Annotated in this window: 94 protein-coding genes and 2 pseudogenes; 35 read left to right on the top strand and 61 right to left on the bottom strand. The window is 72.5% G+C overall.

Annotated elements, in window-relative coordinates:
* Positions 1 to 231 precede the first annotated feature (231 nt).
* Positions 232 to 678 carry a type II toxin-antitoxin system PemK/MazF family toxin gene (locus AB0L21_RS25925; protein ID WP_365786669.1) on the top strand — a complete coding sequence of 149 codons (447 nt, stop codon included), beginning with the start codon at positions 232 to 234 and terminating at the stop codon, positions 676 to 678.
* A gap of 90 nt (positions 679 to 768) precedes the next feature.
* On the opposite strand, the gene AB0L21_RS25930 is transcribed toward AB0L21_RS25925, so the two are convergent.
* Entirely contained in the window at positions 769 to 1593 is an 825-nt protein-coding gene (locus AB0L21_RS25930; protein ID WP_365786671.1) for a TIGR02452 family protein, read from the bottom strand.
* 272 nt (positions 1594 to 1865) lie between these two features.
* Here AB0L21_RS25930 and egtA point away from each other — a divergent pair, with 272 nt between their 5' ends.
* The 4 genes from egtA to egtD are packed head-to-tail and all read left to right on the top strand — an operon-like array spanning position 1866 to position 6326.
* The gene (egtA, locus tag AB0L21_RS25935; protein ID WP_365786673.1) at positions 1866 to 3215 is read left to right on the top strand and encodes an ergothioneine biosynthesis glutamate--cysteine ligase EgtA; all 1350 of its coding nucleotides are present in this window, start codon (positions 1866 to 1868) and stop codon (positions 3213 to 3215) included.
* Positions 3212 to 4555 (top strand): ergothioneine biosynthesis protein EgtB, encoded by a 1344-nt coding sequence (egtB, locus tag AB0L21_RS25940; protein WP_365786675.1) that lies wholly within the window; start codon positions 3212 to 3214, stop codon positions 4553 to 4555. The genes egtA and egtB overlap by 4 nt, the downstream gene beginning before the upstream one ends.
* A complete protein-coding gene (egtC, locus tag AB0L21_RS25945) occupies positions 4555 to 5370 on the top strand; it encodes an ergothioneine biosynthesis protein EgtC (RefSeq protein ID WP_365786677.1) in 816 nt (271 codons plus the stop codon). Before egtB ends, egtC begins: the two co-directional genes overlap by 1 nt.
* Positions 5367 to 6326 (top strand): L-histidine N(alpha)-methyltransferase, encoded by a 960-nt coding sequence (gene egtD, locus AB0L21_RS25950; protein ID WP_365786679.1) that lies wholly within the window; start codon positions 5367 to 5369, stop codon positions 6324 to 6326. Before egtC ends, egtD begins: the two co-directional genes overlap by 4 nt.
* 15 nt (positions 6327 to 6341) lie before the next feature.
* Here egtD and AB0L21_RS25955 read toward each other — a convergent pair whose 3' ends face one another.
* Positions 6342 to 7598, bottom strand: a complete 1257-nt coding sequence (locus AB0L21_RS25955; RefSeq protein ID WP_365786682.1) for an extracellular solute-binding protein — start codon at positions 7596 to 7598, stop codon at positions 6342 to 6344.
* Positions 7599 to 7809: 211 nt separating this feature from the next.
* On the opposite strand from AB0L21_RS25955, the gene AB0L21_RS25960 reads away from it, so the two are divergent.
* On the top strand, positions 7810 to 8025 hold the full coding sequence (locus AB0L21_RS25960) for a dodecin (protein ID WP_014676440.1): 216 nt from the start codon (positions 7810 to 7812) through the stop codon (positions 8023 to 8025).
* A 19-nt stretch (positions 8026 to 8044) separates the two neighbouring features.
* Here the strand turns inward: AB0L21_RS25960 and AB0L21_RS25965 are convergent, their stop codons facing one another.
* The gene (locus AB0L21_RS25965; RefSeq protein WP_365786684.1) at positions 8045 to 8536 is read right to left on the bottom strand and encodes a hypothetical protein; all 492 of its coding nucleotides are present in this window, start codon (positions 8534 to 8536) and stop codon (positions 8045 to 8047) included.
* A 141-nt stretch (positions 8537 to 8677) separates the two neighbouring features.
* Between AB0L21_RS25965 and AB0L21_RS25970 the strand changes: the two genes are divergently transcribed.
* From AB0L21_RS25970 to AB0L21_RS25980, 3 genes are all read left to right on the top strand, one after another.
* A complete protein-coding gene (locus tag AB0L21_RS25970; RefSeq protein WP_365786686.1) occupies positions 8678 to 9685 on the top strand; it encodes an LLM class flavin-dependent oxidoreductase in 1008 nt (335 codons plus the stop codon).
* 74 nt (positions 9686 to 9759) lie between these two features.
* Positions 9760 to 9957 (top strand): antitoxin, encoded by a 198-nt coding sequence (locus tag AB0L21_RS25975; protein WP_365702261.1) that lies wholly within the window; start codon positions 9760 to 9762, stop codon positions 9955 to 9957.
* Between the two features lie 29 nt (positions 9958 to 9986).
* Positions 9987 to 12320 (top strand): excinuclease ABC subunit UvrA, encoded by a 2334-nt coding sequence (locus AB0L21_RS25980; protein ID WP_365786688.1) that lies wholly within the window; start codon positions 9987 to 9989, stop codon positions 12318 to 12320.
* A 498-nt stretch (positions 12321 to 12818) separates the two neighbouring features.
* Here AB0L21_RS25980 and AB0L21_RS25985 read toward each other — a convergent pair whose 3' ends face one another.
* The 6 genes from AB0L21_RS25985 to AB0L21_RS26010 form a co-directional block, all read right to left on the bottom strand.
* Entirely contained in the window at positions 12819 to 13715 is an 897-nt protein-coding gene (locus tag AB0L21_RS25985; RefSeq protein WP_365786690.1) for a lysophospholipid acyltransferase family protein, read from the bottom strand.
* Complete coding sequence (locus tag AB0L21_RS25990; protein ID WP_365786692.1) at positions 13715 to 14485, bottom strand: GNAT family N-acyltransferase; 771 nt, start codon at positions 14483 to 14485, stop codon at positions 13715 to 13717. The genes AB0L21_RS25985 and AB0L21_RS25990 overlap by 1 nt, the downstream gene beginning before the upstream one ends.
* A gap of 182 nt (positions 14486 to 14667) precedes the next feature.
* A complete protein-coding gene (locus AB0L21_RS25995) occupies positions 14668 to 14958 on the bottom strand; it encodes a hypothetical protein (RefSeq protein ID WP_365786694.1) in 291 nt (96 codons plus the stop codon).
* A gap of 167 nt (positions 14959 to 15125) precedes the next feature.
* Complete coding sequence (locus AB0L21_RS26000) at positions 15126 to 15875, bottom strand: succinate dehydrogenase/fumarate reductase iron-sulfur subunit (protein ID WP_365702251.1); 750 nt, start codon at positions 15873 to 15875, stop codon at positions 15126 to 15128.
* On the bottom strand, positions 15872 to 17821 hold the full coding sequence (locus AB0L21_RS26005) for a fumarate reductase/succinate dehydrogenase flavoprotein subunit (protein ID WP_365702249.1): 1950 nt from the start codon (positions 17819 to 17821) through the stop codon (positions 15872 to 15874). Before AB0L21_RS26005 ends, AB0L21_RS26000 begins: the two co-directional genes overlap by 4 nt.
* A gap of 1 nt (position 17822) precedes the next feature.
* Entirely contained in the window at positions 17823 to 18494 is a 672-nt protein-coding gene (locus AB0L21_RS26010) for a succinate dehydrogenase (RefSeq protein WP_365702292.1), read from the bottom strand.
* Between the two features lie 119 nt (positions 18495 to 18613).
* Between AB0L21_RS26010 and AB0L21_RS26015 the strand changes: the two genes are divergently transcribed.
* Positions 18614 to 19498 (top strand): LysR substrate-binding domain-containing protein, encoded by an 885-nt coding sequence (locus AB0L21_RS26015; RefSeq protein ID WP_365702247.1) that lies wholly within the window; start codon positions 18614 to 18616, stop codon positions 19496 to 19498.
* 322 nt (positions 19499 to 19820) lie between these two features.
* On the opposite strand, the gene AB0L21_RS26020 is transcribed toward AB0L21_RS26015, so the two are convergent.
* Complete coding sequence (locus tag AB0L21_RS26020; protein ID WP_365786696.1) at positions 19821 to 20711, bottom strand: NAD(P)H-binding protein; 891 nt, start codon at positions 20709 to 20711, stop codon at positions 19821 to 19823.
* Positions 20712 to 20866: 155 nt separating this feature from the next.
* Between AB0L21_RS26020 and AB0L21_RS26025 the strand changes: the two genes are divergently transcribed.
* The gene (locus AB0L21_RS26025; RefSeq protein WP_365786698.1) at positions 20867 to 21787 is read left to right on the top strand and encodes a LysR family transcriptional regulator; all 921 of its coding nucleotides are present in this window, start codon (positions 20867 to 20869) and stop codon (positions 21785 to 21787) included.
* On the opposite strand, the gene AB0L21_RS26030 is transcribed toward AB0L21_RS26025, so the two are convergent.
* The 3 genes from AB0L21_RS26030 to AB0L21_RS26040 all read right to left on the bottom strand — a co-directional run bounded on the left by AB0L21_RS26030 (position 21724) and on the right by AB0L21_RS26040 (position 25915).
* Positions 21724 to 23868 carry an EAL domain-containing protein gene (locus tag AB0L21_RS26030; RefSeq protein ID WP_365786700.1) on the bottom strand — a complete coding sequence of 715 codons (2145 nt, stop codon included), beginning with the start codon at positions 23866 to 23868 and terminating at the stop codon, positions 21724 to 21726. The genes AB0L21_RS26025 and AB0L21_RS26030 overlap by 64 nt on opposite strands.
* Positions 23865 to 24677: an SAM-dependent methyltransferase gene (locus tag AB0L21_RS26035; protein WP_365702239.1), complete on the bottom strand. Its 813-nt coding sequence runs from the start codon at positions 24675 to 24677 to the stop codon at positions 23865 to 23867. Before AB0L21_RS26035 ends, AB0L21_RS26030 begins: the two co-directional genes overlap by 4 nt.
* Before the next feature lie 272 nt (positions 24678 to 24949).
* Positions 24950 to 25915 carry an SCO0930 family lipoprotein gene (locus AB0L21_RS26040; RefSeq protein WP_365786794.1) on the bottom strand — a complete coding sequence of 322 codons (966 nt, stop codon included), beginning with the start codon at positions 25913 to 25915 and terminating at the stop codon, positions 24950 to 24952.
* 780 nt (positions 25916 to 26695) lie between these two features.
* Between AB0L21_RS26040 and AB0L21_RS26045 the strand changes: the two genes are divergently transcribed.
* Positions 26696 to 26824 carry a hypothetical protein gene (locus AB0L21_RS26045; RefSeq protein WP_365786702.1) on the top strand — a complete coding sequence of 43 codons (129 nt, stop codon included), beginning with the start codon at positions 26696 to 26698 and terminating at the stop codon, positions 26822 to 26824.
* Between the two features lie 33 nt (positions 26825 to 26857).
* A complete protein-coding gene (locus tag AB0L21_RS26050) occupies positions 26858 to 27622 on the top strand; it encodes a hypothetical protein (RefSeq protein ID WP_365702235.1) in 765 nt (254 codons plus the stop codon).
* Between the two features lie 161 nt (positions 27623 to 27783).
* Here AB0L21_RS26050 and AB0L21_RS26055 read toward each other — a convergent pair whose 3' ends face one another.
* The gene (locus AB0L21_RS26055; protein ID WP_365786704.1) at positions 27784 to 28692 is read right to left on the bottom strand and encodes a hypothetical protein; all 909 of its coding nucleotides are present in this window, start codon (positions 28690 to 28692) and stop codon (positions 27784 to 27786) included.
* A 332-nt stretch (positions 28693 to 29024) separates the two neighbouring features.
* Here AB0L21_RS26055 and AB0L21_RS26060 point away from each other — a divergent pair, with 332 nt between their 5' ends.
* Complete coding sequence (locus tag AB0L21_RS26060) at positions 29025 to 29696, top strand: class F sortase (protein WP_365702231.1); 672 nt, start codon at positions 29025 to 29027, stop codon at positions 29694 to 29696.
* Between the two features lie 49 nt (positions 29697 to 29745).
* On the opposite strand, the gene AB0L21_RS26065 is transcribed toward AB0L21_RS26060, so the two are convergent.
* A complete protein-coding gene (locus tag AB0L21_RS26065) occupies positions 29746 to 30582 on the bottom strand; it encodes a polysaccharide deacetylase family protein (protein ID WP_365786706.1) in 837 nt (278 codons plus the stop codon).
* 95 nt (positions 30583 to 30677) lie between these two features.
* On the bottom strand, positions 30678 to 33956 hold the full coding sequence (lysX, locus tag AB0L21_RS26070; protein WP_365786708.1) for a bifunctional lysylphosphatidylglycerol synthetase/lysine--tRNA ligase LysX: 3279 nt from the start codon (positions 33954 to 33956) through the stop codon (positions 30678 to 30680).
* A 99-nt stretch (positions 33957 to 34055) separates the two neighbouring features.
* On the opposite strand from lysX, the gene AB0L21_RS26075 reads away from it, so the two are divergent.
* Positions 34056 to 34535 carry a universal stress protein gene (locus AB0L21_RS26075; protein WP_365702225.1) on the top strand — a complete coding sequence of 160 codons (480 nt, stop codon included), beginning with the start codon at positions 34056 to 34058 and terminating at the stop codon, positions 34533 to 34535.
* Positions 34536 to 35047: 512 nt separating this feature from the next.
* Positions 35048 to 36469, top strand: a complete 1422-nt coding sequence (locus AB0L21_RS26080; RefSeq protein ID WP_365786710.1) for an amino acid permease — start codon at positions 35048 to 35050, stop codon at positions 36467 to 36469.
* Here AB0L21_RS26080 and AB0L21_RS26085 read toward each other — a convergent pair whose 3' ends face one another.
* Complete coding sequence (locus tag AB0L21_RS26085; protein ID WP_365702220.1) at positions 36470 to 37624, bottom strand: CapA family protein; 1155 nt, start codon at positions 37622 to 37624, stop codon at positions 36470 to 36472.
* 239 nt (positions 37625 to 37863) lie between these two features.
* Between AB0L21_RS26085 and AB0L21_RS26090 the strand changes: the two genes are divergently transcribed.
* The 4 genes from AB0L21_RS26090 to AB0L21_RS26105 all read left to right on the top strand — a co-directional run bounded on the left by AB0L21_RS26090 (position 37864) and on the right by AB0L21_RS26105 (position 40540).
* Positions 37864 to 38412 carry a sigma-70 family RNA polymerase sigma factor gene (locus AB0L21_RS26090; RefSeq protein WP_365702218.1) on the top strand — a complete coding sequence of 183 codons (549 nt, stop codon included), beginning with the start codon at positions 37864 to 37866 and terminating at the stop codon, positions 38410 to 38412.
* A gap of 150 nt (positions 38413 to 38562) precedes the next feature.
* Positions 38563 to 39078 (top strand): hypothetical protein, encoded by a 516-nt coding sequence (locus AB0L21_RS26095; RefSeq protein ID WP_365702216.1) that lies wholly within the window; start codon positions 38563 to 38565, stop codon positions 39076 to 39078.
* 151 nt (positions 39079 to 39229) lie between these two features.
* Positions 39230 to 39883 carry a zf-HC2 domain-containing protein gene (locus AB0L21_RS26100; RefSeq protein ID WP_365786712.1) on the top strand — a complete coding sequence of 218 codons (654 nt, stop codon included), beginning with the start codon at positions 39230 to 39232 and terminating at the stop codon, positions 39881 to 39883.
* A 78-nt stretch (positions 39884 to 39961) separates the two neighbouring features.
* Positions 39962 to 40540, top strand: a complete 579-nt coding sequence (locus AB0L21_RS26105) for a hypothetical protein (protein ID WP_365702212.1) — start codon at positions 39962 to 39964, stop codon at positions 40538 to 40540.
* Positions 40541 to 40549: 9 nt separating this feature from the next.
* On the opposite strand, the gene AB0L21_RS26110 is transcribed toward AB0L21_RS26105, so the two are convergent.
* From AB0L21_RS26110 to AB0L21_RS26120, 3 genes are all read right to left on the bottom strand, one after another.
* Positions 40550 to 41413: a DNA-formamidopyrimidine glycosylase family protein gene (locus tag AB0L21_RS26110; RefSeq protein ID WP_365702210.1), complete on the bottom strand. Its 864-nt coding sequence runs from the start codon at positions 41411 to 41413 to the stop codon at positions 40550 to 40552.
* Between the two features lie 39 nt (positions 41414 to 41452).
* Complete coding sequence (locus AB0L21_RS26115) at positions 41453 to 43537, bottom strand: SpoIIE family protein phosphatase (protein ID WP_365786714.1); 2085 nt, start codon at positions 43535 to 43537, stop codon at positions 41453 to 41455.
* A gap of 111 nt (positions 43538 to 43648) precedes the next feature.
* Positions 43649 to 44938, bottom strand: a complete 1290-nt coding sequence (locus AB0L21_RS26120) for a DUF6777 domain-containing protein (RefSeq protein WP_365786716.1) — start codon at positions 44936 to 44938, stop codon at positions 43649 to 43651.
* Between the two features lie 126 nt (positions 44939 to 45064).
* On the opposite strand from AB0L21_RS26120, the gene AB0L21_RS26125 reads away from it, so the two are divergent.
* Positions 45065 to 46486, top strand: a complete 1422-nt coding sequence (locus AB0L21_RS26125; protein WP_365786718.1) for a lipase maturation factor family protein — start codon at positions 45065 to 45067, stop codon at positions 46484 to 46486.
* Here AB0L21_RS26125 and AB0L21_RS26130 read toward each other — a convergent pair.
* The 8 genes from AB0L21_RS26130 to AB0L21_RS26165 are packed head-to-tail and all read right to left on the bottom strand — an operon-like array spanning position 46474 to position 54301.
* The gene (locus AB0L21_RS26130) at positions 46474 to 47313 is read right to left on the bottom strand and encodes an amidohydrolase family protein (RefSeq protein WP_365786720.1); all 840 of its coding nucleotides are present in this window, start codon (positions 47311 to 47313) and stop codon (positions 46474 to 46476) included. The genes AB0L21_RS26125 and AB0L21_RS26130 overlap by 13 nt on opposite strands.
* Positions 47310 to 47624 carry an L-rhamnose mutarotase gene (locus AB0L21_RS26135; RefSeq protein WP_365702200.1) on the bottom strand — a complete coding sequence of 105 codons (315 nt, stop codon included), beginning with the start codon at positions 47622 to 47624 and terminating at the stop codon, positions 47310 to 47312. The genes AB0L21_RS26130 and AB0L21_RS26135 overlap by 4 nt, the downstream gene beginning before the upstream one ends.
* Positions 47621 to 48589, bottom strand: a complete 969-nt coding sequence (locus AB0L21_RS26140; protein WP_365786721.1) for an aldo/keto reductase — start codon at positions 48587 to 48589, stop codon at positions 47621 to 47623. Before AB0L21_RS26140 ends, AB0L21_RS26135 begins: the two co-directional genes overlap by 4 nt.
* A complete protein-coding gene (locus AB0L21_RS26145) occupies positions 48586 to 49359 on the bottom strand; it encodes an SDR family oxidoreductase (RefSeq protein ID WP_365786723.1) in 774 nt (257 codons plus the stop codon). The genes AB0L21_RS26140 and AB0L21_RS26145 overlap by 4 nt, the downstream gene beginning before the upstream one ends.
* Positions 49356 to 50696: an L-fuconate dehydratase gene (locus tag AB0L21_RS26150; protein WP_365702194.1), complete on the bottom strand. Its 1341-nt coding sequence runs from the start codon at positions 50694 to 50696 to the stop codon at positions 49356 to 49358. Before AB0L21_RS26150 ends, AB0L21_RS26145 begins: the two co-directional genes overlap by 4 nt.
* Before the next feature lie 35 nt (positions 50697 to 50731).
* Positions 50732 to 51757, bottom strand: coding sequence for an ABC transporter permease (locus AB0L21_RS26155; protein ID WP_365702192.1), 1026 nt, complete (start codon positions 51755 to 51757; stop codon positions 50732 to 50734).
* Entirely contained in the window at positions 51750 to 53240 is a 1491-nt protein-coding gene (locus AB0L21_RS26160) for a sugar ABC transporter ATP-binding protein (protein ID WP_365786725.1), read from the bottom strand. Before AB0L21_RS26160 ends, AB0L21_RS26155 begins: the two co-directional genes overlap by 8 nt.
* Complete coding sequence (locus tag AB0L21_RS26165; RefSeq protein WP_365786727.1) at positions 53237 to 54301, bottom strand: sugar ABC transporter substrate-binding protein; 1065 nt, start codon at positions 54299 to 54301, stop codon at positions 53237 to 53239. Before AB0L21_RS26165 ends, AB0L21_RS26160 begins: the two co-directional genes overlap by 4 nt.
* A gap of 165 nt (positions 54302 to 54466) precedes the next feature.
* Between AB0L21_RS26165 and AB0L21_RS26170 the strand changes: the two genes are divergently transcribed.
* The gene (locus AB0L21_RS26170) at positions 54467 to 55168 is read left to right on the top strand and encodes a FadR/GntR family transcriptional regulator (RefSeq protein ID WP_365702187.1); all 702 of its coding nucleotides are present in this window, start codon (positions 54467 to 54469) and stop codon (positions 55166 to 55168) included.
* Between the two features lie 155 nt (positions 55169 to 55323).
* Positions 55324 to 55890: pseudogene (locus AB0L21_RS26175) on the top strand (hypothetical protein); the annotation flags it as partial.
* Positions 55891 to 55952: 62 nt separating this feature from the next.
* Here AB0L21_RS26175 and AB0L21_RS26180 read toward each other — a convergent pair.
* Positions 55953 to 57980, bottom strand: a complete 2028-nt coding sequence (locus tag AB0L21_RS26180) for an endo-beta-N-acetylglucosaminidase (RefSeq protein ID WP_365786730.1) — start codon at positions 57978 to 57980, stop codon at positions 55953 to 55955.
* A 176-nt stretch (positions 57981 to 58156) separates the two neighbouring features.
* Between AB0L21_RS26180 and AB0L21_RS26185 the strand changes: the two genes are divergently transcribed.
* Positions 58157 to 59530 carry an amidase family protein gene (locus AB0L21_RS26185; RefSeq protein WP_365786732.1) on the top strand — a complete coding sequence of 458 codons (1374 nt, stop codon included), beginning with the start codon at positions 58157 to 58159 and terminating at the stop codon, positions 59528 to 59530.
* 137 nt (positions 59531 to 59667) lie between these two features.
* Here AB0L21_RS26185 and AB0L21_RS26190 read toward each other — a convergent pair whose 3' ends face one another.
* The 7 genes from AB0L21_RS26190 to AB0L21_RS26220 all read right to left on the bottom strand — a co-directional run bounded on the left by AB0L21_RS26190 (position 59668) and on the right by AB0L21_RS26220 (position 69874).
* Positions 59668 to 59841 carry a hypothetical protein gene (locus AB0L21_RS26190; protein WP_365702181.1) on the bottom strand — a complete coding sequence of 58 codons (174 nt, stop codon included), beginning with the start codon at positions 59839 to 59841 and terminating at the stop codon, positions 59668 to 59670.
* 675 nt (positions 59842 to 60516) lie between these two features.
* Positions 60517 to 62034, bottom strand: a complete 1518-nt coding sequence (locus AB0L21_RS26195; protein WP_365786734.1) for an SDR family NAD(P)-dependent oxidoreductase — start codon at positions 62032 to 62034, stop codon at positions 60517 to 60519.
* A 673-nt stretch (positions 62035 to 62707) separates the two neighbouring features.
* Positions 62708 to 64039: a wax ester/triacylglycerol synthase family O-acyltransferase gene (locus tag AB0L21_RS26200; RefSeq protein WP_365786736.1), complete on the bottom strand. Its 1332-nt coding sequence runs from the start codon at positions 64037 to 64039 to the stop codon at positions 62708 to 62710.
* Positions 64040 to 64186: 147 nt separating this feature from the next.
* Complete coding sequence (locus tag AB0L21_RS26205; protein WP_365786738.1) at positions 64187 to 66508, bottom strand: GH92 family glycosyl hydrolase; 2322 nt, start codon at positions 66506 to 66508, stop codon at positions 64187 to 64189.
* A 126-nt stretch (positions 66509 to 66634) separates the two neighbouring features.
* On the bottom strand, positions 66635 to 67855 hold the full coding sequence (gene glgC, locus AB0L21_RS26210) for a glucose-1-phosphate adenylyltransferase (RefSeq protein WP_365702173.1): 1221 nt from the start codon (positions 67853 to 67855) through the stop codon (positions 66635 to 66637).
* A gap of 50 nt (positions 67856 to 67905) precedes the next feature.
* On the bottom strand, positions 67906 to 69057 hold the full coding sequence (gene glgA / locus AB0L21_RS26215; RefSeq protein ID WP_365786740.1) for a glycogen synthase: 1152 nt from the start codon (positions 69055 to 69057) through the stop codon (positions 67906 to 67908).
* A 40-nt stretch (positions 69058 to 69097) separates the two neighbouring features.
* The gene (locus AB0L21_RS26220; protein WP_365786743.1) at positions 69098 to 69874 is read right to left on the bottom strand and encodes a (2Fe-2S)-binding protein; all 777 of its coding nucleotides are present in this window, start codon (positions 69872 to 69874) and stop codon (positions 69098 to 69100) included.
* A gap of 230 nt (positions 69875 to 70104) precedes the next feature.
* Between AB0L21_RS26220 and AB0L21_RS26225 the strand changes: the two genes are divergently transcribed.
* From AB0L21_RS26225 to AB0L21_RS26235, 3 genes are read left to right on the top strand one after another with little or no spacing between them, the layout of a single operon-like run.
* Entirely contained in the window at positions 70105 to 71739 is a 1635-nt protein-coding gene (locus AB0L21_RS26225; RefSeq protein ID WP_365786745.1) for a DMT family transporter, read from the top strand.
* A 60-nt stretch (positions 71740 to 71799) separates the two neighbouring features.
* Positions 71800 to 71973 (top strand): hypothetical protein, encoded by a 174-nt coding sequence (locus AB0L21_RS26230; RefSeq protein WP_365786747.1) that lies wholly within the window; start codon positions 71800 to 71802, stop codon positions 71971 to 71973.
* 15 nt (positions 71974 to 71988) lie between these two features.
* Positions 71989 to 72321 (top strand): hypothetical protein, encoded by a 333-nt coding sequence (locus tag AB0L21_RS26235; protein ID WP_365786749.1) that lies wholly within the window; start codon positions 71989 to 71991, stop codon positions 72319 to 72321.
* On the opposite strand, the gene AB0L21_RS26240 is transcribed toward AB0L21_RS26235, so the two are convergent.
* Complete coding sequence (locus tag AB0L21_RS26240) at positions 72311 to 73495, bottom strand: transglycosylase family protein (RefSeq protein ID WP_365702165.1); 1185 nt, start codon at positions 73493 to 73495, stop codon at positions 72311 to 72313. The two genes, AB0L21_RS26235 and AB0L21_RS26240, sit on opposite strands and share 11 nt — an antisense overlap.
* Positions 73496 to 73767: 272 nt before the next feature.
* Between AB0L21_RS26240 and gndA the strand changes: the two genes are divergently transcribed.
* A complete protein-coding gene (gene gndA / locus AB0L21_RS26245; RefSeq protein WP_365702163.1) occupies positions 73768 to 75207 on the top strand; it encodes an NADP-dependent phosphogluconate dehydrogenase in 1440 nt (479 codons plus the stop codon).
* A gap of 702 nt (positions 75208 to 75909) precedes the next feature.
* On the opposite strand, the gene AB0L21_RS26250 is transcribed toward gndA, so the two are convergent.
* From AB0L21_RS26250 to AB0L21_RS26260, 3 genes are all read right to left on the bottom strand, one after another.
* Positions 75910 to 76254, bottom strand: coding sequence for a GNAT family N-acetyltransferase (locus AB0L21_RS26250; protein ID WP_365786751.1), 345 nt, complete (start codon positions 76252 to 76254; stop codon positions 75910 to 75912).
* A 38-nt stretch (positions 76255 to 76292) separates the two neighbouring features.
* Positions 76293 to 76712: an aspartate 1-decarboxylase gene (gene panD, locus AB0L21_RS26255; RefSeq protein WP_365786753.1), complete on the bottom strand. Its 420-nt coding sequence runs from the start codon at positions 76710 to 76712 to the stop codon at positions 76293 to 76295.
* A 519-nt stretch (positions 76713 to 77231) separates the two neighbouring features.
* Positions 77232 to 77651 carry an SMI1/KNR4 family protein gene (locus tag AB0L21_RS26260; protein WP_365702157.1) on the bottom strand — a complete coding sequence of 140 codons (420 nt, stop codon included), beginning with the start codon at positions 77649 to 77651 and terminating at the stop codon, positions 77232 to 77234.
* A 591-nt stretch (positions 77652 to 78242) separates the two neighbouring features.
* On the opposite strand from AB0L21_RS26260, the gene AB0L21_RS26265 reads away from it, so the two are divergent.
* Positions 78243 to 78578, top strand: a complete 336-nt coding sequence (locus tag AB0L21_RS26265; RefSeq protein WP_365786756.1) for a hypothetical protein — start codon at positions 78243 to 78245, stop codon at positions 78576 to 78578.
* Positions 78579 to 78583: 5 nt separating this feature from the next.
* Here AB0L21_RS26265 and AB0L21_RS26270 read toward each other — a convergent pair whose 3' ends face one another.
* Together AB0L21_RS26270 and AB0L21_RS26275 are read right to left on the bottom strand one after the other, a co-directional pair.
* Positions 78584 to 78826, bottom strand: coding sequence for a DUF5302 domain-containing protein (locus AB0L21_RS26270; RefSeq protein WP_365702156.1), 243 nt, complete (start codon positions 78824 to 78826; stop codon positions 78584 to 78586).
* Positions 78827 to 79037: 211 nt separating this feature from the next.
* Positions 79038 to 80453 (bottom strand): DEAD/DEAH box helicase, encoded by a 1416-nt coding sequence (locus tag AB0L21_RS26275; RefSeq protein WP_365786758.1) that lies wholly within the window; start codon positions 80451 to 80453, stop codon positions 79038 to 79040.
* Between the two features lie 266 nt (positions 80454 to 80719).
* On the opposite strand from AB0L21_RS26275, the pseudogene AB0L21_RS26280 reads away from it, so the two are divergent.
* Positions 80720 to 80824: pseudogene (locus AB0L21_RS26280) on the top strand (alkanal monooxygenase); the annotation flags it as partial.
* A 59-nt stretch (positions 80825 to 80883) separates the two neighbouring features.
* Here AB0L21_RS26280 and AB0L21_RS26285 read toward each other — a convergent pair.
* The 4 genes from AB0L21_RS26285 to AB0L21_RS26300 form a co-directional block, all read right to left on the bottom strand.
* On the bottom strand, positions 80884 to 81240 hold the full coding sequence (locus AB0L21_RS26285) for a hypothetical protein (RefSeq protein WP_365786760.1): 357 nt from the start codon (positions 81238 to 81240) through the stop codon (positions 80884 to 80886).
* Between the two features lie 127 nt (positions 81241 to 81367).
* Positions 81368 to 82063 carry a type 1 glutamine amidotransferase domain-containing protein gene (locus AB0L21_RS26290; protein ID WP_365786762.1) on the bottom strand — a complete coding sequence of 232 codons (696 nt, stop codon included), beginning with the start codon at positions 82061 to 82063 and terminating at the stop codon, positions 81368 to 81370.
* 451 nt (positions 82064 to 82514) lie between these two features.
* Positions 82515 to 83276, bottom strand: a complete 762-nt coding sequence (locus AB0L21_RS26295; protein ID WP_365702148.1) for an NAD(P)H-binding protein — start codon at positions 83274 to 83276, stop codon at positions 82515 to 82517.
* 16 nt (positions 83277 to 83292) lie between these two features.
* Positions 83293 to 83745 (bottom strand): MarR family winged helix-turn-helix transcriptional regulator, encoded by a 453-nt coding sequence (locus AB0L21_RS26300; protein ID WP_365702146.1) that lies wholly within the window; start codon positions 83743 to 83745, stop codon positions 83293 to 83295.
* A 183-nt stretch (positions 83746 to 83928) separates the two neighbouring features.
* On the opposite strand from AB0L21_RS26300, the gene AB0L21_RS26305 reads away from it, so the two are divergent.
* Positions 83929 to 84834 carry an NmrA family NAD(P)-binding protein gene (locus AB0L21_RS26305; protein ID WP_365786764.1) on the top strand — a complete coding sequence of 302 codons (906 nt, stop codon included), beginning with the start codon at positions 83929 to 83931 and terminating at the stop codon, positions 84832 to 84834.
* 245 nt (positions 84835 to 85079) lie between these two features.
* On the opposite strand, the gene AB0L21_RS26310 is transcribed toward AB0L21_RS26305, so the two are convergent.
* Positions 85080 to 85697 carry a VOC family protein gene (locus AB0L21_RS26310; RefSeq protein WP_365702142.1) on the bottom strand — a complete coding sequence of 206 codons (618 nt, stop codon included), beginning with the start codon at positions 85695 to 85697 and terminating at the stop codon, positions 85080 to 85082.
* Between the two features lie 26 nt (positions 85698 to 85723).
* Complete coding sequence (locus AB0L21_RS26315) at positions 85724 to 86476, bottom strand: SDR family oxidoreductase (RefSeq protein WP_365786766.1); 753 nt, start codon at positions 86474 to 86476, stop codon at positions 85724 to 85726.
* A 438-nt stretch (positions 86477 to 86914) separates the two neighbouring features.
* Here AB0L21_RS26315 and AB0L21_RS26320 point away from each other — a divergent pair, with 438 nt between their 5' ends.
* Positions 86915 to 88018: a winged helix DNA-binding domain-containing protein gene (locus tag AB0L21_RS26320; protein ID WP_365702138.1), complete on the top strand. Its 1104-nt coding sequence runs from the start codon at positions 86915 to 86917 to the stop codon at positions 88016 to 88018.
* A gap of 15 nt (positions 88019 to 88033) precedes the next feature.
* Here AB0L21_RS26320 and AB0L21_RS26325 read toward each other — a convergent pair whose 3' ends face one another.
* Positions 88034 to 88534, bottom strand: a complete 501-nt coding sequence (locus tag AB0L21_RS26325; protein WP_365702136.1) for an SRPBCC domain-containing protein — start codon at positions 88532 to 88534, stop codon at positions 88034 to 88036.
* Between the two features lie 58 nt (positions 88535 to 88592).
* The gene (locus AB0L21_RS26330; protein WP_365702134.1) at positions 88593 to 89402 is read right to left on the bottom strand and encodes a LytTR family DNA-binding domain-containing protein; all 810 of its coding nucleotides are present in this window, start codon (positions 89400 to 89402) and stop codon (positions 88593 to 88595) included.
* Positions 89403 to 89546: 144 nt separating this feature from the next.
* Here AB0L21_RS26330 and AB0L21_RS26335 point away from each other — a divergent pair, with 144 nt between their 5' ends.
* Positions 89547 to 90590: an NUDIX domain-containing protein gene (locus AB0L21_RS26335; RefSeq protein ID WP_365786768.1), complete on the top strand. Its 1044-nt coding sequence runs from the start codon at positions 89547 to 89549 to the stop codon at positions 90588 to 90590.
* Between the two features lie 29 nt (positions 90591 to 90619).
* Here the strand turns inward: AB0L21_RS26335 and AB0L21_RS26340 are convergent, their stop codons facing one another.
* From AB0L21_RS26340 to AB0L21_RS26390, 11 genes are all read right to left on the bottom strand, one after another.
* Complete coding sequence (locus tag AB0L21_RS26340) at positions 90620 to 93031, bottom strand: glycosyl hydrolase family 65 protein (RefSeq protein ID WP_365702131.1); 2412 nt, start codon at positions 93029 to 93031, stop codon at positions 90620 to 90622.
* Complete coding sequence (locus tag AB0L21_RS26345; protein ID WP_365786770.1) at positions 93028 to 95121, bottom strand: xanthine dehydrogenase family protein molybdopterin-binding subunit; 2094 nt, start codon at positions 95119 to 95121, stop codon at positions 93028 to 93030. Before AB0L21_RS26345 ends, AB0L21_RS26340 begins: the two co-directional genes overlap by 4 nt.
* Before the next feature lie 43 nt (positions 95122 to 95164).
* On the bottom strand, positions 95165 to 96160 hold the full coding sequence (locus AB0L21_RS26350) for a xanthine dehydrogenase family protein subunit M (RefSeq protein ID WP_365786772.1): 996 nt from the start codon (positions 96158 to 96160) through the stop codon (positions 95165 to 95167).
* Positions 96161 to 96688 carry a 2Fe-2S iron-sulfur cluster-binding protein gene (locus AB0L21_RS26355; RefSeq protein ID WP_365702125.1) on the bottom strand — a complete coding sequence of 176 codons (528 nt, stop codon included), beginning with the start codon at positions 96686 to 96688 and terminating at the stop codon, positions 96161 to 96163.
* A 93-nt stretch (positions 96689 to 96781) separates the two neighbouring features.
* Complete coding sequence (locus AB0L21_RS26360) at positions 96782 to 98965, bottom strand: RICIN domain-containing protein (protein ID WP_365786775.1); 2184 nt, start codon at positions 98963 to 98965, stop codon at positions 96782 to 96784.
* Positions 98966 to 99300: 335 nt separating this feature from the next.
* The gene (locus AB0L21_RS26365) at positions 99301 to 100104 is read right to left on the bottom strand and encodes an aminoglycoside phosphotransferase (protein ID WP_365786777.1); all 804 of its coding nucleotides are present in this window, start codon (positions 100102 to 100104) and stop codon (positions 99301 to 99303) included.
* Between the two features lie 65 nt (positions 100105 to 100169).
* The gene (locus tag AB0L21_RS26370; RefSeq protein ID WP_365786780.1) at positions 100170 to 100310 is read right to left on the bottom strand and encodes a hypothetical protein; all 141 of its coding nucleotides are present in this window, start codon (positions 100308 to 100310) and stop codon (positions 100170 to 100172) included.
* Between the two features lie 4 nt (positions 100311 to 100314).
* On the bottom strand, positions 100315 to 101253 hold the full coding sequence (locus AB0L21_RS26375; protein ID WP_365786782.1) for a radical SAM protein: 939 nt from the start codon (positions 101251 to 101253) through the stop codon (positions 100315 to 100317).
* Between the two features lie 648 nt (positions 101254 to 101901).
* Positions 101902 to 102087 (bottom strand): hypothetical protein, encoded by a 186-nt coding sequence (locus AB0L21_RS26380; RefSeq protein ID WP_365786784.1) that lies wholly within the window; start codon positions 102085 to 102087, stop codon positions 101902 to 101904.
* Between the two features lie 2 nt (positions 102088 to 102089).
* Positions 102090 to 102521 (bottom strand): hypothetical protein, encoded by a 432-nt coding sequence (locus AB0L21_RS26385; protein ID WP_365786786.1) that lies wholly within the window; start codon positions 102519 to 102521, stop codon positions 102090 to 102092.
* Entirely contained in the window at positions 102511 to 103104 is a 594-nt protein-coding gene (locus AB0L21_RS26390) for a hypothetical protein (RefSeq protein WP_365786788.1), read from the bottom strand. The genes AB0L21_RS26385 and AB0L21_RS26390 overlap by 11 nt, the downstream gene beginning before the upstream one ends.
* 333 nt (positions 103105 to 103437) lie before the next feature.
* Here AB0L21_RS26390 and AB0L21_RS26395 point away from each other — a divergent pair, with 333 nt between their 5' ends.
* Complete coding sequence (locus tag AB0L21_RS26395) at positions 103438 to 104766, top strand: hypothetical protein (RefSeq protein ID WP_365786790.1); 1329 nt, start codon at positions 103438 to 103440, stop codon at positions 104764 to 104766.
* Positions 104767 to 104777: 11 nt separating this feature from the next.
* Complete coding sequence (locus AB0L21_RS26400) at positions 104778 to 105344, top strand: GNAT family protein (protein WP_365786792.1); 567 nt, start codon at positions 104778 to 104780, stop codon at positions 105342 to 105344.
* Positions 105345 to 105711 lie beyond the last annotated feature (367 nt).

Raw genomic sequence — 105711 nt, forward strand, 5'->3', positions numbered from 1 at the left:
CGAGGGCCGGGGCCCGGCACGCCGAGAGCACGCACCTGACGCCGCGCGGCCCGCCCTCCGGGCGGACGACGGGAGTTTGACGACAGGACCTAGGCAGTGTCTTGGAACGATCTCGGATGGTGGATCATGGTCGGGTGATGCGCCGCCGTGAACCGTCCGATCCGAGTGGGAGTTTGCCGCAGCCCTGCTGATGTGGGCGTGACATGTGACGACAGAGCCTAGGGTGCCTCCGTGAGCACGTTTACCGAAGAGAACGCCCCCGGCCGCCAGGGCCCGCACGCCACCACCGAGGCCGACCCGCGCGAGGTCGGCCGGGTGCGCACCGAGTATTCCCCCGCCCATGACGGCGACCCGGACCCCGGGGAGATCGTGTGGACCTGGGTGCCGTTCGAGGAGAACGACGGCCGGGGCAAGGACCGTCCGGTGCTGGTGGTGGCCCGGGAGGCGGCCGGCACCTTCCTCGCCGTACAGCTGTCCAGCAAGCGGCACGACGGCGACCGCGAGTGGGTGGCGATCGGGAGCGGGCCGTGGGACCGGTCGGGCCGCGACTCGTGGGTGGACGTGGACCGGGTGCTGCGGCTGCACGAGGAGGGCATGCGCCGCGAGGCGTGCGCGCTGGACCGCATGCGGTTCAACCTGGTCCGCCAACGCCTGCACGAGCGCTACGGCTGGACCTGACCGACGCGGGACCACCGCGCGAACGCCACGGCTGCACCCGACCGGCCCGCTCGTCCTGGACAGGGCCGGCAGCCGCACCCCCGACTCCCGTTACACCGTCGCCGATTCCGGGAACGCCCGCTGGAACGCTCCTCGCACCACCGCCCCGGGCGTCCGGTCCAGTACCCCGAACACCACATGCTCGAACGCCCGCGCGAACCGGCCGTCGGCCCCCAGGAGCGTCCGGAAGGCCCCCGCGACCTGCGCCGGGTCGTTCTGGAAGACGCCGCAGCCCCAGGCGCCGAGCACCAACCGCCGGTAGCCGTGGGCCGCGGCCGTCTCCAGGACGCGTTCGGCCCGTACGGCCAGGGCTGCCGGGAGCGCGGCGGCCCGCTCCGGGGCCGTACGCCGGATCACGCCCGCGTTGGGGGCGGCGGCCGTCAGGAAGCCCGCGAGGTACGGCTCGGTGAGCAGCCGGCCCCGGTCTTCGCGGAAGACGGGGACGGCCGGGGAGTGGATCACGCGGTCCGAGTAGAACGGATCGCGGTCGGCGCGGTGATGGTCGTAGAAGGCGCGGGCCGTCAGCAGGCAGGTGTGCAGCGCGGAGGCGCGGCACAGGGCCTCCTCCTGGGCCTGCGCGCCGTTGAGGTAACCGCCGCCGGGATTCCGGGCGGAGGCGAAGTTCAGGACGGCGACGGGGGCGTCGGCGAGCCGGCGGGCCGCCTCCAGGCTGCTCTCGCCGGTGACCTCGACCATCGTGTCGGTTCCGCTTGCCGGTGCCACAGGCACCGGGGCGGGGCCGAACATCCGGGTTCCTGCCCGCGCGGCCCGCACCGATTCGGCGAGCGACACCTCCCGGCCGTCCGGCGCGCGATACCAGCCCGCGGCCACGATGCGTTCCGTTTCCTCGGCGATCCCGCGCAGGCGCGCGCTCACGGCGCCACCCCCGTGGGCGCCATGACCGCGGCCCGCGCGGTCTCCCCCGTCGTGCTCATGCACGCATCCTGGGTGATGCTGGTGATGCGGTGCAACGGAGTTTCCCGGCTCCGCGACGGCCCGGAAACGCGCAAGGAAACGGAAGTGACAGATCCGGAACGTCCCGGCTGGCACCCTTGTGCGAATCGGTGCGAAGGTCTTGGGTGGGACGAGTGCCTGCCCGGCCCACGCTCCGGGCCGGTGGCATGGTGGAATCTCAGGAGGATCCCGACATGTCTCATACGCAGAGCGACGGCGGTGACTGTACGGAGCACCGCACCGCCGTCACCGAGGCCGAGGTGGAGGCCCTGGTCCGGGGCATCTGTTTCAAGACCGGACCGCCCCGCACCCTCGGTGTCGAGCTGGAGTGGCTCGTCCACCCGCTGGAGCTGCCGCAGCTCCCGGTCACACCCGAACGACTCGAAGCGGCCTACGCCACCGTGCGGGCCGTACCCCTGGGATCGGCGCTCACCGTCGAACCCGGCGGCCAGCTGGAGCTGAGCTCGCCGCCCGCCGCCTCCCTGATGGAGTGCGTCGACACCGTCTCCGCCGACCTGGACGCCGTCCGGGCCGTGCTGGCCGAGGACGGCCTCGGCCTCGCGGGCATCGGCCACGATCCCTGGCACGCGCCCCGCAGATTCCTGCACGAGCCCCGCTACGACGCCATGGAGACCTGCCTGGACCGCACCGGTCCGGCCGGCCGGCGCATGATGTGCACCTCGGCGTCCGTCCAGGTCTGTGTGGACGCCGGCCACGAGGAGCCCGGCCCGCTGGGGCACGTCCGCCGCTGGTGGCTGGCGCACCAGCTGGGCGCGGTCCTGGTGGCCGCGTTCGCCAACTCGCCGCTGCTCGGCCGCCGTCCCACGGGCTGGCGGTCCACCCGGCAGCTGACGTGGATGGAGATCGGTGCCGGCCGGGCCGGCGCTCCCCCGCTCAACGGCGAGCCACGGGCCGCCTGGGCCCGCCATGTGCTGGACGCGCCGGTGATGTGCGTACGCCGGGACAGCGGGCCCTGGGAGGTGCCCGAGGGGCTCACCTTCCGGGAGTGGACCCGCTCCGGTTCACCCCGGCCGCCCACCCGGGCGGACCTCGACTACCACCTGACCACGCTGTTCCCGCCGGTCCGGCCGCGCGGCCACCTGGAGCTGCGGATGATCGACGCGCAGCCGGGCGAGGACGGCTGGATCGTGCCGCTCGCGGTGACGGCGGCGCTGTTCGACGACCCGCAGGCCACCGAGACCGCCTACCGGACCGTGAAGCCCCTGGGCGAACGGGCCCTGAACCTGCCCGCCCCGCACAATCCCCTGTGGGTCGACGCGGCCCGGTCCGGGCTCGCCGATCCGGAGCTGCGTGAGGCCGCCGACGCCTGTTTCGCGGCGGCCCTGGACGCGCTGCCCCGGCTCGGCGCCACCGCCCGGGTCACCGACGCCGTGGCGGCGTACCGGGACCGCTATGTCGCCCGGGGCCGCTGCCCGGCCGACGACCTGCTGGACCGGCTGGCCGTGTCAGCCCCGCCCTCGTCCGGGTCCGGCCCGGCCGGAGGCACCCGCACCGCCCACGGGAGGAAGGACATCCGTACATGACCGCCGCCGAGACCGACATCGAGACCCAGACGGCCGAGACGGACGCCGAGGCACTGCGGGAGCGCGCGCTGGCCTCCCTCACCACCGCCCGCGACCGCACCACGCTGCTGACCTCCTGCGTCGACGAACCGGACCTCACCGCCCAGCACTCGCCACTGATGTCGCCCCTGGTGTGGGACCTGGCGCACATCGGCAACCAGGAGGAGCTGTGGCTGCTGCGGGCGGTCGGCGGACGGGAGGCGATGCGGCCGGAGATAGACAGTCTCTACGACGCCTTCGAGCACCCGCGGGCCGAGCGCCCCACCCTGCCGCTGCTGCCGCCCGCCGAGGCCCGCCGGTACGCGGCGGAGGTGCGCGGGCGGGCGCTGGACCTGCTCCAGGCGGCGGACTTCCACGGCACCCGGCTGACCGAGGCCGGCTTCGCCTTCGGCATGGTCGCGCAGCACGAACAGCAGCACGACGAGACCATGCTGATCACCCATCAGCTCCGGAAGGGCCCGCAGGCGCTGACCGCCCCGGACCCGGAGCCGGCCCCGCTGTTCACCGGGCCGGCCGAAGTCCTCGTCCCCGGCGGCCCGTTCACCATGGGCACCTCCAACGAGCCCTGGGCGCTGGACAACGAGCGCCCGGCGCACCCGCGCGAGGTGGCGCCGTTCTGGATCGACACGACCCCGGTGACGAACGCGGCGTACCAGGCGTTCATCGAGGACGGCGGCTACGACACCGAGCGCTGGTGGTCGCCGGAGGGCTGGGCGCACATCAGGCAGCACGCCATCGCGGCCCCGCTGTTCTGGCGGCGGGACGGCGGCCAGTGGCTGCGGCGCCGGTTCGGGATCACGGAACCTGTCCCGCCCGACGAGCCGGTGCTGCACGTGTGCTGGTACGAGGCGGACGCCTACGCCCGCTGGGCCGGGCGGCGGCTGCCCACCGAGACGGAGTGGGAGAAGGCGGCCCGCTTCGACCCGGCCACCGGCCGCTCGCGGCGCTACCCGTGGGGGGACGCCGACCCGGCACCGGAACACGCCAATCTGGGCCAGCGGCACCTCAGGCCCGCGCCCGCCGGCAGCTACCCGGCCGGTGCGTCGCCGCTCGGTGTCCGGCAGCTGATCGGTGACGTGTGGGAGTGGACGGCGAGCGACTTCCTGCCGTACCCGGGCTTTGAGGCCTTCCCGTACAAGGAGTACTCGGAGGTGTTCTTCGGCCCCGAGTACAAGGTACTGCGCGGCGGTTCGTTCGCCGTGGACCCGGTGGCGTGCCGGGGCACCTTCCGCAACTGGGACTATCCGATCCGCCGGCAGATCTTCTCCGGGTTCCGCACCGCCCGCTCGGAGGCCGTCTGATGTGCCGGCATGTCGCCTATCTGGGCCCGGAGGAACCGCTCGGCAGGGTCCTCATGGAGCCGCCGCACAGTCTGTTCCGCCAGTCGTGGGCGCCGCGCCGGCAACGGTACGGCACGGTCAACGCCGATGGTTTCGGGGTGGGCTGGTACGCCGCGCAGGACCCGGTACCGGCGCGCTACCGGCGGGCCGGGCCGATCTGGGCCGACCTGTCCTTCGCCGACCTGGCCCGGGTGGTGCGCTCGGGTGCCGTGCTGGCGGCCGTCCGGGACGCGACCTTCGCGGGGGCGGACGCCGAGGCCGCCGCGGCGCCGTTCGCGTCCGGGCGGTGGCTGTTCAGCCACAACGGCGCGGTCGCCGGCTGGCCGGACGCGGCGGCGCCCCTCGTGTCCGCGCTGCCGCCGGTCGATCTGCTCTCGCTCCAGGCCCGTAACGACTCGGCGTTCATCTGGGCGCTGGTCCTGCACCGGCTGCGGAGCGGCGACGAACCCGACCAGGCCATAGGCGAAACGGTTCTTCAGCTGGCGCGGGCGGCCCCCGCCTCCCGCCTCAACCTGCTGCTGACCGACGGAGCCACGATCACGGCCACCGCCTGGGGCGACTCGCTCTGGTACCGCACGGAGCCCGGCCGGAGCACGGTCGTCGCCTCCGAGCCGTACGACGACGACCCGATGTGGCGCGAAGTCCCCGACCGCACCGTGCTCACCGCGAGCCGCGCCGGCGTGCTGCTCGCCCCGCTGGCGGACCCGGCGGCCTCCCCCACGCTCGACTCCGCCCCAGCGGGGGCACCCCGATCACCGAAGGAGCCCTGCCGTTGAGCCCCCTGCACGTCACCCGCACGCTCCCCGAGGACGCGACGGACGCCGCGCTGCGCGCCGATGTCCTGCACGGCCTCACCGCCACCCCCAAGTGGCTGCCGCCCAAGTGGTTCTACGACGCCCGCGGCAGCGAGCTGTTCGAGCGGATCACCGAACTGCCCGAGTACTACCCCACACGCGCCGAACGGGAGATCCTCGCCGCCCGCTCCGGTGAGATCGCCGCCGCGAGCGGTGCCCGCACCCTGGTCGAACTGGGCTCGGGCTCCTCGGAGAAGACCCGCTATCTGATCGACGCGCTCCCCCTCTCGGCGTACGTCCCGGTCGACGTCAGCGAGAGCGCCCTCACCCAGGCCGGCGAGGCCCTGATCGAGGAGCGCCCCGGCCTGGAAGTCCACGCGCTGATCGCCGACTTCACCGCCCCGCTGACCCTGCCCGCCACACCGGGGCCCCGGCTGGTGGCCTTCCTCGGCGGCACGATCGGCAACCTGCTGCCCGCCGAACGCGCCCGGTTCCTGGCCTCCGTGCGCGCGCTGCTCGCCCCGGGCGACGGGCTGCTGCTCGGCACGGACCTGGTGAAGGACGAGCGGGTGCTGGTCCGGGCGTACGACGACGCGGCCGGGGTGACGGCCGCGTTCAACAAGAACGTGCTGGCCGTGGTCGACCGCGAACTGGGCGCCGACTTCGACCCGGACGCGTTCGACCATGTGGCCCTCTGGGACACCGAGCGGGAGTGGATCGAGATGCGGCTGCGCTCCCGTACCGCGCAGACCGTGAAGGTGCCCGCGCTGGATCTCGCCGTGGACTTCGCGGCGGGCGAGGAGCTGCGCACCGAGGTGTCGGCCAAGTTCCGCAAGGAGGGCGTGACCGGAGAACTGGCCGCGGCCGGCCTGGAGCTGACCCACTGGTGGACGGACGCCGAGGGCCGGTTCGCGCTGTCGCTGAGCGCGGTGCGGTGAGCCGGGTGCGCCCGGTCAGCCCACGTCCGGGGCGAGCGCCTCGGTGATCTCGCGTGACGCGCGGCGGGCCTCCGTCGCCGGGTCCGCGCCGCCCAGCACCCGGGTCATGTACTCCTTGATCGGGTTGTCGGCCTCCACGTCGGCCCACTGAGGGGTGTTGGGGGTCGCCCGGCCGTGGGCCGCGCCGGCGGCCATGGCGGCGACCCCCTCCTCGCTCGCGACCGCGTCGGCCAGCGTGGTCTTGTTGGGCACGTAGTTCATGGTGCGGGCGAGCTCGGTGTCCCACTTGGCTCCGGTGAGCGCCCCGACGACGGCGGTCGCGGCGAACTGGTCGTCGGTGTTGCGCGGGACGACCAGGTCCGAGCCGCCGGTGAAAACCGTGCCGGGCCGGGCGGCGGTCCGGCCCGGGACGGGGAAGAAGCCGAGCTTGCCCTTCAGGTCCGGGTTCTGCCGGACGACCGCCTGGGCGAGCCCGGGTACGGCGACGATCTGCGCGACCTTGCCGCCGGCGAACACTCCGGCCTGGGGCGGGTGCTCCTCGTCGGCGTCCACGGGCCCCTCGCCCAGCGCCTGGAGCCGGCGGTAGAAGTCCATGCCGCGCAGCGCGGCCGGGGTGTCCAGGGTGCCCTGCCACTCGTAGTCCTTCTCCCGGGCGAGGTCGCCGCCCTCGTCCCAGATGAAGCCGGAGAGCGTGTACCAGTCCTGCCCGGCGAGGTAGATGCCCTGGTCGCCGCCGGAGTCGAGCTTCTCGGTGGCGGCGAGCCATGCGTCGCGGGTCTTCGGCGGGCTGGTGATGCCGGCCTGCTCGAACAGGTCCTTGCGGTAGATGACGACGCGGTTGGCGGCGTACCACGGGACGCCGTACTGCTTGTTGCCGTCCTTGCCGGGCTCGGCGAGTCCGGGCAGCCACTTCTCCTTGCCCCAGTCCCGCATCGACTCCAGGGTCAGGTCCACGAGCCGGCCACCGTCCGCGTACAGCGGCACCTGGGTGTTGCCGACCTCGATGACGTCGGGGCCGTCGCCGGAGTCCGCCTTGAGCGCGCCGCGGACCTTCTCGACGATGCCGGTCCACTCCTGGATGCGGATGTCCAGCCGCAGGTCGTCGTGGGTGCGTTCGAAGTCCTCGGTGAACCGCCGCAGGAACTCCCCGGAGGCGCTGCCCTTCATCAGCCACACGGTCACGGTCTTGCGGTCGTGGTCGCCGGGGAGCATCCCGCAGCCGCTGACGAGGGAGCCGGTGACGCAGAGGAGGGCGAGCAGACGACGTCTCACGAGGGGTCCTGTTCTGTCTGGCGGGGGTGCTGGGACAGGGGTGGGGGCCCGACGTGGGGGGACGAGCGTGCGGCTCGTACGGGTGTGCTGGATTTTGGTATGGACCAATGCGGAGGTCAAGGGCCGACACCCCGGCCGGCCCGCGACGCCGTGCGCGCGAAGCCCGGATACGGCACGGTGGAGTACGGCGTGACACGAGAGGAGCACCCGCATGTCGAACCACACCTACCGGGTCACCGAGATCGTCGGCACCTCGCACGAGGGCGTCGACCAGGCCATCCGCAACGGCATCGCCCGGGCCGACCAGACCCTGCGCAACCTGGACTGGTTCGAGGTGACCCAGGTCCGCGGCCAGATCGAGAACGGCCGGATCGAGCACTACCAGGTGGGCCTGAAGGTCGGCTTCCGTCTGGAGGACGGCGACTGAGCCGCCTCGCGGTCCCTCCTCAGGTACGCCCTTCCCGCTCCTGCGCCTCTTCCAGCGCGGCGGACTTCGCGGCCCAGCGGGCCCGTACGACGGTGAACCCGGCCCGCTCGGCGTCGTCACAGACCAGTTCGTCGTCGTCCACGACCACCCGGACCTCCCGGTCCCGGGCGAGCCGGCGCAGGATCTCCAGCTTGGTGAACCGGGCCGGCCGGCGGTCGGCGTTGCCCCGCATGTGCACGCGCCCCTCGGGCAGCCCGTGGGACGCGAGCCACTCCAGCGTGTCCCGGCGGTACCGCTCGGGGCGGCCGGTGAGGTAGACGACCTCGCACGCGCGGGCGCTCTCCACGGCCAGCGCCACGCCCTCGGCGATCGGCGGGTCCTGGGGCGCGGCGGCGAAGAACGCGTCCCAGTTCCGCGGCCGGCTCTCCAGGAAGTGCTGGCGGTGGGCGGTGCCGGCAAGCGTGTTGTCGAGGTCGAACACGGCGAGCGGGCGCTTGCTGCTGTCGGTCACCCGACCACCCTAACCAGGGCGGGACCCGGTCCGGCCGGGCCACCGGCGGCGCCCCGCCCGGCCGGCCGTACGGTGCGTACCCGCGCACCCACCCGGTGCGGCCACGGGGAATCCCGGGCCCGCCATGGCGTTGAACCTGGTGTGAGCAGCACAGTGATCAGCCGGACCCGGTTCTCCGTCCTCGACCGCTCCCGCACCCGCGAGAGCCACCCGCCCGCCGAGGCGCTGCGGGACACCGTCGCGCTGGCCCGCGAGGTGGAGACGCTGGGCTACCACCGGTTCTGGGTGTCCGAGCACCACGGCGTGCCGGGCGTCGCCGGCTCCGCGCCGACCGTGCTCGCCGCCGCGGTCGCCGCGGCCACCCGCGGCATCCGGGTCGGCACCGGCGGGGTCATGCTGCCCAACCACCAACCCCTGGTCGTCGCCGAGCAGTTCGGGGTGCTGGAGGCCCTGTTCCCGGGCCGTGTCGACATGGGGCTCGGCCGCTCCGTCGGCTTCACGGACGGGGTGCGCAGGGCGCTCGGCCGGGACAAGGGCGACGCCGAGGACTTCGCGGCGCGGCTCGGCGAGCTGCTGGACTGGTTCACGGGCAGCTCGCCGACCGGGGTGCACGCCCGCCCCGCGGAGGGCCTGACCGTGCCGCCGTTCGTGCTGGCCATGGGCGAGGGCGCGCGCATCGCGGCCCGCGCGGGCCTGCCCATGGTCATCGGTGACCTGCGCGGCCGCGAGAAGATGCTGCGCGGCATCGACCAGTACCGCTCCCTGTTCCGCCCCTCCCGCTGGGCGTCCGAACCGTACGTCGTGATCTCCGGCACCGTCGCGGTCGCCGGCACCGAGGCCGGGGCGCGCCGGCTGCTGGTCCCCGAGGCGTGGGCGATGGCGTACGCGCGCACGCATGGCACCTTCCCGCCGCTCGCCCCCGCCGAGGCGGTCGAGGCCCGCGCGATGACCGCGAAGGAACGCGACCTGTACGAGTCCGGGCTCGCCGGGCACATCGCGGGCACCGCGGACCAGGTCGCCCACGAGCTGGAGACCGTCCTGAAGGAGACGGGCGCCGAGGAGGTGCTGGTCACCACCAGCACCTACGACCGTACGGCCCTGCTGGACTCCCACCGGCGGCTCGCCGCGCTCTTCGCGCCGGGCCGGTGACCCGCCCGAGATGCGGTCCCGGCCCGGGCCGGTGACCCTGGGAGGGCGAACCCCTAGCGACGAGGAGGGCTGCGATGTCCCTCAAGGACAAGATCAAGGGCATGCTCAAGGGCCGTGAGGGCATGGCCGACAAGGGCATCGACAAGGGCGGCGACTACATCGACCAGCGCACCGGGAACAAGTACCAGTCCCAGGTCGACACCGGCCAGGACAGACTGCGCGACGAGTTCGGCACCCGGCCGCAGGACCGGGACAACCCTCCGCAGGTCTAGCAAATGGGGGCGGTTAGAGTATCCCCCCGATGCACAGCCCCCATGACCCGTACGTCCGCGTCCGCGGCGCCCGCGAGCACAACCTCAAGGGCGTCGACGTGGACATCCCCCGGGACGTCCTGGCCGTCTTCACCGGCGTCTCCGGCTCGGGCAAGTCGTCCCTGGCGTTCGGCACGGTCTACGCCGAGGCCCAGCGACGCTACTTCGAGTCGGTCGCCCCGTACGCGCGCCGGCTGATCCACCAGGTGGGGGCGCCCGAAGTCGGTGAGATCACCGGGCTGCCGCCCGCGGTCTCGCTCCAGCAGCGCCGCTCCGCCCCCGGCTCGCGCTCCTCGGTGGGCACGGTCACCAACCTCTCCAACTCGCTGCGCATGCTGTTCTCGCGCGCCGGCACCTACCCGCCCGGCGCCGAACGGCTGGACTCGGACGCGTTCTCACCGAACACGGCGGCCGGCGCCTGCCCCACGTGCCACGGCCTCGGGCAGGTGCACGAGACCACCGAGGAGCTGCTGGTCCCGGACCCCTCGCTGACCATCCGCGAGGGCGCCGTCGCGGCCTGGCCGGGCGCCTGGCAGGGCAAGAACCTGCGGGACATCCTGGACACGCTCGGCTACGACGTGGACCGGCCCTGGCGCGAACTGCCCGCCCGCGAGCGCGAGTGGATCCTGTTCACCGACGAGCAGCCGGTGGTCACCGTCCACCCGGTCCGCGACGCCGACCGCATCCAACGGCCGTACCAGGGCACCTACATGAGCGCCCGCCGGTACGTCCTGAAGACCTTCTCCGACACCAGATCGCCGACCCTGCGGGCGAAGGCGGAGCGCTTCCTGACCAGCGCGCCCTGCCCGGCCTGCCGGGGCAGCCGGCTGCGGCCCGAGGCCCTTGCGGTGACCTTCGGCGGGCGGACCATCGCCGAGCTGGCCGCGCTGCCGCTGACCGACCTCGCGGGACTGCTCGACGGCACCGGGACGGAGACGGCCCGGGTGCTCACGGCCGACCTCACGTCCCGCATCGCGCCGGTGGTCGAGCTGGGGCTCGGCTATCTCAGCCTTGACCGGGCCGCCCCCACCCTCTCGGCGGGCGAGCTGCAACGGCTGCGGCTCGCCACGCAGTTGCGCTCCGGGCTGTTCGGTGTGGTGTACGTGCTGGACGAGCCGTCCGCCGGGCTGCACCCGGCGGACACCGAGGCCCTGCTGACCGTGCTGGACCGGCTGAAGGCCGCCGGGAACTCGGTGTTCGTGGTGGAGCACCACCTGGAGGTGGTGCGCGGCGCCGACTGGGTGGTCGACGTGGGCCCCGGCGCGGGCGAGCACGGCGGGCGGGTGCTGTACAGCGGGCCGGTCGCCGAGCTGGCCTCGGTCGAGGAATCGGCGACGGCCGTGTTCCTCTTCGACGAGGCGCCCGGGCCGCCGCGGGAAGTCCGCACACCACGCGGCTGGTTGACGGTGGGCCCGGTGACCCGGCACAACCTGCGGGAGGTGACGGCCGGGTTCCCGCTCGGCGCGTTCACCGCGGTGACCGGTGTCTCCGGCTCGGGAAAGTCCACCCTCATCGGCGAGTTGACGGAGGACCTGGAGGGGATCGAGCGGCTGGTCCGCGTCGACCAGAAGCCCATCGGGCGCACCCCGCGGTCCAACCTGGCCACCTACACCGGCCTGTTCGACGTCGTACGGAAGGTGTTCGCCGGCACCGAGGAGGCACGGGCGCGCGGGTACGGCGTCGGGCGGTTCTCGTTCAACGTGGCCGGCGGACGCTGCGAGACCTGCCAGGGCGAGGGGTTCGTCAGCGTGGAACTGCTGTTCCTGCCGAGCACCTACGCGCCCTGCCCGGACTGCGGCGGCGCCCGCTACAACCCCGAGACGCTCCAGGTGACGTACCGGGGACGGACCATCGCCGACGTGCTCGACCTGACCGTGGAGGCCGCCGCGGAGTTCTTCGCGGACTCCCCCGCCGCCGCCCGCAGCCTCGGCACCCTGCTCGACGTGGGCCTCGGCTATCTGCGGCTCGGCCAGCCGGCGACCGAGCTGTCCGGCGGGGAGGCGCAGCGGATCAAGCTGGCGAGCGAACTCCAGCGGGGGCGCCGGGGCCACACCCTGTACCTGCTGGACGAGCCGACGACCGGACTGCACCCGGCCGATGTGGAGGTGCTGACGGACCGGCTGCACGGGCTGGTCGACGCCGGGCACACGGTCGTCGTGGTCGAGCACGACATGACGGTGGTCGCGGGCGCGGACTGGGTGATCGACCTCGGCCCGGGCGGCGGCGACCGGGGCGGCCGGATCGTGGCAGCCGGCCCGCCGGACCGGGTGGCCCGCACGGAGGGCAGCGCGACGGCGCCCTATCTGGCGCGGGTCATGCCCTGAGCCTCCGGGTGGCCCGCGTGGACGGACAGCTCGCCGAGCACGATCGTGCGGCGCAGCACGAACACCCGGCTCCCGTGCCCGACGGGTCGCTGCCCAGGCCCGCTTCGAGGCGGCCCGCGCGGCGTTCCACCGCCTGGCCGGACCGAGCGCCCCGCTGTCGCGGAGCAGACGGGTGACGCCGGCCGGCGCCTTCCACCACGGCGGCCGGTCCACCCGCGACGATCACGCCGGCTCCCTGCCTGCCGCCGTACAGGCCGGGCCCGTTCTCGCCCCGGACGGAGCCACCCGCTCGTGCCCACGGACTGGGCGCCGGTGCGGCTGGACCGGACGGCGCGGACGTGGTCCCGGACCGCACGGACCGGCTGATCATGTGCTGCGGCACCGGCGACCGGCCGCACCGGCAGCCCGCACCGCCCGGGTTCGCCCAGCGGCCTGCACCGGACCTTGGGCACCCACCTCGATCGGATCGTGCAGGTGCCGTTCGACACCGCGCCGCAGTCACCGCGCTGGGCGCTGAAGGACCTCCGCCCGGCCACCGTGCACGCCTGTCTGGGGCCGGCCGGGCTGGTCGAGCGGCCCCTCCAGCGCGCTCGCGACCAGCGCCGCGTGGGTCCAGGCCGGCTCGGGGGCGGTCGGCTGGGCCGCGTGGGCGAGGGTGCGGCGGTCGGGGTGGGTGCCCGGCCCGATCAGCGGGTGGACCTCCACCTCGGCGACCAGGCCCCGGGTCCGGGCCACCCGCCACAGGGAGGCCAGCAGGGTGTCCTCGCCGACGAAGGCCGCCGCGGTGCCGGGTCCGCCGTCCTGCCGCCGGTAGCGCAGGACGACCGGCTGGACGGGCACGCCCGCGTCGAGCGCGGCCTGGAAGACGGCCCGGCGGAAACGGCCGTGGGCGCGCCCGCACCAGGTGCTGCCCTCGGGGAACGCGGTCACGGCCGCGCCCGCGCGCAGGGCGCCGGCGATCTCGGCGACCGTGCCGGGCAGGGCGCGCAGCCGGTCCCGCTCGATGAACAGGGCCCCGCCGCGCGCGGCCAGCGCGCCCGCCAGGGGCCACTGCCGGACCTCGGTCTTGGCGAGCATCCGGGCCGGGCGCACGACGGTGAGCAGCGGGATGTCCAGCCACGAGACGTGGTTGGCGACCAGCAGCAGCCCCCCGGCCGGCGGGGCGGCGCCGCGGATCCGGACCCGGACCCCGAGGGCCCGCACGATCCACCGGCACCACCGCCTGACCCACTCGGCGGGAATCCTCCCGCCGAGCGGGGACAGGGCGATCCCGGCCAGCAGCAGGGCGGCGACCGCGGTCAGCCGCAGCACGGCACGGGGTACGGCCGCCGCGGCCCGGCCCGGCTCCAGGCAGGCGCCCGGGGTGCAGGGCGCGGTGGGCAGCCAGACGCTCATCAGGCCGGGACGAGGGAGAGGAAGTGCCGCAGATAGCGCGGGTCGACCCGGCGCATCGACAGCAGGACGTACAGGTCGGCGACCCCGAAGGCGGGGTCGTGCGCGGGCTCGCCGCAGACCCAGGCGCCCAGCCGGAGGTAGCCGCGCAGCAGGGCGGGGAGTTCGGTGCGGGCGGCGGGTGCCGTGGCGCTGGGGGTCCACGGCAGCAGCGGCCGGACCCGGAACTCCTCGGGTGCCAGGTGCCTGCCCCGGACCCGCTCCCAGGTGCCGGTGGCGAGGGCGCCGCCGTCGGCGAGGGGCACCGAGCAGCAGCCCGCCAGCCACTCGTGGCCCCGGTCGGTCATGTAGCGGGCGATGCCGGCCCAGATCAGGCCGATGACGGTGCCGTCGCGGTGGTCGGGGTGGACGCAGGAGCGGCCTACCTCGACCAGGCCGGGCCGGATCGGGTCCAGCGCGGTCAGGTCGAACTCGCCCTCGGAGTAGAGCCGGCCGGCGACCGCGGCCCGCTCCGGCGGCAGCAGCCGGTAGGTGCCGACGACCTGCCCGGTCACCTCCTCGCGCACGAGCAGGTGGTCGCAGTAGGCGTCGAAGGCGTCGACGTCGTACCCCGGCTCCGCGGTGACCAGCAGGGCCCCCATCTCGCCGGCGAAGACGTCGTGCCGCAGCCGCTGGGCGGCACGCACGTCGGCCTCGTCGCGGGCGAGGGTGACGGTGTAGCGGGTGGGTGCCGCGGGCTGCGGGGGACGGTCGAGGGCGGAAACGCCGGTCATGGCTCTCTCCTGGGCACGGGCCGGGTCGGCGACAGGGGCGGCGGGCCCGGTGCGTACGGCCCGCCGCTCCTGTTCTTCCGAGGCCGGTTGGCGTACGCGTGACCGGTGCCGGGAGAGGGGATGTGGGGGTGGTGAACGCCGGGCTCGGGCGGGGTCGGCCGTCCTCGGTCACGCGTTCTCGGTCACGCGTCCTTGCTCGCGCACCCCGCGAGCAGGCGCCCGGCCTCCTCCTCGCCGAGGACCCGCGCCAGGACGAGGTCGCCCGTCATGTGCGGGAGGAACCGGCCCGCGGGCCAGCGCCGCTCGTACGGCGGCGCGTCCACGACGAGCAGCCGTACGCCGTCCACGACGGGGATGTCCGAGGGGGTGCCCTCGTTCCACACCCAGTCGCCGCAGAGGGCGGTGCGTACGGCGGCGTGGTCGGGCATGGCGACGGAGGCCGTCTCCCCCTGGTGCAGGGCGAACCAGGCCATGGCCGCGTCCGGCCCGACCCGGGTCGAAGAGGTCCGGGTGCGGTTCCCCAGCCTCCGGGCCGGGGAACTCCCCGCCGCCGCTCGCCTCCCACCGGGAAAACCAGACGGGGCCGGGGAGCACCACTCCCGGCCCCGCCCGTCCACCGATCGGCGAACGTTCCTGGGCGTTACCTCTTGCCCGCCTTGCGGGTGGCCCTCAGCCACTCCTTGTTCATGCTCGTGATCGAGACCAACGGAATCCCCTTGGGACAGGCGGTGGCGCACTCGCCGGTGAGCGTGCACCCGCCGAAGCCCTCCGCGTCCATCTGCGCCACCATGTCCAGCACCCGCGTCTCCCGCTCGGGCGCGCCCTGGGGCAGTACGTTGAGATGGTTGACCTTGGCGGAGGTGAACAGCATCGCCGCCCCGTTCGGGCACGCGGCGACACACGCCCCGCACCCTATGCACTCGGCGTGCTCGAACGCGAAGTCGGCGTCGGCCTTCGGCACCGGCGTGGCGTGGGCCTCCGGAGCGGAGCCGGTCGGCGCGGTGATGTAGCCGCCGGCCTGGATGATCCGGTCGAACGCGGACCGGTCCACGACCAGGTCCTTGACCACCGGGAACGCCGAGGCCCGCCACGGCTCGACGTCGATCGTGTCGCCGTCCTGGAAGGACCGCATGTGCAGCTGGCAGGTGGTGGTCCGCTCCGGTCCGTGCGCGTCGCCGTTGATGACGAGCGAGCACGCGCCGCAGATTCCCTCGCGGCAGTCGTGGTCGAAGGCGACCGGCTCCTCCCCGGAGAGGATGAGCTGTTCGTTGAGGACGTCCAGCATCTCCAGGAAGGACATGTCGGGCGAGATGTCGTCCACCTCGTAGGTGGACATCGCTCCTTCGGCGTCGGCGTTCTTCTGCCGCCAGACGCGCAGGGTGAGCTTCATGCGTAGCTCCGCTGGGTGGGATGGACGTACTCGAAGACCAGGTCTTCCTTGTGCAGGACGGGGGCCTCGCCGGTGCCGGTGAACTCCCACGCGGCGGCGTACGAGAACGCGTCGTCCCTGCGGGCGGCCTCGCCGTCCGGGGTCTGGGACTCCTCGCGGAAGTGGCCGCCGCAGGACTCGGTGCGGTGCAGCGCGTCGAGGCACATCAGCTCGGCGAGCTCCAGGTAGTCGACGATCCGGTTGGCCTTCTCCAGCGACTGGTTGAACTCCTCGCCGGTGCCGGGCACCTTGATCCGGCGCCAGAACTCCTCGCGGATCTGCGGGATGCGCTCCAGTGCCTTGCGCAGCCCCGCGTCGGTGCGGGCCATGCCGCAGAACTCCCACATCAGCTCGCCGAGTTCACGGTGGAAGGAGTCCGGGGTGCGGTCGCCGTCCACGGCCAGCAGCAGGCTGATCCGGTCCTCGGTCTCGGCCAGGACCTCCTGGACGGCGGGATGGCCGTCGGTGACCGGTTCCTGGTGCGGGTTGCGGGCCAGGTAGTCGTTGATGGTGGCCGGCAGCACGAAGTAGCCGTCGGCCAGGCCCTGCATCAGCGCCGAGGCACCGAGCCGGTTGGCGCCGTGGTCGGAGAAGTTGGCCTCGCCGATCGCGAACAGCCCGGGGATCGTGGTCTGGAGGTCGTAGTCGACCCACAGACCGCCCATCGTGTAGTGCACGGCCGGGTAGATCCGCATCGGCACCTCGTACGGATCCTCGTCGGTGATCCGCTGGTACATGTCGAAGAGGTTGCCGTACTTGGCCTCGACCGCCCCCCGGCCCATGCGCCGGATGGCGTCGGCGAAGTCCAGGTAGACGCCCTGTCCGCCGGGGCCCACTCCCCTGCCCTCGTCGCAGACGTTCTTCGCGGCGCGGGAGGCGATGTCGCGGGGCACGAGGTTGCCGAAGGACGGGTAGATGCGCTCCAGGTAGTAGTCGCGCTCGTCCTCGGGGATCTCGTTCGGCGGCCGGTTGTCGCCCTTCGCCTTGGGCACCCAGATACGGCCGTCGTTGCGCAGCGACTCGCTCATCAGCGTCAGCTTGGACTGGTGGTCGCCGGTGCGCGGGATGCAGGTCGGGTGGATCTGGGTGAAGCACGGGTTGGCGAAGTAGGCGCCGCGCCGGTGCGCCCGCCAGACGGCGGTCGCGTTGGAGTTCATGGCGTTGGTCGACAGGTAGAAGACGTTGCCGTAGCCGCCGGAGGCCAGGACGACGGCGTCCGCGAAGTAGGTGTCGATCCTGCCGGTGATGAGATCGCGCGCCACGATGCCGCGTGCCCGCCCGTCGACGACGATCAGGTCGAGCATCTCGGTGCGCGGATGCATCTCCACGTTGCCCGCGGCGATCTGCCTGCTGAGGGCCTGGTAGGCGCCCAGCAGCAGCTGCTGGCCGGTCTGGCCGCGGGCGTAGAAGGTGCGCGAGACCTGGACGCCGCCGAAGGAGCGGGTGTCGAGCAGGCCGCCGTACTCACGGGCGAACGGCACGCCCTGGGCCACGCACTGGTCGATGATCTCGACGGAGATCTGCGCCAGGCGGTGCACATTGGACTCGCGGGCCCGGAAGTCGCCGCCCTTGACGGTGTCGTAGAACAGCCGGTGGACGGAGTCGCCGTCGTTGCGGTAGTTCTTCGCCGCGTTGATACCGCCTTGCGCGGCGATGGAGTGGGCGCGGCGCGGGGAGTCCTGGTAGCAGAACTGGACCACGTGGTAGCCCTGTTCGGCGAGCGTGGCGCCGGCGGAGCCGCCGGCCAGGCCGGTGCCCACGACGATGATCGTGTGCTTGCGGCGGTTGGCCGGGTTGACCAGCTTCGCCTCGAAGCGGCGCTTGTCCCAGCGTTCGTGGACGGGCCCGGCGGGGGCCTTGGTGTCGGTGACCGGCGCGCCGGTCGCGTAGTCGGCGTAGGTAGTCATGTCAGCTCACCACTCCGGTCATGACGCCCACGGGTATGGCGATGAAGCCGGCCGTGAGCAGCAGCGCGAGGACGTTCGCGAGGGTCTTCAGGGCGCGGTCGCGCCTGCGGCTGCCGACACCGAGGGTCTGGGCGGCGCTCCAGAAGCCGTGCCGGATGTGCAGGCCGAGCGCGAGCATCGCGACGATGTAGATGACGTTGCCGTACCAGGTGGAGAAGGTGTCCACGACGTTCTGGTACGGGTGGCCCTCCTGGAAGCCGCCGGAGTGCACGGTGCCGGTGGTCAGGTCGAGGATGTGCCAGACGATGAACAGTCCGAGGATGACACCGCCCCAGCGCATGGTGCGGGTCGCGTAGCTCGCCCGCGGCTTCTTGTGCACGTACTTGCTGGGCCGTGCCTTGATGTCGCGGCGGCTGAGCTGGTAGGCGGACGTGGCGTGGGCCACCACGGCGACCACGAGGACGATCCGGACGAGCCAGAGCGTCCACTCGTAGTGCATGAAGGGCTCGCCCACGGTGCGCAGCCAGTGCGCGTAGTGGTTGAACTCGCCGGCGCCGAAGTAGATCTTCAGATTGCCGATCAGGTGCGCGACCAGGTACAGCAGCATGATCACGCCACTGGCGGCCATCACCGTCTTCTTGCCGACGGAGGAGTCCCACATCGTGCGTGCCATGGACGGCCGTCGGTCCGTCCGCGTTGCCAGAGCCATGGACAGCACGCTAGGGGCGAGAGACCTGATCGGTCCAAGACATGGTCCAGCTCGTTTCCATAGGCTGGGGCTATTCTGGGAGGGTGCAGTTCCAGCAGCTCCAGTACTTCGTGGCCGTCGCCGAGACCCGGCACTTCACCCGGGCCGCCGAGCTGGTCCATGTCGCCCAGCCCTCGCTGTCCCAGCAGATCAAGGCGCTGGAGCGGGAGCTGGGCGCGGACCTCTTCCTGCGCGCCCGGGGCAACATCACGCTCACCGACGCCGGCGAGGCGCTGCTGCCGCTGGCCCGGCGCATCCTGGCCGACGCCGACACGGCCCGGCACGAGGTGCAGGAACTGGTGCAGCTGCGGCGGGGGCGGGTACGGCTGGGGGCGACGCCGAGCCTGTGCACAGGGCTGTTGCCGGACGTGCTGCGGGCCTTCCACGACCGGTATCCCGGTATCCAGCTGCTGATCGAGGAGGGCGGCTCGCACGACCTGGTGCGGGAGCTGGCGCGCGGCGCGCTCGACCTCGCGCTGGTCGTGCTGCCCCTGCCGACGCCGGCGCCCGCGCTGACGACCGTGGAGCTGCTGCGCGAGGACCTCGTGGTGGTGTCGTCTCCGGAGGCGCCGGAACCCGGCCGGGGCGGGCGGGTCGTGGAGATCGCCGACCTGGAGGGGGAACGGCTGGTGATGTTCCGGCACGGGTACGACCTGCGGGAACTGACCGTCGCCGCGTGCCGCTCCGCCGGGTTCGAGCCGGACTTCGCCGTGGAGGGCGGCGAGATGGACGCGGTGCTCGGGTTCGTCCGGGCGGGGCTCGGCCTGGCCGTCGTACCGCAGATGGTGGCCACCCGGGCGGGCCCCGGACTGCGGGTCACCCCGCTGGCCCGCCCCGGTCTGCACCGCACCATCGCCCTCGCCCACCGCAGCGACGTGGCTCCGCCGAGGGCGGCCCGGGAGCTGCAGCGGATGCTGCTGGAGCGGTAGGCGGTGCGGGCGGTGACCCCGGTGGAGCCGTATCGCGGTGCGGGTGGAGCCACAGACGGTGCCGGCGGAACCGCAAGCCGCGCCGGCGGAGGCGCGTGGCAGGAGAACCGTACGCGGTGCCGATGGAGCCGCAAGCCGCGCCGGCGGAGGCGCGTGGCGGGGGAACCGCAAGCCGCGCCGGCGGAACCGTGGGCGTGCCGGCGGAACCGCAAGCCGTGCCGGCGGAGGCGCGTGGCAGGAGAACCGTACGCGGTGCCGGTGGAACCGCAAGCCGCGCCGACGGAAACGCAAGCCGCGCCGGTGGAGCCGTAGGCAGTGCGCGTCAGATCAGGACGGCCGGCTTGAGTACCTCCTCGCACCACTGGCGGAAGGACGTGGGCGCGGTCTCGGGTGTGGTGGGCGCCGCGCTGCCGTAGAAGCCCTGCTCGGCGGTGGCGGCCGCGAGGTCGGCCACGGCCCGGGCCCAGTTCTCGCTCGCGCCGTGCCGCAGCATCGATGCCTGGTACTCCGCCCCGCTGAGCCGCTGGAAGCGCACCGGCAGGTCCAGCACGTCGGAGACGACGCGCGCCATGTCCTCGGGCGTCAGCGCGTCGGGGCCGACCATCGGGACGTCGTCCTGGCCGGTCCAGGACCCGTCGAGCAGCAGCCGGGCCGCTGTGGCGCCGATGTCACGGGTGGCGCAGGTGCGCAGGACCCGGTCGCCGTACGCGGCCATGGTGATCACACCGCTGTCGCGGATCGCCGCGGCCTGGTGGAGCAGGTTCTCCATGAGGTACGGCGGGCACAGCGCACGGTGGTGGACCCCGGTGGCCCGGATCTCGTCGTCCATGGCCAGCGAGGCCGAGATCTGTCCGGCGTTGCGGGCGACACCACGGCCCAGGGTGGAGACGGCGACGACCCGCTCGACGCCCTCGGTTCGGATCGCGTCGGCGAGGGGCCGGGTGAAGGCGCGGAAGTGGCCCTCGACGCTGTCGGCGGTGGGCGTCGGCGGCACCAGCCAGAAGACCCGGTCGACGCCCGCGCAGGCCTTGGCGGTGACGCCGGGGTCGGCGTGCGTGCCGGTGACGGCCTCGACGCGGGCGCGCACGCGCGGGGACAAGCGCGCGGGATCGCGCACGATCACGCGGACTTCTGCCGCCGCGTCCCCGGCGTCGAGGAGGGAGTCGAGGACCTGGCTGCCGATCCGGCCGGTCGGGGTGGTGACAAGGATCATGGAAAGCTCCTGGAAGGACGGGAGGGGGCGTGATCGAGCCTGCCGTCCGGGGTCCGGTAACTGAAGGACCGCTTCGCTCCCGGTTGTTACCCTCAGGGCAATACCAGCCTCCGGGCAATACAGCCTCAGGGCACTGCCGAAGGGAGGGCGAAGCCGTGGAGTCCCGCCCGCTGCGCTACTTCGTCGCCGTCGCCGAGGAACTCAACTTCGCCCGCGCGGCCGAACGGCTGGGCATCTCCGCCCCGCCGCTGTCCCGGGCGATCCGCCGGCTGGAGACGGAGCTCGGGGTCACCCTCTTCGAACGGACCACCCACAGCGTGGCCCTGACCCGGGCGGGCGAAGTCCTCCTCGCGCAGGCACGGTTCGCGCTGGACGCCCTGGAGGCCGCCGGGCGGCGGGCCCAGCGCGCGGCGGGCCCGGACCGCACGCTGGTCCTGGCGGTCAAGGCCGATGGCGACGCGGGACTGCTGGAGCCGGTCCTGGAGCGCTACGCCACCGACCCCGCCGCCCTCCCGGTGACGGTCCGGCTGTGCGGCTGGCTGGAACAGCCGCGGCTGCTGCGGCGCGGGGAGGCCGACGCCGCCCTGATCCACGAGCCCTTCGACCGCACCGGCCTGGACAGCGAGACCCTGATCGCCGAGCCGCGTGTGGCGGTGCTCGGGGCGGCCCACCCGCTCGCCGCCCGCGACCACGTCCTGCTCGCCGACCTCGGGCTGCGCCCCGGGGATCTGCACCGGTTCCTGGAGGACATGCGGCACGAGGGCCGCGATCTCGCCCAGTTGCTCACCCGTGTCGCCCTGGGCGAGCTGGTCGCCCTGCTGCCGGCGTCCGTCGCCGACCGCTATCCGCGTCCGGGCGTCGTCTACCGGCCGGTCCCGGACGCGCCGCCCTCGCTGCTGGCGGTCGCCTGGCCGCAGCAGTCCCGCTCCACGGCCACCGCGGCACTCGTCCGGACGGCCGCCGCCGTCGCCGCGGCCGTCCGGGAGGGGGACGACGGCGCGGCTGAGGCCGGTCAGCCCGTCGCGTCCACCAGGGCCAGGTCGTGGAGTCTCTCCGGCGGGCCCGGGCGGGCGTAGTACCAGCCCTGTGCCGTGTCGCAGCCCAGTATCCGCAACTGCTCGGCCTGGGCGCCGGTCTCCACGCCCTCGACCGTGACCGCGAGGTCGAGGCTGTGGGCGAGCGAGACGATGCCCTCCACGATCTTCAGGTCGACGGGGTCGGCGGGGAACTGCTGCATGCCCTGGGTGAAGGAGCGGTCCAGCTTGAGGATGCTCACCGGCAGGCGGCGCAGGTTGGCGAGGTTGGAGTAGCCGGTGCCGAAGTCGTCCAGGGCGATGTCGACACCCATCTCCGCGAGCCGGCGCAGCGGTTTGAGCAGGTCGTCGTCGGCGCCGATGAGCGCGGACTCGGTGACCTCCAGGCACAGGGCGTCCGGGGTGACGCCCGACCGTTCGAGGATGTCGACCGTGTCCTGGACCAGGCCGGGGTGGCTGAGCTGGCACGGGGACAGGTTGACGTTGATCCGCAGCGGGCCGGCCGCCTTCTGCTCACCGTGGCGTTCCCGCCAGGCGCGGGCCTGACGGATCGACTCCTCCAGGACCCAGCGGCCGAGCGGGACGATCAGGCCGGTGTGCTCGGCGAGCGGGATGAAACGGTCGGGGCCGAGGACGCCGTGCTGCGGGTGCAGCCAGCGCACCAGGGCCTCGGCGCCACGCACGCTGCCGTCGCCGAGGTGGACCAGGGGCTGGTACTCGATGAAGAACTCGCCGCGTTCCAGCGCGGTCGGCAGGGCCGTGGTCAGGCCGTGCCGGGTGATGGCGCGGGCGTCGGCCTCGGGGTCGGCGAGTTCGGAGCGGTTGCCGCCCGCCGACTTGGCCCGGTACATGGTGATGTCGGCGCTGCGCAGCACCTCGGCCGCCGTGCGCTCCCCGGCCGGACCCTCCACGATGCCGAGGCTGCCGCGCACCATGAGGTCGCGGCCGTCGATGCTGATCGGGGTGACCAGCGCGTTCATGATGCGCTCGGCGAGTTCGTCCACCTTGCGTTCGGTGCCGGGGCCGGTGGTCAGGGCCACGAACTCGTCGCCGCCGAGCCGGGCGACCATCTCGCCGGGCGCGGTCGCGCAGGACTGGAGCCGGTCGGCGACCTCGACCAGGAGCCGGTCGCCGGCGGCGTGGCCGAGGCTGTCGTTGATGGTCTTGAAGCCGTCGAGGTCCAGGTAGCACAGGCCGAAGCGCTGGCCCTCGCCCGCGCTGAGGGCCTTCTCCAGCCGCTCGAAGAACAGGGAGCGGTTGGGCAGGCCGGTGAGGGCGTCGTGCGTGGCCTCGTAGCGCAGCCGGAGGTTGAGCAGCCGGCGCTCGGTGGTGTCCTCCATCAGGGCGAGCTGGTACTGCGGGTCGCCGTCGGCGTCGCGCAGCAGGGACACCGTCAGGTTGGTCCACAGGACCGTCCCGTCGGGGCGGTTGAAGGCCTTCTCCACGTGGTAGTGCTCGCGCTCGCCGCGCACGAGTTCGTCGTACAGCCGCCAGGTCTGCGGGGCGTCCTCGGGGTGGACCCAGTCCTGGACGCGCCGGCCGCGCAGGGTCTGCTCGGAGAGGCCGAACATGCGCAGCAGCGCCTCGTTGACCTGGAGGACGTTGCCGTCGAGGTCGGCGATGCCGATTCCTATGGCCGCGCCCTCGAACACCGCGCGGAAGCGGGCCTCGCTCGCGTGCAGCGCCTGGGCCACCACGCCCTGGGCCAGCAACGCGGCCTGGGCGATGGCCTCCTGCTCGGCGAGGGTGCGCTCGCGCAGCGCCTGGGCGTAGCCGGCGGCCATGGCGTGCTGCAACCGGGAGGAGCGCATGCGCAGTTCGTCCTGGGGGCCGTCCTCGCCGCAGTACAGGACCAGGTAGGCGTCGACGCAGTCGAGGGTGCGGGCCAGTGCCTCGGGGTCGGTGCAGTGCACCCCGACCAGGGCGGCGCCGACGGCCTTCGCCGCGTCCGCGTCGAAGCTGCGGGCGCGCAGCAGTTCGCTCAACCGGCGCGCGAGCGGCAGGAGTCGTTCCTCGAACTCGGTGCGGGTCAGCGACGTGGAGGTCACCGGGAAGAGCGCCCGGCTCCAGATCGTCGTCAGCCGGCGCAGTCTGCCCTCCGGCTCGTCCGGCTCCGCGCTCACGCCGTACGCCCCACGCCGGCGAATCCGGAGAAGGCATACGGATCCTCGTCCTCCGGCGCCGAGTCCGGGCGCCAGCGCGGCATCGGCACCAGTCCGGGTTCCACCATGTCGTACCCCTCGAAGAACCGCGCGATCTCTTCGCGCGAGCGCATGATCAGCGGGTTGCGAATGTCCTTGTACACGTCCACCGCGCCCTCGGCCCGCTCGGCGGGCAGCGGGATTCCCTCGTACGAGGCATGGGTGAGGATCAGCAGGCTGCCGGGCGCGAGCGCCTCGCGCAGCTCGGCCACCGCACCGTACGGGTCGTCCGCGTCTTCCACGAAGTGCAGTATGGCAACGAGGAGGAGGGCCACTGGCCGATTCAGGTCGATCAGGCGGTGCAACGGGGGGCTGGAGAGGATCTCCTGGGGCTTGCGCAGGTCCGCCGCGACCACGTCGGCGTCGTCGTTGCCCGCCAGGACCGCCTGGCTGTGCGCGACGGCCACCGGGTCGTGGTCGACGTAGACCACGCGGGCGCCCGGTACGGCCGCCTGCGCTACCTCGTGGACGTTGCCGAAGGTGGGGATGCCGGAGCCGATGTCGAGGAACTGGGTGATGCCCTCGCCGGCCGCGAACCGCACGGCCCGGCGCATGAACGCCCGGTTGGCCTGCATGATCTTCGGCAGGCCCGGCATGAACTCCATGGCCTTGCGGGCCGCTTCCCGGTCGACCTCGAAGTTGTGCGAACCGCCCAGGTAGTAGTCGTAGATGCGCGAGACGCTGGGCACCGAGATGTCGATGCTCCGTGGGGCCCAGGCGGGACGCTCCATGTATCTCTCCAAGGCGTGGACGGGTGCAGGCGATCCGGTGTTCGAGCTGAGGCTACTGATCGCCCGCCAACGGAGCGACCAGAACCGGAAATTGACCATCCGTTCCCGGTCACTGCCTGCGGCAAGTGCCCGTATGGCCCCGCTGTGTGACGGCTGTACGGGCAGCTCGCGCGCTCACCGCACACAACGATCCGCCCCCTCCGTGCGGTGCGGAGGGGGCGGATCTTCGGCCGCGCGCCGGGGCGGGCGGGGCGATCGACCTGGGGAGGTGATCAGTCGCCCGACGCGCCGACCGGCTTTCCGTCGGGCGAGACGGCGTACCACGTGCCGCCCACGCCCTGACCGTTGGTGTCGCCCGGGGCCTTGTCCCCGGAGAAGGTGTAGATCGGCCAGCAGTTGACGGTCATCTGCTTCACCCCGTCGGGGCGGGTGAAGGGCATCAGGCCCTTCTTCTTGACGCCCTCGGTGTCGTCGGTGTTGACCGGGCCGACCGCCGGCCACTTCTCCAGGCAGGCGCCGGTGCAGTTGGAGACGGACTTCGGCCAGGCCTGGTCCTTCATGAAGCGGTAGACCGTCATGCCGTTCTTGTCGACGACGATGTCACCCAGCTTGGGGTCCTTGCGGACGGACAGGCCGGGCAGGTCGGACAGCTTGGCCTTCTTGCCGGTGGGGGCGAGCGCGAACCACTTGCCGCCCACGCCCTGGCCGTTGACGTCACCGGCGTTGACGTCCTTGGCGTAACGGTAGGCGGGCCAGCCGCCGACGGTCAGCTGCTTGGATCCGTCGGCGCGGGTGACCTCGCCGAGCAGTGCCTTGTCGATGCCGGCACCGGCGGTGGCGTCGTCGGCGGGTACTGGCGGCCAGGTGGTGGCGCAGTCGCCGTCGCAGTTGGACTTGGGCGGGTTGGCGGTGTCCTTGTCGAACCGGTAGAGGGTGAGGCCGGAGCCGTCGGTCAGCACGTTGCCCAACTCGGGGTTGCTGGCCACGGCGAGCTTGCCCGCGGGTGTGACCGGGGCCGGGGAGCCGGAACTCTGGTTGCCGTCGGCGCCGTATCCGTTGCCCGCGCCCGGCGTGGTGCCGCTGCCCGGGTTGCCGTAGTCGCCGGCCGCGGCCGTGGCCCCGACGTTCTGGGCCGCCGAGGCGGGAGTGGTGGCATTGTCCTGACCGCACGCCGTCGTCAGCGCCAGCACCGAAGCGGCTGTCGCCACCAGTGAGGCGGTCCGCCAGGAGGTCTTCATCGTCAACTCCCCATTATCGCCTGGATATTGCAGCGCCCTGATGTGCCGCCGCACGGCCATGGGTACGCACCGGAGGGGCCCGGGTGTTCAACGGCGGCCGGAATTTCTTTCCGGATCCTGTGCGGCACCGGGGCCGGGGCGGGCACACCCAGGGACATATGGTGCGATAGAGGACTCTTCCGCTCGTGAAACCTCTGATCACCTCATCTCCTCCTTTCGAAGCAATCTCGGCCCACTGCGGGGTAGGGCGGCCTTCCGCGTCTCATGATCTCGGTCGTGCCTGGACCCGAAGTGACCCGATGCGCGCCCACCACACGGGTGTTGGCCCTGTTGACGCTGACCTGGGCCCTGGTGGGCTGTCCGGCCGGCAGCGCGTCGGCCGACGCCTGCGCGTACGCCTCCACGGGCCCGGACGGCACGGTGGCGGTGGCCCATGCCGGCGGCCACCACTGGCCGGACCCGCCCTGTCCGAAGCCGCCCCCGCCCCCGCCACCGTGTCCACCGACGCCGACGCCCACCCCCACCCCCACACCGACCCCGCCGCCGAAGCCGACGCCTCCGCCCGCACCGACGCCGACTCCGACGCCGAAACCGCCACCCCGGCCGACGCCGAAACCGCCGCCGAAACCAGCCCCCACGCGGCGACCGCCCGCCCGGCCCGCTCCAGCGCCCCCGGCTCCCCCGGCTCCCCCGGCACCCCGGCCGACACCCACCCCCACGCCGCCGAGACCCACGCCGAGGCCGGCACCCAAGCCCGTCCCACGGCCCTCCGTGACCCCGGTGACCTACCCGGCGAACCACCCCCACGCCATCAGCCGCCCCACGCGCGGCCACACCTCCCCCGTCACCTACGTCCTGCTCATCACCGTCCCCGCGATCGTCGCCGTCGCGGCGCTGCGCCCGCGCTGACGCGCCGGCCCCCTCACTCCCTGGAGGCATCAGTTGTCGGATTGGCTTGTTCTCGTCCTCGCGATGCTGGGGGCCTGCGCCGTGGTGGTGGTCATCACGCTGCTACGGCACCGGACGGCCGCCGAGGACGAGGATCCCAGCGAGACCCCGGACGTCATCGAGTACATGACGATGTGGATCGGCGTCGTCTACGCCATCGTCCTGGGCCTGGCCATCGCGGGCGTGTGGGAGGCGCGCAACACCGCCCAGGACCACGTGCAGACCGAGGCCCAGGCGCTGCACGAGATCTCGGAGAGGGTCCGGGTCTACCCGCCGGACGTCCGGGACGGGATCCGCGGGGACGTCAACGCCTACGTCGGTTACGTCGTCCACACCGAGTGGCGGACGATGGCGGACGACGAGCGGGTCACGGACCGCGGCACCGAACTGCTGCACAAGGTCCGGGAAGCCGTCACCGACTACCAGCCGAAGAACGACTTCGAGGCGCAGGCCTACCAGCCGCTGCTGGACCAGATGGCCACCGCCGACCAGGCGCGCAACGCGCGCGCCGACTCCACCGGGGCCACCATGCCGCCGGTCGTGTGGTGGGGGCTGTTCACGGGCGCGCTGATCACCGTCGGCATGGTGTTCGCGCTGCAGATCCGGCGCACGGGGCGCGAACTGGTTCTGGCCGGGCTGTTCTCCGCGACCATCGCCTTCATGCTGTTCCTCATCTGGGACTTCGACGCGCCCTACAGCCGGGGCATCGCGGTGACCGCGGAGCCGTTCCAGAGCCTGTTCCCGGGCATCACCGGGTAACTCCGGCCGCCCCGCCCGAGCGGCCTCTTCCGCTCGACCGGGACGGCAGCCACGGCAGGCCTTCGCCCCCGCTTCCGCGAGGGACCGGGGCGAAGGCCTGTCGACGTGCGTGTGCTCGGGGGCGGGGACGGATCCGGTGGCCTCGGCGGCGCACCGGGGGCTCAGGCGCGCTTGTCGTGCCGGCGGCGCAGCCAGAAGGCACCACTGCCGAGCACGGCCGCGCCCACGAGGCCGCCTCCGATGGCCATGTCGGTGGGTGTCGCGCCGCTGGTCCTGCTTCCGCCGAAGCCGCCGTTGACGCCGCCGATGACGCTGAAGGCCCCGCGGCGGGTCAGGGTGCGGCCGTCACAGCGGACGGTGACGTCGTACCGGCCGCGGCGGGCGTCGCGGTCGACGGTGGCGACACCCCGCGCGGTGTCGTCGCGGAACCGTTCCAGCTCGATGGTGCCGAAGGCGTCGGAACTCGCCGTGCCGCCCCGGCAGCCGTTCACGATGATGGTGAGGTGACCCCCGGCCGACACGATGTCGGGCGTGACGAAGATGTCGCGCGAGTTGCCGAAGTCGTCGCCACGGCCCCCGAACCCGTCTCCGCCGAATCCGTTCCCGCGGCCGAAGTCGTCTCCGCGTCCGTTGCCGAAGCCCTCGCCCCCTCGGCCGTTGCCTTCGCCCCCACGGCCGTTGCCGTGTCCTTCGCCGCCACGGCCGTTGCCTTCACCGCCACGGCCGTTGCCGTTGCCGTTGAAGTTCCCGTTCCCGTTCCCGTTCCCGTGGCCGTTTCCGTTCCCGTTCCCGTTGAAGTTCCCGTTGCCATTCCCGTTGAAATGGCCGTTCCCGTTGACGTTCCCGTTCCCGGGGAAGACGCCGTTCCCGGGCAGGACGCCGTTCCCGGGGAGGACGCCGTTCCCACTGAAGGTGCCGATGTTGCCGGTACCGGGCACGATGACCGTGGTGTTGTCGGTGCCGCTCGGCCCGCCCCCGTTGCCCATGCCGTCCGCGACGGCGTCAGGGGCGGCGAGCCCGAGCACGGCGACCGCGGTGCACGCCGCCGCCAGGGCGCGTTGGTTGCGCATGTGATCCTCCGCGGGAGGCACCCCGGGTCCCGTCCCCGGTGGATCGGCGAGAAAACACCTCCCGGGTAGACCCTCAGACGCGCAGAACACGCCCGCATGTCGAGAATGGTCCGTCCTGGTGAGCCGACACACCGACGGACAACCACACAATCGGATATTGCCGCAGGTCACGGACCGTCAGAAATTTCCTGGAAACGGCAACTCGGATGGCGCACCGGCCGGGTGCGAGGCCACCCGTTCGCCGTTCGGCCCGTCGCCCGCCGCACGCGCGGGACTTAGCGTTTTCCCATGCGCGAGGGACGTGGCGAGGCCCGCGCCGAAAGGGGTGACGAATGTCTGCGTCCAAGCTGGCCCAGCTTGCCGAAGAGGAGGAGCGGCGGAGGAAGCGCGCCCCGTGGGGCGTGATAGCGCTTGTTCTGCTGACCGGCCTGGCGCTCATTCGCAATGGTTCGGGGGAATTCGACGTCGGCCCGCCGCAGCCCGCCACCGCGGCGGCCCCGGACAGCCGCGCCACCCTCGGCACCTTCGCACCGGCACCCGCCCCCCTGCCGTTCTCCCCCGTGCAGCGGGTCCGGATCCCGGCGATCCGGGTGGACGCGCCCGTCGTCCAGGTCGGGCTGGACGCGGACGGCTGGGTCGCCGCTCCGCCGCCGGAGAACCCGGGCCTCGCCGGCTGGTTCACCGGCGCCGTGTCCCCGGGGGAGAAGGGCACCGCGGTCATCGTCGGACACGTCGACAACAAGCAGGGCCCCGCCGTGTTCTACGGCCTCGGAGCGCTGAAGAAGGGAAACCAGGTCGAGGTCCTGCGCCAGGACGGAAAGACCGCCGTGTTCGAGATCTACGGGGTCGAGGTCTTCGAGAAGAACAACTTCCCGGGCGACCGGGTGTACGGCTCGAAGGGGGCACCGGAACTCCGGGTCATCACCTGCGGCGGCGGTTTCTCGAAGCAGAACGGCTACGACGGGAATGTCGTGGTCTTCGCCCGCCTGGCCGGGGTCGTCTGAACCACCGCGGCCCGGCGGGCGAAAGAGGAGCTGGTACGGACGGAAGGCGTCACACGCGCCGGCGCGGCACGGTGAGGCGGTATCCGGAGTCGATCAGATAGGGCAGCCACTCGCGGATCGCGCGGACGGTCTGCGAGCGGTCGCCCCCGGCGTCGTGGGAGAGCACCACGACACCGGGGGCGGCGCCGCTCTCCACCTGGTCGATGATGGTGCCGATGCCGGGCTCCATCCAGTCGGTGGTGTCCACGGTCCAGGCCATCGGTTCCATGCCCATCTCCGCGCCCAGCTGGAACGCGGCGCGGTTCCAGGCGCCGTAGGGAGCGCGGAACCACTGCGGGCGCATGCCGTAGGCGTCCTCGATGGCGTCGCTGGTGCTCTCCATCTCGGAGCGGATCTCACGGCGGTTCAGCTCGGTCAGCAGGGGGTGCGTCCAGGTGTGGTTGCCGACGACATGGCCCTCGTCGGCCATCCGGGCCAGCAGTTCCTTGTTCCGCACGACGCACTCGCCGCAGACGAAGAACATCGCCCGTACGTCGTACTTGGCGAGGGTGTCGAGGATGTGCGGGGTGTACGCCGGGTTGGGGCCGTCGTCGAAGGTCAGCACCATGTGCCGGCCGCTTCCGGAGACCCGCAGGATGGGTTCCTTGCGCACCTTCAGCCTGCGGGGCGCGGCGCGCGGCGGTCCGTCTCCGGTGAGCGGCTGGAGCCGGAAGGCGGAGGGCTTGAGCGCCTGGCGGGCCTGCGGGCCGGCGACGGGGGCCGCGGCGCTCCGGGCGGTCTCCTCGCCGCCTTGCGCCAGGACGGCTCCGGCGGTGCCCGCGGCTCCCAGGGCGGCGACGCCGGCGAGGAGCATCCGGCGCCGCGTGAACAACTGATCCTTCTGCATGACCCATCAGTCGCCCCACCGGGCTCCGGCGCACCACAACGGCACCGGTGCGGCGGCGGTAATACACCCGGACAGCGCAGTGGGCGTCAGACGTCTCAGCGGCGGCGCACGAGCGGGAAGGGCAGTGTCTCGCGGATCGTCAGACCGGTGAGGAACATGACGACCCGGTCGACGCCGAGGCCGAGGCCGCCGGTCGGGGGCATGGCGTAGGCGAGGGCCTGGAGGAAGTCCTCGTCCAGTTCCATGGCCTCCGGGTCGCCGCCGGCGGCGAGCAGCGACTGCTCGGTGAGCCGGCGGCGCTGCTCGACGGGGTCGGTCAGCTCGGAGTAGGCGGTGCCGAGTTCGGTGCCGAAGGCGACGAGGTCCCAGCGTTCGGCGAGCCGCGGGTCGGTGCGGTGCCGCCGGGTCAGGGGGGAGACGCCGGTCGGGAAGTCCTTGTAGAAGGTGGGCGGTCCGGTCATGTGCTCGATGAGCCGCTCGTACATCTCCAGCACGACGTCACCGGGCCCGTCGTCCGCGGTGTACGGCACTCCGGTGCGGTCGCACAGCCGGTGCAGCCGCAGCAGTTCGGTGCCGGGGCCGATCTCCTCGCCGAGCGTCTCGGAGAGCGCCCCGTACACGGTCCTGACGGGCCAGGTCCCGGAGATGTCGTGCTCCGCGCCGTCCCTGCGGGCGACCGGGGAGCCGAAGGCGGCGGACGCGGCGCCCTGGATCAGTTCACGGGCGAGGTCGAGCATGACGTCGTAGTCGGCGTGGGCCTGGTAGGCCTCCAGCATCGTGAACTCGGGGTTGTGCTTGTAGGAGACGCCCTCGTTGCGGAAGGCGCGGCCCAGTTCGAAGACCTTCTCCAGGCCGCCGACGCACAGCCGCTTCAGGTACAGCTCGGGGGCGATGCGCAGGTACAGGTCGAGGTCGTAGGCGTTGATGTGGGTGGTGAAGGGGCGGGCGTTGGCGCCGCCGTGGACCTGCTGGAGCATCGGGGTCTCGACCTCCAGGTAGCCGCGGTCCAGCAGCCCCTGGCGCAGGGCCTGGACGGCGGCGGAGCGGGTGCGCAGGACCGCGCGGGCGTCGGGGCTGGTGATCAGGTCCAGGTGGCGTCGGCGGACCTTGGCCTCGGGGTCGGTGAGGCCGCGCCGTTTGTCGGGCAGGGGGTGCAGGCACTTGCCGGTGAGCTGCCAGGAGGTGACGAAGACGGTGGGTTCACCCTTGTCGCTGCGGGCGGCGTGGCCGGTGACGGTGATGTGGTCGCCGATGTCGGTGTCGCGGGTGAAGCGGTCGAGTGCCGGGCCGGAGCCGTTACGGGTGAGGGCGATCTGGTGGCCGCCGGACCAGTCGCGCAGCACGGCGAAGACGATGCCGCCGAAGTCGCGGACCAGCATGACGCGTCCGGCCACGGTGACGTCCGCGCCGGGGGTGACGTCGGCGAGGGCGTGGGTCGGGGCGGGGACACCCACGGGATAGGGGTCGGTGCCGGCGGCGCGCAGCCGGTCGAGGGTGCGGTACCGGACACGGACCTGGTCCGGCAGGCCCGCGTCCGGGGCGGCGGGCCCGGCCCCGTCCCCTCCGGCGAGGCCGGACACCGGCACGGACGGCGGGCCCGCCGTGGTGGCGGGCCGCCGTCCGCTTATCGGGTGCCCTTTTCCCCAGAGTTTGCGCAACGACGGGACGGATACGAAGCCTTCGGCGATGGCGGAGGCGAGGCCGATGCGGGCGAGGGAGGCGGTGTCGCCGTAGCAGAGGAAGCGCGGGTACCACTCGGGGCGGTACTTGGCGTTGGAGCGGTACAGGGCCTCCAGCTGCCACCAGCGGGAGAAGAACAGCAGCAGCCGGCGCCACAGCCGCAGGACCGGTCCGGCGCCGATGCGGGCTCCCTCCTCGAAGACGGACCGGAAGACGGCGAAGTTCAGGGAGACGCGGCGCACGCCGAGTTTCGGCGCGGCCGAGCACAGTTCGGCGACCATGAACTCCATGACCCCGTTGGGGGCGGCCCGGTCACGGCGCATCAGGTCCAGGGAGACGCCCTCGCGGCCCCAGGGCACGAAGGAGAGCAGCGCGAGCAGCCGGCCGTCCTCGCCGAGGGCCTCCACGAGCAGGCAGTCGCCGTCGGCGGGGTCGCCGAGCCGGTCCAGGGCCATGGAGAAGCCGCGTTCGGTCTCGGTGTCCCGCCAGGCGTCGGCCTTGCGGACGATCTCCTCCATCTCGCGTTCGGTGAGGTGCGCGTGGCGGCGGATGCGGCAGACGGCTCCGGTACGGCGGACCCGGTGCACGGCCTGCCGGGTGACGCGCATCTCGCGGCCGGTCAGATCGAATCCCGGAACGCGCAGGATCGCCTCGTCGCCGAGCTGGAGGGCGCCCAGGCCGGCGCGGGCACAGGCGCGGGCGCCGGCCTCGGAGGCGCCCATGACGGCGGGCGCCCAGGCGTGCCGGCGGGCCAGGTCCAGCCAGGCGTCGATGGCGCGCGGCCAGGCCTCCGGATCGCCGACGGGGTCTCCGGAGGCCAGGCACACCCCGGCCTCGACGCGGTAGGTGACGGCCGCCTTGCCGCTGGGCGAGAAGACGACGGCCTTGTCGCGCCGGGTGGCGAAGTAGCCGAGGGAGTCCCGGTCGCCGTACGCCGCCAGCAGGGCGCGGACGCGGGCCTCCTCGTCGCCGTGCAGGGCGGCTTCCAGACGCTGGGAACGGAACAGCGTGGCGGCCCCGTTGAGCAGGGCGAGGGCGCCGAGCAGGCCGAGCACGAAGGTCACCGGGCGCGGTGGGCGGCCGTCGAAGGCGCTGCCCGGGACCAGCCCGCCGCACACCCGGGCGGCGGCCCAGGCCAGGTGCTGGCCGGCCGGGAGCGTGCCCGGGAAGAGCAGCACCAGGCCCCAGCCGACCAGGATCGCCACGGCGAGCCCGGCCAGCAGCACGGCGAGGGCCAGCCATACGGCGCCGCGGCGGGAGACGGCGTAGAACTCCCCGCGCGCGAGCACGAGGAGGAGCAGCAGCAGCGCGCACAGCACCAGGGACGGCAGCGACTCGGCGTACAGGCCGACGGCGGTGCCGAGCGCGTCGGTGAGGACGAGCAGGCCGAGATAGACGACGACCAGCCACCAGGCGGCCTTCTTGCGGGCGGCGGTGGCGCCGGCCAGCAGGAACAGGAAGACGGCGTAGGCGAGGTTGTCGCTGAGGGGGACCAGCAGCAGGTCGAGGGCGCGGACCAGCGGGCGGAACGGCCGGCGCAACGGGCTGATGATCGCGAGCAGGGCGCACAGCAGGCCGAGGGCGGCGAAGAGGGTCGCGAAGGCCTCCGGGACCCAGCCGAGGCGTCCGCCGGCGGGCGGGCGTGTCGGTGCCGTGGCGGCCCTCCGTGCGGCGGGCTCCGCGGTGGCGGTCATGGTTCCGACTCTAGGAAGGGCGGCCGTGCCTCGCCCGTCGAGCGGACCCTCGTGAACCGCCGTTCACCAGGAACGGTCGATTCCGATAACCTCTCGACCGTGACGGAACAGCATCACGAGCAGCACTCGCATGCGCACCGGTTCGAGCGGGGCACGGACGGGCCGAAGGTCATCCTGGTCGGCGTGGACGGCTCCGACTCCTCGATGCGCGCCGCCGCGTACGCGGCGGGTCTGGCCCGGCGCCAGCACGCGCTGCTGGCGGTGGTGTACGTGCAGCCGGTGCTGGCGGCCGGGGCGGCGCTCGGGGCGCCGGTGGCGGAGACCACCGACGAGATCGCCGAGGACCTGGTCGCGCAGATCCGCGACGCTGCCGAGCGGCTCAAGGGGACGTTCGAGTTGCGCTGGGAGTTCCACACCTTCCGCGGTGACCCCTACAACGGGCTGGTGAAGGCGGCGGACGAGCTGAAGGCGGACGCGGTGGTGGTGGGCGCCTCGGAACAGGCCGGCCACCGGATCATCGGCTCGGTGGCGGTCCGCCTGGTGAAGACGGGCCGCTGGCCGGTGACGGTCGTGCCGTAGGGAGCGCGGCAGGGGACGCTCCGACGGAGGCCAGCGCCGCGCACGGACCGCCGAGGGAACGGCAGGGGGCTCCGGCAAGGGAGCGCTGGACACGGGCCGCCGGGGAAACGGCAGAGGGCTCCGACAAAGGCGAGCGCCAGACACGCACCGCCGAGGGAACGGCAGAGGGCTCCGACAAAGGCCAGCGCCGGACACGCACCGCCGGGGGGTTGGTGCGTCCGCGCGGTGATCCGGGCGCCCTCGCCCGAGGCCTGGCCACGATCATCACCGGCCGTTCGCGGGGAAGCCCTGCCGGCCGCGCTCGCCGGCTCCCCTGTCGCTCGCGTCCTCGCAGGCGAGCAGACCCGGCGCACCCCGCTCACGGCCCGCGCCCGGGCTCGCCGCGCCGCGCGCTCGTCCCACCGGCCGGATCGGGACGCCTGTGGGCCGTGCGTGGCGCCTTCCCTGGCGCTCTTCGCTGAGCCATCATGATCCGCCGTCAGCCGTTTGCCGTCGGCGAAGAGGTGAGGCCCATGGACAGGCTCCGTGCGGGTGAGGGGATTCTCCGCCGCAAACCCATCGAGCACATCGAGGAGACGGAGGTCGGCGAGGGCACCCGGCTGGACAAGTCGCTGGGGCTCTGGCAGCTGACCGCGATCGGTGTGGGCGGCATCATCGGCGCGGGCATCTTCACGCTGGCCGGCACGGTGGCGAACGGCACGGCCGGGCCCGCGGTGCTGGTGTCGTTCCTGATCGCCGGTGTGGCGAGCGCGTGCGCGGCGCTGTCGTACGCCGAGTTCGCGGGGATGATCCCGAAGGCGGGGTCGGCCTACACGTACGGGTACGCGGTGCTCGGCGAGTTCGCGGGCTGGTTCATCGGCTGGGACCTGCTGCTGGAGTACACCGCGATCGTGGCGGTGGTGGCTATCGGCATCTCCGGCTACTTCAGCTTCCTGGTGGAGCAGATGGGCGCCGACCTGCCGCAGTGGATGCTGGGCGCGCCCGGTACCGGGGCCGGGCACCGGGTCGACCTGTTCGCGGCCCTGCTCTGTCTGCTGATCGCCTGGCTGCTGAACCAGGGCATCCGCAGCGCGGCCCGCTTCGAGACGTTCGTGGTCGCGCTGAAGGTGCTGGTGGTGCTGCTGGTGATCGGGGTGGGCGTGTTCCACATCAACACGGGCAACTACCGCCCGTTCTTCCCGTTCGGCATCAGCGGTGCGTTCACCGGCGCCGCGACGGTGTTCTTCGCCGTGTTCGGCTACGACGCGATGTCGACGGCGGCCGAGGAGTCGAAGGACGCCCAGCGGCACATGCCGAAGGCGATCATCTACTCGCTGGTGATCTCCATGGTGCTGTACGTGGCGGCCTGTCTGGTGCTGACGGGCATGCAGAACTACAAGGACATCGACAAGGAGAGCGGCTTCTCCACGGCGTTCAAGTCGGTCGGTCTGGACGCGCTGGCCGACGTGATCGCGGTCGGGGCGATCATCGGCATCCTCACGGTGATGTTCACGTTCATGCTGGGCGTGACCCGGGTGTGGTTCTCGATGTCCCGGGACGGACTGCTCCCCCGGTGGTTCGCGAAGACGCACCCGACGCGGCACGTGCCGACCCGGGTGACCTGGATCGTCGGGCTGGCCTCGGCCGTCATCGCCGGGTTCGTGCCGATCGGCGAGGCGGCCGAGCTGACCAACATCGGCATCCTGCTGGCGTTCGTGGTGGTGTGCACGGCGGTGATCGTGCTGCGCTACCGGCAGCCGGAGCTGCCGCGCACCTTCCGGACGCCGGGGATGCCGGTCGTGCCCGCCCTGGGGGTCCTCTTCTCGATCTGGCTGATCACGTTCCTGCAGTGGCAGACCTGGGTGCGGTTCGCGGTGTGGTTCCTGATCGGCTGCGGGATCTACTTCGGCTACTCCTACCGCCGCTCGGTGCTGGCGGAGCGGCCGGCCCCGTAGTCACTCCGCCATGACCAGGCCGTCCTGCCCGGCGCCCCGGCTGAGCACCACGTCCCTGATCCGGTCGCGCACCCCCTCCAGTTCGGCGCCCTCGGCGATGGCCTTGTTGAGGTCGACGACCCGGCCGGCGTCGAGGTCGTACAGCTGCGGGACGAACTCGGCCCTGGTGACCCGCCAGGCCTCTCCGGGCCGGGCGGGCGGGGCGAAGGTGAAGCGGCCGAGGGTGGACTCGTTGCCCCGCGAATCCTTGTCGCCCTCGCCGTTGTACATCTCGCCGGCGATCTGGTCGCCCATCCCGTAGATCACCCAGGTGCCGTTGACCTTCTCGTAGGCCTGCGGAACGTGGGCGTGGGTGCCGAGGATCAGGTCGATGTCCGGGCGGCCGGCCGTGGCCGAGGAGGTGAGCCGCTGGGCGAGGGTGAGCTGCTGCCGGTCGGGTTCGTCCTGCCATTCGGTGCCCCAGTGCACGGAGAGCACCACAACGTCGGCGCCGGCCCGCCGGGCCGCACGGGCGTCGGCGATCATCCGGTCGGCGTCGATCAGGTTCACCGCCCAGGGCTGTCCGGGCGGCATCGCGTTGCCGTTGGTGCCGAAGGTGTACGACAGGTGGGCGACCTTGGCCGAGCCCGTCCGCAGGATCGTGACCGAGCGGGCCTCGGCCTCGTTGCGGGCGGTCCCGGCGTGCCGGAGGCCGGCCCGGTCCATGGCGTCGAGGGTGCGCCGGATACCGGCGGCGCCGTCGTCCAGGGCGTGGTTGGAGGCGGTGGAGCAGCCGTCGTAGCCGGTGGCGGCGAGGCCCTGGGCGATCTGCGGCGGGGACTTGAAGTCGGGGTAGCCGGCGTAGTCGCCGTCGGCGCCGTAGACGGTCTCCATGTGACACAGCGCCAGATCGGCGCGGGAGACGACCGGTTCGACGCCGGCGAGCATCGGGCGGAAGTCGTGGCCGCTGCCGCCGGCGTCGAACGAGGCCCGCTCGATGACGGAGGTGTGCGGCAGCACGTCTCCGGAGGCGACGAGGGTGAAGCCGTCCGCGGCGGCGGGCGCGGAGCGTCCCTGCGCGCCGGACTCCCGGCGCTGGTTCTGACAGGCGGCTCCGGCCGCGAGGACGGCGGTCAGGGCCAGGGCCAGGGCCACCTGCTGTCTGCGTCCGATCATCAACTCACCCCAGGATTGTCGTATATACAGACGAAGCCGTGACGGGCATATGGGTATGAATCTGACGAGTCGGATAAACAGTCCGGGAGCTGTCCTTAGCCCGTCCGGGGTGCGGACGTACCGCTCGCCCGGGTCCTGACGTACCGCTCGTCCGACCGTTCGCCGACGCGTTCGACCGTCCGTCGCACAACCGGGTCCGCCCCCTGTCCGCCGGCCGCGCCCTGCGCTGCCATACGGCCATGACGGCCGGAACCTCACTCACCCCCGGGACGACGACCGCCGAGCACGAGCTGGCCGCGCTCCAGCGCGAGCACGGCGGACCCCTGTTCGCCCTGCTGTTCAGGCTCTGCGACGGAGACCGGCAGCGCGCCGAGGACCTCGTCCAGGAGACCCTGGTGCGCGCCTGGCAGCATCCGGAGGCGCTGCACGCCGACGGCTACGACTCCGTACGGCCCTGGCTGCTCACCGTGGCCCGGCGGCTCGCGATCGACGCCCGGCGGGCCCGGCAGGCCCGACCGCCCGAGATCGGCGACGAGGTCCCCGAGAACGCGCGGGTGACCGCCGACCACGCCGAACGGGCCGCCGCGGTGCTCGACGTCCGCGAGGCTGTGAAGACACTCACGCCGGAACACCGTGACGTGCTGGTACTCGTGTATTTCCGCGGGGCCAGTGTGGCGGAAGCGGCGCAGACCCTGGGGATTCCACCCGGTACCGTGAAATCCCGGGCGTACTACGCGTTGCGCGCCCTGCGCCGGGGCCTTCCGGGCTATGCGGCCGACCTGCGATGAAACCGGAAGCCGGGTCAAGCCTCGGTAAAGCGCCTTGCTGCGGCCCCCGTTCGGGCATGGGCTGTCCTCATCCGCGTTCCGGCGGGGACCGGGGCCGCAGTCCCGACGGGGCCCGGGCGACGCGCACGCACCGGAGGAAGGCAGGAAGGGATGCTGCACAGAGGTCACGAGAGCACGGACGGCGCCGACGGCGATGAACTGGCCGTTCCGATGGCCTGGTTGTACGCCGAGTACATCGCCGACGAACTGCTGCGCACCGGTGATCTGATGCCACCGACGTCCTTCGAGTTCCGGGCCGGCCGGGACGCGCTGGCGCTGACCGTCTTCCTGTCCGACACCGACGGGGAGCTGTCCGGCATCCGGGTGATCTCCCAGCTGGAGAACTGGCTGTCGCTGACCGCCTACGACCAGCCGTGGCGGGACTGGGTGCGGGAGCGCATGGCCGAGCTGACGGAGCGGGCGGCCGGCTCCGGCACGCCCTGCCCCGACCTGGCGCTGGCGGCGGACGCCTGGCGCTGGCTGGAGGAGACCGAACTGCTCGCGCCGGACCTGGACGCGGTGCCGGGCGGCGGGGCGGTGTCCGGGGAGGACGAGGGGCCGAAGGTGTGGACCCCGGCCTGGCGGCTCGGGTTGCCCCTCGGGCACCTCGCGATCCACCTCTTCTGAACCTTCCGGAATTCACACCAATCCGCGGGCCGGGCCGCTCCGAATCTCTTGTCCGCGATTCTGCGCGCGGCTTGAGTGATTCGGCGGTCGGCTGCGTACGGGTGGGAGCAACGAGTAACCCTTCCCCCACCCTTCGGCACGAGGATTCGGCATGAGGTCCCTGGAAAGGCATCGCGACGTCGGCGCGTACGCGCTCGGCGTGCTGGACGAGGCGGAGGCCTTCCGCTTTGAGGACCACCTCATGGAGTGCCCTCGGTGCGCGGCACACGTGACCGAATTCGGGCCCACGACCCGGCAGTTGATGCTGTACCGCCGGGCCACGCCGCGCCTCGTGCACCCCATGGCACAGCCCGGCCCCCGGCTGCTGGACCGACTGCTCGGCGAGCTGGCGCACCTGCGGCGGACGCGGCGCCGCCGGTTGCTGTACGGCCTGGCCGCCTCCGTGGTGCTGGCCGTGGCCGGTCCCGGGATCGTGGCGTTCGCCGGCCACACGGACCCGGCCGCGCAGGCCGTCGCGGCGACCGATCCGGACACCGGGGTGTGGGCGCGGGTCACCTCGGCGGAGGAGGACTGGGGCAGCGATCTGCGGCTGGAGGTCAGGGACGGCTCCGGGGCGCACACCTGCCGGCTGGTCGCGGTCGGCCGCGACGGCACGGAACAGGTCGTCGCAGGCTGGACCAACACGGGTGACGGCACCCGGCCCACGACCGCGATGGGCGCCGCCGCGATGCACCCGGACCAGATCGCCCGGTTCGAGGTCCGCACGGAGGACGGGAAACGGCTGGTCACGGTACGGGCACAGTGACCGCACCGGGACTTGACCGAAGATTCACATTAGGTAAGCCTTACCTGAGTTTTGCTGTGAGTCTTCCAGGAGCCGTCTGTGTCCGCACGTCCCGAGTCCCCCCTGTCCCCGCAGACGCCCCCCGCGTCGCGGCTCGGCCTGTACGACAGCTGGTGGACGGTCGGCGCGGCGGCACTGGGCGTCTGCCTGAGCCTCGCGGCCTGCGCCTGGGTCTCCCTCCATCTACGGGTGGACGCCACCCTGCACACCGCGGCGCTCTTCGTGCACCTCGCCTCCTTGGTGCTCGGCTTCGGCGCCGTCCTGGCCGCCGACTACCACGCCCTGCTCTGGCTGACCGGCCGCTGCTCGCTGACCGACGCCCTGAACGGCACCCACCGGCTGCACGTGCCGATCTGGGCCGGGCTCGCCGGGCTGGTGGCCAGCGGGGTCCTCCTCCACCCCGACCTGGGCGCCACCCTCACCCGGGTCAAACTCGCCCTGGTGCTCGGGCTCACCCTCAACGGCCTGCAGGCCGGACTGCTCGCCCGGCGCATGCGGGCACGGCGGGACGGGTCCGTCGCGCCACGCCTGCTCGTCCGAGGCGCCGCCACGGCTCTGGTGTCCCAGGTGTGCTGGTGGGGAGCGGTGGTCATCGGCTTCCGCAACAGCCAGAGCTGAGCCCCGGGCTCATTTCAGCAGGCGGGACAGCCGGCGGTCGGCCAGGGGCTTGCCGCCCGTCTGGCAGGTGGGGCAGTACTGGAGCGAGGAGTCGCTGAAGGAGACCTCGCGGATGGTGTCGCCGCACACCGGGCACGGTTCGCCGGTGCGGCCGTGGACGCGCAGGCCGCTCTTCTTCTCCGCCTTCAGCCGCCCTGCGGCCACGCCCCGGGAGCGCTCGACCGCCTCGGTGAGCGTGTCGCGCAGCGCCTCGTACAGCCGGTGGGTCTCCTCCGGGGTGAGGGAGGCGGCCAGTTTGAACGGGGACATCTTCGCGGCGTGCAGGATCTCGTCGCTGTAGGCGTTGCCGACGCCCGCGATCAGCGACTGGTCGCGCAGGGCACCCTTCAGCTGCCTCCGTTCGCCCCGGAGCAGGGCGGCGAAGCGGTCCTCGTCGAAGTCGCCGGCGAGCGGATCCGGGCCGAGGCGGGCGATGCCGGGCACCTCTTCCGGGTCGCGGACGACGTACACGGCGAGGCGCTTCTGGGTGCCCGCCTCGGTCAGGTCGAAGCCCTCGCCGGTCTCCAGCGCCACGCGCAGCGCCAGCGGGCCCTTCCCGGGCTTCGGCGGGCCGTCCGGCAGCCGGTCCTTCCACTGGAGCCAGCCCGCGCGGGCCAGATGGGCCACCAGATGCAGCCCGCCGTCCGTCTCGACGTCCAGGAACTTGCCGTGCCGGCGCACGGCCGTCACCTCGGCTCCCTCCACGGCGGTGACCGGGGGGTCGTACGTCTTCAGGACGCTGATGGCCACGGGCAGCACCCGCACCATCCGCCGTCCGACCAGGTGCTCGGTGAGGAAGTCCGTCAGCGCTGCTACCTCGGGCAGTTCGGGCATACGTCCAGAGTGCCATCCGGCACCGACAACGCCCTGCCGTCACTCCCGGACCGGTGGCCACGGCACCCGGAACTCGCACCACACCGCCTTGCCGCCGCCCCGTGCCTCCACGCCCCAGCTGTCGGCGAGCCGTTCCACGAGGACCAGGCCGCGGCCGGAGACACCGATCTCGCCCGCGTCGCGGCGCCGCGGCAGGGCGCTGGAGCAGTCCTCGACCTCGATGCGCAGCCTGCGGTCGCCGCCGTCCAGGGCCCGCAGGGTGACGATCGCGGAGCCCTCGGTGTGCATCAGCGCGTTGGTGATCAGCTCGCCGGCGACCAGCTCGATCTCGTCGGCGAGGTCGTGGGCGCCCCAGGCGCGGACCGCGGCCTGGATCATGTGCCGGGCCCGGGTGAGGGCCTCCGGGTCGCCGGGCGCCACATGCTGCCGGAGCCGGCCGCCGGGCCGCGTGGCCTCCCGGCTGCGGCGACGCAGCAGAAGCAGGGCCACGTCGTCGTCGCCGCCCCGCTCCTCGGCCAGCTGGATCAGCCGGTCGGCGAGGTCGCGCACCTCGTGGGGGCCGTCGCAGACGAGGGCCACCAGGCCGCGCATGCCGTCGTCCAGGTCGGTGCCGGGCTGTTCGACCAGCCCGTCGGTGCACAGCAGCAGGGTGTGGCCGGGGTCGAGTTCAAGGGTGGCGACGGGATACTCCAGCCGCCCGAACTCGGCGGACAGGCCGAGCGGCAGCCCGCCCTCGACGCCGATCCGGGCGCAGCTGCCGTCGCTGTGCCGCACCAGCGGGTCGATGTGCCCGGCGCGGACCACCTGGACGACTCCGGTGGACAGGTCCGCCTCGGCGTACAGGCAGGTGGCGAAGCGGTCGGTGTCGAGTTCGTGCAGGAAGACGGAGGCGCGGGCCATCACGGTGGCCGGGGGGTGGCCCTCGGCGGCGTACGCGCGCAGCACGATGCGCAGCTGCCCCATGACGGCCGCCGCGTGCGTGTCGTGGCCCTGGACGTCCCCGATGACCGCGCCGACCCGGCCTCCGGGCAGCGGGATCAGGTCGTACCAGTCGCCGCCGATGTCCCGGCCCAGGGCGGCCGAGCGGTAGCGGACCGCGACGTCGGCGCCCGGGACGCTGGGAATGGTGCGGGGCAGCATGGCCTGCTGGAGGCCCTGGGCGAGGTCCTTCTCCTGTTCGTAGAGCATGGCCCGCATGAGGCTCTGGGCGATGCTGCTGCCGAGCGCGACGAGGACGGCGCGCTCCTCGGCGGAGAAGCCGCGCCGGTCGTCGTAGAGCAGGCCCATCGCGCCGATCGGGCGGGCCTGGGCGATCAGGGGCAGGTAGGCGGCGGAGGTGATGCGCAGGTCGGTGAGGTGCGGCCAGAGGATCGGGTAGCCCTCGGCGAACTCCTCGGGCGACTCGATGAACCGGGGGCTGAGCGTGCGGACGACCTCGCTCATCGGGTACGGCTCGTCGATCCGGGTGACACGGGTCCCGGGGACGGAGGCATCCACGGGTCCCTCGGCCACCAGCCGGATCCGGCCCGCCTCCACCAGGCCCATCACCAGGCTGGCCGCGCCGAGGTGGCGGATGCCGTGGGTGTCCTTGAGGACGTCGATGACGTCCTGGACGCTGCGGGCGTGGGCGAGCGCGGCGGAGATGACCTGGACGACGCTGGTCTGCTGCCGGAACGCCTCGTCCTGGGCGGCCCGGAGGCTGCGGGCCGCGCTGTCGGCGAGTTCGTCGGTGGCATCGCGGACGATGCCGACGACCCGGCGCGGGCGGCCGGTGTCGTCGCGCCGGATGTAGCCCTGGGTGTGCGTCCAGCGCATGGTGCCGTCACGGCAGCGGATGCGGAAGTAGGCGCCGTAGTTCTCGCTGCCGTCCTTGATCGCCCGGGCGACCACGGCGTCGAGCCGGGCGGCCTCCGGCGGCGGCACCCGGACGGCCAGGGTCTCCGGGCGCCCGTCGTACTCCTCGGGCAGCAGGTCGAACACCTCGAAGGCCTGGGCGTCCATGTGGAACAGACCGACGTCCAGGTCCCAGTCGAAGCTGCCCATGCGGTTGAGCGCGAGGATCGGGTCCGGGTGCGCGGGCCAGTCCTCCGGGAGTGACAGGGCGCTCGCTTCCCGGTCGGCCATGGGGCCACCTTGCCAGGAACCGGCCGATTCTTCGACTTGATCGGCGACGTGAGGGGGGCAGCGCCGGGCTCGTGTGCTCGGCGCCGGGCTCGGCGGGCCCCGGGCCCGCGCTCAGCCGCCGGGCTCGCCCGAGGGGCGGGCGGGGACGGTGCCGGTCACGCCGGGCACGGCGGCGGGCGGGTCGTCCGGGATCAGGCCGCCGCCGTCGGGCAGGCCGGGCACGTCGGGCGGGCCGGTGGCGGCGGAGGTGTCCGGGTCGGAGAGGCTCAGGTCGGAGTCGCCCGGATCGGACGCGCCCGGATCCGAGGGGTCCACGGAGAGGTCGAGGGAGAGATCGCGGGCCGGATCGGGCACGGGATCGGGATCGGGGGCGTCCTCGGCAGGCGGCGGTTCCTCCGCCGTCGTCCCGGTGTTCCGGTCCGCGAGGCCGCTGGCGCCGTCCGGGGGATCGCTGCGTGGGTCCGGCACCACGGAGCCGGGCGGGGACGACGGCGTACCCCCCGGGGACCGCTGCGTACCGGACGGGGACGGCGGCGCGGCCGGGCCGCTCTCGCGCGGGCTGGGCCGCCCGGTGACCCGCGGTCCGGCGTCCGCCGGGCCGGACGGAACCGGGCTGGCGGCGGCCCGCGCGGGCGGGGACACGACCCGGTCCCGGCGGACGTCGTGACCGACCCGGCGCTCGATCCAGGTCCTGCTCCTCGCGTCGACGATCGTGATGCTGGTGACGGCCCGGGGCGCCGGGGCCACCACGATCACCTGTTTCGGCTCGTAACCGGCCCAGGGAGTGCCGCGGGCCCCTGCCCCGCCACGGGTCGGCGCGGGCGGCTTGAGCGGGTTGCCGCAGGCGCAGCGGACCCGGGGCACGCCCCGGTCGTCGACCAGTACGGCGGTGCCGGCCTGGAGGACGGCCTGGTAGCGGGCCGCCTGACGGTCACGGTAGGCGTGGTTGGTGACGCGGGTGTCGGCGCCCAGGACGACCGGGGTCAGGCCACGCAGATAGCCGGGGAGCGCCGACCGGGTGACGCCGGCCACCTGGGCGAAGGCGTCGGCCCTGGCCTCGTCCGCCGCCAGACGGCCGATGTGCCGCTCGACGTCGCAGGCGGCGACGCGCGGGGTTCCCCGGTACAGGCCGGGTGTGGCGCCGGACACGGTACGGGCCGCGCGCAGGGGTGCCTCGACTTCGCCGGGCTGGACCCTGGCGGTGCCCCGGGGGGACTCCGGCCGGGAGGCTCCCGTGTCCGTGGAGTCCGTGAAGGGGTCGGGCCCCCGGTCGGTGGCGGCCTCCAGGAAGACCAGCTCGCCCGCCCTGGTCTGCTTGACACCGGCGCCCGCGCAGCCCGCGGCGAGGAGCGCCACCGAGAGCGCCCAGGCCGCGACGATGGATCGGGTGGGTATCCGCACCGCACACTCCGCATCACTGTGGGTGATTACGCCCTATTGTTGGCATTGCTCAGGTTTGGCTGGCAACTCGGGGAACGCCGTGACGACAGCGGCGCCGGTGTCGCCGCAGGGAGGGCGCGCACAGCCGTGGACTGGTTCACCGCACCCGACTACTGGCTGAGCCGGCTGGTCTTCCAGCGGGCTCTGGCCGCCGTGTACCTGGTCGCGTTCCTGACGGCGGCCCTGCAGTTCCGGGCCCTGCTGGGCGAGCGCGGAATGCTGCCGATCCCCCGCCACCTGGCCCGGGTGCGGTTCCGGCACGCCCCGAGCCTGTTTCATCTGCACTACTCCGACCGCTTCTTCGCGGCCTGCGCCTGGACGGGGTGCGCGGTGTCGGCGGCCCTGCTGGCCGGGGCGGACTCGCTGCTGCCGCTGTGGGCCGGGATCCTGCTGTGGCTGGTGCCGTGGGCGCTGTATCTGTCGATCGTCAACGTGGGCCAGACGTGGTACGCGTTCGGCTGGGAGTCGCTGCTGCTGGAGACGGGTTTCCTGGCCGCGTTCCTCGGCAACGGCGAGGTGGCGCCGCCGGTCGTCGTGCTGTTCCTGCTGCGCTGGATCCTGTTCCGGGTGGAGTTCGGCGCCGGGCTGATCAAGATGCGGGGCGACGCCTGCTGGCGGCAGCTGACCTGTCTGGACTACCACCACGAGACCCAGCCGATGCCGGGCCCGCTGAGCTGGTTCTTCCACCATCTGCCCAAGCCGCTGCACCGGGTGGAGGTGGCCGCCAACCACGTCACCCAGCTGGTCGTACCGGTCCTGCTGTTCACCCCGCAGCCGATCGCCTCGGCCGCCGCCGCGCTGATGATCGTCACCCAGCTGTGGCTGGTGCTCTCCGGCAACTTCTCCTGGCTGAACTGGATCACCATCGTGCTGGCCCTGTCCGCGCTCCAGCTGCCGACGACCGCGCCGTCGGTGCCGGCGGCGCCGCTGTGGTACGAGGCGCTGGTGCTCGCGGTCGCCGCGCTGCTGCTCTTCCTGAGCTACCGCCCGGTGGTGAACATGGTCTCCCGCCGGCAGGTGATGAACCGCTCCTTCGACCCGCTGCACCTGGTGAACACCTACGGCGCGTTCGGCAGCGTCAGCCGGGTCCGCTACGAGGTGGTGGTCGAGGGCACACTGGACGACACGCCGCACCCGGACTCGGACTGGCGGGAGTACGCCTTCAGGGGCAAGCCCGGCGATCCCCGCCGCTGGCCGCGCCAGTTCGCCCCCTACCATCTGCGCCTGGACTGGCTGATGTGGTTCGCGGCGCTGTCGCCCGCCTATGCCGGGGAGTGGTTCGGCGGCCTGGTGGAACGCCTGCTGGAGAACGACCGGGACACGCTGCGGCTGCTGCGCCGCTCCCCGTTCCCGCCGGACACCCCGCCGCGCTATGTCCGGGCCCGGCTGTTCCGGTACCGGTACACGACCTGGCGGGAGCTGCGGGAGACGGGGGCGTGCTGGGAGCGGACGTTCGTGCGGGAGTATCTGCCGCCGACACGGCTCGCGGGCGCGGTTCAGAGGTCGTAGACACGGGTCGCGGTGGTCTCGAACAGCGCCGTGCGGTCCGCGTCGCCGAGCCCTGCCGTCAGCTCGCGGGTGAGCGCGTGGACGTCGGTGTACGTCATGGCCAGGGTGCACACCGGCCAGTCCGAGCCGGCCATCAGCCGGGCGGGGCCGAAGGCGTCGAGGGCGGTGTCGACGTACGGGCGCAGGCCGGCGGGGTTCCGGGTGTCCGGGCCGGCCTCGGTGACCAGACCGGACAGTTTGGCGACGGTGTTGGGGAGGGCGGCGAGGGCCCGCAGGCCGGCGGCCCAGGACGCGCGGTCCCCGGAGGCGATGGGCGGTTTGCCCAGGTGGTCGAGGACGAAGGTGAGCTGGGGCAGGGCCCGGGCCGCCGCCGCGCAGGCCGGGAGCTGGTGGGGCTGGACCACGAGGTCGTAGACCAGTCCGGCGTCGGCCACGGCGGCCAGGCCGCGCAGGACGTCGGGCCGCAGCAGCCACTCGGGGTCGGGTTCGCCCTGCACCTGGTGCCGGATGCCCTTGAGGTAGGAGCCGCCGGGGAGCGCGCGCAGCCGGGCCAGTTCGTCGGCGATGCCCGGGCGGGTGAGGTCGGTCCAGCCGACGACCCCGGCGATCAGGTCGTGGGCGGCGGCGAGGGCGAGGAACTCGGGGGTCTCCTCGGGCACGGTGACCGTCTGGACGAGGACGGTCCGGTCGACTCCGGCGGCGCGCGCCTCGGGTTCCAGGTCGGCGACGGTGAAGTTCCTGCGCAGCGGCCGGAGTTCGGGGCCCCGGATCCAGTCCTGGTCGCGGACGGTCAGGTCCCAGACGTGGTGGTGTGCGTCGACGCTCATGGCAGCTCCCATACGACGGGCAGGGTGGCGGCCGCGCCCTCGGCGGAGTAGTCGTGCGCCACGTCGAGCAGGTCCGCCATCCGGGTCTGCCAGGCCGCGTTGACCGGGAGCCGTTCCAGCTCGGCGAGCAGACGGGCGTAGTCCGCGCACTCCAGGACGTGGAAGAGGTCCGTACCGCTGCGCCAGATGGTCCACGACGTCGCCCCGGCGGCGCGGATGGCGTCGGTGAGGTCCTCCGGGACCGCGCGGTGGGCCGCCTCGTACTCGGCGATCCGGTCCGCGCGGACCTTGGTGTGCAGGGCCACTCTCATGACGGTTCCTCCGGGGGCAGCAGGCCGGTCGCGCGCAGTTCCCGCCAGAAGTCGTCCGGCACCGGTGTCGCGAACTGGTCGGCGCAGTCGTGGACTTCGGCCGCCGACCGGGCGCCGGCCAGGACGCTCGCCACGGCCGGGTGGGCGGAGCAGAAGGCGAGGGCGGCGGCGCGCAGGGTGGTGCCGTGGCGTTCGGCGACCTCTTCGATCCGCAGCGCCCGGTCCAGCAACTCCTGGGGCGCCCGGGTGTAGTCGTACGTCGGGCGGCGTGTCGGATCCGCGAGCAGGCCGGAGTTGAAGGCGCCGCCGATGACCACGGACACGCCCCGCCGTACGGCCTCCGGCAGCAGCTCGGTGGCCGCGCTCTGGTCGAGGAGGGTGTAGCGACCCGCGCAGAGCACCACGTCGACGTCCGTGTCACGGACGAACCGGGTCAGCATCTCCGCCTGGTTCATGCCCGCTCCGATGGCGCCCACCACGCCCTCCGAGCGGAGCTTCTCCAGGGCCGGGTAGCCCTCGCGGAAGGCCTCTTCGGCGTGGTCGTCGGGGTCGTGGAGGTAGACGACGTCGACCCGGTCGAGGCCGAGGCGTTCCAGGCTCGCCTCCAGGGTGCGGCGGACGCCGTCGGCGGTGAAGTCCCAGACGCGGCGGTGGGTGGCGGGTACGTCGAAACCGTTGGCCAGGTCGTCGCCGGTGCCGTCGTCCGGCTCCAGGCGGCGGCCGACCTTCGTGGAGACCGTGTAGTCGGCGCGGTCGTACTCCCTCAGGGCCGCGCCCAGACGGCGTTCGGACAGGCCGAGGCCGTAGTGGGGGGCGGTGTCGAAGTAGCGGATGCCGCGCTCCCAGGCCGCCTGTACGGTCGCGTGCGCCTGCTCGTCGCCGACCGGGGTGTAGAGGTTGCCGAGGGCGGCGACGCCGAGGCCCAGGGAGGTGACCTCGACGCCGCCGCGGCCGAGGGCGGTCACCGGTCGGCCGCCGGGCGCAGCCGCAGGCCCTGCATGCCGCCGTCGACGGCGAGGGCGGTGCCGGTGGTGCCGCCGGAGAGGGGGCTCGCCAAGTAGGCGATGGCACCGGCGACTTCGGCGGCGGAGACCAGCCGCCCGGTGGGCTGGCGGGCCTCCAGGGCGGCGCGTTCGGCGGCCGGGTCCTCGGCCGCGTCCAGCAGCCGGCCGATCCACGGGGTGTCCGCCGTACCGGGGTTGACGCAGTTGACGCGGATGCCCTCGCGGACGTGGTCGGCGGCCATGGCGAGGGTCAGGGAGTACACGGCGCCCTTGGTGGCGCTGTACAGGGCGCGCTGCGGAAGGCCGGCGGTGGCCGCGATGGAGCAGGTGTTGACGATCGCCGCGGTGCCCGGGCGGGCGGTGGCGGCGCGGCGCAGGTACGGCAGGCAGGCGCGGGCGGTGCGGACCGTGCCGAGGACGTTGACGTCGAAGACGTGCCGCCACTCGGCGTCGTCGTTGTCCTCGACGGTGCCCTGGGCGCCGATGCCCGCGTTGTTCACCAGGATGTCCAGGCCGCCCAGCGCCTCGGCCGCGTCCTGGACGGCCGTACGCACCGAGGCGTCGTCGGTGACGTCGGCACGCAGCCCGAGGAGCGGCTTCTCCACCGCGGACGGATCCAGGTCGAGGACCGCGACCTGGGCGCCGCGGGCGGCGAGGAGGTCGGCGGTGGCCCGGCCGATGCCGGACGCACCGCCGGTCACCAGGGCCCTCAGTCCCGCGAAGTCGCTCATGCGGCCTGTCCCTTCTGGGTGTCGGGGTCGGCGGCCCAGTAGGTGCCGCCGGGGAACGTGTACCGCACGAGGGACTCCGGGCGCAGGGCGGCGGAGAAGCCGGGCGCGGTGGGTGCCGTGTAGTGGCCGTCGCGGATGACGACCGGGGTGACGAAGTGCTCGTGGAGGTGGTCGACGTACTCGATGACCCGGTCCTCGGTGCTGCCCGAGACGGCCAGGTAGTCGAACATCGACAGGTGCTGGACGAGTTCGCACAGGCCGACCCCGCCCGCGTGCGGGCAGACGGGGACGCCGAACTTGGCGGCGAGGAGCAGGATGGCGAGGTTCTCGTTGACCCCGCCGACGCGGGCCGCGTCGATCTGCACGATGTCGAGGGCGCCGGCCTGGAGCATCTGCTTGAACACGATCCGGTTCTGCACGTGTTCGCCGGTGGCGACCTTCACGGGGCCGACCGCGCGGCGGATCGCGGCGTGACCGAGGACGTCGTCGGGGCTGGTGGGCTCCTCGATCCAGTACGGGGCGAACTCGGCCAGGGCGTTGGTCCAGCGGATCGCCTCGTCCACGTTCCAGCGCTGGTTGGCGTCGATCGCCAGGCGGATCTCCGGTCCGACGACGGCGCGGGCCACCCGGCAGCGGCGGATGTCGTCGTCGAGGTCGGCGCCGACCTTCAGCTTGATCTGCCGGAAGCCGTCGGCGACGGCCTGGGCGGCGAGCCGGCCGAGCTTGTCGTCGTCGTAACCGAGCCAGCCCGGGGAGGTGGTGTAGGCGGGGAAGCCTCGCTCCAGGAGCCGGGCCCGGCGCTCCTCGGCACCCGCTCTGCCGCGCCTGAGCAGGTCGAGGGCGTCCTCGGGGGTGAGGGCGTCGGTGATGTACCGGAAGTCGATCTGCCGGACCAGCCACTCGGGTTCGGCGTCGGCGAGCAGCTGCCACAGCGGCTTGCCGGCCCGCCGGGCGGCGAGGTCCCAGGCGGCGTTGACGACGGCCCCGATCGCCATGTGCATCACACCCTTCTCGGGGCCCAGCCAGCGCAGCTGGCTGTCGGCGATCAGGTCCCGGAAGAGCGAGCCGGGGTCGGCGCACAGCTCCTCGACGTCGCGGCCCAGCACATGGCCCCGCAGCGCGTCGATCGCGGCGACCTGGACGTCGTTGCCCCGCCCGATGGTGAAGGTGAATCCGTGTCCCTCCAGTCCGTCGGCGGCGTCGGTGCGCAGGACGACGTAGGCCGCCGAGTAGTCGGGGTCCGGGTTCATCGCGTCGGAGCCGTCCAGCTCGCGCGAGGTGGGGAAGCGGATGTCGTGGGTGTCGACCGCGATGACGCGGGCGGGGGCGTCGGACACGGAGGCCCTTTCTGCTGAGGGAAGGTGACGGTTCATCAGTCCTGGGCGCGGCCCGTCGTCACACGGGCGATCATCAGGGCGACGAGGATGATGCCGCCGTAGATGGCCTGGATCCAGAACGACGGCACCTGGGCGAGGGTGAGCAGGTTCTGTACGACGCCCAGGAGGAGGACGCCGGTCAGGGCGCCGAACATGGTGCCCTTGCCGCCGTCCAGGCTGATCCCGCCGATCACCGCCGCCGCGAACACGGTGAAGATCATGTTCTGGCCCTGGTTGGCGCTGATCGCGCCGACGTAGCCGGTCTGCATGATGCCGCCGACGGAGGCGAGGGCACCGGCGACGACGAACACCCCGAGCATCACGCGCTCCACGCGGATGCCCGCGGCGCGGGCGGCGTCCGCGTTGCCGCCGATGGCGTACAGGGCGCGCCCGACGCGGTGGTACTTGAGCACGCCCCCGGTGACGGCGAAGGCGACGGCGGCGAGCCACACCGACATCGGGATGTGCAGGAAGGTGGTGGTGGCCAGCGAGTAGAAGCTGTCGGGCATGCCGAACAGGGTCTTGCCCTTGGTGGCGCCGACCAGCAGCCCGCGCAGCACGATGAGCATCGCCAGCGTCACGATGAACGCGTTGAGCTTGAACTTCACGACCAGGACGCCGTTGAAGGCGCCGACGGCCGCGCCCACGACGAGGATCGCGAGCAGGGCGGCCGGCGCCGGGAACCCGGTGCCCCAGCCGGACTGCGCCGCGGGCAGGACGAGGAGCGCGCCGACGGCGGGCGCGATGCCGACGACCGACTCCAGGGACAGGTCGAACTTGCCGGTGATGAGCACCAGCGACTCGGCGAGCACCACCATGGCGAGGGCGGCCGAGGCGCCCAGGATCGAGATCAGGTTCCGTTCGGTGAGGAACGAGTCGTTGACCACCGCGCCCAGCACCATGAGCAGCAACAAGGCTGGTACGAGCGCGAGTTCGCGGGCGCGGCGGAGCAGCACCGCCCGCGCCGCCCGCTGGTCGGGAAGGCGGGGCGAGGTGAGCGGCGGGGCCTTGGTGTCAGCCATGGTCCACTCCTTCGATGGAGGCGATCAGCTCGTGGTCGCGCCAGCCGGCCGGGTGCTCGGCGACGATGCGGCCGTGGAAGAGGACGAGGACGCGGTCGCAGCGGCGCAGATCGTCGAGTTCGTCCGAGACGACGAGCACGGCCGTGCCGTCCTCTCGGGCGCTGTCCATGCGGGCCAGCAGGGACTCCTTGGACTTCACGTCGACGCCCGCCGTGGGGTTGATCAGGACGAGCAGGCGGGGGTCGGAGGCCAGGGCGCGGGCCATGACGACCTTCTGCGCGTTGCCGCCGGACAGGTCGGAGACGGGCTGTCCGGGGCCCTCGGTGCGGATGTCGAGGCGGTCGATCAGCTCGGTGGCGACGCCGCGTCTGCGGTCGGTGCCGACGAAACCGAAGCGGCCGAGCCGGTCCAGGACGCTCAGGGTGGTGTTGTCGCCGACGGTCATGCCGGGGACCAGCCCCTGCTCGTGCCGGTCGCGGGGCACGCAGCCGACGCCCGCGTCCAGCGCCGCCCGCACGTCGCCGAACGGCAGCGGCTCTCCTTCGAGCAGGGCCGATCCGCCGGCCGGGGTGTGCAGTCCGGCGAGGGTCTCGGCCAGCTCGATCTTGCCGCTGCCGCTGATCCCGGCGAGTCCCACGACCTCACCGCGGCGGACGGTGAGGTCGATGCCGTCGTACGCGGTGGAGGTGAGGCCGCACACGTCGAGCACGACCGGGGCCGCGTCGGTCACGGTGACACGCGACTGCGCGTGCTCGGCGATCGACTCCCCCGCCATCGCCTCCACCAGGGCCGCCCTGGGCAGCTCGGCGACGGGAGCCGTCGTGATCCAGCGGGCGTCCCGCAGCACGGTGACGGTCTGGCAGACCTCGTACACCTCCTGCAGGTGGTGCGAGATGAACAGGAAGGTCACACCGGAGTCCTGGAGCGCCCGCATCCGGCTGAACAGCCGCTCGATCTCCCGGTTGTCGAGCTGGGCGGTGGGCTCGTCCAGCACGATGAACCGGGCGCCGAAACTCAACGCGCGCGCGATCTCCACCATCTGGCGGTCCTCGACCTTGAGGTCGGCGGTACGGGCCTCCGGGTCGACGTGGACGTCCCAGGCGGCGAGGAGGCCGGCGGCCTCGCTGCGCAGCCGGCGCCAGCTGATCAACCCCCGTGCCTGCGGCTGCCGGTTGAGGAAGAGGTTCTCCGCGACCGTCAGCTCCGGTACGACCGTGGGTTTCTGGTACACGCAGGCGACCTTGCGGCGCCAGGCGTCCCGGTCGGCGAGCGGGGGCGCGGGCTCGCCGTCGAAGCGGACGGTGCCCGCGTCCGGGGCCTGGAGGCCGGTGAGGATGTTCACCAGGGTGGACTTGCCGGCGCCGTTGCGGCCGACGAGGGCGTGGGACTCGCCGGGCAGTACGGTGAGCCGGCCGTCGGCGAGGGCGACGGTGGGGCCGTACCGCTTGACGATCCCCTGTGCTTCCACGAGTGGCGTGCTCATTCGACCGTGTTGCCCCACAGCTTGGGGTCGTCGACGTTGTCCTTGGTGACCAGCGGGGCGGGCAGCTGGTCCTCCAGGATGCCGCTGGGCAGCTGGACGATCGTGGAGTCGTGGTCGGTCGGGCCGGGCTTGAACTTCTTCCCCTCCATCGCCGCCTTGATGTAGTAAAGGCCGTACTTGGCGTAGGCGTCGGCCGGCTGGGAGACGGTGGCGTCGATCTGGCCCTTGCGGATGGCCTCGTACTCCTGCGGGATGCCGTCGTTGGAGACGATCGCGATGTGCCCCTTCTGCCCCGCCGCCTTGAGCATGTTCTTCGACTTCAGGGTCTGCAGGGTCGGGGCGAGATAGACGCCGCCCGCCTGGAGGTAGATGCCCTTGATGTCGGGGTTGGCGTTGAGGAGGGTGTCGAGCTTGGCGGCGGCGGTGTCGGATTCCCACTTGGCGGGGATCTCCAGCACCTTGAGCGCGGGGTACTTCTCCTTCACGCAGGACCGGAACGCCTCGGAGCGGTCGCGGCCGTTGACCGATGCCAGGTCGCCCATGATCTGCACGACCTTGCCGCTGCTCACGTGCTGGCCGAGGTAGTCGCAGGCCTTCTTGCCGTAGGCGACGTTGTCGGCGCGCACCACCATGGCGACCTTGCCCTTGTCGGGCGCGACGTCCACGGCGACGACCGGTACGCCCCTGCGTTCGGCCTGGTCGAGCCCGGCCTGGATGGCGGCGCTGTCCAGCGGGGCGACGACCAGCCCCTTGACGCCCTGGGTGAGTTCGTTGTCGATGTCGGTGATCTGCTGCGAGGGGTCGCTGTTGGAGTTGACCGTCTTCAGCACCTCGACGCCCTCGGACTTGGCCATCTTGGGCACGTAGTCGTTGTACGACTGCCAGAACGGCGAGGTCAGCAGCGGCAGGATCACGCCGACCTTGCCGGTGCCGCCGCTTCCCGCGCTCGCGGTGTCCTTCGTGCTGCCGCAGGCGGCGAGCACGAGCGAGGCGCCGACGGCCAGGGCCGCCGCGCCGGTGATCCGGGACCTGCTGCGTTTGCTCACTGTGCTGGCGGGCATCTCGCGGCTCCTCGTCGAGGGGGGTTCGAGCAGACGACCGCATACTTATCAGACCACTCGGGCCACGGAACACCCTCGTGCAGCGAAAATTCCGGCCGACGACACGTAGTGGTCCGACCACTCGGCTGGCTAGACTGCGACGCACCCGGTGAGTGGAGGAGTGGCGTGGACGAGGCAGCCCCGCAGAAGGGCACGGTGACCCAGCGCGCCATCGAGGAGATCAAGGCGCTGATCGCCGAGGGCCGGCTGGAGCCGGGCCAGCGGCTGCCCACCGAACGCGAACTGGCAGCTCAGCTGGGTATCTCGCGCAGCTCGATGCGGGAGGCGATCCGCGCCCTGACGGTGATGGGCGTCCTGGAAGCACGGCACGGGTCCGGGATCTACGTCACCGCGCTGGAGGCCGGCGACCTGCTGGAGACCTTCGGGGTGGTCGCCGACCTGTCCCGGGGCCCGCGCCTGGTGGAACTCCTGGAGGTGCGCCGGATCCTGGAGTCGACGGCGACAGCGCTGGCCGCCGCGCGCATCACCGACGACCAACTGGCCGCCGTGGAGAAGCACTTGGCGTCGATGAACGCCACCGACGACCCCGAGGAGATCCTCGCCCACGACCTCGCCTTCCACCGCGAGATCGCGTCCGCCGCCGGCAACGAGACCATGGCCGCCATCCTGGACGGCCTGTCCTCGCGCACCTTCCGCGCCCGCGTCTGGCGCGGCTACCAGGAGGAAGGCGCCTTCGCCCGCACCCGCCGCGAACACGCCGCCATCCACCGCGCCCTCGCCGCCCACGACCCCGAGGCGGCCCGGGCCGCGGCAGCGGCTCACGTGGGCGAGGTGGAGGAGTGGCTACGGGCCCAGCTCGGTGGCTAGGTTCTGCCGTCAAGTGTTCTCGACTTCTGGTCATGGTCGAGTGATACGTCGCCGTGAACGGTCCGACGGGCAGTGGGAGATAGTCGCCTCCCGGGTACTGTAGGTTCCTGCCATGGCCACGAGCAAAGGGATCGAAAACCCGGAGTCGCGCAGCGGCCAACGACTCCATAGGCTACGAAACCGCCAAGGCCAGCGCTCTCTCTGCGGCTGCCGGGATACCTGGCTTCGTCGCCCTTCCCGCCACTGTGCCCGCCGATGTGGCCCAGTACTTCGGCCACGTGCTGCGTATCGCGCAGAAGCTCGCCTACCTCTATAGCTGGCCTGATCTGTTCTCCGGCGACAACGATGACCTCGATGACGCGACCAAGGGAGTCCTCACGCTCTTCGTCGGTGTCATGTTCGGCACCCAATCGGCGAACGCTGCCGTGGGGAAGGTCGCGGGGATGATGTCGAAACAGGTCGCCAAGAAGCTACCTCAGAAGGCACTCACCCAGGGCGTCATCTACCCCATCGAGAAAAAAGTCGCGGGCTACCTCGGCGTCCAGATGACAAAGCAGACCTTCGCAAAAACCGTCTCGAAGGCTATCCCCGTCGTCGGGGCGGTTGTTTCTGGCGGGCTCACTCTTGGGACCTACCTTCCTATGGCGAAGAGGCTGAAGAAGCACCTGTCCAGCTTGGAGCTGACGAAGCCGACGCACCGAGTGGTGCATGTGGAGTTGTGAGACGGGCTTCGACCAGCGTGCGGTCGTCATGCGTGCGGGGTGCTCCCTGGGGTTCCGGGTGACTACCAGGGGTGGGTCACGGTCACGGGGGTCGAGGCGTTGTAGAGCTCCCCCACCGCTCGCAGTTCGAATCGCGCGGCCGTCTCCCCTTGTTCGGGCCGCTGACCGGCGACGAAGTAGGCGCGCTGGCCGGTGGCGCCGAGGAAGCGGCGGGTGCCGTCGGGCAGGAGGCGGTGGAGGGTGTAGTGGCGGACGGCGCCGGGAGCGGCGGTCCAGGCGAGGCGGAGATCGCCGCCGTTCGCCGCGGTGACGCGGGCGCCGGAGGGGGCGGCGGGTGTGGTGACGGTGTCGCGTACGGCCAGACCGCCCAGCCGCCAGCGGACCGGGCCCTCGGTCGTGGTGAGCCGGATGCCGAGCGCGTGGACGGTGCCGGAAAGCCCTGTGAGCGGTACGGTCACGCTCTGCCAGCCGTTGACCGACCGAACCCGGGCTCCGCTGTTGACCGAGTTGACAGCCACATAGGTGTACGGCGGTGTCTCCCCCGGCGCGCTCGGTTCGGCCGTCGCCACCGCCAGCTCGACGTTCACATCCCCAGACTCACTCCGGGACGTCAGCTCGACAACCGTGTTCACACCGATCGGCAGTCGGGTGGCGTACAGATCCAGCACCACTGGTTGATCCAGTTCACCCGCGACCAGCACACTGCTCCCGCCCCGCCAGGCGTCGGCGAAGTCGAAGGACACCGCCGGCCGTTCCCCCGCCGTGCGGACCGCCCATCGCCGCGACGGCAACCGGTCCTGGAGCCCGAGGTGGTTCCAGGGCGCCTGCGAGGTGACGACCCCGTCCTCGTACCAGCGCAGGCCGTGCCCGGTGTTGAACACACTCGCGAACGGCACCGAGGTCACCGTCGACCGGTCCGCCACGGACACCGCCGGCGCCCGCCACGGATCACTCGCGTCGGGCCGCGACGGGTCCAGCGACCGCCCGGTCCAGAACCGGTCGTCGGCCGCGTGGAAGTCCTCGGGGGCGCGCTGGTCGGCGGGCAGGTGGTTGCGGGTCCACTCGGGCCGGTAGAAGCCGATCGAGGTGACGTGGGGCTTGCCGGTCGGCACGATCGCGTCCCAGTTCACGGACGTACCGGACCCGTTCGACTCGACGTCGACGCCCGCCCACAACTCGTAGCGGCTGCGCCCCAGTCGGTCTGCCTTCGTGCCCGAGGCGGCGAGGGTGGCCGCGCTCCACCGGAAGTCCACGAACATGTCGTCGGCGGCCTCGAAGAACGCCTGGTTCTGGCTGTTCAGGGCACCCTGCCAGCTGACCGTGCCGTTCACGGTCATGGCGTCGTACCAGGTCACCCGTTGCCCCTTGGCCGCCGCGAGCGCCTTCAGCTCCTTGAGGAAGCCCAGCATGGCCGTGCCCAGCGCGGTGTTGCCGCCGCTGGTCTCGGCGTTGACGAACCAGCCGTCGAAGCCGTACGCCGCCGCTACCGCGACGAGTTGCGCGGCGAGCGGGTAGTGACCGCCGGCGTCCTTCTGCACCAGGTCCCGGGTCCACTGGAGTTGTCCGCCGTAGGCCACCGGGGGCAGGAAGATGTTCCCGAGGACGGGGACGCCGTGCCGGTGGGCCGCGTCCACGATGGGCGCGTTCGGCGCGAGGATCAGGCCCTCGCCGGCCGAGCCGCCCCAGAACACCAGCTCGTCGATGTACGCCCAGTGGGTCAGGGCGTAGTAGTCGGCCGTGGCCGAGCCCTGGGAGGGGTTGGCGGCGGTGGGTCCGAAGGAGACGAGGGCCTGGACGCGGGCCTGTCCGGAGCGGGCGGTGGTGTTCGCCGGGGCCGGGGTGAAGCGGGCGGCGAGCGGTACGGAGGCGGCGTTGAACGCGAGATCGGGGTCGTCGGCCGCACGCCAGCTCTTCAGGCTGCGCCAGGTGATGCCGGGACCGGGGCTGCCGGCGGGCAGCGAGTCCGGGTACCAGTAGGAGGCGTACGGCGGGATCGCGGCGGCGGTGTGCGGGGCGGCCTGCGCGGGCAGCGCGGGGGTCAGGGCGGCGGCGCCGGCGGCGATCAGGACCGTGCGTCTGGTGGGGTTCACGAGCGGAGGCCTCCATGAGGGACGGGACGTACCTGCTGTGACGACTGGCCTTGACATCGTTGTCGGAGACTTCCGTGGAAGTCAATGACGGTGCACGGCCTCTCGACGTGCGGCCCCCTGAGCGGGCACAGTTCTTCCTGCCCGCCTTCCGTACCCATGAGTAACGAGGAGCGCCCGTGAGCAGCTGGGCCGGCCGGAGTGCCGCCGAGATCGCCGCCGCCGTCCGCGAGAAGCGGGTGACGCCGAGGGAGGTGGTGGCCGAGCACCTCGCGCGGATCGAGCGGCTCGACGGCCGGATCGGGGCGTTCCGGAAGGTCCGGGCGGAGGCGGCGCTCGCCGAGGCCGACGAGCTGGCGTCCCGCGCCGATCTGACCGAACTGCCGCTCGCCGGTGTGCCGTTGGCGGTCAAGGACAATCTGGCGGTGCGCGGCGAGTCGTGCCGCAACGGCTCCGCCGCCACCCCGGACGCCCCGGCCGCCGACGACCATGTGACGGTGGCCCGGCTGCGGGCGGCGGGCGCGGTGGTCGTCGGGCTGACGAACGTGCCCGAGCTGTGCGTCTTCGGCACCACGGAGGGTCCGTACGGCATCGCACGCAATCCGTGGGACCTCTCCCGCACGGCGGGCGGCTCCTCCGGCGGCAGCGCGGCGGCGGTGGCAGCGGGACTCGTGCCGCTCGCGCTGGGCAACGACGGGATGGGCTCCCTGCGCATCCCGGCCGCGAACTGCGGTCTGGTCACGCTGAAGCCGGGGCACGGGGTGGTGCCGGCGGGGATCGGCGACGGCGACTGGTTCGGCATGTCGGAGAACGGCCCGCTGGCCACGACGGTCGAGGACCTGCGGCTGATGCTGGAGGTGCTCGCGGACACGGAGTTCGTACGGCCGCTGGAAGGCGCGCGCCGGAAGATCGCCGTCGGCCTGCGCAGTCCGCTCGCGGGGGTGAGCGTGAGCCGGTCGTATACGGCCGCGGTCCGGCAGGCGGCCGGAGTGCTGGCCCGGGCCGGGCATCAGGTGCGGCGGGCCGAGCCGCCGTACCCGCTCTCCCTGGGCGTGACCGCGCTCCAGCACTGGACGGCGGGTACGGCGGTGGACGCCGAGGGCCTGGACCGGGCGCGGCTGGCCCGCCGGACCCGGGTGCACGCGGCCGTGGGCCGCCGGTTCGTCCGGCCGGTCCGCACCGGCGCGGCGCGCGAGCGGCTGCGTGCCCGGCTGACGCCGTTCTTCACCGAGTACGACGTGCTGCTCACCCCGGCCCTCGCCCGCCGCTCCCCGCAGGCCGGGCCGTGGCACGAGCGCGGCTGGCTGCGCAACGTCCTGGTCAACACCGCCTACTCGCCCTTCACCCCGCCGTGGAACCTGACGGGCTGGCCGGCGATGTCCGTGCCGGCCGGCAGTCTGCCCTCGGGCGCCCCCTGTGCCGTACAGCTCGTGGGCCGGCCGGGCACGGAGGCCGTGCTGCTGGAGCTGGCGCGGGAGTTGGAGGAGTTGAGCCCGTGGCGGCGGACGGCACCGGTGGCGGAGCTGGGCGAGGGGCCTGCGCCCGGGAGGTGACGGGCGGTGGAACCGGTGGCCGAGGCGCGAGAGGCGGGATCCGCGGCCGGTGTGCGGGCCGCGGCTTCTCCGATCCGCATGGGCGTGCGTCTGTCACGCCCACGCGGGCGGCGATCGCGAAGGAACCGACCCGGGGGTCAGTCCACGCTCGGCAGGATGTGGGGCTCGGCGAGGTCGTCCTCGTAACCCGCGAGGCGGATCGGGGCGGACCGGGCCCACACGTCGAGGCTGCCGAGTTCTCCGGGCCGGCGGCCCGTGCGCTCCGTGTGTTCCTCGGGGCGCTGCTCGCGATTCGTCTTCTCCGGTGTCACCGCGCACTCCTTATGTGTCGGTCACCCTCAGGGCGTACCGGACAGTCTGCGCTCCGGTGCTCGACGCCCGCTCGGGTCTGAATGGAAGGCCAGTTCGGACGCGGTGGCGCCGGTTCCTCTGTCAGAGCAGGCCGTTGTCCGCCGGCTCGCCCCAGGACGGACGGTGGGTGTGGGTGGAACCCCGGTACTGGTGTCCGTCGGCACCAGATTAACCAAATGAGCGGACATCCGCTCGATAGGGAGTGCAAACAAGCTGTAACCAATACGCTTCCAGCCGCTCCTCAATACCCCCTAATATGGGGCCTTTTGAAACAAGCCGCTCACTCGGACGACGCGGCGAATCACCCATGTGGCCTACAGGAACGAACACCTCTTCACATGCTGTTGCCCGGCGGCAAGCTCGTGGGGCTGGTGCGGGGCACCGGGCCGGTGCTCTGCCCGGCGACGAGACGGCCCGGGCGCGCGGCGCCGCCGAGGCGGTGCGCGCCCGGGCCGGGGAGCGGGTGTTCCGCTGGTCCGTGGGGACGCGGACCCGGCCGACGACGATGCGCTGCCGCTGCGTCAGGCCGGTGAGGAGGGCCGTACGGCCGGCGTCGACGCGGGCACGGTGGAGGACTGGCGCCGCCGCCGTGGCTCACGCCCGCGCGTCACCCGTGCGGCGGCTCTGCCCTTCGTCTACCACTTGCCGGGTGCGTAGTCCTTCAGGAAGACGCCGTACAGGTCCTCGCCCGCCTCGCCGCGCACGACCGGGTCGTAGACGCGGGCGGCGCCGTCGACCAGGTCGAGCGGTGCGTGGAAGCCGGCCTCGGCGAGGCGCAGCTTGTCGTAGTGGGGGCGCTCGTCGGTGATCCAGCCGGTGTCGACCGAGGTCATGAGGATGCGGTCGGTCTCGAACATCTCGTGGCCGCTGGTCCGCGTCACCATGTTCATGGCGGCCTTGGCGGCGTTGGTGTTCGGGTGGCCCGCGCCCTTGTAGCCCCGGCTGAAGACGCCCTCCATGGCCGAGACGTTCACGACGTACGCCCGTCCGCTCGCCGCCTTCCTCGCGGCATCGGCCATGGCCGGGCGGAGCTTGCTGATCAGGATGAACGGCGCCGTGTAGTTGCACAGCTGGGTCTCCAGCAGCTCCACCGGGGAGATCTGCTCGATCGTCTGCACCCAGGTGTTGGACTCCACCACGTCGGGGAGCAGGCCGCCCGCGTCGATGGCGGTGCCGTCCAGGTGCCGGGCGACGCTGGCGTTGCCCGCGACCAGGGCGAGGTCGGCGACCTTCTGCGCGTCGAGGCCGCTGGTGCCGACGGGCAGCGCGGCCAGGCCGTCGACCGCCCCGGAGTTGAAGGCGCCGATGACGTGGTGGGCGGGAAGCTCCCCGGCGGGCAGCGGAGCGCTCTCGCCCTCGACCAGGGCGGCGTACGCGGAGGGCAGGCGGCGCACGGTCTGCGTGGCGTTGTTGATCAGGATGTCCAGCGGCCCGGCCTCGGCGACCTGATCGGCCAGCGCGACGACCTGGGCAGGGTCGCGCAGGTCGATGCCGACGACCTCCAGGCGGTGGATCCAGTCCGCCGAGTCTTCCATCGCCTTGAAGCGGCGGATGGCGTCCTTGGGGAAGCGGGTCGTGATGGTGGTGTGCGCGCCGTCACGGAGCAGGCGCAGCGCGATGTACATGCCGATCTTGGCCCGGCCGCCGGTGAGCAGGGCGCGCTTGCCGGTGAGGTCGGCGCGGGCGTCCCGCTTGGCGCGGTTCTCTGCGGCGCACTTCTGGCACAGCTGGTGGTAGAAGTAGTCGACCTCGACGTAGCGCTGCTTGCAGATGTAGCAGGAGCGCGGGCGCTGGAGTATGCCCGCGATCCGGCCGGACTCGACCTTGGAGGAGGGCAGGATGCCCTCGGTCTCGTCGTCGATGCGCTCGGCGGACCCGGTGGCGGTGGCCTCGGTGACGGCACGGTCGTGCGCGGTCTTGGCGGCCCGGCGCTCCTGGCGGCGGCGCTGCTTCACCGTCCGGTAGATGTGCGAGGTGGCACGGCGGACCGCGATCGCGTCGGGGTGGTCGACGTCGAGCCGGTCCAGTTCCTCCAGCACGCTCAGGCAGACGGCCAGCCGCTCCGGGTCGATACCGGGCCCGTGGACCGCCTCGTCCATGGCGGCGTCCGTGGGCACGTCCATCGCCGCCGAGCCGTCGTCTGTCACCGTCATCGCGCTGCCGCTTCCCTGATCACCCGCGCAGCGCTCCGACTCGCGCCCGCTTTCGAACAGCGAATTTTACGGAGCCCGGCCCAGTGCGCCAAACCGCTGCCGCCGGCGGGTGCGGGGCGATGGCGGCCGGCGGTGGGGGCGGCCTCCGTGGGCGGTGTGCGCCTTCCGGTGGCAAGCGGGCGCGGGGAAGGGCACGGCCGAGGGGTCGCGGTGCGACGGACGGGGTGGCCGGCGGGGCTCGGTGGTCGTGGTCGGACGGCTGTGGCGCGCGAGCAGCCAGGGCGTCGGCCAGGGCGGGACGGCTGCGACCACGGGCGCGGCTCGGGTGGCCCGGCAGCTCGGATCGAGAGGCCAGTGGCCAGGCGGTGCGGGAGGGTGCGGCCGGTGACCTGCCGGGGCGAGCTGAGGAGCCGGTGGTCCACGACGGCGCACGCCCCACGGAGACCAGCGGCATCCACCGGCCGCCCACCGGGCCCGCCGACCGCGTCGCCACACACCCGCAGGCCGGCGCCGGCCTGCGCCTTACGGGGACACCCGCACCCGCAGGCCGCCCACCGCGCCGGCAGCCGCCGTAGCGCGCACGCCCCATGGAAGACACCGGCACCGCCGCCCCCACTCCGCACCCGCGGCGAAAGCCGCACGGTGGTGCGGGTGGGGACCCCGGGCCCGGCGCTCAGCCGTCGCAGACGGCCAGTAGTGTCTCCACTTCCGCCGACACCGCGTGAGCGAACCGGTCCAGGTCCGGCACGGCCTCCGCGTCGGCGACCAGCCCGTAGTGCACGCGCCCGCGATACGTCGAGATCGCGACCGCAAGCGCCTGGCCGGGGGCGAGCGGCGCCAGCGGATACACCTCGGTCAGCTCGTGGCCGCCGAGCCGGAGCCCGAGCCCGGGCAGCGGCACGCTGGTGACCAGGATGTCGAACCACAGCCGGGCCGCCTGACCGACCAGCGGCCCGCCCAGCCGGTGGCCTAGCGCCGGCACGTGGTCGGCGAGCAGCGCCACCGCGCCCGCGCCCCGGTTGGGACCCGCGTCCTTGTTGCGGATCATCGCGGTCCGCACCGTTTCCAGACGGCCGAGCGGGTCGCTCTCGCCCACCGGAAGCCGTATCAGGTACCCGGAGAGCCGGTTGCCCTGCGGCTGGGCGGTGTGCGGGCGGCGCCGGGAGACGGGGATCAGGGCGCGGGGCGCCACGCCCTTGCTGCCGTCGCCCCGCTCGTCCAGCCAGCGGCGCAGCGCGCCGGCGACGACGGCGATGAGGACGTCGTTCACGGTGCCGCCGGCGCTCTTGCGCACCCGGTGCACGTCGTCGATGTCGAGGACGACCCCGGCGGTGCGGCGGGTGCCGCTGGGCGCGGAGGTCAGCGCGGCGCACGGCCGCATGCCGAGGGTGGACAGGGCGAGCGAGGCGCCGATGTCCAGGGCCCGGCCCACGTCGGACAGCGCGCCCCGGACCAGCCCGGGCATCCGCGCGGGCAGCCGGCGCACGTCGGACAGCAGGCCGCGCGGCGGCTCGATGGCGCGGGGCGCACGCTGGGGCAGGTCGACGGGGTCCAGGACGCCGGCGGCGAGCTTCAGCGCGCGCAGCCCGTCGGCGAGGGCGTGGTGGAACTTGAAGAGCACGGCGAAGGACACCCCGTCCTCGCCGGGCAGCACGTGCGCCTCCCAGGGCGGCCGGCCGCGTTCCAGGGGGCGCTCCATCAGCCGGCCGGCGTCCGCGTGGAAGTCGTCGGTCGGGGCGTGCAGCCGTACGTGGTTCAGCGGGTCGAAGTCCGGGTCGGTCTCGCGGGCGGCGCCGCCGAAGGCGAGCGGCTGCCAGAGGTCGCGGATGCGCATGCGCAGGCCGGGTACTGCGGCGGCCCGGGCGGCGAGCAGGTCGGCGGCGTGGGCCCCGGCGGTGGGCGAGTGCGCGGAGAAGACACCGAGCGCGCCGAGGTGCATCGGGTGCCGGTCGGACTCCATGTTCCAGAAAGCCAGGTCGAGTGGAGCGAGCAGGTCGGAAGTCAAGGGCTTGCCTCACGCGTCGACGAAGGGCGGATCAGCAGTCAATCCCTGCTGGCCGATTACGGTCAAGTACGATCACACTACGCACAGTTAACGCCAGGTTAAGTCCCGCCGCCGGTGAAAGCGGCGGGACGCAGGCGACGGCTGAGGTCATTTCAGGACGGGCGGCGCCGCTGCGGGTGAGGTACCCCACTCCGACGGCCGCGGGCCGACCGTGAAGGCGAGGGAGCGCAGGGAGCGCAGCGCCCCGGCCGGCAGATAGGTCCGGCCGTGCGGCCTGCCGTCCGTGTGCACGGCCTGGACGTAGCGGTCGCCGGCCGAGGTCCCGGGGGCGGTCACCGTCAGCCGGCCGGTGGGCCAGTAGCCGCGGTCCAGGGTGAGGTCGACGCGGTCGAAGACGGGGGTGGTCAGTCCCCAGGTGTCGTAGCCGGGCTGGACCGGGAAGATCCCGATGGACGACAGGACGTTCCAGGCGGACATCGTTCCGAGGTCGTCGTTGCCGGTCATGCCGGTGGGGCTGTCGGTGAACAGGGTCAGCGCGGCGTGCACCACGTCCGTGGTCTTCCAGGGCTGGCCGGTGGAGAGGTAGGTGTAGGGCGCGATGAGGTCCGGCTCGTTCATCGGGTTGTAGACGGCGGCGTTGTAGTACGCGTACGGGTCGCCGTGCACCCACACCTCGCGGGCGGTCCCCTCCGGGTCCGCGAGCAGCCGCTCGTAGGCGAAGAAGGCGTCCAGGCGGGCGTTGGCCGCGCGCGTGCCGCCGATCAACCCGACCATGCCCGGGACGTCCTGCGGGACGAGCCACTGGTACTGCCAGGCCGTGCCCTCGTGGAAGCCGGTGCCGCGGGCCGGGTCGGGCGAGCCGGTGAAGGCGCCGGAGGCGTCGCGGGCGCGGAAGAAGCCGGTACCGGGGTCGAAGACGTTCCGGTAGTTGCGCGAGCGGGCGGCATAGCGGGCGGCGTCGTCCTCGTGGCCGAGGCCGCGGGCCATCTGGGCGAGCATCGCGTCGGCGAGCGCGTACTCCAGGGTGACGGAGGCGCCGTGGTGGTAGTCGGAGTCGCCCATCTTGGCGTACGGCCGCCCCTTGACGTAGGGCGCGAAACCGTCCGCGATGTACTCGGCGTTGGCCTCCCGGCCGATACCCGGGTACTCGGCGGGCGGCACACCGTCGGCGTTCTTCTTCAGCGCGCGGTAGGCCCGCTCCTCGAATCCCTTCAGGAGCCCCATCCGGTAGGCGGTGGTCAGGAACGGGGTGACCGGGTCGCCGCTCATGATGTTCGTCTCGACCGGGCCGTAACCCCACTTGGGCAGCCACCCGCCGTCCTCGTCGACCGCGACCACCGACCGGGCCATGTCCCGTGCCTCGCGCGGGGCGAGCAGCGCGAGCAGCTGGGCCTGGGTGCGGTAGGTGTCCCACAGCGACCAGTTCTGGTAGTAGGTGAAGCCGCGGGCGCGGTGGGTACGGCGGTCCCAGCCGAAGTAGCGGCCGTCGGCGTCGCTGCCGATGTTGGGCGCGAGGTGGGAGCGGTACAGCGAGGAGTAGAAGGTCCGGCGGAGCGTGGGCGTGCCGCCGCGCACCCGGACGGCGGCGAGCCGGCGCTCCCACTCCTCGCGGGCCCGGTGGCGTACGGCGTCGAAGGCCTGGCCGCCCTCGGCGCGCAGATTCCCGGCGGCGCCGCGCGAGTCGACGTACGACAGGGCGGTGGTGGCCTCGACCGTGCGGTTCCGGGTGGTGTCGAAGCGGACGTAGGCGCCGCCGGGTCCGCTCCGCGCGCCGGGGGTGACGGTCCCGCCGTTCCAGGTGCCGTAGGCGGTGAAGGGCCGGCTGAAGCGGGTGATCGTGTAGACCGTGTAGGGGCCGGTGTCCCGGCAGAAGCCGTGGCCGGTGATCTCGGTGCGCACGGTGCGGTCGTCCAGGATCTGCACCGAGCTGCTCACCGCCTTGTGCAGCGACTGGGCCGCGTTCAGCAGGACGTTGGCCTTGTCGGTGGCCGGGAAGGTGTAGCGCTGGACGCCGGTGCGGGCGGTCGCGGTGAGTTCGGCGCGGATGCCGGACGCGAGGCCGACCCGGTAGTAGCCGGGGCTCGCCTCCTCGTCGTCGTGCGAGAAGGCCGCCGCGTACTGGGCGTCATCCGTCTGGGTGACGTCGCCGGTGGTGGGCAGCACGGGCAGGTCGCCGCCGATGCGGCAGCCGACGCCCGAGAGGTGGACCAGGGAGAAGCCGCGAACACGGTTCTGCGCGTAGTCGTAGCCGGTGCTGTGCCCGGTGTCCGGGGAGAGCTGCACCATGCCGAAGGGCACGGCCGCGCCGGGGAAGGTGTTGCCCTCGTTCTGGGTCCCGATGAAGGGGTTGACCAGGTCGGTGAGGTGGCCGTCGGTCCGCTCGGCGGCGCGTGCGGCGGGGGTGGCGATCAGCGTGGACGCTGCCATCACCCCGGCCAGGCACAGCCGTGTGCGCCGGGTCCCTCTCATGTCGGATGACCTCCGCAGGTTGCACATCGTTGCCTGCATCCTGGACGGCCGACGGTGCAAACCTGGGCATTCCGAGAGGGTGATGTCGAACGCGTCGCGCTGCGGGGGCCGCTGACGCCCTGTCCGTCAGGGCACCCGCTGCCCCTTCCCCAACGCGATGACCCCGCCCTTGGACACGGTGTACAGCTCGGCGTCCCGCTCCGGGTTGACGCCGATCGTCGCGCCGGGCGGCACCTCGACGTTCTTGTCCAGCACGGCACCGCGGACCACCGCGCCCCGGCCGATGTGCACGTTGTCGTGCAGGACCGAGCCCTGGACGACCGCACCCGGGTCGACGCGGACGCCCGGGGAGAGCACCGACCGGGTGACCTGGCCGCGGATCAGGCAGCCCGCGCTGATGATGGACTCGCTCGCGATACCGCCCGCGTTGAAGCGGGCCGGGGACAGCTGGTAGGAGTGCGTGTAGATGGGCCACTGCCGGTTGTAGAGGTTGAACGCCGGGCGCTCGGCGATCAGGTCCATGTGCGCCTCGTAGTAGGCGTCCAGGGTGCCCACGTCCCGCCAGTAGCCCTGGTCGCGGCTGGTCTCGCCGGGCACGTGGTTGTCGCTGAAGTCGTACAGCTGCGCCTCGCCGCGCGCGGTGAGCTGGGGCAGGATCGAGCCGCCCATGTCGTGCGCGGACTGGCTGTCCTCGGCGTCCCGTTGCAGCGCCTCGATCAGGGCCTTGGTGGTGAAGACGTAGTTGCCCATCGAGGCGAAGACCGTCTCCGGGTCGTCCGGGAGGCCCGGGGGGTCGGCGGGCTTCTCCAGGAAGCGCTCGACGCTCCGGCCGTCCGAGCCCGGTGTGATCACCCCGAAGGAGGAGGACTGCGCGCGCGGCACCCTGATGCCGGCCACCGTCACCCCCGCGCCGCCCTCGATGTGCTGCCGGAGCATCTGCCGCGGGTCCATGCGGTAGACGTGGTCGGCGCCGAACACGGCCACGTACTCGGGCTGTTCGTCGTGGACGAGGTTCAGGGACTGCAGGATCGCGTCGGCGCTGCCCAGGTACCAGCGCGGGCCGAGGCGCTGCTGGGCCGGGACCGGGGTGACGTAGTTGCCGAGCAGGCTGGACATCCGCCAGGTGGTGGTGATGTGCCGGTCCAGCGAGTGCGACTTGTACTGGGTCAGCACACAGATGCGCAGCACGTCGGCGTTGACGAGGTTGGACAGGACGAAGTCGACGAGGCGGTAGGTGCCGCCGAAGGTGACGGCTGGTTTGGCGCGGTCCGCGGTCAGCGGCATCAGGCGTTTGCCCTCACCGCCGGCCAGCACGATCCCGAGCACGGAAGGCCCTCCACGACGCATGGCCGCTCCCCTCACCCTGGTTGAACCATGGCTGCCCCGAGCAGGCCGGACTAAGCCTGCTTGACGATCTCCTCGTAGAGCCCGGCCGTACGCCGGGCCACCGCGTCCCAGCCGAACTCCCCCACCGCGCGGGCCCGTCCGGCCTCGCCCATCCGCCGGGCCGCCTCCGGATCGCCGAGGACGGTGTCCAGCGCCCGGGCGAGCCCGGGCTCGAAGTCGTCGTCCACGTCGACCAGGAGACCGGTACGGCCGTCGTCCACGACCTCGGGAATGCCGCCCACCCGGGACGCGACGACCGGCGTGCCGCAGGCCATCGCCTCCAGGTTGACGATGCCCAGCGGCTCGTACACCGACGGACACGCGAACACCGCGGCATGGGTGAGGAGTTGGATCACTTCCGTGCGCGGCAGCATCTGCGGGATCCAGAACACGCCCGCCCGCACCCGGCGCAGCTCCTCGAACAGCTCCTGGAACTCGCGGTCGATCTCGGGGGTGTCGGGCGCGCCCGCGCACAGCACGACCTGCGCGCCGGGGTCGATGTCCCGTACCGCGCGCAGCAGATGGGGCACGCCCTTCTGCCGGGTGATCCGGCCGACGAACAGGACGTACGGGCGGGTGGGGTCGATGCCGTGCCGGGTGAGCGCGTCGGTGCCGGGATCGGGCCGGTACAGACGCGTGTCGATACCGTTGTGGACGACGTGGACGCGGTCCGGGTCGAGGGCCGGGTAGCAGGCGAGGATGTCGTCGCGCATGGCGCCGGACACGGCGATCACCGCGTCGGCGGCCTCCATCGCGGTGCGCTCGGCCCAGCCCGACAGCGCGTAGCCGCCGCCGAGTTGCTCGGCCTTCCAGGGGCGCAGCGGCTCCAGCGAGTGCGCGGTGACCACGTGCGGGATGCCGTACAGCAGCTTGGCGACATGGCCGGCGAGATTGGCGTACCAGGTGTGGGAGTGGACGAGTTCGCGGCCTTCGAGGGCGGCGGCCATGGCGAGGTCCACGGAGAAGGTGCGCAGCGCGTCGTTGGAGCCGTCGAGGACGGACCAGGGCCGGTGGCGTACGACGCCGACGCCGCGCCCCTCGCCCCAGCAGTGCACCTCCAGGTCCACCAGGGCGGTCAACTCGCGGGCCAGGAACTCCACATGGACACCGGCGCCGCCGTACACATCCGGGGGGTACTCCCGGGTCAGCAGTCCCACTCGCACCCGACAACCCCCTGGTCTCGGTGGCAGGTTCCCCTCATGGTCACCCAGATGCGGCGCCCGGGGAAGAGCGCGGGGACGAGCGAGGGGACGAGCGCGGCGGTCGGGTGAGGCAGCAGTCACCGCAGAGCCCGCCGCCGGGCACCCGGTAGTACAGACAGCAGCTGCGGCGCCGGAACGCCGTGCCGGTGCGGATGCCGGTGGCGCTCAGCAGGGGATGGGCGAAGAGTGCACCGGTGAGCGCCCGGGTGCGTTCCGCGACGTCGGTACGGCCCCGGGCGCGGGCCCAGCGGCTCAGTTCCCGTGCGGTCGCGGCGAGCGCGGAGCCCGCGTTGCCCCACAGCAGGCCCGGCGCGACGCCGTAGCGGACCCGCAGCACCGCCGTCAGGGGCTCCAGATGGCCGTGCACCACGGCCTCGGCGAGCGTGGCGGCGTCCCCGGGCAGCGGGCGCAGCTCGGTGAGCCACAGATCGTCGGGGACGGCGGCGCGGACGTCCCAGCGCAGCAGGCGCGGATCCAGGTCGGGCAGCCGGCCGTACAGGACGGCACAGCCCAGGGCCGCCGACCACAGCCGGGCGGCCAGCCCCTGCTGGGCGAGGGAGGCGGCGACCCGGGACTCGCCGGTCCCGAGCCGGTCCGCGACGGTGGCGACGCGCAGCGTCACAGGGTCCCGCCCGGTCTGCGTGTCCGCCCCCGCGTAGCCCTCCGCGAGGGCCGGCAGCCGTCGTGCGTCGGGGCCGTCGGCGGCTCCCGCGAGGGTGCGCAGGGCGAAGAAGCCGCCGAGGAGGCGCAGGGCTGAGAGATCGGGGTCCAGGTCCACGGCACACACTCGTACCAGGCGCGGCGCAGGGGTGATCGGGCGGGTGCCCGCCCGCCCGATCACCCACCCAGGGGATGATCACGCGGCTGCCGTACTCCATCGGCAGTAGGGCGCATTGCGTGCTCAGGTACGACGACGGGAAGGGACCGGGCGGGCAGAGTGTTGGCCATGGAAGCCGACCGTACGCCGCGCCGGGCCGAAGACGCCCGACGCACGCAGAGGAGACACCGATGAGCGCCCTGGCGTTGTCCGTGCTCCTGTCGGTCGTCTCCGCCCTCGCCTACGCGGGCGGAGCGATCGTGCAGGAGCAGGTCGCGGTGTCCTCCCCCGACAGCGGGTACCTCCCGCTGCGCCGGCCGGGCTGGTGGGGTGCGCTGGCGCTCAACGGTCTCGGCGGCGGGCTGCACGTCGTGGCGCTGGCCTACGGGCCGCTCAGCCTCGTCCAGCCGCTCGGCGCGCTGACCATCGTCTTCGCGCTGCCCATGGCGGCGCTGTGCGTCGGCCGGCGGGCCGGCGCGACCGCCTGGCGCGGCGCCCTCATGGCCACGGTGGGTCTCGCCGGTCTGCTCTCCCTGGTCGGCTCCTCCTCCGCGCACTCCCTCACCCCGGCCCAGCGGCTGCTGGTCGCGCTGGTCACCGGCGGGGCGGTGGTGGCGCTGATGTTCGCGGGCCTGGCCGCGCACCGGCATCCCGCCGTGCGCAGCGTGCTGCTCGCCACCGCCTCCGGCATCGCGTTCGGCATGTCGTCGGTGTTCACCAAGACCGTGGCCGTCGACTGGAGCCACGGCATCGCGCTGGGCGACCTGCCCTCGCTCGCGGTGATCGGCCTGTTCGCGGTCGCCGGCGTCCTGCTGTCCCAGGCCTCCTACCGGGGCGGTGGCCTCGCCGCCCCGCTGGCCACGCTGACGGTGGTCAATCCGGTGCTCGCCGCCGCGGTCGGCATCCTGATGTTCGGCGAGACGTTCCGCTACGGCACCACCGGCACCGTGCTCGCCCTGGGCTGCGGGGTGGTGGCGGCGGGCGGACTGATCATGCTGACGACGGAACGGATGACGCGCGAGACGGCACCGGCCACCGCGCAGCCGTCCGCGGCCGCGGTGCCCTCCGCGCAGGGTGTGCCGGTCGCCGCACAGCCGACGCGGGCTGCCGGCGACGCACGTCTCGCCATGCCACAGCAGCGCGAGGGCGTGAATGCCGGGGCGGACCGGAGCGGGCGCGCGGAGGCCGGCGCTGCGTCGGCCGAGTCGGTGACGCGCGTCGCGTCGGGCGAGACCCTGGTGCGCACCGAGTCGAGCGAGCCGGCCGGCAACACCGGGGCGGCCAAGCCAGCCGTCCACGCCGGGGCAGCCGAGCCGGTCGGCGACGCCGGGCTGGTCGAGCGGGTGCTGCGCGCCGGACCGGCCGAAGCCGTGATGGGCGCCGGATCCGGTGACCCGGTCGGCGACGCCGGACCGGTGGAGCGGGTGGTGCGCACCGAGTCGAGCGAGCCGGTCGGCGACGCCGGGCTCGTGGACCGGGTGCTGCGCGCCGGACCGGGCGAGGCCGTGGTGCGCGCCGGGTCGGGCGAGCCGGTCGGCCACACCGGGGCGGCCGAGTCGGCGGTCCACGCCGGGGTGGCTGCGCCGGTCGGCCACCCCGGGCCGGTGGAGCGGGGGGCGCGCGCCGAGTCGAGCGAGCCGGTCGGCCACACCGGGGCGGCCAAGCCAGCCGTCCACGCCGGGGCAGCCGAGCCGGTCGGCGACGCCGGGCTGGTGGAGCGGGTGCTGCGCGCCGGACCGGGCGAGGCCGTGATGGGCGCCGGATCCGGTGAGCCGGTCGGCCACACCGGGGCGGCCAAGCTGGCGGTCCACGCCGGGGCAGCCTAGCCGGTCGGCGACGCCGGGCTGGTCGAGCGGGTGCTGCGCGCCGGACCGGCCGAAGCCGTGATGGGCGCCGGATCCGGTGAGCCGGTCGGCCACACCGGGGCGGTGGAGCGGGCGGTCCGCGCCGGACCGGGCGAGGCCGTGGTGCGCGCCGAGTCGAGCGAGCCGGTCGGCCACACCGGGGCGGCCAAGTTGGCGGTCCGCGGCAGGGCAGCCGAGCCGGTCGGCCACCCCTGACCGGTGGAGCGGGTGATGCGTGCCGGACCGGGCGAGGCCGTGGTGCGCGCCGAGTCGGCCGAGCCGGCGGTCCACGCCGGGGCGGCTGCGCCGGTCGGCCACCCCGGGCCGGTGGAGCGGGGGGTGCGCGCCGAGTCGGGCGAGCCGGTCGGCCACACCGGGGCGGCCGAGTCGGTGGTCCGCGTCGGGGCGGCCGAGTCGGTCGTGCCCGGGCTGCTGGTGTCCGGTCCGCCCGGAAGCGGCGGGGCGGACACCGATGGTGCCGGACCGCCCGCCGACGGTGTGCTCCCGGTGTCGTACACCCCGCTGCCGGTGCGGGCCCGGCACCGTACCCGCGTCAGATCCTGACGCCGCCGGCCCGGAGATAGGCGAGCGGGTCGACGTCCGAGCCGAATCCGGGCCCCGTTCGCACCTCGAAGTGCAGGTGCGGGCCCGTGACGTTGCCGGTGGCGCCGGAGCGGCCGATGCGCTGGCCCGCGGTGACGCTCTGGCCGTTCCGCACGGCGATGGCCGACAGGTGGGCGTACTGGGTGTAGCGGCCGTCGGCGTGCCGGATCACCACCTGGTAGCCGTACGAGCCTCCCCACCCCGCGGCCACCACGCGCCCGGCCGCCGCCGCCTTCACGGAGGTGCCGGTCGGCACCAGGAAGTCGACGCCGGTGTGGTAGCCCTTCGACCAGTGGGAGCCCGCCACGTGGTACCCGGTGCCGACGGACGCGGTCACCGGGGCGACGAGCGCGTGCCGGGCCGGGGGCGTCGTGCGGTGGGTGGTGGGGTGCTCCGAAGGGGCCTTCTTCTTCGGCGCCTTGGGGGGCGCGGAGCGGGTCGGGGTGCCGTTCAGGCTGAGCCGCTGTCCCGGCATGATCAGGTCGGGATCGGCGCCGATCGTGGCGCGGTTGCCCGCGTACAGCGTGCGCCAGCCGCCCGTCACGTGGTGGTCGCCGGCGATCCCGGAGAGGGTGTCGCCGCGCACCACGGTGTACATCTCGGCCCGGCCGGCCCGGGACTGCGGGGTGGTCTGCGGCTGTACGTCCTTGACGGAGCTGGGCTTGGCGGGGCCGGAGCGGGTGGCACCGGAGTGCGCGGAGCCGGTTGTCGCGGGGTGTGTGGAGCTGGTCCCGGTGGGCACGTCGGGGGCGGGTCCGCCCCGGGTCAGCCCGGCCGGCACCGAGCACGCGGGCCAGGCGCCGGGCCCCTGCCCGTCGAGGATCTTCTCGGCGACGGTGATCTGCTCGGCCCGGGTGGCCAGGTCGGCGCGCGGCGCGAAACGGGTGCCGCCGTAGGCCTCCCAGGTGGACTGGGTGAACTGCAGCCCGCCGTAGTAGCCGTTGCCCGTGTTGATGCTCCAGTTGCCGCTGGACTCGCAGGCGGCGACCTTGTTCCAGGTGGCCGCGTCGGCGGCGTCCGCGGTGCCGGCGGCGACCAGCGGGATCGCGAGGCCGGCGCCGCCCGCCGTGACGGTGAGTGAGGCGCGGTTGATCCTGTTCGGCTGGTACCGGCGGTGCCGGCCGCGTACGGCCATGTCCGAAATCCCCTCGGCATGCGTCAGGAGCGGCAAAAGTAAGCGCCACGAACAGGCCATGACAAGACAGGAAATCGGCCTCCCGTACGGCCCAAGTGGCCGGGAACGGCCGCTGTTTGATCCGATGGGCCGGTGAGTGAGGCGGACGCCGGCCCCGCTGCGTACACATGCGTGGCGGGTCGGATGTGCGTTCGCCGTATCGGCACGTCAGGATGGGCAAGGACCCGTACTGACGGGGCCGTAGTAGACGAGGCAACCAGGGAGCAGGCGGTATGAGCACTTCAGCGCAGATCGGTGTCACGGGCCTCGCGGTCATGGGCCGCAATCTCGCCCGGAACTTCGCGCGCAACGGCTACACGGTCGCCGTGCACAACCGTACGGTGTCGCGGACGAAGGCGCTGGTGGAGGAGTTCGGGGACGAGGGCGACTTCGTCGCGGCCGAGACCGCCGAGGAGTTCGTGGCGGCCCTGGAGCGCCCGCGCCGGCTGGTCATCATGGTCAAGGCGGGCGAGCCGACGGACGCGGTGATCGAGGAGTTCGCCCCGCTGCTGGAGCCCGGCGACATGATCATCGACGGCGGCAACGCGCACTTCGCCGACACCCGGCGCCGGGAGCGGGAGCTGCGGGAGCGGGGCATCCACTTCGTCGGTACGGGCATCTCCGGCGGCGAGGAGGGCGCGCTGCACGGTCCGAGCATCATGCCGGGCGGTTCCAAGGAGTCGTACGAGTCGCTGGGCCCGATGCTGGAGAAGATCTCCGCGAAGGCGGCGGACGGGGCGCCCTGCGTGACGCACGTGGGTCCCGACGGCGCCGGGCACTTCGTGAAGATGGTCCACAACGGCATCGAGTACGCCGACATGCAGCTGATCGGCGAGGCGTACCAGTTGTTGCGCGATGTCGCCGGGTACGCGCCCGCGCAGATCGCGGACATCTTCCGCACCTGGAACACCGGCCGGCTGGACTCGTACCTGATCGAGATCACCGCCGAGGTGCTGTCCCACGTGGACGCGGCCACCGGCAAGCCGTTCGTGGACGTCGTGGTGGACCAGGCCGAGCAGAAGGGCACCGGCCGCTGGACGGTGCAGATCGCGCTGGACCTGGGCGTTCCGGTGTCCGGCATCGCCGAGGCGGTCTTCGCCCGCTCGCTGTCCGGCCACGCGCCGCTGCGGGCCGCTTCGCGGGACCTGGCCGGCCCGAAGCCGTCCCCGCTGAGCGAGTCGGAGGCGGCAGCCTTCGCCGACCGGGTGGAGCAGGCGCTGTACGCGTCCAAGATCGTGTCGTACACGCAGGGCTTCCACGAGATCGCCGCGGGCAGCGAGGAGTACGGCTGGGACATCGACCTCGGTGCGGTGGCCTCGATCTGGCGGGGCGGCTGCATCATCCGGGCCGCGTTCCTGGACCGCATCCGCGCCGCGTACGACGCCCGGGCCGACCTGCCGAGCCTGCTGTCGGACGAGACGTTCGCCCGCGAGATCGCCGAGGCGCAGGACGACTGGCGGGAGGTGCTGGTCGCGGCGACCCGGCAGGGGGTGCCGACGCCCGGGTTCGCGGCGGCGCTGGCCTACTACGACGCACTGCGCGCGGAGCGGCTGCCGGCGGCGCTGACGCAGGGGCAGCGGGACTTCTTCGGGGCGCACACGTATCGGCGGGTGGACCGGGAGGGGGCGTTCCACACGCTGTGGGGCGGGGACCGGAGCGAGGTGACCGCGTAGCGCTGTCCGGCTCGGAGGGTCTCGGTCGTCTCGGTCGTCCCCGTAGGGGGGCGCGGACACGGGTGCGGGCTGCACGTGGGTGGTCGCGCCCGCGTGGCGCAGCCGTGTATCAGTACCGTCCCGCGCCCCTTGGGGCCTGGTCCCTCTCATGTTCCAGGCGCCTGGCCCGTCCCGTTTCTCAAGTGAGCGGAGGCCCCGGCTCCGGGTTCGGTACGGGCTCCGGGCCCGGCGGGATGGGGGACGGGGACGGCTCCGGGGGGCCCGGGTGGGGCGGGGGCGGGCTCGGGTTGGGGCCCGGTGGGGGTGGCGTGGGCTGCGGGACCGGTTCCGGGGTCGGGACCGGGCTCGGGTACGGATCCGGCGGGGTCGGGCCCGGTGTCGGGCCCGGCGGTACCGGGTCGGGGTGCGGGTTCGTCATGGTGTCCTCCGGGCAGTCACGGGACGTCGCCTCTGGACTACTCCCCCGCCTACCCGACGGCCGCCCGGCCACTCACCCGACGGCAGCACCGAACGGGTCCAGGAGGGTGCCCGGCACCCTGGTGAACGGCCGCTCGCTGCGAGGCGGCCCGGTGCGCCCGCTCGCTCGGAAGCGGCCCCGCTGGGCGACCGCACATCCGGAACCGGCCCCGAGCGACCGCACACGCGAACCGGGCCGGATGGGCGACCGCACCCTGGAACCGGCCGGGGCGGACCGCCGCTCGCTCAGAAGCGGTCCGGGTGGGCGCGCAGCCAGTCCTTCGCGGCGGACAGCAGTCGGGGGTCGGCCGGCGGGGCCGCGTCGGGGTGGCGTTCGGCCCACTTCACGACGTACGAGCAGAGCGGGGCCACCGGTACGCCCTCCCGCTCGGCGAGGGCGTACAGCTCGCGGGCGAGCGACCCGGCGATGCCCTTGCCCTCGTGGGCGGGCTGGACAAGGGTGTGGACGGGGACCAGGGCGCGCTCGGGTGCCTCCAGGAAGAAGTACTCGATGTGACCGACGACTTCACCGTCGCCGACGGCCTCCAGGCGGCCCGCCGCCCGGTCGTCGCGGATCTCGGTCTCGCTCATGGGCACGCACGCTCCTGGTCCTGATCCTGGTCAGCCGGTCAGGCTCCCACGGCCTGAGGGCTGCGCTGCTGGTCCGAGCCGGGCACCGGTTCGGACGGGTCGGCGCCGAGGGACACGATCCGGTTGCCGGCGTCGACGTGCACGACCCGGGGCCGCAGCGCGCGTGCCTCCGCGTCGGTGACCTGAGCGTAACTGATGATGATCACAAGATCGCCGGGGTGGACGAGGTGGGCCGCGGCCCCGTTGATCCCGATGACTCCGGACCCACGCTCGCCCTCGATGACGTACGTCTCCAGCCGGGCGCCGTTGGTGACGTCCACGATGTGCACCAGTTCCCCGGGCAGCAGGTCGGCGGCGTCGAGAAGATCGGCGTCGATGGTCACCGATCCCACGTAGTCGAGGTCGGCCTGGGTGACGGTGGCTCGGTGGATCTTGGACTTGAACATGGTACGCAACATCGGGGCACTCCCACAAATAGGCTCCCTGCCTGCGTTTTTGCAGGTCAAGGGCTGTTTCCACACCCTACAACGAGTCGCATGTTCGGGCAGCTGTCCCCAGGTTTCTCAGGACTCATGCTGACCACTTGCTGACTTTTCTGACGCGCCGTCAGACGACTGGACGAGGGTTTCGCGCGCTCTCCCGCCCCCACCGCGACGACGGCACCAGCCTACGCAGCACCCTCTCAGGGGCATCCGTGATGACCGTCACTCGCGAGGTTCGAATGGCAGGCGGGGGCGAAGGCGGTCGACCGGGAGCCGGGCCACGCGCCGTCACGGTCAGCTGTCCAAGCGCCCCCATACCCCCGCAGGTGAGGCACCCAAGATGCATCAAAGATCCTTAGTGCCCCACGGGCGCGGCAACATAGCAGCGTGGCTTCGTCCATGAGAACGGACAGCAGATGTTCACCACTTCGGGAGGCAGTAGAGGCACTGAAGATGCGAACGGTCCGCGAGCTGCGACTGTGCAGGACAGAGCGTTCACTCCCACCAATCGTTGCCGCTGTGCCAGCGCCGCACCCACTCCTCGAAGCCCCATGCCTGGTCGCCAGGCGCAGGGATGGCGCCAACGTCGGCGACCATCCACACCTCGCCGCGGCGAGGACCGCTGGTCAGCAGGAGCCAGAACGACTGCCCGTCTTCGGACCCGAGAACGATGGACCCCTTGGTGAATACGGCGTCGATCCGCGGGTCCAGGGCCTCGGGGTCGACGCTCTCGTCGTCCTCCCAGTTCCAGGCCGCCTCCAGAGGGAAGGGCTCCCCCGGCTGCCGCGGGCCGAGGTCGGACCACGTGTCGGGCAGCCAGCCGAGCGGCTGGAGACCGCCGTCGGCGGCGGGGCCGAGGCTGGACCCATTGCTGATCTCCGCGACGAAGGTCCTGTACGGCTCCGGAAGGACCACGCGGTTCTCCTCCTCCCACTGTGCGACGGCATCATGGCCGAGCGCTGGTTCGCGCCATTCCGGCGGAAACGCGGAGTGCAGGAAATCGAGAGTGGCTTCGGCAGGACGCTGATCACGTGTGGCTGTCACGGCAGCATGCTGACACAAGGGGCTGACAGCCGATCGCGGCCCCACCCCGCAGCTGTGCCGCCCGAAGCCATGAATATCGAACAGGGCCGACCCGAGGCGCCTCCCGAAGTGGTGAACATCTGCTGTCCGTTCTCGAAGCGAGGCACGTCCCTGAGGTGACGCCCAAGCACAGCCGGGCGGAAACGAACCGGGTGGCGCCACGCCCCGCGGTCCTGAGAAGTGTCGACCACGATCTCGGCCACCAAGCTCCGCCCTACGGGACGCAGGACCCCGCCGTGATCGAAACGTCCCAGCAGCAGGGTCTGAGGGCGGCGCGGCGTGCCGGTGATCGCCCCGACGATGGCCTCCGTCGTGTCCCGACGGCGCACCTGATGAGCGCTCGGGCTCCGGGGAGGTAGCGCTGCTGGCTACCCCGGATACCTGGTCTCGCTCGTCGACGCGCTGCACAGCGACCCCGGTGACGTGCGGGTCGTCGTCATCGACTGCGCCTCACCCGAGTTCTTCTCGGCGCACGTGGCCCTCACGGCGATCCCGCAGTACATCCCGGCGCCGCACCGGGCCGTCACGTACGTCCCGGCCACCGTGCGACGTCGGCGGCCGGAGGTCCTGGCCGGGAATGCCAGTGCGGCGGCGCCACCGACCCGCGCCAGCCGCAGTGGGGCCCTCCCGCAGGCGAGCCGCCGGCTACGCCTCGCCCGCAACGCGCACATGGACATGCGCACGTTGCGGGCCACGGCACCGGGCGCGCGGGTGGACAGCGCGCAGAGTGCCGGTAAGGCGGCCGGACTGCGGGACTGATCGACTCAGCCGCCGCTCTTACGCCTGAACGACCGCTGGCTCGCAGCCGGGCCGTGCGCTGCACGCACCTTGGACGCATCCGGGTTGGTGGCGACATCGGCCGCGTCCGCCTGCGCACCGCGCTTGCGAGCCAGGGCTTCACGGAACCTGCGCTTGAGGTCGTAGTTGCCGTCGCTGTCCGGCGACAGAGGGGACGCCTCGGGGGCAGCCGGCTCCGAACCTTCCGTGATGACGGGCTCTTCAGTCATGGTGACCTCCTGGGTTCGGGGGTGGGCCGGCACAGCTTGTCATGCCGGGCGGGGTGCGGGACGCCAGCAACATCATCCTGCTCCGTTTCGTCGGGTTTCCCTCTCGCGGCCGAGGGCGTTCGCTTCGTAGAGGGGGCACAGGACGGGCTCAGGGCCGGGCCGAGCGCTGTCGATCCCGTGGCCAGGAGATTCGCTGACAGGGCAACGGCTCTCAGCCGTTGCGACGTACGAGAGCGGCCTTGCGGGCCTCGGCGAGCTTGCGTGCCTCGCCGGCCTTTCGGGACTTGCCGCCGGTACCGCGGGACGTGTCCTTGCTGGTGCCGAGGCCGCGGAAGGGAGCGTTGCTGTTCTTGGGTCGGGGGACGGCGGGCCCGCCGTCGAGCGGGGTGCCGGAGGGAGCCTTGGCGCCGGTGATCCGGCTCAGTTCCGCCTCGCCCGAGCGCACCTTGGTGACGGTCGGCTGGATGCCGGCCTCGGCCATCATGCGGCTCGTCTCGCGGCGCTGGCCCGCCAGCACCAGCGTGACCACGCTGCCGGACTCACCGGCGCGGGCGGTGCGGCCGGCCCGGTGCACGTAGTCCTTGGGGTCGGTGGGCGGGTCGACGTTGACGACGAGATCGAGGTCGTCGACGTGCAGGCCACGGGCCGCCACATTGGTCGCCACCAGAACCGTGATCTGGCCGTTCTTGAACTGCGCCAGGGTCCGCGTGCGCTGTGGCTGGGACTTGCCGCTGTGCAGGGCCCCGGCGTGCACCCCGCTGGCCCGCAGATGCCGGGTGAGCTGGTCGACGGCGTGCTTGGTGTCGAGGAACAGCAGTACGCGGCCGTCGCGGGCGGCGATCTCCGTGGTGACGGCGTAGCGGTCAGGGCCGTGGACGACCAGAACGTGGTGCTCCATCGTCGAGACCGTGCCCGCGGACGGGTCGACCGAGTGGACGACGGGGTCGTGGAGGTAGCGGCGGACCAACTGATCGACGTCGCGATCCAGAGTGGCCGAGAAAAGCATCCGCTGACCGTCGGGGTGTACCTGGTCGAGCACGTCGACAACCTGCGGCAGGAATCCCAAGTCGCACATCTGGTCGGCCTCGTCCAGCACGATGATCCCTACCCGTCCCAGGCGGCAGGCGTTGCGCTCGATCAGGTCGTGCAGGCGTCCGGGGGTGGCGACAAGCACCTCGGCTCCTTCGCGCAGCGCGGCGACCTGCCGGCCGATCGACATGCCGCCGACGACCGTGGCCATCCGCAGCCGCAGCGCTTCGGCGTACGATGCCAGCGCCTGGGTGACCTGCTGGGCCAGCTCCCGCGTGGGCACAAGGATCAGGGCGAGGGGCTGCTTCGGTTCGGCGCGCCGCCCGGCCGTACGTGTCAGCAGCGGCAGGCCGAAGGCGAGCGTCTTGCCCGATCCGGTGCGTCCGCGCCCCAGGACGTCGCGCCCCTCCAGGGCATCGGGCAGTGTGGCGGCCTGGATCGGAAAGGGTTCACGCACCCCGAGTCCGCTCAGTTTCCGCAGCACCTCCGCCGGCAGTTCGAGAGCGGCGAAGGAGAGGACCGGGGGCAGTGCCGGAGTCCTGGCCCCGGGCCGGGCGGGACCGCCGTGAGCGATGCCGGAGTCGTCGGGATGCTTCATGAACAGCCTTCCGCAGGGAAACGTACCGAGGAAGGCCCGGCAGGATTGAACAGCCCACGCACAAGGGAACCGAACAAGCAGAATCGCCCACCGCGACGACCACGCAAACGCATAACAGTAACACAAGGCGCAACATCACGCCGGGATACCGATCGCTCCTCCTGCGTCGATGACCCGGCGCGGCCCGACAAGTTCCATGGCACAGGGTGCCGGTTCCCCTCTCACTGGACCGGTATCGGTCAGGGGCCACCGGGATACGAGAAGACGCCACCTCCGCCCCCGGCATCCTGGCGGGCCAACTGGCCGCCGACACCAGCACGCTGCGCGTCGGCTCCGGCGGTGTCCTGCTGCCCAACCACGCGCCTTTGGTGCCTCGGGCGCGCGCCCGGCACCGGCCACCCGCTGACCGCGCGGGCGCTGGGCCCGGACCTCACAGGGCGAGGACTTCCCGCTCCGGATCGAGGAGTTGAGCGGCTACTTCGCGCCCGGCGACCCCGCCGTCGGCATCGTCGCCGTACCGGCCGGGGACGGCCGGCCCGAGATGTGGACGCTCGGCTCCAGTCCGTCCAGCGCCGAGGCCGCCGCCGTGCCGCCTGCCCGAAGTGCCCGGTGCCGTGAAGGTGCGGTGGGGCAGGAGTCGGCGGATCCGGAGGGCGGCGGCCACGTCGTTCACGGGTGCCGCGCACAGCTCGTGCGGTACGTCGTCGAAGGTGGTGTCGGCGTCGAGGTCCGCGGCGTGCGGCCACACCTCGCGCACCGGTATCCAGACCCCCTTCGAGGCGGGCACCTCACGCCCTCGGGCGGTGCGGACGGTGGCCGCCCGGTACACGCGAGCAGTGCGACACGTCTGAGCAGCTTCGAACGCAGGTCGTCGAACCTGAACTCGGCCACGTCCCACTCGGCATTGATTCAACTCACTTGAGGAGCTCAAGCAACCGATCTGCCAGAACCGAGGACGAATGAGGGTTCTGACCGGTGATGAGATTGCGGTCCTCGACCATGTACGGCTCCCAGATCGGACCGCGGCTGAAGTCGACGCCGACCTTTTCCTTCAACTCGGTCTCCAGGAGCCACGGTGCCCTGGAGGCGAGCCCGACGCCCTCCTCCTCCTCATCGGTGAAACACGTGACCCTGTACCCCTTGAAGGGCGACTCGCCGTGAATCCTGGTGGCGAGGATCGAAGCGGGGGCGTGGCACACGATCGCGAGTGGCTTGCCCGAGGCGAGTTGCGCCGTCAGCAGCCGGCCGGCGTCGGCGTCGAACGCCAAGTCCGCCATCGGACCGTGGCCGCCGGGCAAGTACACCGCGTCGTAGTCCTCAAGACGGACGTCCGACAGTTTCAGGGGTCGCCGCATCACCTCCGCGGAACGGATGATGGCCTCCAGTTCGAGGGCGCCCTCCTCACCGCCCGCCATCGACGGGCGCAGGCTCATCATGTCGACGTTCGGGGTCACGCCGCCGGGTGTCGCCACCACGACCTCATGACCGGCTTCCGTGATCTTCTTGTACGGCACGGCGAACTCTTCGGCCCAATAGCCGGTCGCGTATCTGGTGCCGTCCTTGAGCACCCAGTACGTCGCTCCGCTCACTATGAACAGTACTTTCGCCATCACGCTCCGCCTCCTCGCCCCCGCCCGGCCAGGTGTGGAATTCGACTGATGCCCACCCTAGGCGCACACCTGATCAGACGCATGCCAGCACCTCGAATTCGGAAATCCTCGACCCGCATTCAGAGAACTGGCACCCCGAGCCGGCGCATTTGCTTCCGGTAGCGCAGGATCGCGCCGGCCGCGGCCTGTCGTCGTCGCACGGACGACGCGCGTGATCGCACGCGGCCCGCGCGACGGCGGGGTCCGAGGCGACGGCCGGCAGCGCTGCCACGACCCGTCGCACCGCCTCGGGTTCCGCGTCGTACCTCGCACGGCTGTGCGTCCATGCGAGGCCCAGCGTGTGGAACGCCGTCACATCCGGGTCATACGGCCGGGCGGCCCGTGCCCTGTCGAGCCGCTGCACGCACTCCAGCAGCCTCCCAGTCGTCGATCGACTCGTCCGTGCCAGCAATCAGGAGTCCCCCGGTTCCCGGCCGGCCTCTGCCAGCCACTCGTCGAAGGTCGTGGGCGCGATGCGGGCGTCGTCTCCGGGCAGGAGCACGTCGCCGGCCGTCTCCGGACCCAGCACCGATGACCACGTCGGCACGAGCTTGACGGCGTGGCCGCGCGCGTCGTTGGTACGCCGGGCCATGTCCACCAGGTCCTGTGTCTCCGGGCCGGCGACATCGCGGTAGCGCCCCTGGGGCGGGCCGGTGGCGATCTCGGCGAGGATGTCGGCGATGTCCGCGGGGGCGATCGGCTGGACGAGGAGCGGTGGGATCGTGGCGACGCCGTCCTGCTCGGTCCAGCCCGTCACGGTGGCGGCGAAGTCGTGGAACTGGGTGGCGGGAACGATCGTCCAGGGCACCGGACCCTCGGCGACAAGGCGCTCCTGCTCCCGCTTGCCGGCGTAGTGCGCGTTGCCTTCGACGCGATCGACGCCGACGATCGTGAGCAGCACGTGGTGACGGACCCCGGCGCGTTCCTCGGCGGCCAGCAGGTTCCGGGTCGTGGTGCCGAAGTAGGTCACCGCCTGCTCCCGGTCGGCGGCCTCTGAACTCGTGGTGTCCACGACGGCCTCGACACCGGTCAAGGCGGCGTCCAGGCCGTCTCCGGTCATCAGGTCCACGCCCAGGGAGCGGCTGATGCGTACCGCTTCGTGTCCGGCCTGCTCCAACGCGGTGACGGTGCGGGCGCCGATGTTCCCGGTCGCCCCGGCGACAGCGATGCGCATGGTGAGTTCTCCTCTGTCACTCGGCCCAGGGCTGGAATCCGGTGTTGAGGACGCCTTCGAGAACGGCGCGGAGTTGGGCCGCCTCGTCCTGTCCGAAGCTCTCTTCGAACTGGGACTGCACGGTTCGCCAGTACGGGAGGGCGGCTTTCATCCGGGTGAGGCCGTCCTCGGTGAGCGTGACGATGCGAGCCCGGCGGTCTGTCGGCGAAGGTTCGACCGTGACGAGGCCCTCGCGTGCGAGTGGTTTGAGATTGGTGGCCAAGGTGGTGCGGTCCATGGCGATCATCTCGGCGAGGCTCGTTATGGTGATCTTCTCTTGGGTGCTCAGCTTCTGCAGGATGCTGAACTGCGTCGCTCGCAGACCCGTCGGGGCAAGCGCCTTGTCATAGGTGGCGCCGAGGTACCGGGCAGCCTTGCGCAGGGCCAGGTTGTTGCACAGCTCGGCGGCGTCTGTCTCGGGGCGAGTCATGTTCTCCTCCGGATACCGTGATCCACGTACGAGTATGCGCCTAACCGCCGGAGCGCCCGCCGTGGAGCCGGCCGGCATTCCACCGCCTGGCCGCGACGCCCCTCCGGCCGGAGCGTAGGCTCGAAAGACGCCCGCAAGCGGTCATACGCGGCTTTCGACCCTCACACAGAAGGTGTCCGGCTGATGACCTCAAGTAATCACGTCCTGATCACCGGCGCTGGCGACGTGGGCCGCAAGGTCGTCGAGAGACTGCGGGCGCAGGACGTCCCCGTGCGCGTCATGGTGCGCCGGGACGACGACCGTGCCGCACACCTGCGTGCCCTCGGCGCGGACATCGTCCTCGGTGACCTCACGCGCCCGGAGACCGTCGCTGCCGCCTTGGAGGGCGTCGACACCATGTACTTCGCCATGCCCGTGTCGCCCGACCACCTTCTCGCGGCGACCGTCGTGGCGAGCGTGGCGCGGGAGCACGGCGGGCTGGGCGCTCTCATCGGCATGTCGCAGATGACGGTGTCGCAGATGACCGCCACCAGCACGGCCGAGTCCCACCAGCAGCGGCTGCACTGGCTGGCCGAGCAGGTGCTGAACTGGTCCGGCCTGCCCGTCGTACACATCCGCCCGACGTCGTTCCTGGACAACCCGCTGTTCACCACGCTGCCGGCGCGGACCATCCGCGAGAACGGCACGATCGTGCTGCCGTTCGGAGCGGGGCGCACCTCGCCGATCGCCGTGGACGACGTCGCCCGGACGGTCGCGGCCGTGCTGCGTGATCCCCTGCCTCACGTGGGGCACGTCTACGAGCTGACCGGGCCGCGCACCGTCGACATGACGGAGATGGCCGAGGCCTTCTCGAAGGCGCTGGGGCGGCCGGTGTCGTATGTGGACGTGCCGCTCGATCGGTGGCGCGAGGAGGTGCTCTCCGTGATCGGTCTGCCGCCGCACGTCGAGGAGCACATCGTCACCATGTGCCGCCTGCACCAGCAGAACCGCTACGACCGTGCTTCCGGCGACGTCGAGCGTCTGACCGGCGCCCCCGCCCAGACGATCGAGGCGTTCGTGGCGGCTCGCAAGGGTTTCTACCTGGGCTGACGGATGCCTCGGGCGGCTCGCCGCCCGAGGGAGCACCCCCGTGTCGCCTCAGACAGGTCGCCTCACCTGGGCCAGCCCCTCTGACGTGTCCTTCACCTCCGGAGGCGGGCCCGGGTCGCACCCATAGGTCACACCACCGACGGTGACCCTGCTCGTGGCCTCGGACAGCGGCAGGTGCTCGGTCCGGCCGTCGGCCGGACCACCGACAAAGGTCACCAGGACTTCCGGTTCACCGGCGGCCGGGTTCAGGAGGGCGGTTCCGTGCCGGCCTGTTCACTGACCATGTACCGCGCGTACCAGTCCGGCCAGTCCGGGTCGTCCGCGCCGGAGCGCGCCCCGTTGCCGCCATGTGCCGCCGCGGCCCGCCGCAGGGCGCTCGCCAGGTCGTCGGCCGAGGCGAACGACGTGGTCGCCGGGTCCAGCCGGCCCGGGAGGCGCTTGGTGACCTCCTGAAGGAACCAGCCGTTGCCGTCCGGGTCGCTGAAGGTCAGGTAGGAGCCGTAACTGCCGCGTTTCGGGTCAGGTCCGGGAACCCGGGCTTCCGTGCCGGCGTGGTGGAAGATCCCGCCGGCGTCGTGGAACACCTCGCCCGGGTCGGCGCCGCGTCGCGTCAGCTCCTCGTGGGCGGCCTCGATGTCGTCGACGACCAGGTACAGGCCGTGGGCCGAGCCCGGGGGCCGATCGGTGACCGACTGGCCGAAGATGACCGACGCCGGGGAACCCGGAGGGGTCACCTGCACGACCCGGAAGTCCTTCTCGGGGGCGAAGTCCGCGTCGAGCCTCCAGCCGAGCCCGGTGTAGAAGTCCTTGGCGCGGTCGACGTCGGCCACCGGCACCACGACGATCTCCAGTTTCATGTCCATTGACTTGCGCTTCCCGTCTCGGTATTTCAGTGGGTCACGAGTTGCTGGCCACCATCGATGTCGTACGTCGCGCCGGTGAGCGCGCCGTTGGTCATGATGTGCAGGGCGAGGGCGGCGACGTCCGCCGGTCCGACCACCCGGCCGATGGGCAGTGTCCTTCTCAACTCCTCGCGGCGAGCCTCCAGTCGGTCACCGAGGAGCGAGGCCGACAGCGGGGTGTCCACGAACCCGGCCGCGATCAGGTTGACCCGGACCGGGGCGACCTCCAGTGCAAGGTTGGCGGTCAGTGCGGGCAGCGCGGCGGTGAGGGCGCCCGTCACGGCCATCCCGGCGGCGGGCCGGCGACCACCGGTGCCGCCGACGAACAGCAGCGTCCCCCCGGCCCTGACCTTCTTCCGGCCGGCCCGCGCCACCGCGAGCAGCATCGCGATACGCCCGCCGAAGTCCCGCCCCGCGTCGGTCAGGTGGAGTTGGGCGAGGGGGGTGTACGTCGGGCTGCCCGCCGTGACCATCACATGGTCGACCTGCCCGGGCAACTCGCCGAGAAACCGCTCCAGACGGTCGGTGTCCTGGGCGTCGAACGCGGCGGTGCTCAGGGGGTTCAGTTCGTCCGCCGCCCGCCGCAGACGTTCGGCGTCGCGCGCCACGAGCACCAGCTCGCCGTCGGCCGCACGCACCTGGCGCGCGGTCTCCAGCCCGATGCCCGCGCTGCCTCCCACCACCACGACCGTCTGCCCGGCCAGTCCTCCGCGCGCTCCACCGGCTCCTTCTTCGGTCACGCTCACAGACTGTCACCGCCCTCTTCGCCCGGTTCCCGTACGTGCTCCGCCCGGAGCTCTTGCCGGCCCCGCCGTTCACGAGGCCGACGCACTCGTCCGTGGTGAGGACGGCGTGGGCGTACAGCGGCGCGTCGATGGCGGACGTCGCTGTCATCTCCTCCCACCTGAACGCGGCGGTCATCGACCGTTCCCGTCCGGCCGGCGCACGGGCAGCCCCGCGCCGGCTGCCGCGGGCCTCCGGCTCCGAAGCTTCAGTCTGTCACTCGTCCCGCCGGACGGCATCCGCGCCGAGAGGCCGGGTGAGCCGGTCCGGTGGCACCGTCGACTGCGGAGGGAGGTCAGCCGCCCGGGCACTCTCCGTCACCGGCGGCGGGCTCCCGCGGTGACACCCTCGTGCCCTAGGTTGGCGCCGGAGCGTCATCCGATCCAAGGAGCGACATGACCGACGTCCTGAGCCGTCGCGCACTGAACCGGGCCACCCTGGCCCGGCAGTTGCTGCTGGAGCGGGCGCGGACGTCCGTGGCCGACGCCGTGGAACGGCTGCTCGCCCTGCAGGCCCAACAGCCGAGTTCGCCGTTCCTCGCCCTGTGGAACCGGCTGGCCGGCTTCGGCGCCGACGACCTGCGCACGGCCCTGGACAAGCGCGAGGTGGTCCGGGCCACCTACGTACGGGCCACCCTGCATCTGCTCAGCGCCCGGGACTACCTGGCCTTCCGCGCGCTGGTGGAGCCCTCCCTGGTGGCCGCGGCGGCCGGCGTCACCAAGCGGATCCCCGGCCCGGAGATCGACCAGGAGCGCCTGGTGGCCGTCGCGCGTGGCCTCCTCGACGCCGGGCCGCTGGACTTCGCGGCGATCCGGGAGCGGATGCAGCGCGAGTTCCCCGATGCCCATGACCGGGCACTCGGGTACTGCGTGCGCATGAACCTGCCCCTGGTGATGGTGCCGACGGCGGACCGGTGGGCGTTCCCCGCCTCCAGCGAGGTGACCATGGCCGGGTCCTGGCTCGGCGCCGAGCCGGCCGGAAAGAGCTCGGCGGAGGACTTCGTCCGCCGCTACCTGGCCGCGTACGGCCCGGCCGGTCCCGCCGACCTGCGCGAGTTCAGCTGGCTGAAGGCGGCGGACGTGTTCGAGCGGCTCGCCCCGGAGCTGTGCGCGTTCACCACCGAGGACGGCCAGGTGGTCTACGACCTCCCCGACGCGCCGCGCCCCGACCCGGACACGCCGGCGCCGGTCCGGATGCTGCCGGAGTTCGACAGTCTGGTTCTCGCCCACAAGGACCGGAGCCGGATCGTCCGCACCGAGTACCGGCCCCGGCTGATCACCAGGAACCTGCGGGTACCGGCGTCCTTCCTGTGGGACGGGTTCGTCGCCGGCACCTGGGCCACGACTCGGCGCAGGACGGCGGTGACCCTCACCCTGACCCCGTTCGAGCGCCTGCCCGCCAAGGCCGTGCGGCAGCTGACGGCCGAGGCCGAGCGGGTGCTGGAGTTCACCGACCCCGGCATCGCCCAGCGGGACGTGGTGGTGGCACCGGTCGCATGACCCCGGCACCGGGTCTCAGGACCGAACGCGCAGGCCGTGGTGGCGGTCGGGGTTCACGACCGTGGACAGGCCGTTGAGCAGGAGGCGCGTACCGCCGCGGAGGTGGGCGACGTCCTGCGTGCCGTCTCCGGTGGGCACGAGCCAGGTGTACTGCTCGGTCCAGGTCAGGCGCGAGCCGGCGGGCTCGTCGGCGAGTTCGACGGTGACGAGGGAGATCCAGCGGCGGCTGCCGTCGACCTCGGCCTCGTAGACGTAGACGATCCGGGTGTCCGGCACGATGTCCAGGAACCGGGAGCGGTAGGCGAGGTGTTCCTCGGTGTCTCCGGAGACGAAGACGTTGCGGGCACTCTCGCCGGCGCCGACCCGGAAGTCCAGTTCGTGCCGGGCGGTGGCGGAACCGCCGGGGAGGCGGAACCAGCGGCGCCGCAGGGACGGGTCGGCGAAGCCGCGGAACACCTCGGACCGAGGCACCGTGAAGTCCAAGTCGATGGAGAACGAGCCGTGTTGGGCGCTCATTCGACGAACCTAACACGGGCGGCGGCCGGGACGGGCGACGGCACCTTCCGCGCACCCTTCAGCGCATCCGGCCGGTCGCGCGGCCCGCCAGAAGGTCGCGCAGTTCGCGGGCGTTACGGCGGCTGACGGCGAGGACCCGGTCGCCGATCCGGACGCTCACGTTGCCGCCGTCCAGGCGGACTTCCTCGATCCGGCCGAGGGCGACGAGCCGGCTGCGGTGGATCCGGACGAAGCCGCGCGAGCGCCACTGCTCCTCCAAGGTGGACAGCGGTATCCGCACCAGATGGCTGCCCTGGCCGGTGTGCAACCGCGCGTAGTCGCCCTGCGCCTCGACATGGGTGATGTCGGCGAGGGACACGAACCGGGTCACGCCGCCCAGTTCCACGGGCACCTGGTCGCCGAGGGCGGGTGCCGCGGGCGCGGGCGGCACGGCGGCGGCCGGGCGGGGACCCTGTCCGGCCCGGACCAGCTCGGCGACCCGTCGTACGGCCTCGGCGAAGCGCTCCTTGCGGAGCGGCTTGAGCAGGTAGTCCACCGCCTTGAGGTCGAAGGCGCGCACGGCGAAGTCCTCGTGGGCGGTGACGAAGACGACGAGCGGCGGAGCGGCGAACCCGCCCAGCAGCCGGGCCAGTTCGAGGCCGCTGAGGCCGGGCATGTCGATGTCGAGGAAGACGACGTCGAAGCCCTCCGTGCCGTCCGGGCCCTCCGCCATGGCCCGGCTGAGCCGGCGCAGCGCCTCGGTGGCCTCCAGGGCGGGCACGGCGGTGCCGACCCGCGGGTCCTCCCCCAGCAGGTAGACCAGTTCTTCGAGCGCGGGTTCCTCGTCGTCCACGGCCAGGACGCGCAAGGGCGCGTCGGTCACCCTCATGTGCGGCGGCTCCTCTCGTCCTTGACCGCTCTCCCATGGTGGTCCCGCCGAGGTGCGCCGTCGAGATCGCGGACGGCGGTGTGTCCCGGCCGTGACCGGGTCATGATCCCCTTGTCCGCGTATCGACCGTCATGAGGAGGCCCGGTGGCACAGCTGAAGCCCGACGAGTGGGACGCGCACTACGCGCGCGGCGGCCGGTTCCGGCCCCTGGGCCCCACCGAGCGCCGGCTGCTCGCCGAACACGTCCCGGCACCGGCGGGCGGGCGCTGCCTGGACGTCGGCTGCGGGCTGGGCGAGCTCGCCCGCCACCTGGCCGCGTCCGGGTACCGAGTGGACGCCGTGGACCGGTCCGCCGTCGCACTCGCCGAGGCCCGCGGCGTCGCCGCGGCCGGGGTGACGTACCGGCGGCTGGACATCGAACACGACAGCCTCGATCAACTCCCTCACGAATCCTACGACTTGATCACCGTCCGGCTCGGCTGGGCGTTCGTCCGCGACCGCACCCGGGTGCTCGGCCGGCTGCGGGAGCGGCTGCGTCCCGGCGGCGCGCTCTGCGTGATCACCCCGGTGGTGGACGCCGTACCGGAGCGGGAGCGGGGCGTGGCCCTGGACGAGGAGGAGATCGGGCTGCTGTGCGCGGGCTGGGAGTCCGCCGGGCGGTACGACGCCGACGGCCTGGCCCTGCTCGTCCTGCGCGGCCCCGCTCCCGGCGCGCTGGTCTGCGCCGGCAAGGGCCGGCCCGCCGCGCACGCCCTGACCGGGGCCGGTGTCGTCGTCACGGATGCGGCGGGGCGGGTGCTGCTGGGCTGGTCGGTGCGGGGCGTCTGGGAGCTGCCCGGCGGCAAGAACGAGCCGGGCGAGGACTTCGCCGCGGCGGCCGTACGGGAGCTGGAGGAGGAGACCTCCCTCAAGGCCGATCCCGCCGGCGCGCGGGTGCGGGCGGTCCTGATGGACTCCGTGGACGGCATGCCCCGGGTGACGGCCGCCGTCCAGGTCACGGCGTTCACCGGCGAGCCGGTCGTCACCGAGCCGCGGCTGGTCCGCCGCTGGGAGTGGCACGAGGTCGCCGACCTGCCCGGCCTCGCCCGGCCGCTGTTCACGCCGAGCGCGCACGTCCTGGACACGGTGTGGCCGGGCCTGCTGCCCGGCCTGCCGCCGGTGCACCGGTATGCGGTCACCGAAGGCTGACTTCCTGTCCCGTCGCCGAAGGCCGTGCCTCAGTCCGGCAGCACCAGCCGGGCCGTCTCCCCCGGCCCGACCGGTACCACGCGGTCGTGCAGGCGGATGTCGATGGGTGAGCGGTCGGAGTCCGGTACGGCGATCTCCAGCAGGCCGCTGCGCAGGCGCAGCCGGACGCCCCAGTGGCCGCGGTAGCGGATGGGGAAGCCGTAGGAGGACAGCTCGGGCAGCGGGACCGGGTCGAGGCACAGGCCGCCGCCGCGGGTCTCCAGGCCGGTCAGTCCGCGCTGGACGAGGTCGAGCGTGCCGGCCATCGCGCCGAGGTGGATGCCCTCGCCGGTGGTGCCGCCCTGGAGGTCGGCGATGTCGCCGCGCAGCGCCTCCTGGACGAAGCTCCACGCGTCGGAGCGGCGGGCGCGGGCCAGGATCCAGCCGTGGACCAGGCCGCTGAGGGTGGAGCCGTGGCTGGTGCGGTGCAGATAGTGGTCCACGGTCGCGAGCCAGGTGTGCTCGTCCAGGTGGTACCCCAACTGCTGGAACAGGGTGCGGAGTTCGGGTAGCGAGAAGAGGTAGCCGAGCATCAGTACGTCGGCCTGTTTGGACGCCTTGTAGCGGTTGACGGTGTCGCCTTCCGCCTCCAGGATGCGGTCCAGGCGCCGGATGTCGTCGTACCGCCCGCGATAGCCCGCCCAGTCCAGTTCGGCGAGGTCGCCGTAGCCGTCGAACTGGCTGATCACCCCGTCGTGGAAGGGGATGTGCAGGCGGCGGGAGACCTCCGACCAGCGGGCGGGTTCGTCCTCGCCGAGGCCGGTCAGCTCGGTGAGTTCCCGGCGGCGTGGCTCGGGCAGGCCGTGCAGCAGTTCCAGGGCGCGGGTGAGCACCCAGGCGGCGGTGACGTTGGTGTACGCGTTGTCGTCCAGGCCGGGCCGGGCCGCGCCGGGGTAGGCGTCGTGGTACTCGTCGGGGCCGACCACGCCCCGGATGCGGTACCGGCCGAGGTGGTCGTCCCAGGTCGCCGACTGCCCCCAGAAGCGGGCGATCTGGAGGAGCACCTCGGCGCCCTCGCCGTGCAGGAACTCGATGTCGCCGGTCGCCTCGCAGTACTGCCAGACGTTGTAGGCCACGGCCGAGCCGACGTGGTGCTGGAGCCGGGAGTGGTCCGGCAGCCAGCGGCCGGAGCGCGGGTTGAGGTGCAGCTGCTGGGTCTCCTCGCGGCCGTCGCTGCCGCTCTGCCACGGGTAGAGGGCGCCGCACCGGCCGAGTTCGCGGGCCGCGCGGCAGGCGGCGTCCAGGCGGCGGTGGCGGTAGCGGAGCAGGGCGCGGGAGACCTCGGGGAGGTGGAGGTTGAGGTAGGGCAGGACGAAGAGTTCGTCCCAGAAGACATGGCCGCGGTAGGCCTCGCCGTGCAGGCCGCGGGCGGGGACGCCGACGTCCAGGTCGGCGGTGTGCGGCGAGAGGGTCTGGAGCACGTGGAACAGGTGCAGGCGCAGGATGCTGCCCGCCTCGCCGGGCACGTCGAGCGCGGTGCGCCGCCACAGCTGCTCCCAGGTCGCGCGGTGGGTCTCGCGCAGTTCGTCGAAGCCGGGGGCGGCGCCGACCCGGTCCACGGCCGCGCGCAGCGGGTCGCTGATGGCCGGGTCGCGGGCGGTGTGCAGGGCGACGGTCTTGTCGACGGTGACGGTGCGGCCGGGCGGCAGGGACAGCCGGAGCCGCTGGACGGCGCGGTGGGCCTCGTTGGCGTGGGTGACCGGCACCCCGGCGGTCAGCCGGGCCGCCAGGCCGAAGCCGATGTCGGAGGTGCGGGTGCGGCAGCGCAGCCAGACCGTGCCGGGTGCGCTGGTGCCGACCTCGATGTGGCTGAGGTGCCGGCCGTCCAGGTCCCGGTAGCGGGCGACGCCGGAGTTGGTGACGCGCCCGTCGAGCGCGGCCTCCACGTCCAGTTCGACGGCGCGGCCCTCGGCGGTGAACTCGGTGCGCAGCGCGGCGAGATGGGGGTCGGCCAGGTGGACGAGGCGCACCTGCCGGACGAGGAGGGTGGCGTCGGTGCCGAGCGGGTAGCGGGTACGGCGTTCCAGCAGGCCGGGATCGAGGTGGAGCACCTGGTGGTGCTCGGTGACGGGGACGGTGTCGGGGGTGAGCCAGTCCCCGCCGGCGGGCCGGAAGCGCAGCGGCAGCCAGTTGGGCAGGTTGACCATGTCCTCGTTCTCGATGCGGCGCCCGGCGACCTCGGAGGTGAGCCGGTTGTAGCAGCCGGCGGCGTAGGTGCCCGGGTAGTGCACGTCGTCCGCGGTGCACTCGGGCAGCGCCCCGCGGGTGGCGAAGTAGCCGTTGCCGAGGGTGCACAGGGACTCCCGCAGGCGTTCTTCCGCGGGCCGGTAGCCGTCGTACTCCCAGACGTACTCCCAGGGGTACTCCCAGGCGTGCTCCCACGCGGGTACCGTCACCGTCACCCCTCGGACAGCAGGCCGGCGAGGATCCGGTCGGGGGTGAGGGGGAGGGTGCGGAAGCGGATGCCGGTGGCGTGGTGGACGGCGTTGCCGAGGGCGGCGGCGGTGCCGACGATGCCGATCTCGCCGATGCCCTTGCTGCCCATGGGGTTGAGGTGGGTGTCGTGTTCGTCGATCCAGTCGGCCTCGATGGCGGGGACGTCGGCGTGGACGGGCACGTGGTAGGAGGCGAGGTCGGCCTCGGGGAAGTCGCCGAACGCCGGGTCCAGGGTGCTGTGCTCGGTGAGGGCCATGCCGAGGCCCATGACCATGGCGCCGGTGAACTGGGAGCGTGCGGTGCGGGCGTTGAGGATCCGCCCGGCGGCGAAGACGCCGAGCAGCCGGCGCACCCGGATCTCGCCGGTGACGGTGTCGACGGCGACCTCGGCGAAGTGCGCGCCGAACGCGTGCCGCGCGTAGGGGCTTTCGGCGTCGGCGGTCCCGGTGGTGTCGGCGCGGACGACGTGGCGCTCGCCGGACGGCGGGGCGGGGTCCGCGGCGAGCCGGGTGCACGCCTCGTGCACGGCCCAGCCCCAGGAGGCGGTGCCCATGGAGCCCCCGGCCAGCGGGGCGGGTGGCAGATCGCTGTGGCCGACCTCGGTGCGCACCCGTTCCAGGGGCACGCCGAGGGCGTCGGCGGCTATCTGGGCGAGGACGGTACGGGCTCCGGTGCCGATGTCGGCCGCGTTGACCCGGACGACGAAGGTGCCGTCGGGCCGGGCCTCCGCGGTGGCGGTGGACGGGGCGATCTGTACGGGGTAGGTGGCGGCGGCGACGCCGGTGCCGATCAGCAGCGGGCCCTCGCGGCGGACGCCGGGGCGCGGGTCGCGGCCGGCCCAGCCGAAGCGGCGGGCGCCCTCGCGCAGGCACTCCACGACGTGCCGGCTGCTGAACGGCTTGCCGCTGCCCGGTTCCCGCGCCGGGTCGTTGCGCACGCGCAGCTCCACCGGGTCCAGGCCGAGCGCGTCGGCGAGTTCGTCCATGGCGGACTCCAGGGCGTACATGCCGGGTGACTCGCCGGGCGCCCGCATCCAGGAGGGGCTGGGCACGTCCAGCGGCACCACGTGGTGGACGCTGCGCAGGTTCGGGGTGGCGTACATGACGCGGGAGACCACCCCGGCGTGTTCCACGAACTCCTTCACGCGGGAGGTGTGGGTGGTGACGTCGTGCAGCACGGCGGTGAGCCGGCCGTCCCGGTGGGCGCCGAGCCGTAGCCGCTGCACGGTCGGGGCGCGGTGACCGACGACGGTGGGCAGGTACCGGCGGGGGTAGGCCACGGTGACGGGCCGGCCGGTGTGCCGGGCGGCCAGCGCGGCGAGGACGACGTCCGGGCGCGGGGTTCCCTTGGAGCCGAAGCCGCCGCCGACGTGCTCGGCGACGACGGTGATCCGCTCCTCGGGCAGCCGGAAGAGCTGGGCGAGGACGGACCGTACGGTCGTACCGCCCTGGCTGGAGGTGTACGCGGTGAGCCGGTCGCCGTCCCAGTGGGCCGTGCTGGTGTGCGGCTCCATCGGGTGGTTGTGCAGCGGCGGCACCCGGTAGGTGGTGTCGACGCGGACCTCGGCCGCGGCGTAGGCGGCCTCGGGGTCGCCGCGCTCGACCCGGCCGGGCTGGCCGTTGACATCCTCCGGGTCGTAGGCACCCGGGTGGCCCTCGACGGGGCCGGTGTCGTGGGGTGCGGTGGCGTACGTGACCCGGACGGCGCGGGCGGCGGCGCGGGCGGCCTCCAGGGTCTCGGCGACGGCCAGGGCCACGCACCAGCCCCGGTGCGGCACGTCCGGGCCCTGGAGCACGGCGAGAGTGCCGTCCTCGGGCTCGGCGAGCCGGGGCGCGTCGAAGGGGGTGAGGACGGCGAGGACGCCGGGCAGGGCGAGGGCGGCCGAGATGTCGACGGCGGTGACCCGGCCCCGGGCGACCGCGGCGGGCACGGGCCAGGCGTGGACGCGGCCGGGCAGGGTGTACTCGGCGGCGTAACGGGCGGCGCCGGTGACCTTCTGGCGCCCTTCCCGGCGCTCGGCGGGGGCGCCCAGGGCGGTGCCGGTCGTGCCGGTCATGGGGTCCTCCTGCTCCTCCTGTGAGGGCTCGGGCTGTGCGGGCTCAGGCCACTGCCGGGGCCGGGGCGAGACGGTTCAGGACGTCCAGGGCGAGGTTGTGGGCGAGGGACACCTTGTAGGCGTTGTCCCGGAGCGGCTCGGCGTGCGCGAGTTCCAGGTCCACGGCCCCTTCGAAGGCGGCCGGAGTGGCGGGGGCGCCCAGCAGGGCCAGCTCGGTGTGCCGGGCCCGCCAGGGCCGGTGGGCGAGCCCGCCGAATGCGACGCCCACCTGGTCGACGACGCCGTCCGCGACCCGCAGCAGGACGGCCACGGAGGCGAGCGCGAAGGCGTACGACGCCCGGTCCCGGGCCTTGCGGTAGGCGGACGGGGCGCCGGCGGTGGCGGCCGGCAGCAGCACGCCGGTGATCAGTTCGCCGGGGCGGATCCAGGTGTCGCGCTCGGGGTGCTCGCCGGGCAGCCGGTGAAAGTCGGCCACCGGCAGGCGCCGGGTGCCGTCGGTGCCGTACAGCTCGACCTGGGCGTCGAGGGCGGCCAGGGCGACGGCCATGTCGGAGGGGTGGGTGGCGATGCAGTGCGGGGAGTGGCCGAGGACGGCGTGGTCGCGGTGGACGCCGTCCCGGGCACCGCAGCCGCTGCCGGGCTCGCGTTTGTTGCAGGGTTTGTCCAGGTCCTGGAAGTAGGGGCAGCGGGTGCGCTGGAGCAGGTTGCCGCCGGTGGTGGCGGCGTTGCGCAATTGTGCGGAGGCGCCCGCGAGGAGCGCCTGGGACAGGGCCGGCCAGCGCGTCCGGACGCGTGGGTCGGCGGCGAGGTCGCTGTTGCGGACGGTGGCGCCGACCCGCAGGGAGCCGTCGGACAGTTCCTGGATGCCGTCCAGCGGCAGCCGGCCGATGTCGATGAGGAGGGCGGGCCGCTCCACGCCGAGTTTCAGCAGGTCGACCAGGTTGGTGCCGCCGGCCAGATAGCGGGCGCCTGGCTGGGCGGCGTAGGCCTCGACGGCCTCCTGGACGCTGGCGGGCCTGAGGTATCCGAAGCCGTTCACTCAGATCACGTCCTCGATCGCCTCGACGATGCGCGGATAGGCGCCGCAGCGGCACAGGTTGCCGCTCATCCGTTCGCGGATCTCGGGCCGGTCCAGCGGTACGGGCCCTTCGGTGGGGGCCGTCGGGTCGGTGACGTGGGAGGGGTGGCCGGCCGCGGCCTCGGCGAGCATGCCCACCGCGGAGCAGAGCTGGCCGGGGGTGCAGTAGCCGCACTGGAAGGCGTCGCGGTCCAGGAAGGCCCGCTGGAGCGGGTGCGGCTCCTCGCGGTCGCCGCCCAGGCCCTCGACGGTGGTGACCTCGCTGCCGTCGAGGGTCACGGCGAGCAGCAGACAGCTGTTGAGGCGGCGCCCGTCGACCAGCACGGTGCAGGCACCGCACTGGCCGTGGTCGCAGCCCTTCTTGGAGCCGGTGAGGTCCAGGTCCTCACGGAGCAGGTCCAGCAGGACGCGCCGGTGGTCGACGCGCAGGGTGTGGGGTTTGCCGTTGACCCGGAGGGTGACCTCGGAGTGGTGGGATGCGCTGGTCATGGCGGGGATGACCTTCCGGACGGACGGTGGAGCCGTGCAGACCGCGTATCCAGGTCACTCGGGCTCACACGTCCGGAAGGTCATCCCCTTCGCTCACGGGTAGCGGACGAGGTTCGCGACGTTGGTCGTCGCGTTGGAGGGTCCTCCGGTGTTGTTGATGACGTGACTGATGGTGCCGGTGCCGCCGAGGGAGACGGTCACCATGCTGGTGAAGCGGACGTTCGGGTTGGCCGGTGCCTCGATGGCGCGGGCGGCCGTCACGCTCGGGTCGACGTTGAAGTAGCAGTAGCTGCCCAGGCCGTACGCCTGGTGGCTGGTGACCGAGTCGGCGACCTTGTAGGCGGCGTAGCCCTGCGTGGAGCCGTTCATCCAGGCGGCCTGGTTCGGCGGGTCGTACGGCATCTCGTTCTGGAAGAAGTAGGTACGGCCGCCGTTGCCGTTCCAGACGGTCTGGTACTTCTGGAAGTGCTCCACGAACAGCCCGTACATGGTCACGTCGTCGCCGTTCACGACCAGGCCGGTGTCGGCGGTGTTGCTGGTCCAGCCGACGCCGCTGCCGTGGTCGGCGCGCCAGATCCACATGTGGTCGCCGATGACGTTGTCGCTGTTGACGACGAGGCTGGTGGCTGCCTTGCCGACGCCGGCGCCGCCGACGCGGAAGTACACGTCGTGCAGGGAGGTCGGGTCGGCCGCGTGGGAGGCGGTGGAGCCGGCCGGCCCGACCTCGACCAGGGTCTTCGAGCTGGTGGTGCCGGCGTCGAAGAGCAGGCCCGCGATCTTCACGCCGTCGACGTCGGCGACGGACATCGCGGTGATGCCGTTGTCCGGGACGAGGGTGGCGAGTCCGAGACCGAGGACGACCGTGTCCGGTCGGGTCACCTTCAACGTCTGGTCGAGGTGGTAGACGCCGGGCGTGACCAGCAGGTTCTGGCCGGCCGCCAGGGCCGCGTTGATCTGTGCGGCGGTGGCGCCGGGCTTGACGACGTAGAACTGGCTCAGCGGCAGCGAGGTGCCGGCCGGGCTGCCGCCCGCCCAGCTGGTCGCGGTGGAGTTGGTGCGCACGGACGGCACGAACACCTGGTAGTTCCCGGAGCCGTCGACGTACAGGAACGGCTTCTCCCGGGTGACCGGGCTCTGCGCGACGGTGGTGTGCGGCGGGTTCGGGAAGCTGGTGGCCGGGACGCCCTGGCTGCCGACGAACACCATGTTCCAGTTGGACCCGGTCCAGCTGCCGAGCTGGGAGTTGCGGGTCAGCCACTGCTGCTGGGAACCGGAGTTGACCTGTCCGTCGACCTTGCTGTCGGCGAGGTAGCCGCCGGAGGACCAGCCGCCGTCGTCCAGGGCGAGGTTGCCGCGCAGGTGCATCCGGCGGTACGCCGCCGCCTGCGACACCGCCCAGCGGTCGCCGCCGCCGGTGGGGTTGACGGACAGGTTCTCGGCGCCGCGCCAGAAGTTCTGGGTGGCGTTGCCCTGGAACCAGTCGGCCTCGGCGTGCACCGCGCCGTTGACCGTCACCGCGTCCGGGGTCAGGCCGAGGCCGAGCACCTGGGTGTAGAAGCCGACGTTGACGTTGGCGTTGTAGGCGCCGGGCTTGAAGAGGACGGCGTAGCGCTGGGAGCCGAACTGGTTGGTCTCCTGCTGCTTGAAGATCGTGTCCAGCCTGCCCTGGATGGTCGAGGACGACATCGACGGGTCGAACACGACGACGTTGGGCCCGAGGTCCGGGTTGCTCACCGACTGGGTCACGGGAACCACCTGGAAGCGCTGGGCGGCGGTGCCGTTGCAGGTGTACTGCACGAACTGCACGCTGTCCGCGAGCGAGGCACCGGGGTCGTCCAGGCACTTGCCGCTGTTTCTGTTGACGAAGTGGAAGGCGCCGCCGCCGTCGTCCACGGGCAGCCACTGCTGGTTGGCGCCGCCGCCGTAACTCCACAGGTGGACGGGCGCGTTGTCGGCAGTGGAGACGTCGGCGACGTCGGCCACCTGGTTGGTGTCGTTGCGGTTGTTGATGCGGACGTAGCCGTCGCCGGCGTCGGTGAAGCTCCACTGCTGGGCCGTGGTGCCGTTGCAGGCGTACTGCTGCACGGCGGTGCCGTTGGCGGTGGCGGCGGCCTTGGCGTCCAGACACCTGCCGCTCGCGGCGTTCACGACCGTGGCGAAGCCCGTCGGCAGGGCGGCGGCCCCGGCGCTGGCGGCGGGCGCGGGCGCCGCCGTGAGCAGGGTGGCGGCAAGGGACAGAGCGGCGAGCGAGCCCGCCGCCGGGAGGGGTCTGGCCATGTGGGCGGGTGGCCTTTCGGGTGGGGGGCCGCAGACCCAACAGCCGGGAGACATTCGGCCGTTGAGACCTGCGGGGCTTTGTTTAAGGCGTGAAACTAAAGGTACGGACCACTGGCGTCAAGAGGCGGAACGGGAAACCCCGCCCGGACAGAGCACCGGCCGGTGCCGGTGGCGTCGGGCGCCTGGGGGGAACCGGAGGCCGTGGAGGCCGTGGACCGGGCGGGCTCGGAGGCCGTGGACCAAGCCGCGCCGGACACTGCGGACCAGGACGCTTCCTCCGGACGAAGGGGACAGTGACAGGGCCCTACGCTCCCTGGGAGTGTGCGGGGCGCCTGTCAGGGCTGGGATTGCCGATACTCGTGCCATGCCTGTGCGGCGCTCTGCATGGGCTTCGACCAATCGTCTTCGCTCTGTTCGGCGATCGAGTCCCAGACCCGGTGCTGGACGCGGGCGAGGGCGTCGAGGCCTGCGGTCGGGGCCGGCTTCCACGCCGGGTGAGCGGCGGCGACGTTCTCTGCCTGTTCGGCGGTGTGGCCGTGGGCGATGAGCCAGAGCAGCCAGAGTGCGGGGTCGATCCAGGCGGCTCCTAGGGAAGCCCACCCCCAGTCCACGAACAGGGCGCCGTGGCCGGTGACGAGGACGTTGTGCGGGTTCCACTCGGTGTGCAGCAGGCTGTCGCCAGCGAACCAGGAGAGGTCTGCCGGGTCGTCCACGAACGTCCGCAGCCGGTGGGGCATCGTCTTCAGCTCGAAGCCGGGCGCCGGTACATCGGCCAGCCGGATCATGGTGGCCATGACGGCGGGCAGGTCGAGGGAGCCTGGCGTGTAGTCGGCGTGGCCGGCTGCCACGTACTCGAAGCCGAGGAGGCTCCAGCCGTCCTCTTCGACGTGCCACAGCAGCTCGGGGGCGATGCCGCGGACGTACGGGCCGATCCGCGCTTCCCGTTTCTGGGTCCACACCCGTGGGTGATCGAGGGGCAGGCCCTTGACGAACATCGTGCGGCCGGCGGTACGGACGCGGGCGGCGATGGCGCTGTTCAGACCCGCGTTGATCGTTCCGACGTCAACCACAGGGCCGCTCACCTTCTCGATCAGCCGCCGCACGGTGGCCGGAAGCTCGGTCAGGCGCTCGGTGGGCATGGACTCTCCTGTATGCGTTCGGGGCAGCCGGGGCCACGCAGGTGCGCGACCCCGGCCGAGGAGTGTTACTGGTAGGGGTTGTCGTCGTTGCACCCGGCCACGGTGCCCGCGGTGAGCGTGTCGACGTCGGGCACCAGGGTGACCTCCTCCGGGTCCGGGACGACGGACTCCGGCTGGCGCGTCAGCGCAACCATGACAGCAGACATGCGGCTACCTCATTCCGTGTTGGCAGTAGTTTCCGAGTGGTGCCTTCGCCTCCTGGAAGACTTTCGCCATCGGCCTGCACACCCGGCACGTGCCGGACAGCTCGCAGCCGCTGCATCCTCCGGTGCGAAGCATGAGGGACTCGGCGATGCCGCCGAGCCGGGCCAGACCTTCCACGCCTTCGGCGATCAGGTCGATATTCGGTTCGCGGCCGACCTTGCAGATCGACGCCCGCCCGAACGGGTCGGAGTGGAAGAACGTCACGCCGGCCGGGCAGCCCGTGAACGGCTGCCGGTGGGTCAGGTACTCGGGCGACTGCTGCGGCAACGTCTCAGCAGTGCCGTGGATCGTCGGCGAGATGTTCGCGTACTCGCGGAACCGCAGACCGAGGCTGCGCGCCCAGTCACGCATGGCGTCCGCCTCGTGCGCGTTTCCGCGGACGATGATGAGGCTGAGATCGACGTTCAGGCCGGCGGCCACGGCGTTTTGCAGACCGGCCGCGAACCGTTCGTACGCGCCGCGCCTGCGGGTGACCGCGTCGTACGTTTCCGCGGTGGCGCCGTACATGCTCAGTGTCAGCTTGGTCGGCGGGTAGGTGCGCAGCAGGTTCAGCATGTGGTGCTTGTGCAGCCGTGAGCCGTTCGAGAGGACTTCCACCTGCATGCCCAGCTCGTGTGCGAGCCGGTACGCCTCGCGAAAGTGGGGGTCGATCAGCGGTTCCCCGCCGGTGATCTGCAACCAGATCACGCCGGCGTCGCGCATGACGGCCAGCAGCTTGCGCTTGCCGTCCATGTCCAGGCCCTCGAAGCGCTTCTCGCCGAGGTAGCACATGACGCAGTCGAAGTCACAGCCCAGGTTGATCTCCCACGTTGCGCGGCTGAACTCATATGGTCCCGCGTCGCGCATCAGCAGAACATCGCTGATCCGGCGGCCGGCCAGGTCCACGTTCCACTGCGCCCGGACCGGCTCCGTGAGCCACGGGGGCACTGTGCCGGGGCCGGCCGCCAAGGCGCGCAGTTCCTCGAACTTGGCCCTGGGGAGCTGCACCGCTTTGGAACTGCCGGGCCGCAGGATCAGGCGCCGCTCTCCGAACGGCGTCGCAACCAACTCGTGCAAGTCCTCTTCCCTTCTGCCTGGCGGAAGCTGGTGTAAAGGACCCCCGCCCCTGTTCGTCATGCAGCTTGGAAGCCCGCTGTCTCCTGTGCGAGGGGACCCTTCGGACCCGGCATCCCTGGTCTGGCTTGGAGCGGCCCCGGGCCGCAAATAGCCGAAAAGCCGATTCAGCCGGCCCGAGTTCCAAGGCAGTGGCGGGCGTGCCGAGACGTTCTCCCCCGGGCCCGTCCTAGGGGACGCCGGCCCAACAGAAGCGGGCTCCGGCCGGGCGAGGCTGTGGCCCTTCCCCCCGGTAGGCGTAGTACTTGTCCCAGTACTCGGCTGCCCGGGCGGCGAGGAGCGGCTCGTTCCCCAACCTCAGGACGACACCGGCAGAGGTGGATGGTCCCGGCCTGTCCGCCTCGGGGGTTGCGGACTGACCGGGACCTCCTCCCGCACAGGGCGCGAAGGCCCTTGAGGCCCCGTGCGGAAGTCGTGAGGTCACGCCGACACCAGCCGGCGGACCAAGTAGGCACTGGCCTGGGCCATGAGCCGGTCCAAGCACGGCTCGCACGCCATGAACGGTGCGGTGTACCCGTCCCATTGGACCGGGCCGAGCCAGAGCACCCGGACGCCGGTCCGCTCGCATCCGAGCCAGCAGTCGCCGGTGATCCATAAGCGCTCCATGATCAGGACCCCACCCTGGCGACGAGCCAGCTCGCCGCATCGGTCGGTCCGTCGCCGCCGTCGGCCGGCTGCTCGACGCGCTCGCGGTCCCACCTCTCGGCCAGGAGGGCGATGCTGCTCAGGGCCCGCGCGACGATAGCGAGGTCATGTAACTGCGCCTGCGCCTCCGCTGGCGGAGCGTCCGGGTAGGACACATCCGGGTCGAACACCGTGTCGACGTTCCGCATCACGACAAGCGCCGTCTCACGCGTCTCGCCGGTCAGGTGCGGCACGAGCGCGGCCACTCGCGGGCCCAGCGCCCGCACGTGCCTCTCCAGCTCCGCCAGCAGCGACTGCGTCTCGTCGGTGTCGACGGGCCTCATGTCCCACAGCACGTGGTGACACGCCGCCTTCACGGCCTGTTCGTCACCCGGCTCGACCGCTTCAACGCCCACCGACGGCCTCCTGCGTGCCAAGTCGGTGCCGTCCGTGAGCGACGAGCTGCAAGACAGCATCCGGGTCGCACAGCTCCGCAGGGCCGTGCATCGGCATGCACCAGTAGCTGAAGTGCTGAGGATGCGGCTCGTTCAGCCCCGGGCGCGGTACGCCGACGTAGCTGTCACGCCCCAGGGCCTCGGCGTGTGGTGCGTGCCGCCGATCACGCCACTCGGGCCGGTCCGCGGTACTTGCCGGGACCAGCGCGTAGTACCGGCCGCTGTTCTGGTCGACGAACGCCGGGCCACCGAGCAGCGCGGCCGTCAGGAAGCCCCGCACGCTATCGGGCTCACGCGAGCCGGCCGCCGCCTCCACCAGCTCGGCGGACATGCGGATCACGGAGAACAGCGCGCCGCAGCGCAGCAGTGCGATCCCGGCCCGATCCCATTCAGTCCGCGAGGTGCTGGCGTGGGCGGCCGACAGCAGCAGCCACGAGCGGACGGCCGCCTCGCGTTCCTGCCGGGTAACGACTCGCGGCTCCTCACGCCAGCTGCGCGCGAGCTCATCGGTCGTCGGCTCGGCTGGGGCTCGTACGTCTCTCACAGCAGATCCTCCGGGTCGGTCGTTCCGCCGCCGATTACCGAACGTTGCCCACAACGCGGATGAGGAACGAGGCCAGCTATCGGCTGCATGCTCGCTGGGTCCTGTGCTCGTCTGTGCACTCTCAGCGAGGATCGGTAAGAGCGTTGCAAGAGTGCGTGGACGGCTCTACCCCCAAACCGACCTCGGGTTCTGCGCCTGTAGTTGACGACTTCCTCAAAGCTTCCTCGGACCGTCCTCGGGTTCGGTAAGTACCGTCGGCAGGGGGCAACTTCAACGAGACAGCGTTCTACCGTCAGGACACTGACGTGTTAGGCGGACGGAGTGAGAGGCGTCGTGCTGTTCTTCCGGCAACTCTGCGAGGCACAGGGCATGCGGCACCCCGACGACTTCCTGCCGAAGTATCGGGAAGCAACTGCACGGTTAGGCCTTCCGAGCGTGGATGAGCCGGCCCCGAAGACCATCGAGGGATGGCTGTACTGGGGCAGGAAACCGCAGAGGGTCTTCCGGCAGGTTCTGGTCGAGATGCTGGGCCACAGCATCGACGTTCTGTGGTCGGAGGTGCCCGAAGGCACCACGCCGCACGTCGCGCCCCTGGCCAGTGCGTCACATGTACTCCCTGCTGAGCCCGGCATGGACACCAACGAGATGAAGAGGACGGGTGCGATGGCTGTGCGACGTGCGAAGGAGTTCCTCCTGGGCGCTGACCGTGAGCGGGTAGGTGACGACACACTCGACCTGCTCGATGACGAGGTACAGCGCCTGGTGGCCGCGTACCCGCGCGAACCGCTGGCAACAGTCTGGGGCGATCTACTGGAAACCCACGAGCAGGTCTTCCGCCTGCTGGAGGGCGGTCGCGTCCGGCCCTCTCAGCTGCGTGACCTGTATGCCAAGGGCGCCATCCTGTCGTTCCTGGTGGCCAAGGGCTTCAACGACATGCAGGACCCGCACCAGGCCATGACGATGACCCGGGTCGCCGCGGCATGCGCCCGCGACGCCGAGCACCCCGGACTGATCGCCCTCACAGACGGTCTCAAGAGCCTGATCGCATACTGGGCGAACAGGCCGGAGGACGCCGAGCACTACGCCAGCCGGGGCGCCGAAACGGCCGCGAACCTCCGCGGAACCGTCGGCCTCTGGCTCCTCGGTCTCAAGGCCCGATCCGCCGGCGTGCTCGGTGACGAGGAGACCGTACGGCTCGTCAACCAGCAGGCAGCCGACCGCCGTGAGCAGGTAGTGCCCGATGACCTGGACCAGCTGGGCGGGCTCTTCACCTACGCCTGGGAGAAGCAGCAGTACTACGCGGTGGAGGCCGAGGCGCTGCTCGGGCATGGGAACGCCGACCTGATCACACAGGCAGAGGAAGCTGTCACGGGTTTCAGCGACCCCAGCTCCCCGAACTGGGCGTTCGGAGACCTGGCGGGAGCTCAGTGCGACCTGTCCCTGATCCGGCTCAACAGCGGAGATCCGGACGGTGCGGCAGCCGCCATCCGACCGGTGCTCGACCTTCCCGCTTCGCACCGCAACAACGGCATCGTCGTATCCGCGATGCGGGTCCGCGGCGCCTTGATGAGTAGTCCCGCTCGCACAGCCGTCGCCGGGAAGGACCTGCGTGCCGAGATCGAAGCGTTCTCCGCCAGTCGGCCCGCGTTGCCTCGCGGGTAGCATCCAGGGGCATGTACCCGATCAGTCGATCAAGCGCGCGCCTCAGCCTCAGGGAACTGACGATCGAGGACGTGGACGCCGTGCTCGCCATCTACGGCAGCCCTGAAGCAACGGAGCACCTGAGCTTCGAGCCACGGACCCGCGAGCAGGTTGAACAGATCGTGGCCCGGTCCGTCGCCGCCGCAACCGACCTGCCCCGTACAGAGTTCGCGTTCGCCGTCGTTGAGCGGAAGACGGACCAGCTGATCGGATTCGCCCGCCTCGCCCTTGACCCACACCAGCAGCGCGGAGCCACCATCGGCTTCGCGCTGCGTCCGCAGGTGTGGGGCGTGGGGTACGGCGTGGAGACGGTCCGGCTTCTGCTCAGCGTCGGCTTTGACGACCTCAACCTCCACCGCATCTGGGGTGCCCGTTCCCCTCACAACGAAGCCTCCGCGAAGACCATGACGTCTGTGGGCATGGTCGAAGAAGGAACGATCCGCGAGCACGTCTCCAAGGCAGGAAAGTGGCGGGACTCGGTGGTCCACGCCATCCTCGACCGCGAGTGGACGAGCGAGCCGCATCAGGGCGTCTTGTGAAAGTGCTTGCTGTGGGTTCGGGGGCAACGACTTCGCGCGAGCAGAGGGACGCGGCTACTCCGACGTGGCGGAGTGGCGGGCAGCGCACGAAGAGTTCTTCCGGAGCGATGGCGTGAGCGAGTACCTGGGACGCACCCCGGTCATTGATGACGACACTCTTGTCGTTGCAGAACGCTTCCGAGTGGTCGAGCCCGACAACTCGGGTGGTCCGTGACGCGTGTCCGGCTCGATGGGAGTCCGGGAGGATCAACCGGACAGGCCCTGTGAGTGCTGGCTAGGTCCTGTCGTCAAACTCCCGTCGTCCGCCCGGAGGGCGGGCCGCGCGGCGTCAGGTGCGTGCTCTCGGCGTGCCGGGCCCCGGCCCTCG

It is taken from the genome of Streptomyces sp. NPDC052721, assembly GCF_040678315.1.
GTDB lineage: Bacteria > Actinomycetota > Actinomycetes > Streptomycetales > Streptomycetaceae > Streptomyces.

Excerpts from the sequence above, each read along its gene's own strand:
- AB0L21_RS26010 (WP_365702292.1), bottom strand. The coding sequence starts at position 18,494 with ATGGCACGCACGATGTGGGACTCCTCCGTCGGCAAGAAGACGGTGATG.
- AB0L21_RS26110 (WP_365702210.1), bottom strand. The coding sequence starts at position 41,413 with ATGCCCGAACTGCCCGAGGTAGCAGCGCTGACGGACTTCCTCACCGAG.
- AB0L21_RS26205 (WP_365786738.1), bottom strand. The coding sequence starts at position 66,508 with ATGAGAGGGACCCGGCGCACACGGCTGTGCCTGGCCGGGGTGATGGCA.
- AB0L21_RS26065 (WP_365786706.1), bottom strand. The coding sequence starts at position 30,582 with ATGCAGAAGGATCAGTTGTTCACGCGGCGCCGGATGCTCCTCGCCGGC.
- egtC (WP_365786677.1), top strand. The coding sequence starts at position 4,555 with ATGTGCCGGCATGTCGCCTATCTGGGCCCGGAGGAACCGCTCGGCAGG.
- AB0L21_RS25980 (WP_365786688.1), top strand. The coding sequence starts at position 9,987 with ATGCACAGCCCCCATGACCCGTACGTCCGCGTCCGCGGCGCCCGCGAG.
- AB0L21_RS26135 (WP_365702200.1), bottom strand. The coding sequence starts at position 47,624 with ATGAGAGTGGCCCTGCACACCAAGGTCCGCGCGGACCGGATCGCCGAG.
- AB0L21_RS26325 (WP_365702136.1), bottom strand. The coding sequence starts at position 88,534 with ATGAGCGCCCAACACGGCTCGTTCTCCATCGACTTGGACTTCACGGTG.
- AB0L21_RS26145 (WP_365786723.1), bottom strand. The coding sequence starts at position 49,359 with ATGAGCGACTTCGCGGGACTGAGGGCCCTGGTGACCGGCGGTGCGTCC.
- lysX (WP_365786708.1), bottom strand. The coding sequence starts at position 33,956 with ATGACCGCCACCGCGGAGCCCGCCGCACGGAGGGCCGCCACGGCACCG.
- AB0L21_RS26290 (WP_365786762.1), bottom strand. The coding sequence starts at position 82,063 with ATGGCGAAAGTACTGTTCATAGTGAGCGGAGCGACGTACTGGGTGCTC.
- AB0L21_RS26400 (WP_365786792.1), top strand. The coding sequence starts at position 104,778 with ATGTACCCGATCAGTCGATCAAGCGCGCGCCTCAGCCTCAGGGAACTG.
- AB0L21_RS26360 (WP_365786775.1), bottom strand. The coding sequence starts at position 98,965 with ATGGCCAGACCCCTCCCGGCGGCGGGCTCGCTCGCCGCTCTGTCCCTT.
- AB0L21_RS26060 (WP_365702231.1), top strand. The coding sequence starts at position 29,025 with ATGTCTGCGTCCAAGCTGGCCCAGCTTGCCGAAGAGGAGGAGCGGCGG.
- AB0L21_RS25960 (WP_014676440.1), top strand. The coding sequence starts at position 7,810 with ATGTCGAACCACACCTACCGGGTCACCGAGATCGTCGGCACCTCGCAC.
- panD (WP_365786753.1), bottom strand. The coding sequence starts at position 76,712 with ATGTTGCGTACCATGTTCAAGTCCAAGATCCACCGAGCCACCGTCACC.
- AB0L21_RS26115 (WP_365786714.1), bottom strand. The coding sequence starts at position 43,537 with ATGGCCGACCGGGAAGCGAGCGCCCTGTCACTCCCGGAGGACTGGCCC.
- egtA (WP_365786673.1), top strand. The coding sequence starts at position 1,866 with ATGTCTCATACGCAGAGCGACGGCGGTGACTGTACGGAGCACCGCACC.
- AB0L21_RS25995 (WP_365786694.1), bottom strand. The coding sequence starts at position 14,958 with ATGGCCTGGTTCGCCCTGCACCAGGGGGAGACGGCCTCCGTCGCCATG.
- AB0L21_RS26195 (WP_365786734.1), bottom strand. The coding sequence starts at position 62,034 with ATGACGGTGACAGACGACGGCTCGGCGGCGATGGACGTGCCCACGGAC.
- AB0L21_RS26230 (WP_365786747.1), top strand. The coding sequence starts at position 71,800 with ATGGGCGCCGGATCCGGTGAGCCGGTCGGCCACACCGGGGCGGTGGAG.
- AB0L21_RS26295 (WP_365702148.1), bottom strand. The coding sequence starts at position 83,276 with ATGCGCATCGCTGTCGCCGGGGCGACCGGGAACATCGGCGCCCGCACC.
- AB0L21_RS26235 (WP_365786749.1), top strand. The coding sequence starts at position 71,989 with ATGCGTGCCGGACCGGGCGAGGCCGTGGTGCGCGCCGAGTCGGCCGAG.
- AB0L21_RS26000 (WP_365702251.1), bottom strand. The coding sequence starts at position 15,875 with ATGAAGCTCACCCTGCGCGTCTGGCGGCAGAAGAACGCCGACGCCGAA.
- AB0L21_RS26365 (WP_365786777.1), bottom strand. The coding sequence starts at position 100,104 with ATGCCCACCGAGCGCCTGACCGAGCTTCCGGCCACCGTGCGGCGGCTG.
- AB0L21_RS26085 (WP_365702220.1), bottom strand. The coding sequence starts at position 37,624 with ATGATCGGACGCAGACAGCAGGTGGCCCTGGCCCTGGCCCTGACCGCC.
- AB0L21_RS26320 (WP_365702138.1), top strand. The coding sequence starts at position 86,915 with ATGACCGACGTCCTGAGCCGTCGCGCACTGAACCGGGCCACCCTGGCC.
- AB0L21_RS26035 (WP_365702239.1), bottom strand. The coding sequence starts at position 24,677 with ATGGAGCGTCCCGCCTGGGCCCCACGGAGCATCGACATCTCGGTGCCC.
- AB0L21_RS26005 (WP_365702249.1), bottom strand. The coding sequence starts at position 17,821 with ATGACTACCTACGCCGACTACGCGACCGGCGCGCCGGTCACCGACACC.
- AB0L21_RS26040 (WP_365786794.1), bottom strand. The coding sequence starts at position 25,915 with ATGAAGACCTCCTGGCGGACCGCCTCACTGGTGGCGACAGCCGCTTCG.
- AB0L21_RS25985 (WP_365786690.1), bottom strand. The coding sequence starts at position 13,715 with ATGAGCGTCTGGCTGCCCACCGCGCCCTGCACCCCGGGCGCCTGCCTG.
- AB0L21_RS26055 (WP_365786704.1), bottom strand. The coding sequence starts at position 28,692 with ATGCGCAACCAACGCGCCCTGGCGGCGGCGTGCACCGCGGTCGCCGTG.
- AB0L21_RS25975 (WP_365702261.1), top strand. The coding sequence starts at position 9,760 with ATGTCCCTCAAGGACAAGATCAAGGGCATGCTCAAGGGCCGTGAGGGC.
- glgC (WP_365702173.1), bottom strand. The coding sequence starts at position 67,855 with ATGCGTCGTGGAGGGCCTTCCGTGCTCGGGATCGTGCTGGCCGGCGGT.
- AB0L21_RS26300 (WP_365702146.1), bottom strand. The coding sequence starts at position 83,745 with ATGACTCGCCCCGAGACAGACGCCGCCGAGCTGTGCAACAACCTGGCC.
- AB0L21_RS25990 (WP_365786692.1), bottom strand. The coding sequence starts at position 14,485 with ATGACCGGCGTTTCCGCCCTCGACCGTCCCCCGCAGCCCGCGGCACCC.
- AB0L21_RS26130 (WP_365786720.1), bottom strand. The coding sequence starts at position 47,313 with ATGAGCGTCGACGCACACCACCACGTCTGGGACCTGACCGTCCGCGAC.
- AB0L21_RS26370 (WP_365786780.1), bottom strand. The coding sequence starts at position 100,310 with ATGTCTGCTGTCATGGTTGCGCTGACGCGCCAGCCGGAGTCCGTCGTC.
- AB0L21_RS26100 (WP_365786712.1), top strand. The coding sequence starts at position 39,230 with ATGAGGTCCCTGGAAAGGCATCGCGACGTCGGCGCGTACGCGCTCGGC.
- AB0L21_RS26330 (WP_365702134.1), bottom strand. The coding sequence starts at position 89,402 with ATGAGGGTGACCGACGCGCCCTTGCGCGTCCTGGCCGTGGACGACGAG.
- gndA (WP_365702163.1), top strand. The coding sequence starts at position 73,768 with ATGAGCACTTCAGCGCAGATCGGTGTCACGGGCCTCGCGGTCATGGGC.
- AB0L21_RS26225 (WP_365786745.1), top strand. The coding sequence starts at position 70,105 with ATGAGCGCCCTGGCGTTGTCCGTGCTCCTGTCGGTCGTCTCCGCCCTC.
- AB0L21_RS26355 (WP_365702125.1), bottom strand. The coding sequence starts at position 96,688 with ATGACCAGCGCATCCCACCACTCCGAGGTCACCCTCCGGGTCAACGGC.
- AB0L21_RS26270 (WP_365702156.1), bottom strand. The coding sequence starts at position 78,826 with ATGACTGAAGAGCCCGTCATCACGGAAGGTTCGGAGCCGGCTGCCCCC.
- AB0L21_RS26380 (WP_365786784.1), bottom strand. The coding sequence starts at position 102,087 with ATGGAGCGCTTATGGATCACCGGCGACTGCTGGCTCGGATGCGAGCGG.
- AB0L21_RS26275 (WP_365786758.1), bottom strand. The coding sequence starts at position 80,453 with ATGAAGCATCCCGACGACTCCGGCATCGCTCACGGCGGTCCCGCCCGG.
- AB0L21_RS26310 (WP_365702142.1), bottom strand. The coding sequence starts at position 85,697 with ATGGACATGAAACTGGAGATCGTCGTGGTGCCGGTGGCCGACGTCGAC.
- AB0L21_RS26090 (WP_365702218.1), top strand. The coding sequence starts at position 37,864 with ATGACGGCCGGAACCTCACTCACCCCCGGGACGACGACCGCCGAGCAC.
- AB0L21_RS26160 (WP_365786725.1), bottom strand. The coding sequence starts at position 53,240 with ATGAGCACGCCACTCGTGGAAGCACAGGGGATCGTCAAGCGGTACGGC.
- AB0L21_RS26165 (WP_365786727.1), bottom strand. The coding sequence starts at position 54,301 with ATGCCCGCCAGCACAGTGAGCAAACGCAGCAGGTCCCGGATCACCGGC.
- AB0L21_RS26305 (WP_365786764.1), top strand. The coding sequence starts at position 83,929 with ATGACCTCAAGTAATCACGTCCTGATCACCGGCGCTGGCGACGTGGGC.
- egtB (WP_365786675.1), top strand. The coding sequence starts at position 3,212 with ATGACCGCCGCCGAGACCGACATCGAGACCCAGACGGCCGAGACGGAC.
- AB0L21_RS26250 (WP_365786751.1), bottom strand. The coding sequence starts at position 76,254 with ATGAGCGAGACCGAGATCCGCGACGACCGGGCGGCGGGCCGCCTGGAG.
- AB0L21_RS26080 (WP_365786710.1), top strand. The coding sequence starts at position 35,048 with ATGGACAGGCTCCGTGCGGGTGAGGGGATTCTCCGCCGCAAACCCATC.
- AB0L21_RS26240 (WP_365702165.1), bottom strand. The coding sequence starts at position 73,495 with ATGGCCGTACGCGGCCGGCACCGCCGGTACCAGCCGAACAGGATCAAC.
- AB0L21_RS26155 (WP_365702192.1), bottom strand. The coding sequence starts at position 51,757 with ATGGCTGACACCAAGGCCCCGCCGCTCACCTCGCCCCGCCTTCCCGAC.
- AB0L21_RS26020 (WP_365786696.1), bottom strand. The coding sequence starts at position 20,711 with ATGATCCTTGTCACCACCCCGACCGGCCGGATCGGCAGCCAGGTCCTC.
- AB0L21_RS26345 (WP_365786770.1), bottom strand. The coding sequence starts at position 95,121 with ATGACCGGCACGACCGGCACCGCCCTGGGCGCCCCCGCCGAGCGCCGG.
- AB0L21_RS26095 (WP_365702216.1), top strand. The coding sequence starts at position 38,563 with ATGCTGCACAGAGGTCACGAGAGCACGGACGGCGCCGACGGCGATGAA.